The sequence below is a fragment of the Kiloniellales bacterium genome (assembly GCA_030066685.1).
Taxonomy (GTDB): domain Bacteria; phylum Pseudomonadota; class Alphaproteobacteria; order Kiloniellales; family JAKSBE01; genus JAKSBE01.
In genome coordinates, this window is sequence record JASJBF010000005.1 from 1 (window position 1) to 91829 (window position 91829).

Here is a 91829-nt window from a genome sequence, read left to right on the forward strand (position 1 = left end):
CTGCACCCGCCAGGGTGAGACCCTGGCCGCCGGCTAATACCAAGGGGCGTTGATAATTACCCATTTGATGGCGCGCGGCGGCCCGCCGGGTGCGTTGCGACCCTTGCCCGATGCGGGTGCATCGCGCTGCGAGCCGCGCCTGCCCGGCGGGCCGCCGCGCGCCATCAAATGGGTAATTATCAACGCCCCTTGGTATTAGCCGGCGGCCAGGGTCTCACCCTGGCGGGTGCAGTCGGCGGCGGCCAGCTCGACGAAGGCCTCGGTGATCGCCTCCGGCGGCTTCAGGCTCTCCGGATCCTCGCCGGGGAAGGCCTGGGCGCGCATGATCGTGCGCACGACGCCGGGGTCGATCAGATTGACCCGGACCGCGGTCTTGGCGGTCTCGGCGGCGTAGATGCCGATCAGCATTTCCAGCGCCGCCTTGGAGGTGGCGTAGGCGCCCCAGTAGGGGATCGGCCGGGCGGCGGCGCCCGAGGTCACGAAGATGGCGCGGCCCGCGTCGGAGCGGCGCAGCAGCGGGTCGAGGCTGCGGATCAGCCGGAAATTGGCGGTCAGGTTGACGTCGATGACCGCCTGCCAGGCCGCCGGATCGCCGTGGCCCAGCGGCGACAGGGTGCCGAGGATCCCGGCGTTGCCGACCAGGACGTCGAGCTTGCCGAAGCGTTCGTAGAGCGAGGCGCCCAGGGCGTCGATCCTGTCGAAGTCGCGCAGGTCCAAGGGGACCAAGGTCGCCGGCTTGCCGCCTCCCTGGCGGATCTGGTCGTCGACCTCCTCCAGCCCGCCGACCGTCCGCGCGGTCAGGATCATCTGGGCGCCCTCGGCGGCGAAGCGCCGGGCCACGGCGGCGCCGATGCCGCGCGAGGCGCCCGTCACCAGGGCCAGGCGGCCGTCGAGGCGCCCCTTTGAGGTCTCAGCCGTCACGGGGTCAGGCGAGCTCCGCCAGCAGCGAGAGCTGCCCGGGCGAGTTGTCGGCCAGATCGGTCAGCCGGGTCGGGTAGGCACCGGTGAAGCAGGCGTCGCAGAACTGCGGCCGCTCCGGATCGCGTCCCGGCTGGCCCACGGCCCGATAGAGCCCGTCGAGGGAGACGAAGGCCAGGGAATCGGCGCCGATGTACTCGGCCATGCCGGCGACGTCGTAGCGCGAAGCCAGGAGCTCGCCGCGCTGAGGCGTGTCGATGCCGTAGAAGCAGGACTGCGTGGTCGGCGGCGCCGCGATCCGCATGTGGACCTCCTTGGCGCCGGCGGCCCGGACCATCTCGACGATCTTGGCCGAGGTGGTGCCGCGGACGATGGAGTCGTCGACCAGGATCACCCGGCGGTCCTTGATGAAGGCCCGGTTGGCGTTGTGCTTGAGCCGGACCCCCAGGTGCCGGATGTGGTCGCTCGGCTCGATGAAGGTGCGGCCGACGTAGTGGTTGCGGATGATCCCCAGCTCGAAGGGGATGCCGGCCTCTTCGGCGTAGCCGATCGCCCCGGGCACGCCGGAATCGGGCACAGGGATCACGACGTCGGCCTCGATGGGCTTCTCCCGCGCCAGTTCGGCGCCGATCCGCTTGCGCGCTTCGTAGACGCTGCGCCCCTCGACCACCGAATCGGGCCGGGCGAAGTAGACGTATTCGAAGATGCAGAAGCGGCTGGCGGCGGCCGGAAAGGGCCTGAGGGAATGGACGCCCGAGTCGTCGAGCACCACCATCTCGCCGGGTTCGACGTCGCGCAGGTAGTCGGCGCCGATGATGTCCAGGGCGCAGGTCTCGGAGGCAACGATGTGGGCGTCTCCCAGGCGGCCCAGGACCAGGGGGCGGACTCCCAGGGGATCGCGCACGCCGATGACCGCGGTCTCGGTCATCGAAACCAGCGAATAGGCGCCCTCGATCTGGCGCAGGGCGTCGGTCATGCGGTCGAGCAGGCCGCCGGCCGGGGAGGTCGCCATGAGGTGGACGATGACCTCGGTGTCTGAGGTCGACTGGAACAGCGAGCCGCGCTTGACCAGCTCGCGGCGCAGCTGCAGCGCGTTGGTCAGATTGCCGTTGTGGGCCAGGGCGAAGCCGCCGAACTCGAGATCGGCGAAGAGCGGCTGGACGTTGCGCAGGATGGTCTCGCCCGCGGTCGAGTAGCGTACGTGGCCGATGCCGATCTGGCCGGTGAGGCGGGCCATCAGGGCTTCGCTGGCGAAGATGTCGCCGACCTGGCCGAGGTCCCGGTGGCTGCGGAACTGGCTCCCGTCGGAGACCACCATGCCCGCGGCCTCCTGGCCGCGGTGCTGCAGCGCGTGGAGACCCAAGGCGATGTGCGCGGCGGCGTCGCTGCCGGCGCCGAAGATCCCGAAGACGCCACATTCCTCGCGGAGCTTGTCGTCGTCGAAGAGGTCGGCCTTCGGCCGGGGGAGAGCTCTACTGGGCACTTTCGATCAGGCGCTCCATGTTGGCCCGCTCAGCGTCGCGATAGCCTTGGGTTTCGTCCGCGGCCGCGTCCTTCGAGGGCGGCGCGATCAGCAGCTGATAGGCGCGCTCGGCGGCCTCGGCGTCGTCCTGGAGGGCGCCAAAACTGCTTCTTTCCTTGAGGATCTCCTCGGGAATGAAGCTCGCGATCAAGCCTGCACCCTGCTGGATCAGGGGCATGGTGCGGGCTTCGCGCAGGGTCGGCGGCCAGTCCTTGGACGGCACGAAGTAGTCGACCGCCAGCCACAGGGCCGAGACAATCAGTGCGCCGCGTAGGATTCCGAAGATGAAGCCGAGGCTCCGGTTGAGCGGCTGCAGCTCGCTGCCGTGGATCGGCCGCGACACGAAATGGGCGATGATCGACAGGCCGATCAGCACGGTCAGGAAGATCATCAGGCCGCCGGCGATATCGGCCACCACCTCGATGGAGATGAGCTGGCGCATCAGCGGCTGCACCAAGGGCAGCCCGGCATAGGTGGCGACGCCTGCGACGACCCAGGACAGCAGCACCAGAAGCTCGCGCAGGAACCCGCGCAGAAAGGCGAAGAGCCCCGAAAGCACGAGGATCGCGACCACGACCAGGTCGGTAACGTTGATCGGGAAGGACTCCATGGGCGCTCGCCTTCTCCCGCTGGGCACCGTCTAGCGCAGAAAGGTCCCCGCTGGCAATGCCGGCGTGGCCGGCCCCGACCGGCTCCTAGTCCGGCATCTCCGCAAAAAAATCAAACAGATCAAGCAAGTGCCGGATCTCCTTCAGGGTCATCCCCGAGCCCTCGGGCTGATCCTTGCGCCGACGGGCAGGCCGCAGCGCGGTGGTGAAGCCCAGCTTCGCGGCCTCCTTGAGGCGCGCCTCGGCCTGGCTGACCGGCCGGACCTCGCCGGACAGCCCGATCTCGCCGAACACGACGCAGCCCTCGGGCAGGGCGCGGTCCCGGGCCGAGGAGACCAGGGCGGCGGCAACCGCCAGATCGGCCGCCGGCTCGGTGATCCTGAGCCCGCCGGCGACGTTGAGGTAGACGTCCTTGCCGGCCAGGTTCAGGCCGCAGCGGGCTTCAAGCACCGCCAGGACCATCGACAGGCGACCGGCATCCCAGCCGACCACGGCCCGGCGCGGCGTTGCCAGGGGCGAGGCCGAGACCAGGGCCTCGATCTCGACCAGGACCGGCCGGGTGCCCTCCAGGCCGGCAAAGACCGCCGCCCCTGAGATATTGGTGTTGCGCTCGGCCAGGAAAAGGGCCGAGGGGTTCGCCACCTCCTGCAGGCCGCGGTCGGTCATCTCGAAGACGCCGATCTCGTCGGTCGGCCCGAAGCGGTTCTTGGTCGCGCGCAGCAGACGGAACTGGTGGCTGCGCTCGCCTTCGAAGGTAAGGACGGCGTCGACCATGTGCTCCAGGACCTTGGGGCCGGCGATCACGCCGTCCTTGGTGACGTGGCCGACCAGGAGCAGGGCGAAGCCGCGCTGCTTGGCCAGGCGGATCAGCTCCTGGGCGCTGGCCCGGACCTGGGACACCGTGCCGGGCGCCGAGTCCAGGCTGTCGACGTACATGGTCTGGATCGAGTCGATGATCGCGACCTGCGGTGCCTGCGCGCTGTCCAGGGTGGCCAGGATGTCCCGGACCGAGGTCGCCGCCGCCAGCTGCACCCGGCTTTCTGCCAGCGCCAGGCGCGCGGCCCGCAGGCGGATCTGGTCGACCGCCTCCTCGCCGGAGAAGTAGGCGCAGGCGAGACCGGCTTCGGGGCCGTCCTGTGCCCCCGCTCCGGTCAGGGCCGCGGCCACCTGGAGCAGCAGGGTCGACTTGCCGATGCCGGGATCGCCGCCGACCAGGATCGCCGAGCCCGGCACCAGCCCGCCGCCGCAGACCCGGTCGAACTCGAGGATGCCGCTATGCCGCCGGGGCAGGGGCGCTTCGCTGCCTTCAAGGCCGACCAGATCGATCGGCCGTCCGGCCTTGCGCTGGCCGCGGCTCAGGCCGCCCGGCAGGCTGTCGCGCCCGGTCTCCTCGACGATGCTGTTCCATTCGCCGCAGCCCTCGCAGCGGCCCGACCAGCGCACGTGGGCGGTGCCGCAGGACTGACAGACGAAGCGTGGCGCAGCCTTTGCCAAGACCCTCTGATCCGCAAGTGTTACGAGTCGTCGCTCTGCCGCCTAGAGCGGCTCAACGGCCATGCGTATCGGCCCTTCGGCCCGGCCGTGGATGAACTGGTCCACGTGGTCGTTGCCGGAGCGGTCGACCTCGGCCACCGAGCCGGCCCAAATGATCTTACCCTCGAAGAGCATCGCGATGCGATGGGCGATCTTGCGGGCGCTGGCCATGTCGTGGGTGATCGACAAGGCCGTGGCGCCCAGCTCGTGGACGCACTCGACGATCAGGTCGTTGATGACGTCGCCCATGATCGGATCGAGGCCGGTGGTCGGCTCGTCGAAGAAGATGATCTCGGGCTCGGTCGCGATCGCCCGGGCCAGACCGACGCGCTTGCGCATGCCGCCCGAGAGTTCGGCCGGTCCGAGCTCGGCGACGTCCGGACCGAGGCCGACCGCGGCCAGCTTCTCCAAGGCGATCTGCTTGGCCAGGGCGCGCTGCATGCCTTCGCCCTGGATCAGGCCAAAGGCGACGTTCTCCCAGACCGGCAGGGAATCGAAGAGCGCGGCGTTCTGAAACAGCATGCCGAACTTGCGCATGACCGCGTCCTGCTCCTCGCCGCGCAGGCCGACCACGTTCTCGCCGTCGACCTCGATGGTCCCGGCGTCCGGCTCCAGCAGGCCCAGGATGCACTTCAGCAGGACCGACTTGCCGGTGCCCGAGCCGCCGATCACGACCACCGACTCGCCGACGCCGACATCCAGGTCGAGCCCTCTGAGCACATGCTTCTCGCCAAAGGCCTTGTGCAAGCCCCGGATCCTGATCTTTGGCACGTCGGGCGATTTCATCGGGCGAAGAAAGCCTCGGTGATGATGTAGTTGAAGCTGAGGATCAGGATCGACGCCGAAACCACGGCGTTGGTGGTCGCGGCGCCCACGCCCTGCGCGCCGCCGCGCGAATAGAAGCCGTGGTAGCAGCCCATCAGGGTGACCAGGAACCCGAAAACGGCGGCCTTCACCAGGCCTGAGATCACGTCCTGGGCCTCCATGAAGTCGACGGTGTTGGTCAGGTAGTTCGAGGGATTGAAACCCAGCTTGTAGACCGAGACCACGTAGCCGCCGAAGACGCCGATGACGTCGGCGACCAGGACCAGGAGCGGCAGCATGGTCAAGCCGGCGATCAGCCGCGGCGCGATCAGGTACTTGTAGGGATTGGTCGCCAGGGTCGAGAGGGCGTCGATCTGCTCGGTCACCCGCATGGTTCCGATCTCGGCCGCCATGGCAGCGCCGATGCGGCCGGCGACCATCAGGCCCGCCAGCACCGGACCAAGCTCGCGGGTGATCGAGACCACGACCACGTTGGGAATCGCGCTCTCGGCCGAGAAGCGGGCGAAGCCGGTGTAGCTCTGCAGGGCCAGAACCATGCCGGTGAAGATCGCGGTCAGGCCGACCACGGGCAGGGAGTAGTAGCCGATCTCGACCATCTGCCTGAGGATCAGCCGGGGGTAGAGCGGCGCCCGAAAGCAGCTGAAGACCGAGGCCAGGGAGAAGATCGTCACCCGGCCGGTTGCGGCCAGAAAGAACAGGAAGGTGCGGCCTATCGGCTGAAGAATCGGCATGGCGTCACGCGCTGAGATAGACGCGCCGATAGCGGCGCCCGAGTGAGGTGAGGATCTCGTAGCCGATCGTCCCGGCCTCCTCGGCCAGGCGATCGAGGCCGTCGCCGGGTGCGATCAGGTCGACCGGCGCTCCGGGACGGACGTTCTCGGCCGGCACCTTGGTCACATCCAGAGTGATCAAGTCCATGGATATCCGTCCCACGACCGGTGCCGCGTTGTCGCCTAGAAAGGCGGTGCCGCGGTTCGACAGCGATCTGAGGTAACCATCAGCATAGCCGACCGCGACCGTCGCAATGCGGGTCGGCCCCGCCGCGCGAAAGGCGGCACCATATCCAACGGTCGTGGGGGCGTCAATCTCGCGCACCTGCAGGATTCTTGCTTGCAGCCGAACCACTTGTGCCATGGGGTTGGTCTGACCCGGGGTCGGGTTGACGCCGTAGAGGGCGACCCCGGGCCGGGCGAGTTGGAAGTGGAACTCGGCCCCCAAGAAGATTCCTGAGGAGTTGGCGAAGCTGGCCGGCAAGGCCGGCAGGCGCGCCCGGGCGGCTTCGAATAGGGCCAACTGCTCGCGGTTCTTCGGGTTCTCCGCCTCCTCGGCACAGGCAAGGTGGCTCATCACCAGCAGCGGATCCAGGCCGTCCAGCCGGCCGGGCTCCTCGGCCAGCACGTCCAGCTCGGACGGCGGCAGGCCGAGACGGCTCATCCCGCTGTCGACATGGATCGCCGCCGGCAGGGCCGAGCCGGCGGCCAGCGCGGCCTCCCGCCAGGCCGCGATCTGGCCGAGGCTGTTGAGGACCGGGATCAATCCGGCGGCCTGGAAGTCGGGGCCGAGCCCGGCCTCGAAGCCGCTCAGGATAAAGATGCGGGGCGCCGGCTCGACACCCGCCAAGGCCTCGCGCAGGGCCAGGCCCTCGAAGGGCAGAGCGACGAAGAAGTCGCGGACGCCGGCATCTGCCAGCGCCGGGCCGACCTGCGTCACGCCCAGGCCATAGGCGTCTGCCTTGACCACGGCGGCGCAGGCGGCGCGCGCCAGTTTCTTGCAGAGCCGGCGGTAGTTTTCCTGGATGGCGTCCAGGTCGATGGTCAGCAGGGCGCCGTGGCGGAGCAGCTCGGCGTCGGGCCCGTCAGTAGGGGCCATCGGGCAGGTGCTCTGAGTCGACGTAGTTGCTGAACTTCGTCGTCGCGCCTTCGAAGGCCAAGCGCACGGTACCGGTCGGCCCGTGGCGCTGCTTGCCGATGATCACCTCGGCCATGCCGTAGACCTTCTCGCAGCGCTCCTGCCAGGCTTGGAAGCGCTGGTGGAACTTCTCCTCGCTCTCATCGGCCTTCTGGCCCGGCTGGCTGCGCTCCAGGTAGTACTGCTCTCGGAAAACGAACATCACCACGTCGGCGTCCTGCTCGATCGAGCCGGACTCCCGCAGGTCGGCCAGCTGCGGGCGCTTGTCGTCGCGCTGCTCGACCGCGCGGGATAGCTGCGACAGCGCGACCACCGGCACGTTGAGCTCCTTGGCGATGGCCTTCAGGCCGCGGGTGATGTCGGAGATCTCCTGGACCCGGTTCTCGGTCGCCCGGCCCGCGGTCGGCCGCATCAGCTGCAGGTAGTCGACCACGATCATCGACAGGCCCTTCTGGCGCTTCAGACGCCGGGCGCGAGTCCGCAGCTGGCTGACCGAGATCGCCGGCGTGTCGTCGATGAACAGCGGGACGCGCTCCAGCTTGTGGCTCGCTTGCACGATGGCGCCGAAGTCCTCGTTCGACATCTCGCCGCGGCGGATCTTCTCGGACGGCACCCGGCTCTCCTCGGACAGAAGGCGGGTCGCCAGCTGCTCGGCCGACATCTCCAGCGAGAAGAAGCCGACCACCGCGCCGTCCTTGCCCTTGGTCTCGAGGTTCTTGCGCCCGGCGTTGAAGGCGATGTTGGTCGCGAGCGCCGTCTTGCCCATCGAGGGCCGGCCGGCGAGGATAATCAGGTCGCTGGAGTGGAGGCCGCCCAGCAGCTTGTCGAGGTCGGTGAACTCGGTCGCCACGCCCGACAGTCCGCCGTCGCGCTTGAAGGCGGCCTGCGCCATGTCGAGGGCCGTGGTCAGCGCGGTCTTGAACTCCTGGAATCCGCCTTCGGTCTGGCCTTCCTCGGCCAGGCGGTAGAGCTGCTCCTCGCAGGCCTCGATCTGGTCGCCCGCGTCCTGCTCCAACTCGACGTCGAAGGCGTCGTTGACCATGTCCTCGCCGAGCGCGATCAGCTGCCGGCGCAGGTAGAGGTCGTGGATCACCTTGCCGTAGTCGACGGCGTTGATGATCGAGGGCACGGCGGCGATCAGCTGGGCCAGGTACTGGGCGCCGCCGACCTCGGCGAGAGTCTCGTCGCGCTCGAAGTAGCCCTTCAAGGTGACCGCGTCGGCGATCTGGCCGCGCTCGATCATCTGGCCGCAGGCGGCGTAGATGCGGCCATGAGTCGCGTGCGCGAAGTGATCGGGGATCAGAAAGTCCGAGACCTTCTCGAAGGCGGCGTTGTTGGCGAGTATCGCGCCGAGCAGGGCCTGTTCCGCTTCGTAGTTGACCGGCGGGCTCCGGTAGTCACCGGGCTCGACCCTCTCGCGCAACTGCAAGACCAAGTTACCACCCCCTCTCTGAGCAAGGCGCCGAAGCTAGCAAAGCCGAGCCGGATGGCCCAGCCGCAATTCCCGGAATAAACAGAAGGAAGACGGGGATAAGTCGCAAAGCCATCGTGCGCCGGGCCCAATCGTCACGCGCCGCAAAGTCGCGACGCGAAGTCGGAGTCGCCGGTTAGAGACTACGGCGCGCCTGCGTCCGGCTCAACCTTGGCCGCCGCCCTGCGCAGAAAACCGGGACGGAGAAAAAGGCCGGGCCTAGGGCCCGACCTCATTTCGTGATCGACGTCTTCGCGACTCGGACGGCGCGGCGCGCCCGTGATGGATCACGAAGTCTCCTCTGCCTCGTCTCCGGTCGCGGCCTCCTCGGCCGCGGCTTCCGGCTCGCCGGACCCTTCTTCTTCGGCTTCGATCTCGGCCAGAGTCGCTTCCAGTGCCGCTTCCTCGGCCTCGAGCTGCTCCTGCACGGTCACGACCCGCCCGGCCTTGGCCTGGCTCTCGGCTTCGGCCTCCGAGCGGGCGACGTTGGCGACGACGGTCACCGCGACCTCGGGGTGCAGGCGGACCTTGATCGGATGCAGCCCCAGCATCTTCGTCGCCTTGTCCATGACGACCTGGCTGCGCTCGATCGTGAAGCCCGCCTCGGTCACCGCCTCGGCGAGGTCGCGCGCCGTCACCGAGCCGTAGAGCTGGCCGGTGTCTCCGGCCTGCCGGATCATCACGACCTGCAGGTTGTCGAGCTTCTCGGCGACGCTCTCGGCCTCCTGCTTGCGTTCCAGGTTCTGCGCCTCGAGCTGCGCGCGTTGCGCCTCGAAGACGGTCAGGTTGTTCTTGGTGGCCCGCAGCGCCTTGCGCTGCGGCAGCAGGTAGTTGCGCGCGTAGCCCGGCTTGACCTTGACCACGTCGCCCATCTGGCCGAGCTTCTCGATGCGTTCCAGCAGAATGACTTCCATCGGACTTCCTCCGGCGGCCGGGCGGGCAGGCACGAGGCGCCGTGCCGCGCGACGGGCCGCCCCGATTGCTTATCTCTCGACGTAGGGCAGCAGCGCCAGGAAGCGCGCCCGCTTGATCGCCTGGGCCAGCTCGCGCTGCTTCTTGGTGGACACGGCCGTGATGCGGCTCGGGACGATCTTGCCCCGCTCCGAAAGAAAGCGCTGCAGAAGCCGCGTGTCCTTGAAATCGATCTTCAGCGCCTTGGGGCCCGAGAAGGGGCAGCTCTTGCGGCGGCGGAAGAAGGGGCGGCGCGGTCCGCCGCCCTTGCTGACGATACGGACGCTCATTGCTTGTCTCCTTCGGCGCTGGCCGTTTGCTCGGCGGGCCGGTCTCCGCCCGACCTATCGCCGCCCGACCGGTCACCGCCCGAGCGGTCCCCGCCTCGGCGGTCGCCGCCGTGGCGATCTCCACCGCGGCCCTCCGAGCGATGTCCCGGCCTGCGGTCGTCGCGGTCGAAACGACGGCCGCCTCTGCCGCCGTCGCGCCGGTCGCGCGCCTGCATCATCACCGAGGGGCCTTCCTCCAGCTCGTCGACCTTGATGGTGAGGTAGCGGATCACGTCCTCGTTCAGGCGCATGTTCCGCTCCATCTCGCTCACCGCGGTGCTGGGCGCGTCGATGTTGAAAAGGGTGTAGTGGCCCTTGCGGTTCTTCTTGATCTTGTAGGCGAGGCCCCGCAGGCCCCAATACTCGCGCTTGGCGACCTTGCCGCCGGCGTCTTCGATGATCTTGGCGAATTGGTCTGCGATGCCTTCAGCTTGGCTCGCAGAGATGTCCTGGCGTGCGATGAACACGCTTTCGTAGAGCGGCATCGGGTTCTCCCCTTGGCTGTTAGGGCGGGCCAGTGCCGCGCCGCCTTCGGCGCCGATCGGCGATCTGGCCCTGAGCCGACCCGCAGGACTGCCGAGGTCGCGGGGGCCGGCGAGGAGCTTCTATGGGCGGCGGACTATAGCCAAATCGGCCGCCTTGGCAAGGCCCCCAGGGGCGGCTTTCGCGAAGCCCGGTCACGGCAGGCTCCGGCTGAAAACCGGGGCCGGCGGCGGGCGCCGTCTTGACAGGGTGGGGGCAGCCGCTATTGCTACGCCGCTTCATCACGGACTGCAGGATTCCCGATCATGGCGAGGGCCTTCATTTTCCCCGGGCAGGGCAGCCAGGCCGTCGGTATGGGCAAGGAGCTGGCCGAGGCATCCACTGTGGCACGGCACCTTTTCCAGGAGGTCGACGACGCGCTGTCCCAGCACCTGAGCCGGCTGATGTTCGAAGGTCCGGAGGACGAGCTCCGGCTGACCGAGAATGCCCAGCCGGCGCTGATGGCGGCGAGCCTGGCGGTGGTCCGGGTGCTCGAGCAGGAGGCCGGCGTCGACCTGGCCGAGGCCGGCGATCTCGTGGCCGGCCACTCTCTGGGCGAGTATTCCGCCCTCGCTGCGGTCGGCGGCTTCGAGGTCGCCGAGGCGGCCCGGCTGCTGAAGCGGCGTGGGCAGGCCATGCAGGCCGCGGTGCCGGTCGGCGAGGGGGCCATGGCGGCCCTGCTCGGGCTCGATCTGGAGGCGGCGACCGAGGTCGCCGAGGCGGCCGCCCAGGGCGAGGTTTGCGCGCCCGCGAACGACAACGCGCCGGGCCAGGTCGTGGTCAGCGGCCACAAGGCGGCGGTCGAGCGCGCGCTCGAGGTGGCCGCCGAGCGCGGCGCGCGCAAGTCCGTTCTGCTGCCGGTCTCCGCGCCCTTCCATTGTTCGCTGATGGCGCCGGCCGCCGAGGCCATGGCCGAGGCCCTCGGCCAGACGCCGCCGCGCGAGCCGCGCCTGCCCCTGGTCAGCAACGTCAGCGCCGAGGCGGTCACCGATCCCGAGTCGATCCGCTACCTGCTGGTCCAGCAGGTCACCGAGATGGTCCGCTGGCGCGAATCGGTCCTTTTCATGAAGGCCCGGGGCATCGACACCCTGATCGAGCTGGGCGCTGGCAAGGTGCTCAGCGGCCTGACCCGGCGGATCGATCGGGATCTGACCGGCATGGCGGTCGGTGGGCCCGGGGACGTCGAAGCGCTGCAGAAGTCGCTCTAGGCGATGCGCGGCAAGACCCGAGAGAGCGGAGGAAAGCCCCATGTTTGACCTCAAAGGCCGGAGCGCGCTGGTGACCGGCGCGTCCGGTGGCATCGGCGGGGCCATCGCCAAGGCCCTTCACCGGGCGGGCGCCAAGCTGGCGATCTCCGGCACTCGGCGCGACGCCCTGGAGGCCCTGGCCGGCGACCTGGGAGACGGCGTCCAGGTCCTGCCTTGCGATCTCGCCGATCCGGCCGCCACGGCGGCCCTGGCCGGACAGGCCGAGGAGGCGCTGGGCCAGCTCGACATCCTGGTCAACAATGCCGGCCTGACACGCGACAACCTCTCGATGCGAATGAAGGACGAGGACTGGGGGCTGGTGCTGGAAGTGAACCTGACCGCCGGTTTCCGCCTGGCGCGGGGCGCAATGCGCGGCATGATGAAGCGGCGCTGGGGCCGGATCGTCGGAATCACTTCGATCGTCGGGGTCACCGGCAACCCCGGGCAGGCCAACTACGCGGCGTCCAAGGCCGGGATGATCGGCATGAGCAAGTCTCTGGCCCAGGAGGTCGCGAACCGGGGCATCACCGTCAACTGCGTCGCCCCGGGCTTCATCCGGACGGCAATGACCGATGCGCTCGACGAAAAGCAGCACGAACGGCTTCTGGGGGCGATCCCGGTCGGACGCCTGGGCACGCCGGACGACATCGCGGCGGGCGTGGTCTTCCTGGCCAGCGAGGAAGCGGCCTATGTCACCGGACAGACCTTGCACGTCAACGGTGGAATGGCAATGATATAGGCCCTGAAGCACCTTCCAAGCGGCCTTCGATGATGCGGTTCTCGGGCGCTGGTGTCGCCGGATGAACTGTGATAAGAGGCGGCGTTTCATGGCGGCGCCGGCCGGTTCGACAAGCTAGCCAAAGCCGCGAACTTCCTGAAGAGCGGGCAAGAAAGAGCAAGGATCTGCAATATGAGCAACGACATTGCCGAGCGCGTCAAAAAGATCGTTGTCGAACATCTTGGCGTGGACGAAGCCAAAGTCGCCGAGACGGCGAGTTTCATTGATGACCTCGGCGCGGATAGCCTGGATACCGTCGAGCTCGTGATGGCCTTTGAAGAGGAATTCGGCTGCGAGATTCCCGACGACGCCGCCGAGAAGATCGTGACCGTCGGCGACGCCGTGAACTTCATCAAGGAAAACTCCTAGCCCCTTCGGAAAGGGACCTTGGAGTCTCTTGCTCGCTAACCTTCTGCCAATCCGATAAGCAGCTGCGCATGAGACGAGTCGTTATCACCGGTATCGGCCTCGTGACTCCGCTGGGCGTCGGCACCTCCCATGTCTGGGGCCGGCTGACGGCCGGGCAGTCGGGGATCAAAGGCATCCAGTCCTTCGACGTCTCCGATTTGCCAGCGAAGATCGCAGGACTGGTGCCGCCGGGATCGACCGAGGACGGCTACTTCGACGCCGATCGCTTCATGGCAGCGAAGGACCGCCGCAAGGTCGACGACTTCATCCTCTACGGCGTTGCGGCCGCCCAACAGGCGGTCGAAGACGCAGGCTGGATGCCCGAGGACGAAGAGGACCGGGAACGGACCGGGGTGATGATCGGCTCCGGCATCGGCGGCCTGCAATGGATCTCGGAGACCGCGGTCCTCTTGGAGCAAAAGGGGCCGCGCCGGGTCAGCCCCTTCTTCATCCCGGCGGCCTTGATCAACCTGGCCTCGGGCCAGGTGTCGATCCGCTACGGCTTCAAGGGCCCGAACCATGCGGTGGTCACGGCCTGCTCGACTGGGGCGCATGCCATCGGCGACGCCGCTCGCCTGATCAAGTGGGACGACGCCGACGTCATGGTCGCGGGCGGCGCCGAGGCCGCGGTCTGCCGGCTCGGGGTCGCAGGCTTCGCGGCGGCGCGCGCGCTCTCGACCGGTTTCAACGAGACGCCCGAGAAGGCGTCCCGGCCCTGGGACGAGGGACGCGACGGCTTCGTCATGGGCGAGGGCGCCGGTGTCGTCATCCTCGAGGAGCTGGAGCACGCCAGGAAACGCGGCGCCAGGATCTATGCCGAGGTGCTGGGCTATGGCCTGTCCGGCGATGCCCACCACATCACCGCGCCGGCCGAGGACGGCAGCGGTGGCTTTCGATCGATGCAGGCGGCGTTGCGCAGCGCCAAGCTCAATCCGGAGGACGTTGACTACGTTAACGCCCACGGCACCTCGACCCCGCTCGGCGACGAGATCGAGCTGGGCGCCGTGAAGCGGCTCTTCGGCGACGCCGCCTACAAGCTGTCCATGTCCTCGACCAAGTCCGCGATCGGCCACCTGCTCGGGGCCGCGGGGGCGGTCGAGTCGATCTTCTGCTGTCTTGCCATCGACCAGGGCGTCGTGCCGCCGACCCTGAACCTGGACAATCCGTCCCCGGGTTGCGACATCGACCTGGTGCCGCACCAGGCGAAGGAGCGCAAGGTCAACATCGCCTTGTCGAACTCCTTCGGCTTCGGCGGCACCAACGCCAGCCTGGTCCTCGGGGCCTATACCTAGCCCGCGCATCAAGCTCTGGGCCAAAGCCGGCGCAATCGCGGCGGCTTTGCTGGTCCTTATTGCCGGCGCGGCGGTGCTGGGCGGGATTATCCGTCTCGATCGTCCGGGCCCGCTGCAGGCCGACACCACGGTCATCGTCGAACGGGGCGCCTCGCTGCCGGCAATCGCCGAGGAGCTGCAGAGCGGGGGCGTGATCGACGACGCCTTCCTGTTCCGCCTCGCGGCCCGCCTCTACCGGGTCAGCCGCAGCCTCAAGGCCGGCGAATACGCCTTTCCGGCCCGGGTCTCCATGGGCGGGGTGATCGACATCCTGGTCAGCGGCGAGACCGTGATCCGCCAGTTCACCGTGCCTGAGGGCCTGACCAGCGCCGAAGTCGCAGGCCTGCTCGCGGGCGTCGAGGGGCTGATCGGGGAGATCGACGGCGTTCCGGCCGAAGGCAGCCTGCTGCCCGAGACCTACAACTACGCCTGGGCCGACACGCGCCCGGAGGTCGTCGGGCGGATGCAGAAGGCCATGGACGACGCGCTGGACGAGCTCTGGCCGACCCGGGCGGAGGACCTGCCCTTCGACACACCGGCCGAGGCGGTGATCCTGGCCTCGATCGTCGAGAAGGAGACCGGGGTGGCCGAGGAACGGGCCCTGGTCGCCGGCGTCTTCGTCAACCGGCTCAGGCGCGGCATGCGGTTGCAGTCGGACCCGACGGTGGTCTATGCGCTCACCGGCGGCACCGGGCCGCTCGACCGGGCGCTCCGTTCGCGCGACCTCAGGGTCGACAACCCCTACAACACCTACGGCAACGCCGGCCTGCCGCCGGGGCCGATCGCCAACCCCGGGCGGGCCTCCCTGGAGGCGGTGCTCAACCCCGCCGAGACCGACTACCTCTACTTCGTCGCCGACGGCACCGGCGGCCACGCCTTCGCCCGCACCCTCGCCGAGCACAACAAGAACGTCGCAAAATGGCGCCGCATCCGGCGCACGATCAATCGGTGAGGGCGGGTCGGTCTGCCCTTAACTCGTCCTAGAGAACCTGCTCTGCGGCAGCTCGGACCCCGGCCTCGAGCTCCCAATTCGCAATCGTGATTTCAGGTCCAAGGACGGACAAGGCACAATCCGTGATCGAAATGGTGCTATGATCGCCCGGAGGGAGAGCAATTGGCCGATTTGGCGGGCCCGATACATAGCTCAGATCTCGCCGAAGGCGAGAGCGCGACGGCGGCGCCCAGTTCGCGCATACATGCGCGCGCCGTCGAGAGCCTCTTCGAGGTCTTCGAGACCATGTGTGACGGGGCGGTCTCCGTCGATCGCAACGCCCGCATCGTCTGGATCAACGAGAAGTATCGAAGCTTGCTGGGCGTCGGCGAAGGCGACGACGTCCTCGGCCGGGAGATCGAGACGGTCATACCCGAGAGCTTGATGCGCGAGGTCGTCGAGACCGGAAAGCCGATCCCGATCGACATCATGCGCTTCGGGGATCGGCACTTCGTGGTCAGCCGGCTGCCCCTGCACGACGCCAGGGGCGCGGTGATCGGCGCGGTCGGTTTCGTGCTCTACGACAACCTCGACTACCTGGAGCCGCTCATCTCCAAGTTCGAGAAGCTGCACACAAGGTTGACCTCGATCGAAGCGCAGCTCGCGGCGGCGCGGCGGACCCGTTACAGCATCGCCAACGTCGTCGGGGTCAGCCAGGACATGGTCGAGATTCGCCGCAAGGCGCGCAAGCTGGCCCAGCTGACCAGCCCCGTCCTGCTCCTGGGCGAGACCGGCACCGGCAAGGAGCTGCTGGCGCAGTCCATTCACGCCGCCTCCGACCGGGCACAGCGCCCCTTCGTTGCCGTGAACATGGCCGCGATTCCCGAAGGGCTCCTGGAAGCGGAGTTCTTCGGAGTCGCGCCGGGTGCCTTCACCGGCGCCGATCGCCGGGCGCGCATCGGCAAGTTCGAACTGGCGCACGGCGGCACCTTGTTCATGGACGAAATCGGCGACATGCCCCTGCACCTTCAGGCAAAGCTGCTGCGCGTGCTCGAAGACCAGGTGATCGAGCCCGTCGGGTCGAACGAGGTCAGGCGGGTCGACGTGCGCCTGATCGCCGCGACCTCGCGGGATCTCGCCACCAGAGTCGACACGGGGGACTTCCGGAAGGACCTCTACTACCGGCTGAACGTGCTGCCGATCCGCATCCCGCCGGTCAAGGACCGACTGGTCGACCTGCGGCCCCTGGCGGAAGCCCTGCTCGAGCTCATCGCGGTCGCGAACAACACGCGGGTTCGGGAGCTCGACAGCAGCGCGATCCTGGTGATGCAACGGCACGCTTGGCCGGGCAACGTGCGCGAGTTGCGAAGCGTCCTTCAGCGGGCCTGTCTGGAGAGCGACGATGACGTGCTCTCGGGGCAGGTCTTCGAGCAGCTGCTGCCGGCGGCGCGCGAACCCCGAAAGCGGGGCGACGAAGGCGCCGGCTCGACGGAAGCGACCCTGGCGCACCGGGTCGCTAACCTGGAGCGCGAAGCGATTCTCGACGCCCTGAGGCGCACGAAGGGCAAGAAGGCGCCCGCCGCCCGGCTCTTGGGCATTTCCAGGTCTACCTTGTATGAGAAGATCCAGGAGCTGGGACTGTCCGATTCTCGGTCACTAGGTGACTGATTTCCGGACAGCGGAGAGTCTTTGTTCAGTGACAACGGCTTAGCCGCTCTGCCGTTCTAGACCGTCCGAAAATCCGAACAGTCTCCCCGCCGCGTCGTCTGCCGGGCGCCGGCGCAGATTCCCGCTGTAATCCAGCGTTTTAGAGGTGCCTTTCACGCTTGGCACGAAAGTTGCTCATGCGTCGACCAAGGGCTCGCCGCACCGCGAACGAGCGAGCCGTTGACCCGCTGAGCGGGATGGGAGGCATCCATGCTGTCGCTCAAGGCAGCCCGCAAGCTCGATCGCACGCCGGATCCCGCGTCCGTCGATCGCGCGGCCCTGCGCCTTTCCCGCGCCTCCGCCGTCACTTCTTCAGCCGAAGCCGCCGGGCCCTCGCGTGGCGAGCGGCTGTGCCCTGGCGGCCGCTTTCCTTGGGACAAGAAAGGAACCCGGAAGATGACTCCATCAAGACTTGGCCAGGCGGCCCAAGCTCTGCGTTCGTTGGCAGCCCTGGGGCTGGTGGCGACCCTCACCTCGGTTGCCGCCGGCACGGCGGCCCTAGCCGCGGACAAGGTCCGCTGGAAGGTCCCCGTCGCCTTCGGCACCAACCTGCCGGCCCTCGGCGACAACATCGTCTACGTTGCCGACGCCCTGAAATCGGCGTCGGGCGGGGCGATCCAGTTCAAGATCTTCGAGCCCGGCAAGCTGGTGCCGCCCTTCAGCATCACGGACGCGGTCAAGGACAAGAAGATCCAGGCCGGATACACCTGGATCGGCTACGACCAGGGCAAGATTCCGTCCTCGCCGCTCTTCGCCGCCCGTCCCTTCGGCATGGAGCCTTGGGAGTTCACCGCCTGGTGGTACGAGGGCGGCGGCAAGGCGCTCGGCGAGGAGGTCTACGCCGGACACGGCGTGCATCCCGTGCTCTGCGGCATCATCGGGCCGGAGACGGCCGGCTGGTTCCGCAACGAGATCACCTCTCTCGACGACCTCAAAGGGCTCAAGATCCGCTTTGCCGGCCTTGGCGGCAAGGTCATGGAGAAGGTCGGTGCCTCGGTCACCCTGCTGCCGGGCGGCGAGATCTTCCAGGCCCTGGAGAAGGGTGCGATCGACGCGTCCGAGTTCTCCATGCCGGCCATCGATCAGAAGCTCGGTTTCAACAAGGTCGTCAAATACAACTACTTTCCCGGTTGGCACCAGACCTACACGGCCTTTCACCTGGTCGTGAACAAGGGCGTCTGGGACGGCCTCGAAGACAGCACCAAGGCGCTGATCGACATGGCCTGCACCGCCGGCGTGATGCGCAACCTGTCGCGCGGCGAGGCGATCCAGGGCGAGGTGATCAAGGCCTTTCAAGACAAGGGCGTCACGGCCGGGAGTTTCCCCGAGGACATCCTGCGCGAGCTGCAGCGCATCGCCAAGGAGGTCATGGAGGAAGAGGCTGGAAAGGACCCGCTTTTCAAGAAGGTCTACGAATCCCAGGAGGCCTTCTCGTCGAACTACAAGGTCTGGAAGAGCCTCGCGTATCTGCCGCGGAGCTTCTGACGGCGCGGCCCGGTGCGGCAGCTCTTTGGCATGGCTAGGAGGGGAAGCAAACGATCATGACGGACGGAAACGCTCAAACACCTGGAGTAGCCCCGGACAGCCCGGGCGGGGATCATGATCGACTTCACGAGCTCATCCACCACGCCGAGCTGCCGCACACGGCCCTCTCGAGCGTCCTGGACCGCTTCGTTCGGCGGCTCGGATCCCTGATCTCCTGGATCTGGCTGGCTCTGGTCGCGATCATCGTCCTCAACGTCACGATGCGCTACGTGCTGGGCGAGGGGCGCATCGAGTTCGAAGAGATCCAGTGGCACATCTACGCCTTCGGGTTCCTTCTGGGCCTCGCCTACTGCCTCGAGTCCGACGATCACGTCCGGGTCGACGTCGTCTACGAGAAGTTCGGCCTGGGCACGAAGGCCTGGGTCGAGCTCTTCGGAATCCTGATCTTCCTGCTGCCCTTCGTGATCCTGGTCATCTGGTTCACCCTGCCCTTCGTCACCTATTCGATCTCGATCAACGAGGTCTCCGAGTCGCCGGGCGGCCTGCCGGCGCGCTGGGCCATCAAGTCGGTTCTCCTGATCGGCTTCGTCCTGCTGCTGGTTGCGACGGTCTCGCGCCTGACCCGCGTCACCGCGTACCTCTTCGGGGCGCCGGCGCCGGTCGCGGCCCAAACCAAGACAGAGGGAGATTGAGCGCGATGGAGTTCAACGAAATCCTCTGCGTGCTGATGTTCGTCAGCTTCATCGGATTGCTGTTCACCGGATTCCCGGTGGCCTGGGTCCTGGGCGGCCTGGCCGTGATCTTCACCCTGGTCGGCTGGATCGCCAGCGAATACACCGACCTGATGGCCGACTCCTTCTACACCATCGACTGGGCCTACACCTCGGCGGTCGTCGACCGGATCTGGGACGTCATGAAGAACTGGGTCCTTGTCGCCCTGCCGATGTTCATCTTCATGGGCCTGATGCTGGACCGCTCGGGCATCGCCGCACAGCTGATGAACAACTTCGTCAAGCTATTCGGGCGCGTGCGCGGCGGCATGGCAGTGACCGTGGCCCTGATCGGAATCCTGCTGGCCGCGTCCACCGGAATCATCGGCGCCTCGGTCGTCCTGCTCGCCCTTCTCGGCCTGCCGGTGATGCTGGAGAACCGCTATCGGCCGAGCTTCGCCGCGGGGACGGTCTGCTCCGTCGGCACCCTCGGGATCCTGATCCCGCCGAGCATCATGCTGGTACTAATGGCGGATCGGCTCGCGATGTCTGTGGGCGACCTCTTCCTGGGCGCGCTGATTCCGGGCGTCCTGCTCGGCGCGATCTACATCACCTACATGCTGGTCTACGCCCGGCTGGCACCCGATGTCGCGCCGGCGCCTGAGAACGTCGAGCCGATCTCGGGCAAGGCGATCCTCGGGGTCCTTTGGGCGGTCCTGCCGCCCGCCGCGCTGATCCTGGCCGTTCTCGGTACCATCTTCATGGGTCTCGCCACGCCGACCGAAGCCTCCGGCGTGGGCGCTTTCGGTGCCCTGCTCCTGGCCTGGGCCAACAAGAAGCTGAACCTGGAGGTGTTTCGCGAGGTCTGCGAACAGACCACCAAGACGACGGCCTTCATCTTCGCGATCTTCCTGGGCGCCACGGCCTTCTCGCTGGTGTTCCGCGGCCTCGGCGGCGACGAATTGATCGAAACGGCCTTGAACGGTCTGCCCCTGGGACCCACCGGCATCGTGATCGCGGTCCTGGTCTTCACCTTCATTCTGGGCTTCTTCCTGGATTGGATCGAGATCACGCTGATCGTGCTGCCACTGGTCGGCCCGGTGATCGCCAACCTCGGCTTCGACCTCGTCTGGTTCACGGTGCTCTTCGCGGTCTGCCTGCAGACCTCCTTCCTGACCCCTCCCGTCGGCTTCGCCCTGTTCTATCTCAAGGGCGTGGCGCCGGCCGGCGTGACCGTCGCCCACATCTACAAGGGCGTCATTCCCTTCATCCTGCTGCAGCTCAGCGGCCTGGTCCTGGTCTTCGTCTGGCAGGATCTGGTCACCTGGTTGCCCAGCGTCGCCTACGGTTCGAACTAGGGAGGCCACGATCATGCTGCCGACGATCCGCAAGATCCTCTACTCGAGCGACCTCGGCGACAGCGCCGCCCGAGTCTTCGCCTTCGCGGTCGCCCTGGCCCGACAGCATGGCGCCAGCATCACCTTCCTGCACGCCATGGAACCCATGGGGCCGACGGCGCAAACCCTGGTGCGCAACATGCTGCCGAAGGAAGAGCTGCAGCAATTGCAATCGCAGGGCCTCGCGAAGGTCCGCGAGGAGATCACGACGCGGATCCACAGCTTTTGCCAAGCCGAACTCGGTCCGCAGGCGGAGGAGGATGAGCTCGTCACCGACATTCGGATTGTCGACGGTCACCCGGCCGAGGTGATCTCCGAGCAGGCCCGGGACCTCGGGGTCGACCTCATCGTCATGGGTACGCACGGCCGCGGCGGTCTGCAGCGCGCCCTGCTGGGCTCGGTCGCGCAGAAAGTCGTCTCCCGTGCGGACCGGCCCGTCCTGCTGGTGCCGATCCCCGAGGACGTGAAGTGACCGGCCGCCAGCCGGGACGAGGCCGAAGAGGATGAAGAGGATGAAGAGGTGCCGAAGGTGGTGCTGAAATCCGATGTCGCCGCCGCGCCGGATGTGCTGTGGCGGGCCATTCGGGATTTCTCGGCTCTCGGCCGCTGGAACCCCCTGGTGCTCTCGCTGGATTCCGACGGCGACGGCGAGGGCAGCACCCGCAGGGTCGAGCTCGAGGGTGCCGGCACCTTCGTCGAACGCCTCGACAGGCGGAACGACGGCGAGCGGACCTACAGCTACTCGATCGTCGAAAGCCCCTTGCCGATCTCAGAAGGGACCGTCGAGGTCAGGGTCAAGGACAACGGCGACGGGACGGCGACGGTCGAATGGACCGGCTCCTTCGAATCGGAGGCTCTCAGCGAGTTCCAGACGGTCAGGGTTTTTCAGCAGCTCTACCAGGCCGCACTCGACAACCTGGGGCATCACGTCCTCGGAAAGAAGAGGGAATCCTAACCTCGCGGCAGCCGAACGGACGAGGTAGGGGGATTGTCCACGATGAGAAACAAACTGGTCTCACTCGACGACGCCATCGCGGTGATCCGGGACGGCGATACGGTCTGCACCTCGGGCTTCGTTGGGATCGGCACACCGGATGAATTGCTGTGCGGCCTTGAGGCGCGGTTCCTGGACAACGGTCATCCCCGGGACCTGACCCTGGTCTTCGCGGCGGGCCAGGGCGATGGTGGCGAGCGTGGTCTCAACCGCTTGGGCCACGACGGCCTTTTGAAGCGGGTGATCGGCGGCCATTGGGGCCTGATACCCAAGATCGGCCGTCTCGCGCTGGAAGGCCGGATCGAAGCCTACAACCTCCCTCAGGGCTGCATTTCCCACCTGTTCCGCGACATCGCCGCCGGCAAGCCGGGCAGCGTCTCGCGCGTCGGCCTGAAGACCTTCGTCGACCCGCGTATCGACGGCGGCAAGATCAACGACGTGACGACCGAGGACATCGTCGAGCTCATCGAGCTCGCCGGCCAGGAGGCGCTGTTCTACAAGGCCTTTCCCATCAACATCGCCTTGCTGCGCGGCACCACCGCGGATCCCTCCGGGAACATCACCATGGAGCGCGAAGCCTTGGTGCTGGACAACCTGGCCATGGCGATGGCGGCAAGGAACAGCAACGGGATCGTCATCGCGCAGGTCGAACGGATCGCCAGGCAAGGCTCGCTCAACCCGCGGCAGGTGGTGGTGCCCGGCGCCCTGGTCGACTGCATCGTGCTGTCCCGACCCGAGAACCATCGCCAGACCTATGCGACTGACTATTCGCCGTCCTTCTCGGCGGAGATCTCGGTTCCCTTGGAGAGCCTGGAGCCGCTGCCGCTCGACCTGCGCAAGGTGATCGCCCGCCGGGTCGCCTTCGAACTGCCGCCGAACGGTGTGATCAACCTGGGCATCGGCATGCCGGAGGGTGTCGCCGCCGTGGCCGCCGAGGAGAAGCTGCTCGACTACATCACCCTGACCGCCGAACCGGGTGTGATCGGCGGGGTTCCGGCGAAAGGCCTCGACTTCGGGGCGGCGGTCAACACCGAAGCCGTGGTTCACCAGAACCAGCAGTTCGACTTCTACGACGGCGGCGGCCTCGATCTCGCCTGTCTCGGGATGGCCGAATGCGACCGGGAGGGTAACGTCAACGTCAGCCGTTTCGGGTCCAAGCTGGCGGGCGCCGGCGGCTTTATCAACATCAGCCAGAACGCGCGACGCCTGGTCTTCGCCGGCACCTTCACCGCCGGCGGGCTTAAGGTCGCCCTGGAGGAGGGGCGTCTCGGAATCGAGCAGGAGGGCAGATCGCGGAAGTTCATCGAAAGGGTGGAGCAGGTCACCTTCAGCGGTCCCTTGGCCGCCGATCTCAAGCGCCCGGTGCTCTACGTCACCGAGCGCTGCGTCTTCGCCCTCGAGCGCGAGGGCCTGCGCCTGGTCGAAATCGCGCCAGGCGTCGATCTCGACCGCGACATCCTGGCGCAGATGGGCTTTGCGCCCTTGGTCGAAGATCCAAAGGTCATGGATCCGCGGATCTTCCATTCCGAGCCGATGGGCCTGAAGGCGCTGCTGCTCGACCTCGACCTCGAGGACAGGATCACCTACGACCCGGCACGCAACACCCTGTTCCTCAACTTCGAGAACCTGCACCTTCGCCGCCCGGACGACATAGACGCGATCCGCGCCGCCGTCGAAGCGAGGTGCCGCGAGATCGGCAAAGCCGTCGACGTGATCGTCAACTACGGATCCTTTCGGATCGACCCCGAGCTCGTCGAAGCCTACGGAGAGATGGTGCGCGATTTGGAGAAGCGCTACTACAACCGGGTCTCGCGCTACGCCACCAGCGCCTTCATGCGCATGAAGCTGGGTCAGATCCTCACGCGCAAGGTGGCGCCGCACGTCTTCGAGACCCAGAACGAGGCGCGCGATTTTCTGCGTGACGCCGGCCTTCCGGCCGGCTGAGATGCCGCCTCAAGGGACATCGAACTTCAGGGAACTTCAAGGAGAGACGGAGATGCGGATCAGCGCCGCTTTGCTGGGACTGGTGATCGGGCTCGCCGCCGCGTCGGCGCAGGCCTACGACCAGATCGTCGAGAAGCAGAGCTTCACGATTCCGGAGTTCACCACGCAGGGCGGTCGGACGATCAAGAACATGACGCTCGGCTGGGAGGCCTACGGGCGCCTCAACCAGGCGAAGGACAACGTCATCCTCGTAACGCACTACTTCTCCGGCAACTCCCATGCGGCGGGCCGGTACGCGGCGGACGACAAGGCGCCCGGCTACTGGGATTCGATCATCGGTTCGGGAAAGCCGGTTGACACCGACAAGTACTACGTCATCTCGGTCGACACCCCCGTGAACTTGGGCGTTCACAACCCCAAAGTGATCACCACCGGGCCGGCGAGCATCGATCCCGAGACCGGCAAGCCCTACGGCCTGCGCTTTCCGATCGTCACCATCCGGGATTTCGTCGAGACCCAGAAGGCCCTGCTCGATCAGCTGGGGATCGAGAAGCTGCACGCGGTGATGGGCGCCTCGATGGGCTCGCTGCAAGCCTACGAATGGGCGGCGAGCTATCCCGGGATGGTAGAGCGGCTGGTCCCGGTGATCGGCTCGGGCTGGGCCGACGGCGATCTCATCGCCTGGCTGAACATCTGGTCCGCGCCGATCCGGCTCGATCCGAAGTGGAACGGCGGCGACTACTACGGCGGCGAGGCCCCGACCAAGGGCCTCGCGGAGGCGCTCAAGGTCGTGACCCTGCACGCCCAGAACCCGGAATGGTCCAACGGCGTCTTCGGCCGTACCTGGGCCGACGAGGCGAAGGATCCGGCCGCCTCCTTCGAAAACCTCTACAAGATCGAGGCCGTGCTGGACGCCGCGGCGGCCGCCCGCGCGAAGACCTCCGACGCCAACCACTTCCTCTATCTCGCCAAGGCCAACCAGCTCTTCTACACCGGCCACGGGGAGAGCCTCTACGAAGGCCTGCTCGAGATCGACTGCCCGGTCCTGATCATCCACACGGACGAGGACCTGGTATTCCCAGGCAACGCGGTGCGTGAGACGGCCGCGATCATCAGGTCGGACGGCACGGCGGTCGAAGTGGTGGAACTGGAAGGCACGCGCGGGCACCTGGATGGCGTGCTTTCCATCGCCCAGGCGGGCCCGCGCATCCGGGCCCTGCTGGAGCAATGACGCGGCAGCTCGGCGGCTGATCCAGCGCTGAAATGTGGACCTGGGTCTTCCGCGGCCGGGCCTTCCTGGCGACGGTCTTGGCCGGCCGAGACCGGCTAACTTGTACTTCGTCGCCGACGGTATCTGCGGTCACCCCTTCGCCCGGACCCTCGCCAAGCCCAACAAGAGCGTCGCCGAGTGGCGCCGCATCGGGCGCACGATCAACCGGTGAGGATCAGTCTGGTAAGGGAACCGGCGATGGAGTTTATCCTTCTTGGCTCACATACCCTCTGATCGATCGCCGTAGGGCTACGAGCATCCCAGAGGAAGACCCATGTCGCGCCTGCCCTGACCAGCGGTCGAGCCGGTTACCCGGATGGCGCGAGCGGGAGGCTCAGCGACAGGTCGTACTCATCGCAGTAGTTCGGGATCGCCTCCGCCACCTCTGGGGTCAGTACCGTCGGGTCATCGCCTTCGGTGAGGGCCGAGATCCAGCCCTCTAGCCTTTCGTCGCCCTCATCGGCGAACAGCCGCACGAAGTCCGAAACGCGCATTCGCGCCACGAAACTGCTCGCGGCGTCCGCGTCCACGAAGCCAAGCCCCCCCGCCGGTCCCGCGTCCGGCATCGGCCGCGCGATGGTCTTGATGAAGCGCAGAGCCGGATTGGTGCGGAAAGTCAGGTCGACGTCGATACCGTTCGACTTGAAGGCTTCCATAACGGCTCGCTTGTGGTCAAAGCTCGTCTCGACCGTTAAGCCGCCGTATTTCTCCCTTCGCTCGACTTGGCGCTTGTCGAAAAGCGGCTGGTCGCGGTCGATCGCAGTGTCGACAAGGGCACGGATGTGTGGGGAGACCGCGAAGCGAGATCCCGTTACGCTCGATAACAGGCCACGCAGGAAGGCTGTGGCCTGGTGCAGCCGACAAAGCGCCACTGAAATCTGCGGCGCGGCGAAGCTTGTGCCTGTCACCGTCGTCAAGAGAAGGGCGCGCTCTTCGCCGAAGCGCTCGACGAGCTTTGGGTCGGGCGGCAAGTCGGCCTCGTACCGCAGGTCGCGCGTGGTGATGCTATCTACGCCCCAGGCGGCAACCAGAAGCCAATCAGCGCTGCGGATGTCGCCTGCCGGTCGGCTTGCCTGTTGCCAAAGGCGCCGGCCAGCTTCGTCGGCGGCAGTGACGACGGTTGTCCCGGCGCCCGTCGCCCAGGGGTTCAGAAAGCCTTCGGCCGGCCCATCGTTGCCCGCCGGCATCGTCACCGGCACACCCAGCCCGATGGTGAACGCCTCGACCGCGCGGCGCACCGTCGCTTCGCCCGTTCGGCGCGGCCGGCTGTTAATCAGCGCTCTCGGTGGCGCCAAGCTTAGATTAATCGAGGCGACATCGTGGATGCCTGTTCGGATGTAAAGGTGGAGCTGCTCGAGCCGGCCAAGCAACAGATAGATCGTTCTGAGTATCCCGCTGTCGACAAGCTCCACATCGCGCACGGCCGGATCGCGGCCCAGGGCTAGAACCGCGTTTGCGGCCGGGGTCGCGAGGACGGTATCGATGAAGGGGTAAGAGTAGCCTTGCCCCCCGAGGCTCTCCAGTACCGCTGTGCTCTTGTCCTCGGCCGTATGGATCGCAACCGGCACGGGCCGGTTGCCGAGCCGCGAGAGTTGCCGCCGCTCGAGGGCGTCGAGCACCGCGGCATCCGCCGACGCGGCAGTCAGCGCCATGATCGCCGTAAGCGCAAGACTTGCACGCCTCACGGCTCTTCTGGCAGCGACACTAGCGTCGTGAACTGCGCCCTGACGCTGTCCCCTGACCAGAAACTGCCGCCGAAGTTGACGGCGACGTCGAAGTCGCCGATCAGCTCCGGCTCTTGGAGCTTCCGCGGGACGACGACCAGCAGCTTCAAGGGGATGTTGCCGATCGGATAGCTGTCCTGCGCCCGGTTGAACTGCCAAAAGGCGTGCGTCGAGCCGAAGCCTGAAAACACGTTCGCGTAGGCCGGTGCGTAGGTGTAGTTGAACGCGGCGTTGGCTTTGGCGGTGGCGGCGCCTTGAAAGCTACCGCCCGCACCGATCTCCAAGCCTGCGCTACCCTGGAATGCGGCCTTCTTGAACCCGTTCGGCGGAAACACGTCGATCACGATTGGCTGGAGGGCTAGGTCTTGCGGCTCAGCGAGTGACAGCGCGACGTCCACGCGTTCGGGAATAAGATCTCCGGACGGCCGTACGCCAATGCTGAACGGCACTATCAGAAAGCGGTGCGTGCGCGACCAGCTTTCGAGCTGTGCGGCGGCATCACCCTTCAGATCGTCGACCTGGGCGGCGAGAATGCGATCAGGGAAGTAGATTGTGCCTGCCGGCTCGGTCGAAACACCTTCTAGAACCGACGGATCAGCGGCGCGCTGTACATCTTCGCGCGTCAGCATTTGGACCGGGATCTCGCTGGCCGTCGCCTGCCCCATTATTGCCCCCGTCAGAATCAGAGTGAGTAGTCGCATGGACTCATACTCCCAGAACCGCACGGGGTAGTGCGGATGGGTCTGGTTCAAGGAACACCCTTAGAGATTACGCAAAATGCTGGAGCTGGACCAAGCAGTTTTCGCGCGAAAGGCGTAGAGGCCGACGTTGCGAACAGCCCAAGAGCAGGTCGGTTGGGGAAAAGCAACACGGCCGCAAAGTCCGGGATCTGACCCGCTGTTCAGCCGTCGCGTCCCGGCGTATTATGGCGCCAACCGCCGAAGCTGGCCGGCATGGCGAAGGCCTCGGCCGCCGCCCCTTTGGCTGCGCATCACATAATCGGCGGACATGATCTCTTCGACACGGGAGGCAGACGATGACTCGCGCATCGACACTACTGTTCGCTCTGGCCGCCTTCGCCTTCGCGGCCCAGCAGGCATCGGCGGATACCTTCGTCCGCATCGTCTCGGGCCCCGCCGGCGGAAGCTGGTATCCGCTCGGGGCCAAGATGGCCGAGGTGCTGGAGAAGAAGGTTGCCGGCATTTCGACGTCCAACGGGCCCGGCGGCGGCGTCGGCAACGTCAAGGACGTCAACAAGGGGGAGGCGGAGATCGGCTGGAGCTACGGCCACACCGCCTTCGACGGCTACTCGGGCAAAGGCGCTTTCGAAAAGGCGCATCCCAAGGTACGGCACCTGGCGACCCTCTATCCGGCCGGGCTGCAGACCGTGGTGCCGGCCAGTTCTGACATCCAGTCCTACGCCAACCTCAAGGGCAAGAACATCAGCCCCGGCAAGACCAAATGGTCGGGCTACGCGGCCTTCAAGCTGGTCGCGGGCAAGTACGGCTTCACCGTCGAGGACGTGAAGCAGGCCGGCGGCACGGTCCACCACGTTTCCTACTCGGATTCCGTCGGGCTGATGAAGGATGGCCATATCGAGGCCTTCACCGCGCTCACCAGCGTGCCGCAGGCTTCCCTGCTCGACCTGGAGTTCAATCCCGGGGTGCGCTTCCTGCCGATCGAGGCGGAGGTCCTGTCCGACATCCTTTCGGAGAACCCGGGCTACATCAAGCTGGAGGTCACAAACGCCCACTACAAGAGCGTCAAGACGCCGGTCCCGACCCTGGGCGCCGTGACCAACCTGGTCGTGCGCGAGGAGCTGCCCGAGGACATCGTCTACGGCATCACCAAGGCGCTGTGGGAAAACCACGCCGAGTTCGCCAAGGTCAAGGACGTCTGGAACAGCGTCAAGATCGAGAACGCCTTGCTCGGCGCCGCGATCCCGGTGCATCCCGGCGCGCAGCGCTACTACGATGAAGTGGGCGTGACGGCGAAGTAAACCACGCCGAAGGTCTTCGCTTCACCGCCGCGCGCCGCGCGCGCTCCGCAGGGTGCCTTGCGTGCTTCGGTGGGCCCGGCGATCCGGCCGGGTCCCCGCCGGGCGATCCTTGGCGATGCTGCCGGACCGAGCTACCACTGCGCAACCACAGGACCATGTCGAACACAGTCGAGCGCATCGAGTACGGCGAACGACGGGAGTATTCGCTCCTCGAACAGGCTTTGCGCCGCCGGCGCCTCGATTTCGCGGTGCTGGTGACGACGGTCTGCGCCGTCCTCAGCATCGCCCTGGCCCTGTTTCATCTCTACGTGGCGGTCTTCGGCACGCCCGAGAGCCGCTCCTTCCGCAGCACGCATCTGACCGCGATGCTGGTGCTGGCCATTCTGCTGAACCCGACGTCTCGGCCCGGGGGCCGCCGAGAGCGCCGCGGAGGTTTCCCGCTCGGGCTCGCGTGGGACCTGTTTCTCGTGACGGTCGGGATCGGCATCCAGGTCTACACGCTCTACGACATAGAGGCCTTGCTCGAGCGGGAAGGCGACCTGATCAGGGCCGACGTCTACGTCGGGTCCGCGATGATCCTGCTCGTTCTGGAGGCGACCCGTCGAGCCGTCGGGCTGCCGATGGTCCTGGTCACCCTGTTCTTCGTGGCCCATGCGCTCTACGCGAACCACTTCTTCGGTTTCCTCTACGGGCCGCCCACGTCCTTCGAAAAGTACGTCGACGTGATTTTCGTGCGCAGCGAAGGCATCTTCGGCATCCCGATCTTCGTGGCCTCGACCTACATCGTCCTCTTCATCATCTTCGGCGCGATCCTGATCCGCTCGGGCGCGGGGCGCTTCTTCATTGACCTGGCCATTGCGCTCACCGGCCACCGCACCGGCGGGCCAGCCAAGGCCTCGGTCGTCGCCAGTGCCTTCCTGGGCACGGTCTCCGGCTCCGCCGTGGCGAACGTGGTCACCACGGGTGCCTTCACGATCCCACTGATGAAGCGCCTGGGCTACCGGGCGCGCTTCGCCGGCGCGGTGGAGGCCTGCGCTTCCTCGGGCGGGCAGATCACGCCGCCCATCATGGGCGCCGCGGCCTTCATCATCGCCGAGTTCCTGCACGTCAGCTACTTCCTGGTGATCGTCGCGGCCATCGTGCCGACCCTGCTGTACTTCGCGACCGTGTACTTCATGGTCGACATCGAGGCCGACAAGGAGGGCATCGAACGCATCGACAGGGCGCGCCTGCCCCGGGTCGTCGAGGTGGTCAAGCGGGGCTGGCACCAGCTTCTGACGCTGGGCGTTCTGGTCGCCCTGCTCGGGGTCGGCTACACGCCGATGATGGCCGCCTTCTGGGCGATCGTCACCCTCGTCGCCCTGAGCTTCGTCAGCCGGACGACGCGGATGAGCCCGGTCGATCTCTTCGCGGCCTTGGAGTCCGGGGTGAGGAGCGCGATGCCGGTGTCGATCGCCTGCGCCTGCGCCGGCATTCTGATCGGCTCAATCTTCGTCTCCGGGCTGGGCCTGAAGTTCACGAACTCCGTCATCGAGCTGTCGGGCGGACAACTCTTCCCTCTGCTCCTGCTGACCGGCACCGCGGCGATCATCCTCGGCATGGGGATGACCACGACGGCGGTCTACATCACGGTCGCGGCGCTGATCGTACCCTCCTTGATCGAGATCGGCGTCGTGCCGATCGCGGCGCACCTCTTCGCCTTCTACTTCGGCGTCGTGTCGACGATCACGCCGCCCGTCGCCCTCGCGTCCTTCGCCGCCGCGGCCATCGCCAAGTCGCCGCCCATGGCCACGGCGGCGGAGTCCGCCCGCATCGGCGTGGCCAAGTACCTCGTGCCGGTTGTCTTCGTCTACAACCCGGCGCTGCTCTTCGAGGGCTCCCTCTGGGTCACGGCGAGCTCGACCCTGCTCGCCATCGCGGGTCTCTGGGGACTGTCCCTGGCCTTGGAAGGCTGGTGCAGGGGGCCGCTGTCGCTCTTTCTTCGGATCGTCGTGGGGGCGCTGTCGCTTGCGCTCCTCTTCCCGCCGCAGCGCCATCTGCTCGACGTCCTGCCCGGCTACGGCGTGGCCGGCATCGGCCTGCTGGGCCTGGCCCTCTTCGTGCTCTTGCGCTATCGGCGCCGGCGGGAGGCGGCGGCATGAAGTGGGGCCAGGTCTTTCTCGGCAAGCCTGTCCATTGGTTGCTGTGGGCGGTGATCGTCGCCGTCTTGTACTGGCTCGGCTCGGAGAGCCTGCACGTCAGGCATTTCGTGCCCTTCCTGATGGTTCTGATCGTTCTGGCGGGCGGAAGCGTCCTGGTCGTCCTTTCGACCTACAGGAAGGATGATCGCATCACCCGGGAGCCCTTCGACGAGGGTTGACGGCGCGCGCCGGAGACGATCGCCGAGCGTCTTTCTCTAGGCGGTCTTCGCGCCCGACTTCTTAGGCATCTGGCGGAGCAGGCGGTCGGTCAGGGGAGTGGGCAGGGCGCCAAGCAGCCAGGCCCAGACGTAGGTCGGCCAGGGGAAGGCGATGCGGCCGCGGTTGCGGGCCAGGCCGCGGCGGATGATGGCGGCGGCGCGCTCGGCGTCCATCAGGAAGGGCATGGGGAAGTCGTTGACCTCGGTCATGCGGCTGCGCACGAAGCCCGGGCAGATCACCGAGACCCCCACGCCCGCGCCGGCCAGGTGGCCGCGCAGGGCCTCGCCCCAGACCCGCACCGCCGCCTTGCTGGCGCAGTACGCCGGGGCGCCCGGGAAGCCGCGAAAGGCGGCCAGCGAGCTCATCAGGGCGATTTGCCCCCGGCCCCGGGCCTGCATCACTTCGATCGCCGGCAGCACGGTGTTGCGTACGCCGTCCAGGTTGATCGCGAAGACCGCCTCGTTCTGGGCCCGGTCCTCGCCGCCGCCGGCCGTGCCGGCGGAGATACCGGCGTTGGCGATCACCAGGTCGAGCGGCCGTTGCCGGTCGAGCTCGGCGATCCAGGCGGCCATGGCCTCGGCGTCGGTCACGTCGCGCAGGGCGGCGGTGACCTCGGCGCCGGCGGCCCGGCAGAGCCCGGCGACCATGGTCAGGCGCGCCTCGTTGCGCCCGCTGAGCGCGAGCCCTACGCCGGGCGCCGCGTAGGCCTTGGCGAGCGCGGCGCCGATGCCGCTGGAGGCGCCGGTAATCAGGATGCTGGTCGGGTTCGTCGTGGTCACGCTGCTGCCGCTCCTTCGTCTGGCATACTTTGGTATAGGGGATCGGCCTCGCTTGTTGGCCCTCGGCACCGCGTATATAAAGGCCCGGTTCCGAGTCCGGTATGATCCCGCGCCGCCCGCCGATTAGGTGACCCAGCTTTGTCTCAGCGCCCCGCCCTTGCAAGCATGACCGGCTTTGCCCGCCAGGAGGGCGGCGACGACGTGATGACCTGGGTCTGGGAGGTCAAGAGCGTCAACGGGCGCAACCTCGACCTCCGCCTGCGCCTGCCCCAGGGCTTCGAGGCCCTGGAGGCCGAGGTGCGCAAGCTGGTGCCGGAGCACCTGGCGCGCGGTAACGTGCAGATCTCGCTGGTGGTCGACCGCTCGCGCCTGCCGCTGCGCTACCGGGTCAACCGCGAGCTGCTGCAGCAGCTGCTCGGCCTGACCAAGGAACTGGGCGGGGACCTGCCGGCCGCGCCGCCGCGGCTCGACGGCCTGCTCACGATCAAAGGCGTGCTGGAGCCCGAGGAGGGCGCCGAAGAGGAGGCGGTCGCCGAGGCCCGCAACGCGGCTATGCTCGCCGACCTGACCGCGGCGCTGGGCAAGCTGGTCCGAGCCCGGGGCGAGGAGGGCGCGCGCCTGGAGGCGGTCATCACCGCGCACCTGCGGTCCTTCGACGAGGTGGTCGAGGCCGCCGGCAAGAGCGCCGAGCTGCAGCCGGCGGCGCTGCGCGCCCGGCTCGCGGCCCAGATCGCCGAGCTGCTTGAGGCCTCGCCGGGCCTGCCGGAGGAGCGCCTGGCGCAGGAGGCCGCGCTGCTGGCGACCAAGGCCGACATCCGCGAGGAACTGGATCGCCTGCGGGCGCACCTGGCCTCGGCGCGCGACCTGATGAAGGTCGGGGGCGCGGTCGGCCGGCGCTTCGACTTCCTCTGCCAGGAGCTCAACCGCGAAGCCAACACGCTCTGCTCCAAGTCGGTCGACATGGAGCTGACCCGCCAGGGTCTGACCATGAAGACGCTGGTCGACAAGCTGCGCGAGCAGGTCCAGAACATCGAATAGCCTGCGGTCTTTGAGTCCATGACCTCCGAATACGTGACAGACGTCGAGATCAGGCGCCGTGGACTGATGCTGGTGCTGTCCTCGCCCTCGGGCGCGGGCAAGACCAGCATCTCGCGGGCGCTGCTGGAGCGGGACGGCAACCTCTCGCTCTCGGTCTCGGCGACCACGCGGCCGCAGCGCCAGGGCGAGACCGGCGGCAAGGACTACCACTTCGTCACGACCGAGGACTTCGAGGCCATGGTCGCCGCCGACGAGCTGCTGGAGCACGCCCGGGTCTTCGGGCATCTCTACGGGACGCCCAAGGCGCCCGTCGAGGCGGCGCTCAGCGCCGGCCGCGACGTGCTCTTCGACGTCGACTGGCAGGGCACCCAGCAACTCGCCGAGCGGGCCCGGGACGACCTGGTCAGCGTCTTCATCCTGCCGCCCTCCACGGCCGAGCTGGAGCAGCGCCTGCGCAGCCGGGCCCGCGATCCGGAGGACGTGGTCCAGGCTCGCATGGCCAAGGCGGCCGACGAGATGAGCCACTGGGCGGAGTACGACTACGTCATCGTCAACCGGGACTTCGAGGACAGCATCGTCGAGGTCCAGGCGATCCTGGCGGCGGAGCGCCTGCGCCGCGAGCGCCAGGTCGGCCTCGGCGCCTTCGTCAAGACCCTGACCGGCCGTCCTTAGCCCGAACGCCGATCGGACAGGGCCCGGGCGAGGGCACAGAACTCGCTGATCGACAGCTCCTCGGCCCGGCCGGTCTCCGCCACCCCGGCGGCGGCCAGCAGGTCTGCCGGATCGCCGCCCAGGGACTTGAGGCTCTGGCGCAGCATCTTGCGGCGCTGGCCGAAGGCTGCCGCGGTGGTCTTCTCCAGCGCCGTCCAGGACACGGGGTGCAGGGGCTCGGGCCGGGGGCGCAGCGCCACCAGGGTGGAGGTGACCTTGGGCGGGGGCGTGAAGGCCTGGGGCCGGATGTCGAAGAGCAGCTCGACCTCGCAGAGCCACTGGGTGATCACGGCCAGCCGGCCGTAGCCGCGGCCGCGCGGCGCGGCGGCCAGGCGCTGCGCGACCTCCTTCTGGAACATCAGGATCAGGGAGCCGTAGCATCCCGGTGCGTCGAAGAGATCCCGCAGCCAGCGCAGCAGGAGCGGGGTCGAGACATTGTAGGGCAGGTTGGCGACGATCCGCCGCGGCGGGCTGCCGAGCGCTCGGGTCTCGGCCTCCAGCGCGTCGGCCTCGATCACCTCGAGCCGGCCCGGGACCGCCGCCGCCAGCTCGGCCAGGGCGTCCAGGCAGCGCCGGTCCTTCTCGATCGCGACGACCCGTGCGGCGCCGGCCTCGAGCAGCGCCCGGGTCAGGCCGCCCGGCCCCGGCCCGACCTCGATCGTCGTGCCCCGGGACAGGTCGCCGGCGGCCCGGGCGATGCGGGCGGTGAGGTTGGAATCCAGAAGGAAGTGCTGGCCCAGGCTCCGGCGGGCCGAGAGGCCGTGGCGCGCGATGACCTCGCGCAGCGGCGGCAAGGCCGGGCCTTCGGCGGTCACGGCACGCTCAGGCGGCCGAGGGCCGGGCCGGGTTTGCGCGGGCAAGCGCCATGTCTTCCGCCAGGCGCAGGGCCGCGATCAGGCTCTTGGGGCTGGCCCGGCCGCTGCCGGCGATGTCCAGGGCGGTGCCGTGGTCCGGGGAGGTCCGCACGAAGGGCAGGCCCAGGGTGACGTTGACCGTGCGGTCGAAGTCCAGCGCCTTGACCGGGATCAGGGCCTGGTCGTGGTACATGCAGAGGGCGGCGTCGTAGCCCCGGCGCGCCGCCTCGTGGAACATGCCGTCGGCCGGTAGGGGGCCGAAGGCGTCGATGCCGTGCCTGCGCAGGGCCTCGACCGCCGGCGCGATGACCTCGGCGTCCTCGCGGCCCAGGCTGCCGCCCTCGCCGGCATGGGGGTTGACGCCGGCGACGGCGATCCGCGGCTCGGCCACGCCGAAGGTCTCGCGCAGGGCCCTGGCGGTCACCCGCCCGGCATGGAGGATGCTTCGGGTGGTCAGGCCCGCCACGGCCTCGCGCAGCGGCAGGTGAACGGTGACGGGGACGACCCGCAGCGTGGGCCCGGCCAGCATCATGACCGGGGGCGACGTCAGGCCCGCCAGCTCGGCCAGGTACTCGGTGTGTCCCGGATGCCGGAAGCCGGCCCGGTAGAGGACGGCCTTGTGGATCGGGTTGGTGACCACGGCGGCGGCGCGGCCCGCCTGCGTCAGGGCCACGGCTTCGCGGATGCTCTCCAGCACCGCCGCGGCGTTCGCGCTGTCCAGTTGCCCGGGTGTGCCGACGATCGGCGAGGTCAGCGGCAGGACTGGCAGAGCGCGTGAGAAGACCTCGGCCGCCTCCGCCGGGTCGGCGATCGCCTCGACCTCGACCGGCCATCCGAGAGCCCCGGCCAGGCCGCGAAGTCGGGTCGGGTCGTCGAGGGCAAAGAAGGGGCCGAGTTCGCTTTCGCGTCGCGCCAGCCAGGCCTGCAGGGTGATCTCGCCGCCGATGCCGGCCGGCTCTCCGGCGGTCAGGGCCAGCGGTTCTCGGATGCGGGTGGCCGTTGCCGGCCGCGCCATCAGATCCTCATCTCGACGTTGGCGGCCCGGCGCAGGTCGCGCAGGTGGCGGCGCGACAGCATGTCGACGCGTTCGCGGCGCAGGCCGCTTTCGATCCTGTCGCGGTCGATGCCGTCGCCGCGGCGGCTGCAGACCATCAGCACCACGAAGCCGTCGTCCCGCTGGATCGGCCGGCTCGCCTGGCCGATTTCGAGGCTGGCCACCGCGTTGCGCAGATTGATCGGCAGATCGGCCACCTTGACTTCGCCGAGGTCTCCCGAGGCACCGCCCAGGTCTTCGGCGGCTTCGTCCATGCTGGCACAGCCGTTCAGCGTCCCGGCCAGCTCCACGGCTTCCGAGCGCACCGAGGCCGCCGCCTCCGCGTCGGCGTCCCTGGCCACCGGCAGGAACGCCTGCTTGAGGCCCAGCCACTCGTCGCCGGCCTCGATCCGGCGTTGCTTGCGGAAGAGGATAACGTGATAGCCGGTCAGGCTGCGGATCGGGCCGCCGATTTGGCCCGGCGACATCCGGGACAGCGCATCGTTCAGCTCGGCCGGCAGCTGGGACTCGCCGACCCAGCCGAGATCGCCGCCAACCGGTGCGGTCGCGCTCTGGGAGAACTGCCGGGCCAGGTCTTGGAAACGGGCGCCCTTCTGCAGCTGGTCGATCAGGCGCTGGGCCGAGCCCCGGATCTCCTCGTCCTGCGCCGGATCGTCGACTGCCAGGAATATCTCGGCGACGAGCCGAACCGTCTTGCCTTGGCCTGCGCGCTGACGGGCCACCGCAGCCTCGATCTCCTCTTCGCTGATGGTGACCTGGGGACTGAGCTGCCGGGCGATCACGCCCTGCCAGGCGATGGTGGCCTTGAGCTGCTCTATCAGGGCTTCGAGCATCACTCCGCGCCGGGTCAGCAGGTTGATGAACTCGGCGCGGCTGCGCTTGTTCTGCTCGGCCAGGGTATCGATGGCTGCCTCGATCTCGGTCCTCGACACCTCGATGCCGAGGCGTTCCGCCTCCTGGAGCTGCAGCCGCTCGTCGATCAGGTTGCGCAGGACCTGTGGCCCGAGGCTGCGCTGCGCCTCCGGGCTCGGCTGGACGCCGGCGGCCAGCATGGCCAGGCGGATCCGCATCTCCAGGTCCAGCAGTGAGATGACCTCGTCGTTGACGATCGCGGCTGCCCGCAGCGACTGCTGGGCGCCTGCCATCGTAGGGTTGAATAGCAGAAAAGCCGTCGTCGCCACCGCCAGAAAGCGCCAAATCCGCTTCATCGCCCGCCTCGGCCCGCTCTCGTCGTCTCGATTCTGTTGGGTCTCTTGCCGCCCCGAGTAACTATACCGCTCCGCGGGCTGGCGAACAACGCATGCCGGCAGGCCGAAGCGGCGGAAATCCAGGCAGACCGTTCAATTGCCGCCGCCGACACCGCCCAGGTGCTTGAAGGAAAGGTTCACGAAGAAGGCGTCTTCCTTGGTCACGTCGCGATCGTTGAAGAAGGAACGCTCGAAGCCGCCGCGGATTGCAAAGCACTCGTCCTCGTAGGTGATGCCGGCCTTCCAGGACAGGGAGTCGCCGCGCTCCAGGTCACGGCGGTGGGATCCGAAGACCGACCAGTAGCGGCTGAACTGGGAGTTCACCTGGACCCTCAGTTCTTCGCGCTGGTCGATCACTTCACCTCCGGAGACAAAGTCGTCGATGAAGGTGTAGGTCGCGTCGAAGTTCAGTGCCCGAGACCCGATTCTTCCGCTGATCTCGGAACGCTTCAGGGAGAAGGTGTCCTTGTCGGCCCGGAAGCGATAGGTCAGATCCAGGAACCTCCCGGGCTTCAGTTCGACCCGGCCGACGAAATCCGAAAACTGGTCGTCGATGCCGGAGTCGGCCGGGAAGAGGCTGTCCTGGTCGACGTCCATGAAGCGGTAGCTTTGGCCGAAGAAAGCTGTGCTGTAAGCGCCGTCGTCGCCCATGATGCTCCACTTTAGGCCGTAGTCGATGCGCGGCCCCGGGTCGACCCTGTCCGAGCCGGGAAAGCGGTTCAGGCTGAACAGGTTGGTGTCGTCGAACTCGAAGTCGACGCTGTCCTCGTCGGGAATCCTGCGCGGGTTCAGCCCCTCCGGCGCGACGACCACCTGGGCGATGGGCTCGACGATCTGGCTGAAGCCGGGATTGCTCTGGACGAAGGGATAGCGCCAACCCAGCGCCAGCCTCGGGACGACCCGCCCCGTGAAGTAGTCCTTGGTCTGTCCGTCCGGGTTGACATCCTCGGTGTTCGGATCGTTCTGGTTGATCCAATAGCCGTCGGCGGTAACCAAGGCGGTGATCTCGTAGCGGTCGCCCAGTGGCCCGGTGAAGGGAAGGTGCCATCCCCCCTCCATGGACAGTCGATTGCTGTCGCGCCCTCCGGTGCGGGTCAGGACCACCAGATCCGTGTCGAGGCTGAAGGTACTGTCCCAGAACGTCGGCTGGCTCAGGAAGCTGTAGTTGATCAGGGGGCTGATGATCGGAGTCTCGCCCTGGTCGTCTTCTTCCTGCAGGCCCTGATAGAGGAAGTTCTCGATGGAGAGGTAGTTGCGGCCGCGGAAGCCCTCCGCAAAGAGGCGGCTCGTCAGGTCGCCCGCTTCCGAGAACTTGTAGACGCGAAGATAGGTATCGTCGGTGGCCCTATTGGCATCGAACCCGACCCGCCAGGTGTCGTCGATGTCGAAGCGCCCCGTGGCGTCGACGTGGCCGCGGAAGACGTCCCGGTCGACATCGTTGGTTTTCTGCTCGCGGTCGGCCACGGTGCCGCTGCCGGTGAACTCCAGGTTGCCGAAGCGAAAGGCCTCGCGATAGGTACCAACGAAGACAGCACTTTCCTTGGAGGTGAGGATCGGCGAGATCGTCAGGTCGCGGTCCGGCGCGATGTTCCAGAAGAAGGGGACCTGGGCGGTGATGCCGAGCCGTCCGGAGCTTCCGATGGTCGGTGCCAGAAAACCGGTCTTCCGCTTCACGGTCGGGTCCGGATGCTGGAAATACGGGGTGTAGGCCACCGGGACGCCGAACATCTCCAGCCAGGCGTCGTGGTAACGGATCGACTTGTCCTCCTGATCGTGGATCACCCGCTGCGCCTTGAGCTGCCACAGCGGTGGCCGAGTCGGGTCTTCCCGGCAGAGCTCGCAGGGGCTGAACACGCCTTTGTTGACCTCGGTGAAGTTGCCCGCGGTCCGCTGACCGTTGGCGCCGGCCAGACGCGAGCGATCGGTCATCAGGATCCGGATGTCACGAATGAAGGCCTCGCGCAGGTCGCCGGTGACCTCGGCGAACTCGGCGAAGATGATCTCGCCGCTCGGCTCTACGAGGCGCACGTTGCCGGAGGCCGTGACCACCTCGCTGCGCATGTTGTAGCTGATCGCATCGGCCTGAAGGACGCGATCACCTTGCGTGATCTCGACCTCGCCCTTTGCCGTGACGATTCCGAGGTCCTCGTCGAAATTGATCTCTTCGGCCTGGATCAGGGCCGGTACATTCGAGGACGGCAGACCCTGTGCCTGGGCGGGACAAGCGGCTGCGCCGAGGAACGCTGCGAGACCGACTTGCTGTAGGCGTCTCCACATGGGCGGAGCTAAACCGCACTCACTGTCGAGAGCATGCGTCCCCCCTTTGCGCTCCTTGGGCGGTTGCGGTCCGGCAGCCGGTCTCAGACCCGCCTTCGGTTGGCCGGAAAGACAAACGATATCGCTCAGAAGTGCAAGCACAAACGACTGGCAATCAACGGAAATTCCAAGAAGGTCACAACTTGTCGCTTGATCTCGGCGGCATTGACACCAATGGGGCTCAAACGCTATCGCAATAGCCATAGGCCGTGACTCCCCCGTGCCTTGCGCCGCGGTCCGCAGCGACATCTCAAGAGGATCCCAATGAAAGTCACTTTTGCCGCCGTCACCCTGCCGAAATCGGGCGCCTTGGCCGTTCCCATCCAGGAAGGCTGCAAGCTGCTTCCGACGGCCGCGCAGCTGGACAAGAGGACCGGCGGCGCCCTGAGCCGGGCCATGTCGGGCAGCCGATTCGATGGCAAGTCAGGGGAGATCCTCGAGGTTCTGGCGCCCGCAGGGATCGACAACGGCCGGATCCTGCTCTATGGCCTGGGAGACCCAAAGAAGCTGGTCGACCGCGACCTGCAGGACGCCGGCGGCAGCCTGGCGGCGAAGCTGAACGCGGTCGGCGAAAAGGCCGCGGCGGTCGTCGTCGAGGCCCCGGGCCGCAGCAAGGGCGCCTGGGCCGCCAACCTTGGCTATGGCGCGTTGCTCGCCTCCTACCGCTTCGACAAGTACAAGACCAAGGAGCCGGCGAGCAAGAAGCTGAGCCTCGCGAAGCTCGCGGTCCTGACCGCCGAGGCCACCGACGCCCGCAAGCTGTTCCGCGATCTGGAGGAGATTGCCGCCGGGGTTTTCCTGACCCGCGATCTGGTGTCGGAGCCGGCCAACGTGCTCTATCCGGCCGAGCTGGCAGCGCGCGCCAAGGCGCTCACCAAGCTGGGGGTCAAGGTGCAGGTGCTGGGCGAGGCGCAGATGCAGAAGCTGGGCATGGGCGCCCTGCTCGGCGTCGGCCAAGGCTCGGCGCGGGAGTCCCAGATGCTGGTCCTGCGCTGGGACGGCGCACCCAAGGCCAAGGACAAGCGGCCCGTCGCCTTCGTCGGCAAGGGCGTCTGCTTCGACACCGGCGGCATTTCGATCAAGCCCTCGGCCGGCATGGAGGACATGAAGTGGGACATGGGCGGCGCCGGCGTCGTGGTCGGCCTGATGCGCGCCCTGGCCGGCCGCAAGGCCCGGGTCAACGCGGTCGGCATCTGCGGCCTGGTCGAGAACATGCCCTCGGGCAAGGCGCAGCGCCCGGGCGACATCGTCACCACGGCCTCCGGGCAGACCGTCGAGGTCCTGAACACCGATGCCGAAGGCCGGCTCGTGCTGGCCGACGCCCTCTGGTACGTGCAGGACAAGTTCAAGCCGCGCGCGATCGTCGACCTGGCGACCCTGACCGGCGCGATCATCGTCGCCCTGGGCAGCGTCCACGCCGGGATGTTCTCCAACGACGACACGCTCTCGGACCAGCTGGCGACCGCCGGCAAGGAGGTCGGCGAGCTGGTCTGGCGCCTGCCCTTGGCAAAGGACTACGACAAGGCGATCGACACCGAGGCCGCCGACATGAAGAACATCGGAAACCGCGAGGCCGGCTCGATCACCGCGGCCCAGTTCCTGCAGCGCTTCGTCGACAAGGACCTGCCCTGGGCGCATCTGGACATCGCCGGGGTCACCTGGTCGAAGAAGGGCAAGCCGACCGCGCCCAAGGGCGGCACCGGCTTCGGCGTCCGCCTGCTCGACCGCCTGGTCGCGGCCCACTACGAAGGCTGAGGGCGACGTCGGAGGGGAAGACCCGGGCGCCATGACCGAGGTGCGCTTCTACCACCTGACCCGGACGCGGCTGGAGAACGCCCTGCCGCAGATGCTTGAGAAGACCCTGTCCCGGGGCCAGCGCGCGGTCGTGCGGGCCGGCTCGGAGGAGCGGGTCGAGGCCCTCAATAGCTGGCTCTGGACCTACGGCGACCGGAGCTTCCTGCCGCACGGCTCGGCCAAGGACGGCTATGCAGCCGAGCAGCCGGTCTGGCTGACCGTGGCCGAGGAGAACCCCAACGGCGCGCAGGTCCTCTTCCTGACCGACGGCACCGCCTCGACCCGGCTCGAAGACTTCGAGCTCTGCGCCGACCTCTTCGACGGCAACGACGAGACCGCAGTCACCGCCGCCCGCGCCCGCTGGACCGCCTGCAAGGAGGCCGGCCACGCCGTCACCTACTGGCGCCAGACCGAACGCGGCGGCTGGGAGCAGGCGGGCTAACGCCGCCGCCAGGGCTTGAGGCCGCCAGGCAGGCTGAGCTGGGCCTCGCGGTAGATGATGTAGATTCCGCTGGCGATCACGACGGCGACGCCGAGCCAGATGTTCTGTGCCGGCAGCTCGCCCCACACCAGAAACCCGAAGAGCACCGCCCAGACCATCGCCGTGTAGTCGAAGGGCGCCAAGATGGAGGCCTCGGTGCGGCGGTAGGCCGCGGTGAGGACCAGCTGCCCGGTCCCGCCGAGGACGCCGACCATGGCGAGCAGCAGCAAGTCGGCCAGGTCCGGCGTCACCCAGTAGAAGGGCACCACCAACCCGGTCACCAGGGTCGAGATGATCGTGTAGTAGAGCACGATGGTGATGTTGCTCTCGGTCCGGGTCAGCTTGCGCACCTGGATCACCATCAGCGCGAGGAAGAGGGCGGCCGCCAGGGGTAGCAGCGCAGCCGGCTGGAAGACCCCGACCCCGGGCTGGACCATGACCAGGACGCCGATGAAGCCGACCCCGACCGCGGTCCAGCGCCGCGCCCGCACGACCTCGCCGAGCAGGGGCTGGGAGAGCGCGGTGACGAAGAGCGGGGCGGCGAAGGTGATCGCGGTCGCGTCGGCGAGCGGCAGCAGCGCGAGCGACCAGAAAAAGCAGCCCAGGGCGGAGAGGCCGAAGACGCTGCGCAGTGCATGGCTGCCCAGCCGCCGGGTGTGCAGTGCCCCGGCCCAGCCGCTGCGCAGGACCAGAGGCGCGAGCGGCAGGAAGGCGAAGACGCTGCGGAAGAACATGAGCTGGATGGTCGAGTAGTCCGCGCTCAGCCACTTGACCACTGCATCCATCGCCGACAGCAGGGCCATGGCCAGGGCGATCAGCCCGATGCCCTCCAGGGTCTCGAGCCGCGCCGCCGACCCGGCGGCGGCCGGGGCCTTGTTATCCTGCCGGGTCGTGGTCATCTGCCGGATCGCCTCGCCGCGTCGTTCCGAGCCAAGCTAGCGGCTTCGGCGACGCGGCTGCAGTGCCGATTGCGCAGGCCAGCTGCGGTCGCGCCGCAGGGCTCGTCGGTTTCAGGCGGTGCCCTCGGCGTTGGCGCTCTCCAGGGCCGCCTGGGCCTCGAGCCAGGCCTCCTCCTCGCGGGCGACCGCGGCGGCGACCTGGCCGTGCCGGGTCTGCAGGTCGACGACCTCGGCCTTGGCGCCGTCGTAGAGCCCCGGGTCGGCGAGGCGCCGCTCCAGGGCCCGCTTCTCCGCCTGCAGGCGGGTGAGCCGCTCCTCGGCCTGGCGCACGGCCTTGCGCAGGTGGGACAGGGAGGCGCGGCTCTGGGCGGCGCGCTGGCGCTTCTCCTTCTTGGAGGCGCGGGCGTCGGGGCGCTGCGCCACCTGCCTCGCCTCGGTCCGCTCGCGGCGACGCTGGGCGGCGATCAGCGCGCGGTAGCTGTCCAGGTCGTCGTCGAAGACCTCGATCCGGCCGTCGCGGACCAGCCAGAGCCGGTCGGCGACCAGTTCGATCAGGTGCGGGTCGTGGGTGACCAGCACGATGGCGCCCGGGAAGTCGTTCAGCGCCTGGACCAGGGCCTCGCGGGCGTCGATGTCCAGGTGGTTGGTCGGCTCGTCCAGCAGCAGGAGCTGCGGCGCGGCGCAGGTCATCAGGGCGAAGAGCAGGCGCGCCTTTTCGCCGCCGGAAAGCTCGCCAGCGGCGGTCTCGGCCTTGTCGCCCGAGAGGCCGAAGGCGCCCAGGTGGCCGCGCAGGCGGGTCTCGTTGTCCTTGGGCCGAAGCTCGGCTAGGTGGGCCAGGGCGCTGCGGTCGTAGGACAGGGCCTCGGCCTGGTCCTGGGCGAAGTAGCCGTGACGCAGCTTGCTCGAGCGCACGACCTCGCCGGCCTCCGGGGCGAGCTCGCGGGCGAGCAGGCGCATGAAGGTCGACTTGCCGTTGCCGTTGGCGCCGAGCAGGGCGATCCGGTCGTCGCTGTCGATCCGCAGCTTCAGGCCCTTGAGGACCGGCTGCCCGGGGGCATAGCCGACGGCGACCTCGTGCAGGGCGACCAGAGGCGGGGGCAGGGGCTCCGGCTCGGGGAAGGCAAAGCTCGGCACCTGCGCCTCGACGACCGCGGCGATCGGCTGCATGCGCGCCAGGGCCTTGAGACGCGACTGCGCTTGGCGGGCCTTGGAGGCCTTGTAGCGGAAGCGGTCGACGAAGGCCTGGATGTGCCGGCGCTGCGCCTCCTGGCGGGCGTTGAGGGCGGCGACCCGGGCCAGGCGCGCGCGCCGGGTCTCCTCGAAGCGGTTGTAGTTGCCGCTGTAGAGGGTGAGCCGGCGGCCCTCGAGGTGGACGATCTTCTCGGCCACCGCGTTCAGCAGGTCGCGGTCGTGGGAAACCAGGATCAGGGTCCCGGGATAGGTCCTGAGATAGCCTTCCAACCAGAGCGCGGCTTCCAGGTCCAGGTGGTTGGTCGGCTCGTCGAGCAGCAGCAGGTCCGGTTCCGAGAACAGCAGGGCGGCCAGGGCGACCCGCATGCGCCAGCCGCCGGAGAGCGAGTCCACCGGCCGCTGCTGGGCGTCCTCGTCGAAGCCGAGGCCGGCCAGGATCTTGGCCGCGCGGGCCGGAGCGCTCTCCGCACGGATCGCGGCCAGGCGTTCGTGGATCTCGGCAAGCTGCTCGGGCGGCGCCTGCTCGACCGCCGCCAGCAGGGCCCTGCGCTCCTCGTCCGCGGCCAGCACCGTGTCGATCAGGCTCGCGCTGCCGCTCGGCGCTTCCTGCGCGACCTTGCCGACGGTCAGGCCGCGCTGGACGCCGACCTCGCCCTGGTCCGGCTGCAGCGCGCCCGACAGCAGGTTGAGGAGGGTCGACTTCCCGCTGCCGTTGCGGCCGACCAGGCCGACCCGCCATCCGGCCTCGAGGCTGAGGTCGGCGTCCTCGAAAAGCGGTCGCCCGGCCACCCGGTAGCTCAGCTTTCGGATCTGGATCATGGCCGGCTAGATAGCAGACCTGCGCCCACGCCGAAACCCGCCGGAATCCCGCGGAACCTGGCGGATCTGGGGGGCTTTCCGGGATTGTCGCGGGGTGGCAAAGCCGCTATAAGCCGCGCGTCGATCAATCGGCCCGCGGGAGTACGAGGGAGAATGGCTGTGGAGCGGACCCTGTCCATCATCAAGCCGGACGCGACGCGTCGCAACATCACCGGCAAGATCAACGCGCGTCTGGAAGAGGCGGGCCTGCGCATCGTCGCCCAGAAGCGCATCCAGCTCAGCCGGGACCAGGCCGAGGCCTTCTACGAGGTGCACAAGGAGCGGCCCTTCTACGGCAGCCTCTGCGACTTCATGACCTCGGGTCCGGTGGTGGTCCAGGTTCTGGAAGGCGATCAGGCGGTCGAGCGCAACCGCGAGGTCATGGGCGCCACCAACCCCGCCGATGCGGCGGCCGGCACGATCCGTGCCGACTTCGCCGAGTCGATCGAGGCCAACTCGGTCCACGGCTCAGACTCCGCGGACAACGCGGCGCGGGAGATCGCGTTTTTCTTCAAGGACGACGAAATCGTCGGCTGAACCGGGGCGCGGCGGCCCGGAAGCGGGCTAGACCAGGAAGATACCCATCAGAATCAGGATGACCGCGATGACCGCGGAGCTCACGGCCATGAGCTTGACGAAACCGCTCCATGTCTTCTGATGCTCGCGCAGCATCTCGTCCTGTTCGGCCATGACACGTTCCCCTGAATTCTTGTCTCGCGCTCGCGGCGCGGAGACTTGATACCGAGACTTCCCCCGGGCCGCAAGAGACTAACCCGGGCGCTTTTGATCGGGATTCATGATCATGCCGCCGCTGTCCACGGGACCCCGGATCACCGCCCGGCCGGCCTCGATCCGGACCCGGTCCTCGGCCAGCAGGCGCAGGCACAGCGGGTAGAGTCGGTGCTCGGCCGCGAGCACCCGCGCGGCCAGGTCCGCCTCGCCGTCACCCGGCAGCACCGGAACCGCGGCCTGGCCGATGATCGGGCCCTCGTCGACATCGGCGCTGACCAAGTGGACCGTGCAACCGTGCAGCTTGACCCCGGCGGCCAGCGCCCGGGCGTGGGTGTCCAGGCCGGGAAAGGCCGGCAGCAGGGATGGATGGATGTTGACCAGCCGGCCCTGCCAGCGGTCGACGAAGGCGGCGGTCAGGACGCGCATGAAGCCGGCCAGGCAGACCAGCTCGGCGCCGGCCTCGGCCAACGCCGCGGTCAGAGCCGCTTCGAAGTCGACCCTCGTGGGATGATCGCGGTGCGGGATCACCCGGGTGGCGATCCCGGCCGTCTCGGCCCGCGCGAGGCCCTTGGCATCCGGCCGGTTGGAGAGGACCAGGACGATCTCGGCCGGGTAGTCCGGCGCCGCGGCGGCGTCGATCAGGGCCTGCAGGTTGCTGCCCCGACCTGAGATCAGGATCGCCGTCCGGCGACGCCTGCCGTCGGGGGACATCAGTCGAAACGGACCCGCTGCGGCCAATCCTCGGCCCCGGCGATCTCGCCGATCCGGTGGACCGTCTCGCCGCCGGCGGTGAGGCGCCCGGCGACCGCCTCGGCGTCCTCCCGGGCCGTGACCACCGCCATGCCGATGCCGCAATTGAATGTTCTGAACATTTCGTCCGGCTCGACCTCGCCGGGGCCGGCGAGCCAGTCGAAGACCGCGGGCTGCGGCCAGTCGGCCCTGAGGGCCGCGCCCAGGCCGGCGGGCAGGACCCGCGGCAGGTTCTCGACCAGGCCGCCGCCGGTGATGTGGGCCAGGGCCTTGACGCCCCCCTGGATGCCCCTTTGGCCAGTGGGGCCGCGCAGGGCCTCGAGGCAGGCGCGCACGTAGATCCGGGTCGGGGCCAGCAAGGCCTCGCCGAGCGTTTGCCCGGGCGCGAAGGGGGCCGGGTCGTCGTAGCTCAGGCCCCGGCTGTCGACCAGCCTGCGGACCAGGGAGAAGCCGTTCGAATGCAGCCCGCTCGACGCCAGCCCCAGGATCACGTCGCCGGCCCCGATCCCGGCGCCGGTCAGGGCTTGGCCGCGCTCGACGGCGCCGACCGCGAAGCCGGCCAGGTCGTAGTCCCCGGGCGCATAGTGGCCTGGCATCTCCGCGGTCTCGCCGCCGATCAGGGCGCAGCCGGCCTGGCGGCAGCCCTCGGCAATGCCGGCGATCACCGCCTCGGCCACGGCCAGGTCCAGCCGACCGCTGGCGTAGTAGTCGAGGAAGAACAGGGGCTCGGCGCCCTGCACCACCAGGTCGTTGACGCACATGGCGACCAGGTCGATGCCGATGGTCTCGTGGCGCCCGACGGCGGCCGCGATCCTCAACTTGGTCCCGACGCCGTCGGTCGCGGCGACCAGGATCGGGTCCTTGTAGCCGGCGCCCTTCGGATCGAAGAAGGCGCCGAAGCCGCCCAGGGCGGACCCCGGGCCGACCATGCTGCCCGGCCGCTCGGTGCTGGCGGCCAGGGGCTTGATCGCCTCGACCAAGGCCTCGCCCGCCTCGATGTCGACGCCGGCGGCCTTGTAGGTCTGCCTGGATATGGCTTTGTCCTCCAAGTTGGAGTATTACAGGGCCCGTCGAGCCGGGACCGGCGACACCTTTGGATCCGGAAAGCCCTGTAATGCAGATTCGCCGCGCTTTGGCAAGCATCGTCCTGACGACCGTCCTGGCCCTGCCGGCGGCGGCCGAGGACATCTTCACGGTCAAGAACATCCGCGTCGACGCGACGGCCGGGAATGCTGCCGAGGCGCGCAAGGCGGCGCTGGCCAGCGGCCACCTGCAGGCCATGCAGCGACTGCTGTCGCGCCTGGTCTTGAGGGAGGACCTGGGCCTGCTGCCGCCGCTCTCCGCGGACCAGGTCGTCGAGCTGGTCTACAACTTCGGGGTCGACGACGAGCGGACCTCCTCGGTCCGCTACCTCGCGCGCCTGACCTTCCAGTTCAACCCGGCCTCGGTCCGGGACTACCTACGCGCCCGCGGCGTCCGCTTCGCCGACGCCCGCGGGCGTCCCGTCCTGCTGCTGCCGGTTTTCGGGGCCGCAAACCAGGCCGTGCTCTGGGAGGATCCGAATCCCTGGCGCAACGCCTGGGCTGCCCGGGACAACCGCAGCGGCCTGGTGCCGATCCTGGTGCCGCTCGGCGATCTGGCCGACATCTCCAGCGCGACCTCGCGCGACGCCCTCAATCCGAACAACCCGCGCCTTCAGCCCCTGGCCGAGCGCTACGGGGCCACGGAGGTCGTCACCAGCCAGGCGGTGCTGGCGGGCGACCCTGCGGCGGGCGGCGCCAGCCTGCAGATCATCACGGCGCGCTCCGGCGCGACCCCGCAGGAGCGGACCCGGATCCTGACCCTGCCGCAGAACCAGGGCGAATCCTTCCAACAGCTCCTCGCACGGGCGGCCGAGACGGTCGCCGTCGAGATCAACGAGTCCTGGAAGCGCACCAGCCGGCTACGCTTCGAGAGCGAGGGCGAGCTCCTGGTCCGGGTGCCGATCGGCGACCTCAAGGCCTGGCTCGAGGTCAAGCGCCGGCTCGAAAAGGTGCCTGCCGTCGAGAAGGCGACCCTGATCTACCTGACCACCGAAAGCGCTCAGCTCCAGCTGAGCTATTTCGGTGACGTCGACCAGCTGGCGCAGTCCCTGGCGCAGAACAACCTGCAGCTGACCAACGGCGAGGACGGTGCTCCGCAGCTCGTTCTCGCTCCCTGAGCCATGGACTCCTAAAGGGGGGCGGGGTCCGAACAGGCATTCCAGCCGCGCCTTGCCGGCCGGGTCCCGGTGAAATCGACGTGACGCCATCGACGCTGCTAGCGCTCCTGCCGAACCTAATCACGCTCGCCCGCCTGCTTGCGGTGCCGCTGATGATCTTCGTCCTGCTGGAGGGGGCCTTCGTCTTTGCCTTCTGGCTGTTCCTGGCGGCCGGGATCTCGGATGCCCTGGACGGGCTGATCGCCAAGCAGTTCGGCGCCGTGACCGAGATCGGCGCCTATCTCGATCCAATCGCCGACAAGGCCCTGCTGGTTTCGGTATACGTGACCCTCGGTCACCTGGGCTCCATCGAGCCCTGGCTGGTGATCCTGATCGTGTCGCGGGACCTGATGATCGTCGGCGGCGCGATCCTCTTCCAGACCCTGACCCAGTCGCTCAAGATGGAGCCCCTGTGGATCAGCAAGGCCAACACCGCCTTCCAGATCGTCCTGGCGCTCGTGGTCCTGGGAAAGTCCGGCTTCGGGATCACGCAGCCCTGGGTGACTGAGACGTTGACCTGGGTGGTGGCCGCGACGACGATCCTTTCCGGCGGCGCCTACATCTACAAGTGGGGCCTGCGGGCGCTGGATTTGGAGGGGGACCTTTGACCATCGGGCGGGAACTGCGCTTCTGGCTGATCGGCCTGGTGGTCTTCTTCCTGGCGCTCTACCTCTTCCGCAGCGTGCTGCTGCCCTTCGTGGCGGGCATGGCGGTGGCCTACTTCCTGGACCCGGTCTGCGACCGGCTCGAGGCCTACAAGCTGAGCCGCACCCTGGCGGTCAGCATCGTGTCGCTGGTCTTCGCTCTGCTGGTGGTTGCGGTGCTGCTGCTGCTGGTGCCGCTGATCGTCAATCAGGTCGTGGACTTGGCCGAGTGGCTGCCCGGCTACCTCGGCAACCTCCGCGATTATCTCACCGAGGTGATCCTCCGGCTGCAGGACCGGATCGATCCGGCCCTGGCCGACAAGCTGCGCGAGTCCATAAGCCAGTCGGCCGGCACCGCGGTGCGCTGGATCACCGACTTCCTCGGCGGCTTCCTGCGCGCCAGCTTCGACTTCGCGAACTTCCTGTCGCTGCTGGTGATCACGCCGATCGTCGCCTTTTACCTGATGCGTGACTGGGACCGGCTGGTGCAGCAGGTCGACGACTGGCTGCCCCGGGAACACGCCGGAGAGATCCGCGCCGAGCTGCGCCGGGTCGACGAGACCCTGGCCGGCTTCCTGCGCGGCCAGGCCTCGGTCTGCCTGCTGTTGGGGCTGTTCTACAGCATCGGCCTGAGCCTGGCCGGCCTGAACTTCGGCCTGATCATCGGCCTGATCGCCGGCCTGCTGTCCTTCATCCCCTACGTCGGCTCGATCGTCGGCCTCGGCCTTTCGGTCGGTCTGGCCTTCGCGCAGTTCGACGAGTGGTACAAGATCGGCATCGTGGCCGTGATCTTCGTGATCGGGCAGGTCGTCGAAGGCAACTTCCTGACCCCGAAACTGGTCGGCGAGCGGGTCGGCCTGCATCCGGTCTGGGTGATCTTCGCCCTGCTCGCCGGCGGGGCGCTCTTCGGTTTCCTCGGGATCCTGCTGGCGGTGCCGGTCGCCGCCGTGATCGGCGTGCTGGTGCGCTTCTTCCTGCGCCGTTATCTGGAGAGCGGCTACTACCAGGGCCGCCCGGATGCCGCGGTCGCCGAAGGCGGCGAGGCGGCGCCGGACTGATGGCGGCGCTCCGGCAGCTGACCCTCGACCTGCCGCAGCGCCCGGCCCTGGGGCGCGAGGATTTCGTGGTCACGCCCTGCAACGAGACGGCCGTGGCCTGGATCGACCGCTGGCCCGATTGGCCGCAGCCGGTCCTGGCGGTTCACGGTCCGCCGGGGGCGGGCAAGAGCCATCTGGCACAGGTCTGGCGCCGGGCGAGCGGGGCCCAGGAGGTCAGCCCCGCGGCCTTCGAGACCGGTGAGCCGCCCGAGCTGGCGGGCGACGGCAAGGCCGTGCTGATCGAGGACGTCGACCGCCTGCTGGCGGCCGGGGAGCGGGCCCGGGAGGAGCGGCTGCTGCATCTCTACAACCTGGTCGTCGAGGCGCGGGGTTGGCTGCTGCTGACCGCCGCGTCGGCGCCGGCACGCTGGCCCTGCGGCCTGCCCGACCTCCGGTCCCGCCTGACCGCCGCCCACGCCGTGGCCCTGGGCGCACCCGACGACCGGCTGATCGAGGCGCTGCTGATCAAGCTCTTCTCGGACCGCCAGCTCAGGGTTTCGGCGCCGGTGGTCAAATATCTCCTCCCGCGGGTCGAGCGCTCCTTCTCCGCCCTGCGCGCGCTGGTCGAGGCGATCGACCAGTCGGCGCTCTCGAACCACCGCGACATCTCCGTATCGCTGGCCCAACGGGCGCTGGAGGGGATGGGGTCGGAAACGGAGACCGAAGCCGGGGAGCAAAGCCCTGGATCTCGGGACCGACTGTAAGGCGACGCTGTACGACGACGCCTTTCCGGGCGCCGTCGGCCGGCTACTCCAGGTCCCGGGCGACCACGAAACGCTGCAGCTCGCCGCCGCCGGCGGCAACCCCGGCCCAGGCCTCGGCCGCGAAGCCCAGGACGGCAAGGGTCGCGGTCGGGAACTTCTCCCGCATCCGGGCCCGCAGCTTGGCGTCGCCCCCGCCCGCCAAGTGCGCCGCCAGGTTCTCCATGCCCGGGTTGTGGCCGACCATCATCAATCGCTCGACCTTCTTGGGCTGGCGCTGAACGGTGGCGAGCAGCCGGCTTGGCGGTGCCAGATAGAGGCTGCGCAGGAACTTGATCGGGACCTCGGCTTTGAGTTCGGCCGAGACCAATTCCCAGGTCTGCCTTGCCCGCAGCGCCGAGGAACAGAGGACCAGGTCCGGAATCAGGCCTTGCTTGCGCAGGTGACGGCCGATCAGAGGCGCGGCCCGGCGGCCGCGCTTGTTCAAGGGCCGGTCGAAGTCGGCCAGGGCGGGATCGCTCCAGTCCGACTTGGCATGGCGCAGAAGCATGAGGGTCGGCATTGTCTCTAGGATCCTCCCAGTGGCCAATCTTTGGTTGCTAAGCCTGGGCTTGAGGCTAGTTTGCTAGCCTCAAAATGTAACCTCCAAAGCGCGCCGCCATGGGCTATCAATTCAGGTGACCCCTCGAGATGGCGGGCGTCAGGGCCCGAGGTTCAGATCCCGGTCGCAACGCCGCAAAACTGGAGACAATGTGGACAAGACATCCAGCGCCCAGAAGGCCGTTCCCGGGGACAGGGATTCCCGAGCCCCGGCCGAGCCGCCTCGGATCGCGGCGGATTCGCCCGATCGCTTCATCAACCGGGAGCTGTCCTGGCTGGCTTTCAACGAGCGGGTCATGGAGGAGGCTGACAATCCCTCCCATCCGCTGCTCGAACGACTGCGCTTCCTGTCGATCTCGGCCAGCAATCTGGACGAGTTCTACATGGTCCGGGTCGCGGGCCTGAAGGGCCAGCAGCAGGCCGGGGTCAAGACCCCCAGCCAGGAAGGCATGACCCCCGCCGAGCAGCTGAGCGCCATCAACACGAGGGTCGCAGCGCTCATGCAGGAGCAGCAGCGCTGTTGGCGCGGCCTGCGCGGGGCGCTGCGCGAGGCCGGCATCGTGGTCCTGGATCCGAAGGAGCTGACAAAGAAGGACCGGACCTGGCTGGCCCGCTATTTCGTCGAGGAGATTTTTCCGGTCCTGACCCCGATCGCCATCGATCCCTCGCATCCCTTTCCGTTCATCCCCAACCTCGGCTTCAGCATGGTCATCCGTCTGGACCGGGGCGAGGACGAGAAGCACATCACGGGCCTGATCCCGGTGCCGCACCAGCTGGAGCGCTTTATCCGCCTGCCGGGCGAGACGCATCGCTTCATCCGGCTGGAGCAGGTGGTCGAGCTGCACTTGGACCGCATGTTCCCGGGCTTCGAAGTCGAGGAGCTGGGCTATTTCCGCGTCGTCCGCGACAGCGATATCGAGATCGAGGAAGAGGCCGAGGACCTGGTGCGGGTCTTCGAGACGGCGCTGAAGCGCCGCCGCCGCGGCAGCGTGATCCGGCTCTCGGTCAACGACGAGATGTCGGAGTCCCTGCGCGCCTTCGTCATCGACGAGCTGGACGTCGAGGAGACCGACGTCTACGCCCTCGACGGCATGCTGGGTCTTTCGGACATCAAGCAGCTGATCGTCGAGGACCGCCGCGACCTGGTCTTCGACCCCTTCAACATCCGCTTCCCCGAGCGGATCCGGGACTTCGGCGGCGACTGCTTCGCCGCGATCCGCGACAAGGACATCATCGTTCATCATCCCTACGAAAGCTTCGACGTCGTGGTGCAGTTCATCCGCCAGGCGGCGCTGGACCCGGCGGTGGTGTCGATCAAGCAAACGCTCTACCGGACCAGCGAGGACTCGCCGATCGTCGCCGCCCTGGCCGAGGCGGCGGAGGCCGGCAAGAGCGTGACCGCGCTGGTCGAGCTCAAGGCCCGCTTCGACGAGGCGAGCAACATCCGCTGGGCGCGCAACTTGGAGCGTGCCGGGGTGCAGGTGGTCTACGGCTTCATCGACCTGAAGACCCATGCCAAGGTCTCGCTGGTCGTGCGCCGCGAGAGCCATGCCCTGCACTCCTACGTCCACTACGGGACCGGCAACTATCACCCGATCACGGCCAAGATCTACACCGACCTGTCGTTCTTCACCTGTGACCCGGCGCTCTGCCACGACGCGGCGCGGCTGTTCAACTACATGACCGGCTATGCCCGCCCGGAGCGCATGGAGAAGCTGGCGATCTCGCCGATCACCCTGCGGCCGACCCTCTTGCGCCTGATCGACGAGGAGATCGGCCACGCCGAGGCCGGGCGCCCGGCGGCGATCTGGGCCAAGATGAACTCCCTGGTCGACGGCGAGATCATCGACGCGCTCTACCGGGCCTCCCAGGCCGGCGTGCAGATCGAGCTCGTGATGCGAGGCATCTGCTGCCTGCGGCCGGGCATCCCAGGCCTCTCGGAGAACATCGCGGTGAAAAGCATCATCGGGCGCTTTCTCGAGCACAGCCGGATCGTCTGCTTCGGCGCCGGGAACGGCCTGCCGTCCCGTTCCGCCAAGGTCTTCATCTCCTCCGCCGACTGGATGCCGCGCAACCTGGACCGGCGGGTCGAGACCCTGGTGCCGATCGAGAACCCCACCGTCCACCAGCAGGTGGTGGAGCAGATCATGATCGCCAACCTCAAGGACGAGGCGCAGTCGTGGGTTCTGGATGCCGACGGCAGCTATCGCCGCTTGCCGCGGGACCCCGAGAGTTTCAGTATTCATACCTACTTCATGACCAATCCCAGCCTGTCCGGGCGCGGCAGCGCCCTAAAGTCGGCGAAGAAGGCCCCCCGCCTCATGCTCAAAGAGTCCTAATCCGCCTTGATGTCCAGCGTCCGAAAGCCCAAGGGGCTGGCACCCAGGGTGCGCCTGCCCATCCTGTCACCGGGGATCCGCAATCAGCGACGCACGCGGCGCCGGGTCGCGGTGATCGACATCGGCTCCAACTCGATCCGGCTCGTCGCCTTCCAGGGACCGCAGCGGGTTCCGGTTCCGATCTTCAACGAAAAGGTCCTTTGCGGGCTGGCGCGCGGCCTGGGGGAGACCGGACGCCTCAACCCCGAGGGGGTGGAGTCGGCGCTCAAGAACCTCGAGCGCTTCACCAGACTGGCCGCGGCAATGCAGGCGGACGAGGTCGCCATGCTGGCGACCGCCGCCGTGCGCGAGGCGGAGGACGGGCCGGCCTTCGTCGCCGAGGTCCTGCAGCGCACCGGCTTCGAGACGAGGGTCCTGACGGGCGAGGAGGAGGCCCGCTACTCGGCCGAGGGTGTCATTGCCGGCTCGCCTCTGGCCGACGGGATCATGGGTGACCTGGGCGGTGGTTCCCTTGAGCTGGTCCGGATCGACTCCGGCCGGGTCACCGAGCTGGCGACCCTGCCCCTGGGCCCCCTGCGGCTGCTCGGCGAGACCGGGCGCGACGGCAAGGTCATGCGCCGGAGAATCGAGGAGGCGCTGGATTCGCTGCCCTGGCTGGAGCCCGGCATCGCGCCGCACTTCTACGCCGTCGGCGGATCCTGGCGTGCGCTGGCCCGGATCAGCATGGAAAGCCGTGACTACCCCCTGAAGGTCATCCACGGCTACACCATGACGACCGCCGAACTCGAGGACCTCACCCGGGTGGTCGCCCGCCAGACCAAGGAGTCCCTGGCCCGGATCAAGAGCGTGACATCGCGGCGGCTGGAAACCCTGCCGCCGGCGGCGCTGATCCTCCGGCGCCTGCTGCGCCGGCTCTGCCCGCAAGAGGTGGTCTTCTCCGCCTACGGCCTGCGCGAGGGCTGGCTCTACAACCGGCTCTCGAAGGCCGAGCGTGCCAAGGATCCGCTGCTCGAAGTGGCCCGCGAGGTGATGGAGCGGGACAACCGCTTCGGGAATCTCGGGCCCGAGCTCTTCGCCTGGTCGGCGCCGCTTTTCGAGGGCGAGAACGAGGCCGACGCTCGGCTGCGGGAGGCGGCCTGCTACTTCTCCGACCTGGCCTGGCGCGAGCACCCGGACTACCGCGCGTCCTGGGCGCTGCACCGGCTCCTGCAGTGGCCTTTCCTGGCTGCCGATCACCGCGAGCGGGCGCTCCTCGCCCTGACCGTTGCCTGGCGCTACGGCGGCTCCGAGGCGATCCCCGGCTTCCTGGTTCTGCTGAGCCCGGAGGACGCCGAACGTGCCAGAGTTCTGGGCTTGGCCCTGCGGCTCGCCTATACCCTGTCGGCCGGCACGGTCGAGGTGCTGCACAACTGCCATCTCTACTGGGCGGAAGGCCGTCTGCAGCTCCACCTTCCCGAGGACGGCCCCGTACCCACGGGCAATGTCGTCGAACGGCGCTTTGCCCAGCTCGTGGAGGCTGTCGAGGGCCGGAGCTGAAGGTCGGCTATCCGACCTCGATCACTCGGGTCACGCGGAGTATCTCCCGCCGGTCCGCGGCATCACCGGGCAGATCCGGCCCAACCCGCAGGCACCCGGCGTCCAGACGCGCGGGCTCTCGCGCGGCTCCGGGCCTTCAGGTCGCCTTTTGCCCCGGTTCGGCGAGGCGGACCTCGCGATCCCGGATGGTCAAAGCCAGCTCGCCGTGCTTGAGCCGCAGGGCGTCGGCGCCGAAGATCTCGCGGCGCCAGCCGCTGAGAGCGGGGACCTCGGCCTCGTCGTCCGCGGCGATCAGCTCGAGGTCGGCGACGCTCGCGACCAGCTTCTGGGCGACGCCGTGGGATTCGCACTTGGCCTTCAGCAGCACCTTCAGGAGATCGACGACCGGGCCCAGGCCCGAGATCCGCTCGTGCCGCGGCGGCGAATTTGGACGCTGCTCGGCCGGGATCGCCTGGCCGGCCTTGATCGCGTCCAGGATGCCGCGCCCCATGCGGCCCTCGGCGAAGTCCCGGCTGAGGCCGCGAGTGCGGGCGAGGGCCTTGGCGTCGGCGGGCGTATGGGCGGCGACGTCCAGCAGCTGCTCGTCGCGCAGGATACGGTTGCGCGGCACGTCGCGCCGCTGGGCCTCGACCTCGCGCCAGGCGGCCAGGGCCTTGAGCACGGCCAGGAAGCGCCGGTCGTTGGAGCGGGACTTGAGCCTGCGCCAGGCCTCCTGGGGCTCCAGCGCGTAGGTCGCCGGCGTGGTCAGGACCGCCATCTCCTCCGACAGCCAGGCGGCCCGGCCGGACTTTTTTAGCTGCCGGCTCAGGCGCGCGTAGATCGGCCGCAGATGGATGACGTCGGCCAGGGCGTAGTCCAGCTGCCGCGGCGTCAGGGGCCGATGCGACCAATCCGCGAAGCGCGAGACCTTGTCCAGGCGCGCGCCGACGATCTGCGAGACCAGGCGGTCGTAGGACACGGACTCGCCGAAACCGCAGACCATGGCGGCGACCTGGGTGTCGAAGATCGGCGCGGGCAGCTGACCGAAAAGGTGGAAGAAAATCTCGAGGTCCTGGCGGGCCGAATGGAAGACCTTGAGGACCTTGGGATTGGCCAGGAGCTCGCCCAGGGGCGCCAGGTCCATGCCCTCGGCTAAGGTGTCAATCGCGACGGCGTCTTCGGCCGCGCCCACCTGGACCAGGCAGAGCTTGGGCCAATAGGTCGTGTCCCGCAGGAACTCCGTATCGATGGCCAGGAAGTCGGCGGCGGCTTGATGCTGGCAGAAAGCCGCCAGTGCCGCGCTGTCGGCGATCACCGTCATGGCCGTCCTAATACACGGAAGCCGTCGGGTCGAAAAGGCCCCCGAGGGAGCCCGAGGAACGGATACGGCGAGGTCGGATCGGTCCCCGGCCGCAGGGCTTGGTCGGGACCGGCCCCGGCCTTGACAAAGCCGCCGGATCGGTGCCTTTTCCCGGCGGTCCGGCAGGCTGGCCCGGGCTGCGAAATTGCCGACCTTTAGCCCAAGATTCCCGGGGACCGAGCGATGCATCCCTACCGCACCCACACCTGTGGCGAGATCAGGCCTGAGCATGTGGAAAAGACCGTCCGGCTGTCCGGCTGGGTTCACAGCAAGCGGGACCACGGCCAGCTGCTGTTCATCGATCTCCGGGATCATCACGGCGTGACCCAGTGCGTGGTCGACGTCTCGAGCCCGCTGTTCGAGGGCCTGGAGGCCATGCGGGTCGAGAGCGTGCTGACGGTGACCGGGCCCGTCGTCGCCCGCAGCGCCGAAACCGTAAATCCGAAGCTTCCGACCGGCGAGGTCGAGCTGCGGATCGATGCCTACGAAGCCCAGTCGCGGGCCGAGATCCTGCCGCTCCAGGTCAACTCGGACGAGGATGCGGGGGAGGAGACCCGGCTCACCTATCGCTACCTCGACCTACGGCGCGACAAGATGCAGCGCAAGATCCGGCTGCGCAACGCGGTGGTCGCCTCGATCCGCAGACGCATGTGGGACGGCGGGTTCCAGGAGTTCCAGACCCCGATCCTGACCGCCAGCAGCCCGGAGGGCGCACGCGACTTCCTGGTGCCCTCGCGGCTCCATCCCGGCCGCTTCTACGCCCTGCCCCAGGCGCCGCAGCAGTTCAAGCAGCTGCTGATGATGTCCGGCTTCGACCGCTACTTCCAGATCGCCCCCTGTTTCCGCGACGAGGACAGCCGGGCCAACCGTCTGGCCGAGCATTACCAGCTCGACGTGGAGATGTCCTTCGTCACGCAAGACGACGTCTTCTCGACCATGGAGCCGGTGCTGGCCGGGGTCTTCGAGGAGTTCGCCGACTGGACCGGAAACAGGCACGGGGTTACCCGGGCGCCCTTCCCGCGGATCCCCTTCCGCGAGGCCATGCTGACCTACGGAACCGACAAGCCGGATCTGCGCAACCCCTTGAAGATCGTCGACGTCACCGAAGTCTTCGCCCGCGACGACGTCGCGTTCAACGCCTTCAAGACCATCATCAAGAAGGGCGGTGTGGTCCGCGCGATCCGGGCGCCGCAGGTCGGCGAGCGACCGCGCAGCTTCTTCGACAAGCTGAACGACTGGGCCCGGGGCCAGGGCGCGCCGGGGCTGGGCTACATCCTGTTCCAGGGCGGCGAGGGCAAGGGGCCGATCGCCAAGTTCGTGCCCGCCGCCGCCCAGGAGGCGATGAAGATGGCTGCCGGCCTGGAGGAAGGCGATGCGATCTTTTTCGTCTGCGACCTTGAGGGCGCGGCGGCCGCAATGGCCGGGCTGGCCCGCGACCGGATCTGCGACGACATGGGCGTTCGCGAAGAGGGCAGCTTCAAGTTCTGCTGGATCGTTGACTTCCCGATGTACGAGCTGGACGAGAAGACCGGCAAGATCGAGTTCTCGCACAACCCCTTCTCCATGCCCCAGGGCGGTCTCAAGGCGGTGAACACCCAGGACCCGCTTGAGATCCTGGCCTATCAGTACGACTGCGTGTGCAACGGCAACGAACTCTGTTCCGGGGCGATCCGAAACCACGACCCTGAGATCATGGAGCGGGCCTTCCATCTGGTCGGCTACGGCCGCGAGGTCCTGGAAGAGCGCTTCGGCGGCATGCTGACCGCGATGCAGTACGGGGCGCCGCCCCACGGCGGCTGCGCCTTCGGCATCGACCGCATCGTCATGCTGCTCGCCGAGGAGACAAATCTGAGGGAAATCAACGCCTTCGCCATGAATGGCCAGTTCGAGGACCTGATGATGGCCGCGCCCTCGGAGGCGACGTCGGAGCAGCTTCGGGACCTGCACATCCGCGTCGAGCTGCCGCCGGAGCTGCGCGAGAGTTGATGTCCGGGGTCGCTTTTCGCGGCTGGGCCCAAACGTAAGCACTTTCTTAAGCGGTCGGACGCAACAATCCGACTTGCCGGAAGACTTCGCCCGCCGCCGGGCGGACGCGGGTCTCGGGCGAGGGGAGAGGGATGCGGATCGCCTTCGTTCTTTGTGCCTGCATGCTGCTGTCGGCTTGCGGAACGCCGGTTTCGTCGTTCGCGAACATGGCGCTCAGCAGCGTCAGCTATTTCTTCACCGGCAAGACCACCACGGACCACGGTCTCTCCCTGGTGCTTCAGGAGGACTGCGAGATCATCCGCGCCCTGGAGGGCCAGATTTGCCGGCCGATCGGCAACGGTTATCCCGAGGCTGATCTCGAAGTCGCCCTCCAGCCGCTGGAGTCGGGCACGAACGTCGCAGACGCCGCGTTTCTGCGGGCCGATGGCTCGACGGTCGTCGATCCGGAACGGCCCATGCTGGCCGAGACCCTGCCGACCGAAGATCCCCTGAATGGCGCTGTCGACGGCCAGGCGGTCGAGCGGGTCACGGGCCTCCGCGACCCCAGGGCGACCCAGACGGCGGGCAGCCTGTCGGGCTTCCTGCCCGGCGGCGAGGCGCCTGAAGGGTCCGACTGGGACCGCCGCTTCGGCTTCTACCAGGACAGATAGACACTTGCGGCACGACAGAGCCGCGCTAGAGTCGGCCTTGAAACAAGCACTGCAATCATAGATTGTGCATTCTCTAAGATTTTAGCGGTGTTGCTTGGCCGCGGAGTCTTTGCTGGACACGGGACCAACGGCGCGACGCTTCGTCCATGACAGTTCCTGCTGACGATGGTTTCTTCATGCCGCCCGAATGGGCGCCCCATGCCCGCTGCTGGATGGCCTGGCCCTGCCGCGAGGACCTTTGGGGCGACCGGCTTTCGGCGGTCAGGCAGGCCTATGCAGAGGTCGCCAAGGAGATCTCGCGCTTCGAGCCGGTGACCATGATCGCCAACCCACAGGACGTGGCCGAGGTCAGCCTCAGCTGCGGGCCCGGCGTCAGCTGCCTATCGCTGGCCCACGACGATTCCTGGACCCGGGACAGCGGCCCGACCTTCGTCGTCGATGGCAAGAGCGGGGTCGCAGGTATCGACTGGGTCTTCAACGCCTGGGGCGGCAAGTACCAGCCCTACGGCGAGGACGCCCAGATGGCACGCCGGATCCTGGAGCAGCTCGAGCTGCCCTGCTACCCGGCGCCCCTGGTGATGGAGGGCGGCGCCATCCACGTCGACGGCGAGGGCACGCTGCTGACCACGGAGCAATGCCTACTCAACGAGAACCGCAACCCGGAGCTCGGGCGGGACGAGATCGAGGGTCTGCTGCGCAGCCACCTGGGGATCGAGACGGTGATCTGGCTGTCCGGCGATCCCCTCGACGACGAGACCGACGGCCATGTCGACAACCTGGCCTGCTTCCTCGCGCCCGGCGTGGTCCTGGCCCAGCACCCCGGCCCGGAAAGCGCGCCCAACCACGCGGCCCTGGCCGAGAACCTGAGACGCCTGCGCGAGGCGCGGGATGCCCGCGGCCGGGCGCTGGAGGTGGTCGAGATGCCGCAGCCCCAGACCAGCCTCGAGGACCACCGCGGCGCGCCCCTGCTGGCGTCCTACGTCAACTTCTACCTCGCCAACGGGGCCGTAGTGGTGCCCGGCTTCGAGGACCCGGCGGACCAGAAGGCCTACGAGATCCTGCGCCAGGCCTTTCCCGACCGCGAGGTCGTCCAGATCGATGCCCTCGAGATCGTCTACGGCGGCGGTGGTATCCACTGCATCACCCAACAGCAGCCGGCGCCTCTGGCGGAGGGCTGAGCGGCGGCCGGCGCTATTCCGGCTCGATCTCCCAGATTCTGGCGTGGTCGGCGGCCCGTTCCGGCCGGATCACCCGGACCCGCTCGGTCAGGCCTGCCGGGCCGGGCTCGCGTTCGATGGCCAGCAGGCTGTGCAGCTTGTGGTCGCTGAGCCCGAGGGTGTAGTCCGCCTCGGCCCGCGCCGCCGGAAGGGCGGCGGCCAGGCTCGGCGCACCGTAGGCCTCGACGAAGTGCCGGGCCAAGCGTTCGACCAGCTCGTAGAAGCCGGCCTCGTCGATCTCGGCGACCTCGACCAGGCTCGACCGCCCGAAGCTCTCGGTGCCGAGCCAGCCGCTCGCGAGGGCTAGCTTCTCCTTTCCGGTGAGCTGGCCGGGATCGAGATCGGCGAAGGCGAAGCTGCCGGGCACCGCCCATTCCCCGGGACCCGCGGCCTTCGCAAAGACCTGCAGGTCCGAGTTGTCGAGACGCAGCGTTCGCAGGAAGCGCATGCCGCCACCCTAACCGCGCGGCGCCTAGGCCCAGATCAGCCAGCCGAGAAAGACCCCGACCAGCAACCCGTAGGTTGCGCCGGCGAGCAAGACCTTAAGCCGAGGGGAGACTGCCGTCTGGATTGGAGGGGCCATGGTTAATCAGATATGACCTCGGAGCGCCGATGCAAGCCGGACGTGCTTCAGGCGCCTGCTTCCCCCAAATAGGCAGAGCTGTGCGATTAACTGGCACGCGGCGCTGCCGCGAGGCCGCCGAGCACCAGCTTCGGGCGCTTGTCTGCATAGAGCGCCTGGTCGGCAAGGAACAGCAAGCCCTCGGCGCTCGAGCCGGCGTTGTAGGCGGCGGCGCCGAAGCTGGCCGAGGCCTGCAGCCGGCCGGACTGCCAGGAGACTTCGAGATCGCGGATCCGGGCCTCGAGGCGCAGCAGACGGTCGGCCGCCTGGCTGCGCCGGGTGTCGCTCATCAGGATCGCAAACTCGTCGCCGCCGATCCGGGCGACCGCGTCGCTGCGCCGGATCTCCTTGCGCAGCAAAGCGGCCACGCTGCAAAGCACGCGGTCGCCAGCCAAGTGCCCGTGGCGGTCGTTGATCGCCTTGAAGCGGTCCAGGTCGCAGAGCACGAGGATACCGGTCTCACCATGCCGCTGGGCCCTGGCCAAGGCGGCGCCGAGCGCCAGGTGAAAGCCGCGCCGGTTCAGAAGACCGGTCAGTTCGTCGCTGTTGGACAGCCCTTCCAGATAGGAAATGCGCGCCCGCTGCTCGCTGATCCGGCGCTCGGCTTCGGCGGTCGCCAGGATCAGCTGGTCGACCAGGCCACGCACCTCCCTGTCGCGCCGACCGGCCCGCTCGCGCAAGCGGGACAGTCCGTCGCGCAAGGGGGCCAGGTCATCCTCCAGGTGGACTGCGGTGTTGGGCAGGTTCTGATGCACGGTCTCGGCCTCGCTATGAAACGGTCGGACTGACTTCGCAGCAAGAGCCATGCCAAGTTCAACGTTTTGATTTAAAGTGAGTTTGATTTGGGGCGGTGGGCAGATTCTGCCGGGTCCGGATCCTCGGCGGCCGCGCCCGGCGGACTCTGCCGGGCGCGGCGCAGCCGGCGTTCCGCTTGGGCCTTGGCGGAGGCCGACATTGCCATCGGCCGCCGGGTCTTGTATCTAGCCGCTACGCGATGCCGCCCCGCCGTCCCCGGCCGGGCGGCTTGAATGTATCCGCGCCAACGCGCTCATTGGACCAGGGACCGAGCCTCGTGTCGCCAGTGTCGAGATTCAGCCGTCTGATCTTCGCCTGCCTCGCGCTTTGGGCGGCGCCCTCGGCCAAGGCCTTGGCCGAAGCGGTCGAGATCCTTCCGCATCGTGCGGTCTACCGCATGGAGCTTTCCGCGCTGCGGGGCGGCAGCAGCGTCGTCGACGTGAGCGGCCGCATGGACTTCGAGTGGCAGGACGCCTGCGACGCCTGGACGGTGGCACAGCGAATGCGGATCCTGGTCGGCTATGGCGACGGCAACGAGACCGACTTCGGCCTGACGCTGAACACTTGGGAGTCCAAGGACGGCCTCAACTATCGCTTCTTCATCCGGCATCTCTACTCGGGCCGTCCGAGCGAGGAGATCCGCGGCAGGGCGCAGCTCGAGGGCGCCGGCAAGGCCGGCCAAGGGTCCTTCGCGCAGCCCGAGGAGAAGCGCGTCGATCTGCCCGCCGGCACCCTGTTTCCGGTCGAGCACACGCAGGTCCTGATCGAGGCGGTGCGCGCCAAGGCTTTGCCGCTGTGGCGCACGGTCTTTGACGGCTCCGGAGAGAGCGGCCTCTTCGGGATCTCGGCGGCCCTGGTCGAAGCCTTGGAGCCGGAAAGCAGCGTGCCCGAAGGACTGGAATCGATCAAAGGCCAGGCGTCGTGGCGCCTGCGCCTCGCCTTCTTCGACCTCGGCGGCCCCGAGGCCGCAGAGCCGGAACAGGAGCAGGCCCTGCGGATCTACGCCAACGGCGTTGTCGACGAGCTGGTCCTTGATTTCCCGGAGTTCTCGGTCCGGGCCATCCTCGAAGAGCTCGAGCCGCTGGAGACACCGGCCTGCTAGAGCAGCCTGCGTTCTTTCGAACGCAGATGAGCCGCTCTATACAATTGAAGTAGTTCAAGTTATCCGGCTCTAGGAAGGCCGGCGGTCGCTGCCGAGCAGGCCGCGGCCCTTGCGGATTGCATCGCGCCCCAGCTTATCGCGCACCTGATCCATGGCCGCCTCGACCCGTCCGCGTCGGGTCCGCTCGGGGTCGAGCAGGTCCGGGGGATCCGCCAGGTCTCCGGGCCCCAGGTCGCCGGCGCCGATGCCGATCAGGCGGAAGCGCCGGCCGTCGGCTTCCCTGGTGAGCAGCGGCAGGGCGGCGTCGTAGAGCACCTCGGCAAGCTGGCTCGGCGCGTCCAGGCGCCGGCTTCGGGTCAGCAAGCGGAACTCGGCGGTCTTGAGCTTCAGGGTGACGCTGTGCCCGGCCAGGTTCTTGCGCTTTAGCCGCCGGGACACCTTCTCGCAGAGCGGCCAGAGCCGCCCGCTCAAAGCGTCGAGGGCGGCCAGGTCGCGGTCGAAGGTGGTCTCCGCCGAGAGGCTCTTGGCCGGCTCGCGCGGGTCGACCTGCCGGGCGTCGCGGCCGTGCGAGAAGCGGTGCAGGCGGCCGCCGATCGCGCCGTAGCGGGCGATCAGCTCGGCCTCCTCGTATTGGCGGAGCTGACCGATCCTGGTGATCCCGTCGCGCTCGAGGGCCCTGCGCAGGGCCTTGCCGACGCCCCAGAGAAGGCTCACCGGCTGCTCGGCCAGAAAGCCCTCGGCCTCGGCCTCGCCGATCACGGCGAAGCCCCGGGGCTTGTCCAGGTCCGAGGCCACCTTGGCCAGGAACTTGTTGTAGCTGAGGCCGATCGAGGCGGTGATCTGGAAGGCCGCCTCGATCCTGAGGGCCAGCAGCGCCAGGGTCCGGGCCGGCGGGCCGCCGTGCAGGGCCTCGGTCCCGGAGAGGTCGAGGAAGGCCTCGTCGATCGACAGCGGCTCGACCAGGGGCGTGACCTCCTCCATCATCCGGCGGATCGCCAAGCCGGCCTCCTGGTACTTGGCCATGTCGGGCCGGATCACCACGGCGTCCGGACAGGCCTTCAGCGCCTTGAACATGGGCATGGCGGAGCGCACGCCATAGAGCCGGGCGACGTAGCAGCAGGCCGAGACCACGCCGCGCCGGCCGCCGCCGACGATCACCGGCCGCTCGGCGAGCTCAGGCCGGTCGCGCTTCTCGATGCTGGCGTAGAAGGCGTCGCAGTCGATATGCGCGATCGCCAGGCGCCCCAGCTCCGGGTGGCTCGCCAGGCGCGGCGAGGCGCAGTCCGGGCAGCGCTGCGCCACCGGGGCCTCCCGGAGCGCGCCGCAGTCCCGGCAGAGCGCGGTCATGGGAATCCGGAGCCCTCGGCGCCGCCGAGCGCGATGGGCAGCTCCTCCGGCCGCCAGAGCCAGGCCGCGCCGCGGACCCCGCTAGAATCGCCGTGCTTCGCGGCGACCACGGGCGTGGTGCAGACGTCGGAGAAGACGTAGTCCTGCAGACGCTTGGGCAGCTCGGCATAGAGCCGCTCCAGATTTGACAGGCCGCCGCCCAGGACCACCGCGTCCGGGTCGGCCAGGTTGATGACGGTGGCGAGGCCGCGGGCCAGCCGCCCGGCGTAGCGCGCCAGGCTGGCCGCCGCGGCCTCTTCCCCGGCCGCGGCGCGGGCGGCGATCTCCTCGACGGAGATTGTCTCGCCCGTCGCAATGGCGTGGTCCCGGCTCAGCCCCGGCCCGGACAGGAAGGTCTCGATGCAGCCGCGCTTGCCGCAGTAGCACGCGGGGCCCGGCCGTTCCTCGTCTGCGGGCCAGGGCAGGGGGTTGTGGCCCCACTCGCCGGCGATGGCGTGGGGGCCGACAAGTGGCTGCTGCCGGACCACCAGGCCCCCGCCAACCCCGGTCCCGAGGATCACGCCGAAGACGACCTGGGCCCCTGCGGCGGCGCCGTCGACCGCCTCCGAAAGGGCGAAGCAATTGGCGTCGTTGGCGACCCGGACCGGCCGGCCGAGGGCCTCGGCCAGGTCCCGGTCCAGGGGCTGGCCGATGATCCAGGTCGCGTTGGCGTTCTTCACCAGGCCGTTGTGCGGCGAGACCGTGCCCGGGATCCCGACCCCGACGCTGCCGGGCGCGCCGAGCTCGGCCTCCAGGCCCCGGACCAGGTCCCGGATCGCCCGGATCGTGCCCGGATAGTCGCCCTGCGGGCTCGGCCGGCGGCGGCGCAGCCGCATGCCGGCGCCGCCGTCCAGCGCTGCCGCCTCGATCTTGGTGCCTCCCAGGTCGATGCCGATCTGCATCCCTCGATCCGCCCTACGGGTCCGGCCTCCGCCCTCTACAACCCCCAGAATATCTAGTCCTTACCAATATTTAACTCCGGAGCCTTAGATGATACAGGGTAAAGCATAAAGGCACTAAGGGGCGCCTCCGCGGCCCGCTTGGGGCAATCGAGGTTTTATGCCTTGGGCTGAAAATGGTAAACAATGTCAGCCACTCGATCATCGCACGGACCACTCAAGGCGCCCGCCATGAACGACGATAACGGCAAGACGGTCCTGGTCGTGGAAGACAATGACCTAAACATGAAGCTCTTTCACGATCTTCTGGAGGCCCATGGCTACAACATCCTCCAGACCAAGGACGGCATGGAGGCGCTGCGCATGGCCCGCGAGCATCGCCCCGACCTGATACTGATGGACATCCAGCTGCCGGAGGTCTCCGGCCTGGAAGTGACCAAGTGGATCAAGGAAGACGACGATCTCAAGTCGATTCCGGTGGTGGCCGTCACGGCCTTTGCCATGAAGGGCGACGAAGAGAAGATCCGCGAAGGCGGTTGCGAGGCCTATATTGCCAAGCCGATCTCCGTGGCGAACTTCCTTGAAACCGTTGGCCGTTTCCTGAATTGAGCTGAAGTGCAGGGTCTCCGGTCATGACGGCGCGGATACTGGTCGTCGACGACGTACCCGCCAACGTCAAGCTTCTGGAGACGAAGCTGGCGGCCGAGTACTTCGACGTGCTCACGGCCAGCGACGGCCTCTCGGCGCTCGAGGTCGCCGAAGACCAGCTGCCCGACATCATTCTGCTCGACATCATGATGCCGGGGATGGACGGCTTCGAGGTTTGTCAGCGGCTCAAGGAATCGACCAAGACCCGGCATATCCCGGTGGTCATGGTCACGGCCTTGAGCGAGGTGCCGGACCGGGTCCGAGGCCTGGAATCCGGTGCCGACGACTTCCTGTCCAAGCCGGTCAACGACATCGCGCTCTTCGCCCGGGTCCGCTCGCTGCTGCGGCTCAAGATGATGACCGACGAGCTGCGGCTGCGCCAGGAGACTTCCGGCGATCTCGGGGTCTTCGAAGCTGACTACGCCGACGACGATGATCCCCGGGATGCCCGGGTCCTGATCGTCGAGAACAACGAGATGATGGCCGACCGCCTGGCCCGCTATCTCGGCGAAAGCGGCTGCACAACCGAACGCGCGGCGACCACGAGCGAGGGCTTGACCCGGGGTCGGGACGGCGACTTCGATCTGGTCATCGTGAACCTCCACGTCGGCGGCGAGGACGGCCTGAGGTTCTGCTCCCAATTCCGCTCCAACGAACAGACCCGCCACGTGCCGATCCTGTTGCTGCTGGACGATCTCGACCTGCCGCAGCTGGCCAAGGGCCTGGACATCGGCGTCACCGACTACCTGATCAAGCCGGTCGACCGTGGCGAGCTGCTGGCCCGGGTGCGCACCCAGATCCGGCGCCACCGCTATCATCACCGTCTGCGCCTCAACCTGCAGCAGTCGGTGAACATGGCCTTCACCGACCCGCTCACGGGGGTCTACAACCGTCGCTACATGTCCGCCCATCTGGATCGGAAGATCATGGAGATCGCCACGGCGGAAAAGCCCGTCTCGGTGATCCTCTTCGACATCGACCACTTCAAGGCGATCAACGACACCTATGGCCACGGCGCCGGCGATCAGGTCCTGAAGGCGCTGGCCGCGAGGGTCAGCAACAACCTGCGCAGCTTCGATCTGGTGGCCCGCTACGGCGGCGAGGAGTTCGTGGTCATCATGCCCGACACCAATGCCGAGATCGCCCTGCGGGTGGCCGACCGGCTGCGCGCCCGCGTGGCCGGAGAAGCCTTCGAGGTCGAAGGTCTGGAGGCACCCCTGGAGGTGACGGTGTCGATGGGCGTGACCACCGCTTCCGATCCGAACGAGACGGCGGACAGCCTCCTCGAACGCGCCGATCGGGCGCTGTATCAGGCCAAGAGCGACGGCCGCAACCGGGCCATCTCGGCCGAACTCGGGAGCGCCACGGAAGCCGAGAGCCCGCTCGCCTCGACCGGCTGACGGCCGGCCCGGCGGGAAACGACCCCGGCGGGAAACGACAAAGGGCCACCCAAAGGGCAGCCCTTGCTCAGGCTTCGCGATCCGCTGCGGGATCACTTCATCTTGGATTCCTTGAACAAGACGTGCTTGCGCGCGACCGGGTCGTACTTGCGCAGCTCCATCTTCTCGGTCTTGGTGCGGGCGTTCTTCTTGGTCACGTAGTAGTAGCCCGTGTCCGCCGTGCTGACCATCTTGATCAGGATCGAATTGGGCTTGGCCATGGCGTTTTCCTGCTGCGAGCGTTCTGGACGGGCCGCACGATAGTGCCTCGGCAGGCCGAGTCAAGCCTCGCCTGTCGCCGTTCCCGGGCCGCCGGCCCCGGCCAGGGCCGCCGCGAGGGCGGCGTGGGTCACCCGTCGCAGAGGCAGGCCGTCCAAAGCCGCCAGGGGCCGCCAGGCTAGGTCCTCCAACTCCCCGGACCCCCTCAGCCGGCCCTCGACGGCGACTCCGTCGGCACGGAAGAAGCGGGTGTCGAAGCGGAGCGGCGGGCCGGGCGGCGTGACCGCTCTGAAGACCAGGGAGAGGCCCCGAAAGGCGGGTCGCCGGGCCGCGGATCGGTAGCGCGACCAGACCGCCGACGAAGCGCTGACCGGGCCGGGCAGGGTGCCGTCGGTCAGCAGCAGGCCGGTCTCCTCGTGCAGCTCCCGCAGGGCGCAGCGCACCAGGGCCGGGTGGAGCGACGCGGTCGCGGCATCGGTCCCTTGTGGCAGGGTGGCGAAGCTTTCCGGCAGGCCGGAGTCCTGCCGGTCCTCGGGCTCCAAAGCACCGCCGGGAAAGACGTAGACCTCAGGCATGAAGCGGGACGAAGCCGGCCGCCGGCCGAGCAGGACTTCCGGACCCGCCTCGGTCCGGCGCAGCAGGACCAGCGAAGCCGCGTCGCGCGGCCGGGAGACAACCCGCGGCCGCTGCACGCTGTCGCTCAGTTGAAGATGACCTGGCCGGACTGCCTGGTCTTGCTGCCGGTCCTGCCGCCGGCAATCGCTTCCCGATAGAGCGTGCGGTCGGACAGCAGTCCGATCGCCACCTCGACATCGACCTCGTCCGTGCCCTCGCGCGCCGGACAGCGCGCCCTCAGGGCGTTCAGGGCCGGCGAGTCGCCCGGGTCGATGCTGACCTGGCGGACCGCCGGCGAGATCGTGTTCAGGCCCCGGCGCAGCCCGGCAATGATCTCTTCAGCGGTCTTGCCGTCGTCCTCGATGCAGATGTCCGGCAGTACGCCCCGCTTGTCCAGGGCATAGCCCGAAGGGGCGTGGAACCGCGCCCAGGTCAAGGTCAGCTCGCCGTCGTTGGGCAGCCGCAGGACCGTCTGCACGGTCCCCTTGCCATAGGAGTTGCTGCCGATCAGGACCGCCCGGCCGCTGTCCTGCAGGGCCGCGGCCACGATCTCGGAGGCCGAGGCGGAGTTGCCGTTGATCAGGACCACGACCGGCTTGCCCGCGGCCTCGTCGTCCGGCTCGGCCTCGAAGTACTGGTGGCTGTCCGGGTGACGGCCGTGAGTTGAAACAAGCCGGCCCTTGGTGACGAAGAGGTCGGAGACCTCGACCGCCTGATCGAGCAGCCCGCCCGGATTGCCCCGCAAGTCCAGAACGTAGCCGGCCAGCCCGTCGCCCAGGTCGTCGCGGGCTTCGATCAGCTTAAGGCGCAGCATCCGCGTTGTGTTCTGGTTGAAGCCGGCGATCTTGATGTAGGCCACTTTGCCCTTGAGCTTGTAGGTGATGGTCTGCGGCACGATATGGCCGCGCTTGATGTCCAGGCTGAGCGAGTCGCTGCGGTCCGGGCGCCTTACGGTCACGTTGACCGAAGAGCGCATCGGCCCCCGCAGGCGCTGCACGATCTCGCGCTGGGTCAGGCCGACCGCCGTTTCGCCGTTGATCGCCACGATGATGTCGTCGTCGCGCAGGCCGGCGCGCTCGGCCGGGGTGTTCTCCATGACGTTGAGGATGCGCACGCCTTCGTCGACGACGCGGATCCGCACACCGATGCCGCCGAAGCCCTCGCGGCTGGCGCGGTTGTTCCGGGCCTCCTCGCGGCCGGCATAGCGGGAGAAGCCGTCCAGGTCGCCGAGCACCCCGTCGAATACGGTCTCGTAGAGCGAGGCGCTGCCCTCGCTGCCCAGGCGGCGCGAATGGGTCAGTCCGATGTCCAGCGCCGCCGCGGTAAGATCGCCCCAGGCGTCGATGTCTTCCTGCCGCGGCGCCGGGAAGCTCTGCGCGACGGTGCCGTCGACCGCGACGGTCACGGTCGAATCCTGGCGCAGGATGCTGAACTTGGGATCGATGCGCGAGAGTTTCGAAAGTCCGGAGATCACGAGGTCCGGCATCGAGACCTCGTCGATGTAGACCTCGTTTATGTCCTTGTAGCCGGTCGAGAAGAGGCGCGTGGCGCTGGTCGTGCTGAAGCTCCGACCTTCTTCCTGGCTCGCGACGCAGGCGGCTGCCAGGAGGGCCATCGGAACGACGGTGGCCATGGTGGCCCGTCTGGCAAGTCGCCAAAGTGCAGCGTCAGAGTACCTCTCGACCATCACCCGGACCTCCGCCTCCCTTGATTCTGGGCGCCTAAAACCCTGAAGCGCCTCGTTGCTTGGGCGTTGGGAGCGATACTAAACTGGTAAAAAAAGTCTTACCAGTGTTATGTATGGTTAAGCTAAAATATTAATAAATCCAAAATAAGTCTAAGGCCATCGCCGGCAGGGATTCAGGAAATCATCCGCGACGGCGTCGGACTCTGGTGTTGTTCCTGGCTTGTTTGACTGGTCTCTTCTTGGGTTGTCCTTTCCGAATTGTATGGTTTGTCCGCCCTCTTCCGGCGTCGGCGGCGGCGGAGTCTTCAGCGATATGCAAGATAAGCCCTCCGGTTACTGGGCTGGCTTCGACCAGGCGGAGGGCGACCCGGTCGCCGAGGTTGTAGACCCGGCCCCAGCGCTGGCCGACCAGGCAGTGCCCGGCCTCGTCGTGCTCGTAATAGTCGTCCGGCAGCGCGCTGATCGGCACCAGCCCGTCGGCGCCGCTCTCGTCGAGCGAGACGAAGAGGCCGAAGCGGGTGACGCTGCTGATCCGGCCCGAGAAGGCCTCGCCGACCCGTTCGGCCAGGAAGGCAGCGGTGAAGCGGTCCACGGCGTCGCGCTCGGCCGCCGCGGCCCGGCGCTCGGTCGACGAGATGTGCGCGCCGATCTCCGTGAAGGCCGCCGCCTGCTCGCCCGGCAGGCCGTCCCTGCCCAGTCCCAGGGCCGAGATCAGCGAGCGGTGCACCAGCAGGTCGGCATAGCGCCGGATCGGCGAGGTGAAGTGGGCGTAGCGGGTCAGCGCCAGGCCGAAGTGGCCGAGGTTGCGCGGGCTGTAGGCCGCCTGGCTCTGGCAGCGCAGGACCAGTTCGTTGACCAGAGGCTCCTCGGCGCCGCCGCGGACCTGCTCCAGCAACCGGGTGAAGAGCTTCGGCCGCAGCACCTGGCCGCGGGCCAGGCGCAGGTCCAGGGTCTCCAGGAACTGCCGCAGGGCCTCTACCTTGACCGGGTCCGGGCCGTCGTGGACCCGGTAAAGGCAGGGGCGCTGGCGCGATTCCAGGGTCTCCGCCGCGGCGACGTTGGCGGCGATCATGAACTCCTCGATCAGGCGGTGGCTGTCCAGCCGCTCGCGTGCCTCGATCGCGGCGACCCGGCCCTTGGCATCGAGCATGACCCGCCGCTCGGGCAAGTCCAGGTCCAGGGTGCCGCGCCGCTCGCGCGCCCGCAGAAGCGCCGCGTAGGCGCCGTAGAGCGGCTTGATGACCTCGTCCAGCAGGGGCGCGGTGGTCTCGTCAGGCCGGCCGTCGATCGCCGCCTGGACCTGGGTGTAGGTCAGGCGGGCGGCGGAGCGCATCAGGCCGCGGAAGAACCTGTGCGTCTTGATGCGGCCCTGGGAGTCGAGCCTCATCTCCACCGCCAGGCAGCCACGCTCCTCCTTGGGCCGCAGCGAGCACCAGCCGTTGGAGAGCGCCTCCGGCAGCATGGGGACCACCCGGTCGGGGAAGTAGACCGAGTTGCCGCGCTCCCGGGCGCTGCGGTCGAGGGGGCTGTCAGCGGTCACGTAGTGGGCCACGTCGGCGATCGCGACCAGGACCCGCCAGCCCCCGCCTCTGCCCGACGCGCCTCTTCCGGACTCCGGGGCGGCCCAGACCGCGTCGTCGAAGTCGCGGGCGTCTTCGCCGTCGATGGTGACCAGCGGGATCTGCCGGAGGTCCTCGCGCTCGCCCAAGGAGGGCGGCCCGGCGGTCTCGGCCTGCTTCAGGGCGTCCTTGGGAAAGTCGATCGGGATGCCGTGCTCGAAGAGCGAGATCAGGCTCAATGAGCCCGGGCCGCTGAGCCGCTCGACGACCCGGACCTGCGGCAGGCCCAGGCGGTTGCCGCCGCGCAGCAGCTCGGCCAGGACCAGGTCGCCGTTCCTGGCGCCGCCGGCGTCCTCGGGCCGCAGCACGAACTCTCGCTTGGCCCGCTTGTCGGTCGGCACCAGGCGGCCTTCGGCGACCTTGGGGCGGTAGATCCCAAGGACCCGGCGCGGCGCGGCGCCGACCACGCGCATGGGCCGGGCCTCGTAGAGGCCCTCGCCGACTGCCTTAAGGCGGGCCAGGACGCGCTCGCCCTCGCCCAGGCTGGGATGGCCACCGGGGAAGGGGGCGATGTAGATCGTCGGCGGCGGGGCGTCGTGGCTCCAGCCGGCCGGGCGGCCGAGCAACTCGCCGTCCGGGTCGCGGCCGATCGCTTCGATCACGGTGACCGAGGGCAGGCGGCCCGGAGCGACGACCCGGCGCTTGCGGTCGCGCTCGATGTGGCCTTCGGCGGCCAGCTCCTTGAGCAGGGCCTTGAGCGCGATGCGCTGCTGGCCCTTCAGCTGGAAGGCGCGGGCGATCTCGCGCTTGCCGACCCGGCCGTCTTGCTCGCGGATGAAGGCGAGGACCTCGTCCTTGCTCGGAAAGGGCGCCGGCTGGCGCTTCGCGGCGGCCACGCCAGGGCCTATTCGGCGGCCTCGGCGGCGGCGGACCCGGTTTTCGCTGCCTGACCCGTCTCCTCGGCGGGCTTCTCGGCGGTCCCGCTCTTGCTGGTCTTCTTGCCCGCGGCCTTTCTGGCTCCGGTCTTCTTGGCCGCCGTCTTTTTCGCTGCTGCCTTCTTGGTGCCCGTCTTCTTGGCCGCGGCTTTCTTGGCGCCCGTCTTCTTTGCGGCAGTCTTCTTCGCGGCGGGCTTCTTGCCTTTCTTCGCCGCCTGCGCCTCCAGGAGCTCGAGCGCCTGCTCGAGGGTGATGTCCTCGGTGGTCAGGTGGTCGGGCAGGGTGGCGTTGATCTTGCCGTGCTTGGCATAGGGGCCGTAGCGGCCCTTGTGCAGGGTGACCGGCTTCTGGTCGTCCGGGTGCTCGCCCAGGGTCCGGAGGGCCGTGCTCTGGCGCCGCGCCGGCGCCTCGGCGATCAGGACCACGGCGCGGTTGAGCCCGATGGTCAGGACGTCGTCGTCTTCGGCCAGGGTCTTGTAGGCCGACTTGTGCTTGACGTAGGGCCCGTAGCGGCCGATCCCGGCCAGGATCGGCTCTCCGGTCTCGGGATGCGGGCCGACCTCGCGCGGCAGGGCGAGCAAGGCCAGGGCGGTCTGCAGGTCGATCTCCATCGGGCTCATGCCCTTGGGCAGAGAGCAGCGCTTCGGCTTCTCCGCGCCCTTCTCCTTGGAGGCTTCGCCCAGCTGCAGGTAGATCCCGAAGGGCCCCTTGCGCACCGTGACCGGCAGCCCGGTCGCTGGATCCTTGCCCAACTCGCGCGGGCTGGCCAGGCAGGCCTCGGCCGCGGCCTCCTCGCCGTTGATCACCGCCAGGGAGCGGGTGTAGCGGCAGTCCGGGTAGTTGGAGCAGCCGATGAAGCCGCCAGTCTTGCCGATCTTCAGGCCCAGGCGGCCCTCGGAGCAGGCCGGACAGACCCGCGGGTTGTGCCCGGGCTTCTCCGGGTCGACCGGGAAGAAATGGGGCCCCAGCTCGGCGTCCAGCGATTCGATGACGTGGGTGATCCGCAGGTCCTTGGTCTCGTCGACCGCGGCCTTGAAGCCGGACCAGAAGTCCTTCAGCAGCTCCTGCCAGGACAGCCGGCCGTCGGAGACCGCGTCCAGCTTGCCCTCCAGGTCGGCGGTGAAGCCATACTCGACGTAACGTGTGAAGAAGCTGCTCAGGAAGGCGGTGACCATGCGGCCGCGGTCCTCGGGGTAGAAACGCCGCTTTTCCAGCCGCACGTAGTCGCGGTCCTGCAGCACCTGGAGGATCGAGGCGTAGGTCGAGGGCCGGCCGATGCCCAGCTCCTCCAGCTTCTTGACCAGGCTGGCCTCGGTGAAGCGCGGCGGCGGCTGGGTGAAATGCTGCTCGGGCAGGACCTTGCGGCGCGACACCGCCTCGCCCTCCTTCATCTGCGGCAGGCGGCGGTCGTCGCCCTCACCGTCGCGCGGGCTGTCGTCGCGGCCCTCCTGGTAGAGCGTGAGATAGCCGTCGAAGGCCACCACCGAGCCGGTCGCCCGCAACCATGCGGCGCCATCCTTGGGCGCCCGGCCGTCGACGGCGATGTCGACCGCGACCTGGTCCAGGCGGGCGCTCTCCATCTGGCTCGCCAGGGTCCGCTTCCAGATCAGCTCGTAGAGCTTGACCCCGTCGGCGTCGAGCCAGGGCGCCAGGTCCGAGGGCCGACCGGTGATGTCGGTCGGGCGGATCGCCTCGTGCGCCTCCTGGGCGTTGCGCGCCTTGGCCTTGTAGACTCGGGGCGCCTCCGGCAGGTAGGCCGGGCCGAAGCGCTCGCCGATGGTCTCGCGGATCCCGGCGATGGCCTCGTTCGAGATCTGCACGCCGTCGGTCCGCATGTAGGTGATCAGGCCGACCACCTCGCCGCCCAGGTCGACGCCCTCGTAGAGCTTCTGGGCGGTGCGCATGGTCCGGGTCGCGCTGAAGCCGAGCTTGCGCGAGGCCTCCTGCTGCAGGGTCGAGGTGGTGAAGGGCGGCGGCGGGTTGCGCCGGACCTGCTTGCGTTCGATCTTTTCGATCTCGAAGCCCAGGGCCTGCTCCAGCCGCCCGGCGGCCGCCTTGGCGCTGGCCTCGTCGCCGAGGTCGAACTTGTCGAGCTTCTTGCCGTCCAGGTGGCTGAGCCGCGCCGTGAAAGGCGCGCCGGCGGCGCTGGCCAGCTCGACGTCGATGGTCCAGAACTCTTGCGGCTTGAAGACCTCGATCTCGGCCTCGCGCTCGCAGATCAGCCTGAGGGCGACCGACTGAACGCGCCCGGCCGAGCGGCTGCCGGGCAGCTTGCGCCAGAGCACCGGCGACAGGGTGAAGCCGACCAGATAGTCCAGCGCGCGGCGCGCCAGATAGGCGTCGATCAGCTCACGGTTCAGGTCACGCGGATGCTCGAAGGCATCGAGCACGGCGTTCTTGGTGATCTCGTTGAAGACGACGCGGCTGACCTCGACCCCGCCCAGGGCCTTGCGCCGGTTCAGCTCCTCGGCGATGTGCCAGGAGATCGCCTCGCCCTCGCGGTCGGGGTCGGTCGCGAGGTAGAGCTTGGCGGCGCGCTTGACGGCGTCGGCGATCTCCTTCAGCCGCTTCTCCGAGCGGTCGTCGACCTGCCAGTCCATGGCGAAGCCTTCGTCCGGCCGGACCGAGCCGTCCTTGGGCGGCAGGTCGCGCACGTGGCCGTAGCTGGCCAGCACCTCGAAGCTGCTGCCCAGGTACTTGTTGATCGTCTTCGCCTTGGCCGGCGATTCGACGATCACGACGCTCTTGCGCGATCCTGTCCTGCTGGAGTCAGGCATGCCTTGACGATCCGAGCTCCGTCTCTCGGGCACGCACGGGTTCAGCCCGTGTCGTCGCCATCCATCGAAAGCGATACGCGGTTCCCGGGATGCCGGACGACTCGCCCGGCCAACTCAAGTTCCAAGAGGACCCGGTTAACCATTGCGGCTGACAATTGGGCCTGGCGTGCCACTTCGTCAAGCAGTACCGGCGAAGGTCCTAGCAATTGCTTAACGATATCACGCGCCTCGGTGGCCTCGTCCTGGCCGGGTTCGGGCGCCTCGGGCACCGGACCGGGCCCGGTTTCGGGCCGAATCCGCCGCTCGGCCAGGAAGCCTTCCAGAGTCTCCAGGACATCCTCGGCGGATTCGGTCAGCACCGCGCCCTGGCGGATCAGGTGATTGCAGCCGCGCGCCCGGGGGTCGAGGGGCGAGCCGGGCACGGCGAAGACCTCGCGGCCCTGCTCCAGCGCCAGGCGCGCCGTGATCAGCGAGCCCGAGCGCGGCGCCGCCTCGACCACCAGCACCCCGAGCGAAAGCCCAGAGATCAGGCGGTTGCGGCGGGGGAAGTGGCGCGCCTGGGGCACCAGGCCGGCCGGCATCTCCGAGACCACCGCCCCGCGGTCGCGGACGGCTTCGTAGAGCGCCGCGTTCTCGCGCGGGTAGACCACGTCGGGACCCCCGGCCAGGACCGCCACGGTGCCGCCGTCCAGGGCGCCTTCGTGGGCCGCGGTGTCGATGCCGCGGGCCAGGCCCGAGGTGACGACCAGCCCGGCTTGGCCCAGGTCGGCGGCGAGCTGCTTGGCGAAGCGGCGGCCGTTGGCCGAGGCGTTGCGGGCGCCGACGACGGCGAGAGCGCGCCGATTCGGCAGGGCCGGGTCGCCGAGCACGCTGAGCACCGGCGGCGGGTCGTCGATCGCCGCCAGGGCCGGAGGATAGTCCGGATCAGATAGCGTAAGGACCCGCGCGCCCAGGGCCTCCAGGGCGTCCAGCTCGCGCTCCGCCTCGTCCGGCGGGCAGAGCCGGACCGGTCGCCGGCGGCCGCCCCGGCGGGCCAGCTCCGGCAGGGCCTCTAGCGCCGCCGCGGCGTTGCCGAACTGCGCGAGCAGCCGCCGGCAGGTGATCGGCCCGACGTTCTCGCTGCGGATCAGGCGCAGGAACGCGATCCGGCCGGCTCTGGAGTCCTCGGCGGCGGATGAGACCATAACGTGAACGTGACGCCGAGCCGGAGGCTCGTCAAGGGCGAGCCGCTTCGCCTTGGCCTCGCCGCAAAGGCCCTTCATCTTGACTCGCGCGCTCTGCGGGGCTGTGGCCGGGGTGGGCTTGTGGCAGGCTGGTGGCGGGATGACAAAGCGGCCAATGCAGGACCGGTCTCGTTTCGAGCTTCTCGCGCCCTGGGCGGTGGTCGCCTTGGCGCTGCTCCTCTCGGGCTGCTCGCCCCTGCGCGGCTGGGAGGCGATGCAGGTCGCTCAGGACATCGCCGCGGCCGGAGGTCCCAGCGGACTCAAGGAGTCGCGGCCGCCGCCGAAGCGCCGCAGTGTGACCTACAAGGTCGATCACCGCCGCTCGGCCGGCGACCTCTATCTGCCGGGCGACCGGGCCGAGGCCGGTCTGGTCCTTGTCCCCGGCGCGGCGGTCAACGGCAAGGACGATCCCAAGTTCGTCGCCTTCGCCGAATCCCTGGCCCGGGCGCGCTTCGCGGTGCTGGTGCCGGAGATCCCGAACCTGCGCCAGCTCAAGGTCCGGGCGACCGACGCCCGCAAGATCGCCGACGCGGCCCGTCACCTCGCGAGCTTCGCCGCGGCGGGGGAGGGCGCGCCGGTCGGTGTGGTGGCGGTCTCCTACGCCGCCGGGCCCGCGGTGATGGCGGCGGCGGCACCCGACGCCCGCGACCGCATCCGCTTCGTCGCGGCCATCGGCGGCTACTACGACCTGGAGGCGGTCATCACCTTCTTCACCGCCGGCGTCTATCGCGACGCGCCCGATGGCCCCTGGCAGGCGGCCGATCCCAACCCCTACGGCAAGTGGGTCTACCTGCGGTCCAACAGCGACTTCATCTCCCTGCCGCGGGACCGGCGCCTGCTGCAGGAGATGGCCGAGCGCAAGCTGGACGACCTGCGGGCCGACATCTCCCATCTTGCCGCGGGGCTCAGCCCCGAGGGGCGCTCGATCTACGCCCTGCTGCAGAACCGCGACCCGGCCGAGGTCGGGCGCCTGATTTCGGTCCTGCCGCAGCGCGTGCGCGCGGAGATCCGCGCGCTCGACCTGAAGAATCTCGATTTTTCAGATGTCTCGGCGAGGATCCTGCTGATCCACGGCAGGGACGACAAGATCATCCCCTACAGCGAGAGCCTGGCCCTGGCCGCCGCCGCCGGCGAGGACAAGGCGGAGCTCTTCCTGGTCGACAACCTGGCCCATGTCGACCTGGGCCCCGGCAGCCTCGACGACCAGTTCACCCTCTGGCGCGCGGCCTACCGCCTGCTGGAGGAGCGCGACGACGCGCCGGCGCCGGCACTGCCGGCGGCTCTGGCGAGCACGGACTGAAGCCGGGCTTGCGGAGCCAACGCCGCCCCAGTGTGGTGGATCCTAAGTTCGTTGCATCTAGGATCGCTTTTGCGGTCGTCTGGGTAGGAAGCGTCGCGCGGGCGATGCCGTCGCATCGTCAAGCGGCGCTGACGCCCTCCAGAGGGCGGCAAAAGCGACCCTTCGGGCGGCCTTGCAGGCCCCTCGGTCGTCGTTGCGCGGCTCTCGTAATGCGCCAGCATCACCACGACCCGCGCGCCTCGCCGAGACCCCTGCAAGGCCGTCCTAGATACAAGGAACTTAGGATCCACCACACTAGAGGCCGTAGCGATCGACCGCCGCCATGTCCCAGTCCATGCCGAGGCCGGGGCCGCGGGGGGTGACGCAGCCGTCGGCGAGAACCGGTGGCTCGGCGATCACCGGGCTCGCGAGGTCCAGGTACTCCAGGTAGTGCGCCAGGGGCGTGACCGGCAGGACGTGGGCGCTGGCCTCGATGAAGAGGTGGCTGGAGACCGGGATCGCGGCCGCCTCGGCCTGGCCCATGGCCCGCAGCCAGCCGGTGATGCCGCCGATCTTCATCAGGTCCGGCATGCAGAGGTCGCAGGCGCCCGCCGCGATGGCGTGGGCCATGTCGGCGGCGAACCACCAGTTCTCGCCGGTCTGGACCGGGACCGCAGAGCCCTCCCGGACCCGGGCGTGGCCGGCCAGGTCCTCGGCCGGCACCGGCTCCTCGACCCAGGTCAGGTCGAAGCGCTCCAGGGCGGCGATCCGGCGCAGGGCCTCGGGCGCGGTCAAGGACTGGTTGTAGTCGACCATCAGCCGGACCTCGGGCCCGATGACCTCGCGGACCCCGGCGACGTTCTCCAGGTCCCAGGCCAGGTCGCCGACGCCGATCTTGATCTTGATCGCGCGGAAGCCCTGCTCGAGGCTGCCCTCCAGGGCCGCGCGGTCGGCCACCGGGTCGACCACGCCGTAGCTGTCGTAGGCCGGCACCGGCCCGACCCGGCCGCCCAGCAGCGCGACCACCGGCTTGCTCAGGGCCCGGCCCTGGAGGTCCCAGAGCGCCATGTCGAGCCCCGAGAGGGCCATGCCGACCAGGCCCTGGCGGCCCATCAGGCGGAAGCGCGCCTCCAGGTCCTTGTAGAGCGCCGCGGGCGCGGCGGGCTGACCCTTGATCACCGCCTCCAGGTCGCCGAGGAAGGCGGCCAGGGCGCGCAGGGTCAGGGTGCTGTAACCGAAGATCCAGGCGCGGCCGGTCACGCCCTGCTCCGACTCCACGTCGAGCAGGAGCAGCGGCGCGTTCGGGATCGAGCCCGAGGCGGTCCTGAGCGGTCGGGCCAGCGGCGCGGCGACGGCGCGGGTGGTCAGCGCGCGGAAGGTCAATTCGGCGGTCTCGGACATGGCGGGCTCCCGGCTCCGGAAAGTGAGGTTGCCACCGGTCTAAGGCATTATCCGATCAGATGGAAACGCTTCGCGATCCCGCTGGCCGGATGCAATACCAGGGAGCGTCGATAGTGACCTGCGCTAGTCCTGCTGGAGCCGGACTGACCTGAAGACCTCCAGCGCCCAGTCTCGGCCTTCGGTGGCGGTCTCGTAGGTGAAGGTCAGGAGGCAGAGCTGCCCTTTGCCGCCGCCATCCTTGCCGATGCAGGCCTGGAAGTGCCAGCAGCGCCCGTCCTCGGCCTCGCTCTCGCTGCCCCAGCCCGTCAAGCCCTCGCCGTCGTAGGTCGCGCAGAAGCCTCGACCGCGGTGCTCCGCTTCCATCTCGCGCACCGTGTCCGCCGCCGGGCTTGCCTCGGGGGTCTTGGCTTCGAAGGTATAGCTGCTGAGATTGAGGGCGCGCTCGCCATGGGCCAGGACCGTCGTGCCTTCGTCGCCCTCGTCGTCGAGTTCGCGGAAGTAGCCGGGCATCACCAGGCTCCAGCCGCCGCCGAAGGGGCGCCGGTGCTGGCCGCGGCGGAATCCGATGCCCTCGGCCTTGGGCAGCTGCCCGGTCTCGTCGCTGGACAGCAGGTCCCTGATCTCGGCGATCTCCGCGACCGGCAGGCCGATCGACGGATCGAGCTTCCGGGCCCGGCCGAAGCATTCCACGGCCAGCTCGTAGAGCTGTTGCTCCGCCTCGTCGACCGGCGGGGTCCAGGGCAGCTCGGTCCAAGCAAGGACCAGGGCGCAGTCGCGCCAGTAGGCGGCGTCGGCCGGATGGTTCCACCAGGGAAAGAAGGCGGCGGCCAGGCTCTCGGCCCGCTCGCCTTCGGCGGCAGCCAGGGCTTCGAACCAGCCCCGGTCCCAGAAGCCCAGCGGCGAATAGGCGAATTGCTCCGTGACCAGGTGGTAGTGAAGCGGCATGGACAGGGCGATCTGGCCGATCTCGCCGTCATGTCGTTCGAGAAGAAGGTTTGCGAGGCCCTTCAGCCAGGCCAGCATCTCCTGCTGCAGCGCGCCGAAGTCGCGGCTCTCGTGATAGCCGGTCTCGTCGCCTTCGTCTTCGTCGTGGTCGCTCCAGTCCCAGTCGATCCCGGCGACCGGTCCGATCGCCTCGATCAGCTCGACCAGCATGGCGTGGTAGCCGGGCCCCACGGTCGAGGTGTTGGCCGAGACCGTGAGTTCGCCGTCGTCGCCGAAGCCGAAGTCCACCGCCTCGGCGGCCGGGTGGAAGGTCACCTCCATGCCGCCCTCGTGGGCCTGGAAGTGCAGCAGGCGGTGTTGAAGCGGATCCGGGACAGCCTGGAAGATCGCCTCCTGCAGCCGGCGGCAAAGCTCGGCATGGCTCGGCTTGCGGCGCAGCAGTCCGCGGCCCCGGGCGCTGCCATGGATCAGGAAACCGAGCCCCATCCTTTCGGCCTTTCCTTGCTCTGCGGGCGGACGGCAACGCCGGCGAGGCTAGGACCGGCCGGTGAAGATCCCTTTAACCATAGCCGGCCTTCGCTAAAGCCGGTCACGCTTTCTTGCCGGCGCCGATCTTCGGCTCCTCGCCCTTCAGCAGGCGGCGCAGGTTGCTCAGGTGCCGCGACCAGACCAGCACCGCCAGGATCGCCGCCATCTGGACCAGCTGCAGGTCGCCCAGGAAGAGCCAAGCGAAGGCCGGCCCGGCGGCCAGGGCGATCAGCGCCGCCAAGGAGGAATAGCGGAAGGTCGCGGCGATCAGCAGCCAGGTCAGGCAGCAGGCGATGCCGACCGGCCAGGCGATCGCCAGCAGCACGCCCAGGGTGGTCGCCACGCCCTTGCCGCCCTTGAACTTCAGCCAGAGCGGGAAGAGGTGGCCGAGGAGCGCGCCGTAGCCGCCCATGATGGCCATGTCCGGTCCCCAGGCCCCGGCGACCAGGACCGCGGCCGCGCCCTTGCCGCCGTCGAGCAGCAGGGTCGCCGCCGCCAGGCCCTTGCGCCCGGTGCGCAGCACGTTGGTCGCCCCGATGTTGCCGGAACCGATGGCCCGGATGTCCCCCAGGCCGGCGATCCGGGTCAGCAGCAGCCCGAAAGGCACCGCTCCCAGAAGATAGCCGCCGATCAGCGCCGCGGCGAGATAGGGACCGGAAAACTCCCAGGAGATCGGATCGGGCATGGGGGCGGGTCGGCTGTGATGGCAGAGCGAGCTTAGGTAATGATCTGTGGTTTCGGACGCTTGGGCAACCGTGACGTCCGGCCCCCAAGGCACGCAAATCAAGGCTACAAGGCTGTCAATCGGCCTGGAAGATCGTCCGCCCGTCGACCACCGTGCGCAGCACCCGGCCCTGGACCGGGTGGTTCTCGAAGGGGGAGTTCTTGGACTTGCTGCGGAAGGAGTCGGGGTCGAGGCGGCCGGCGAGCTCCAGGTCGAAGAGGACCAGGTCGGCCGGGGCGCCCACGGCCAGCCGGCCGGCCTTGAGGCCGAGGATCTCGGCCGGGGCGAGGCACAAGCGGCGCAGCAAATCGAGCAGGGAGAGCTCGCCCTTGTGGACCAGCTCCAGGGAGAGGGGCAGCAGGCTCTCCAGGCCGACGATGCCGGCGTCGGCGGCCTCGAAGGGCAGGCGCTTGGAGTCCTGGTCGTGGGGGCTGTGGTCGCTGGCGACCGCGTCGATGACGCCGCTGGCGACCGCCTTGGCGACGGCCCGGCGATCGTCCTCGCTGCGCAGGGGCGGGACGACCTTGGCGAAGGTCCGGTAGTCGCCGACCGCGTTCTCGTTGAGGGTGAAGTAGTGCGGCGCGGTGTCGCAGGTCACCGGCAGGCCGCGCGCCTTGGCCGCGGCGATGGCCTCGACCGCGGCGGCGGTGGAGACCTGGGCCGCGTGGTAGCGGCCGCCGGTCATCTCGACCAGGCGCAGGTCGCGCTCGATCATCATGACCTCGGCCAGCGGCGGGATGCCGGGCAGGCCGAGGCGGGTCGCCAGCTCGCCGGCGTTCATGGCGCCGCGCGACAGCGCTGGCTCCTGGGCGTGCTGGACGATGGTCACGCCGAAGGTCTTGCCGTAGGCGAGCGCCCTGCGCAGGACCATGGCATCGGCGACCGGCTTCAGGCCGTCGGTGAAGCCGACCGCCCCGAACTCCTTCAAGAGGCCGAGCTCGGTCAGCTCCTTGCCCTCCAGGCCGCGGGTCAGGGCGGCGTAGGTGTAGACCTTGACCAGCTTGGTCTCGCGCGCCCGGCGGGCGACGTACTCGACCCCGGCGACGTCGTCGACCACCGGCTCGGTGTTGGGCAGGGCGGCCAGCGAGGTAACGCCGCCGGCCGCCGCCGCGGCGCTGCCGGTCTCGATGGTCTCCTTGTGCTCCTCGCCCGGCTCGCGCAGCTGGACCCGCAGGTCGACCAAGCCCGGCGCCAGGCAGTCGCCGCCGCAGTCGGTGGTCTCGATCCCCTCGGGCACGCCGTCGAAGACCCGGGGCCCCAGGTCGACGATGACCCCGTCCTCGACCAGGACGTCGCCGACCACGTCGAGGCCGCTCTCCGGATCGAGCAGGCGGGCGTTGAGGTAGGCGCTGCGGTGCTTCGGCATAGGACTAGGGGCGCCTGTTTGTGCCGACCGGGTCACCCCCACCCCGACCCTCCCCCATCAAGGGGGAGGGGGAAATGAGATAGCCCGCCGTCTTGTACCCTCCCCCCTTGTGGGGGAGGGATAGGGAGGGGGGTAAGACTTGCATCATCGTTTCCAGACCCTACGCATTCGTCTGCAAGCCACGGGTCAGGGCGTCGAGGCAGGCCATGCGCACGGCGACGCCCATCTCGACCTGCTCGCGGATCAGGGAGCGGTCGATGTCGTCGGCCAGCTCGCTGTCGATCTCGACGCCGCGGTTCATCGGCCCGGGGTGCATGACCAAGGCGTCGGGCTTGGCATTCTTGAGCTTCTCCCGGTCCAGGCCGAAGAAGTGGAAGTACTCGCGGATCGAGGGCACGTAGCTGCCCTGCATGCGCTCGTTCTGCAGGCGCAGCATCATGACGATGTCGCAGTCCTTCAGGCCCTCGCGCAGGTCGAAGTAGGGGGTGACGCCCAGGCGGTCGATGGCGCTGGGCATCAGGGTCGGCGGCGCGATGACCCGGACGCGCGCGCCCAAGGTGTTCAGCAGGTGGATGTTGGAGCGGGCGACCCGGCTGTGGCTGATGTCGCCGCAGATCGCCACCTCCAGCCCCGCGATGATGCCCCGGCGGCGGCGGATGGTCAGCGCGTCCAGCAGGGCCTGGGTCGGGTGCTCGTGGCTGCCGTCGCCAGCGTTGATCACCGCGCAGTTGACCTTCTCGGACAAGAGCTTCACCCCGCCCGAGTCCGGATGGCGGACGATCAGCACGTCGGGGTGCATGGCGTTCAGGGTCATGGCGGTGTCGATCAGGGTCTCGCCCTTTTTGATCGACGACCAAGCCACTGACATGTTGATGACGTCGGCGCCCAGGCGCTTGGCCGCCAGCTCGAAGGAGGTCCGGGTCCGGGTCGAGCTCTCGAAGAAGAGGTTGATCACCGTCCGGCCGCGCAGCAGCTCCTGCTTCTTCTCGGCGGCACGGCTGACCTCGACGTAGCCCTCGGCCAAGTCGAGCAGGAAGAGGATTTCCGGCGGGGAAAGCCCGGCGATGCCCAGCAAATCGCGATGCGGGAAACGGCTGGCGAGGGCGTCGGACTCGGGCGTGCTCATTAAAGGCGTCTTATGACATCGCCACGCCGGGGGCGCAAGACGGTGAGGCGGGTGATTTGGTTCTTCTCTTCTGTCATGCCCGGACTTGATCCGGGCATCCATGGTGCCGCTTGCGCGATGGATCCCCGGGTCAAGCCCGGGGATGACAGTGAGGAGGAAAGGCGCGCGCCGACCTGACTCATCCGGTGGCGAAGCGGTCGGGACGGAAGGGGGCGAGCAGCTCCACCTCGGCGCCGTCGAGGAGTTCCATGGCGGTGAAGCGGCCGACCGCCGGGGCCAGGGTGATGCCGCTGTGCATGACTGCCAGGTAGAGGCCTTCGATCCCGGGCAGCGGGCCGATCGCCGGCAGGCCATCCGCGGGGATCGGGCGCAGGCCGACCGAGACATGCTCCATTTCCAGGCGCTCGCTGCCGGTCAGGGCCGCCTTGATCCGGTCGATCAGGCGCTGGCCCTCGGCCTCCGGATCGTTGGGCGCCGGGCCGCCGCCGAAGGACTCGCCGGCGACCAGGCGGCCGTCCGGATCCTGCTTCATGTGAAGGCCCGGCGATTCGACCACCCGGCCGAGCAGCGGGGGCATCGGCCGGCTGTGGACCAGCAGGCCGGGCGAGGACCGCAGCGGCAGATCGAAGCCGAGGCGCGCCGCCAGGCCGGCGCTGGCCACCCCGGCGGCCAGCACCACCTGGTCGGCCTCCAGGTTGCCCGCCGCGGTTCTGAGGCCGGCGACCCGTCCATCGGAAGCTCGAAATTCAGAGACTTCGCAGCCGATCTTGATCTCGGCGCCGAAGGCCTCGGCGCCGGCCAGCAGCGCCTCGGTCGCGGCGACCGGGTTGAGAGCGCCTTCGCAGGCGGAGAAGACCGCGCGCTCGGGCGGCGCCCTCAGCTTGGGCTCCAGGGCCCGGATCTCGTCGCGTCCGACGACCCGTAGGTCATAGCCCCAGCTCGCGTGCTGCCGGACCAGGGGGTCGATCTCGTCCTCTTCCAGGTCCCAGTTGAGGCCGCCGCCCCAGGTCACGACCAGGCGGCCGGCCAGCTCCGCCTCCAGGCGGCGGTACTCCTGCAGCCCGAGCATGCGCAGGTCGTAGTAGGGCTTGGGGTTGCGGAAGGAGGCGTTGATCCAGGCGAAGGAGGCCCCCGTGGCCTCGCCGGCGGGCGGGCCGCGGTCGACGACGGTCACCTTGGCGCCGCGCCGGGCCAGGTGATAAGCGATGGCGGCGCCGAGGATCCCGGCGCCGACGACGAGGACGTGCTGTCCCTTGCGGCTCATGAGCTCAGCTATCGCACCCGCCGCAAGCTCGGCGCAAGGACGATGGCGGGTGGCCGTCAGCCTAGGCGCTGGCGCAGGCGGGCGATGTGGGCGGGGCCGACCTCGCAGCAGCCGCCGACCACCTTGGCGCCGGCCAGGACCCAGTCCGCGGCGTATTCGGCATAGGTGAAGGGATCGAGGTCGCGGCGCAGGCCCAGGGCGGCGATGCCGTCCTCAACGTAGTCCCAGTCCTTGGGCACCGCGGCGAAGGCGTTAGCGAAACCGCCGGCGATGCCGCCGCGCGCGGCCGCGATTTCGGAAAGCTCGGGCATGGCGACGGAGATGCTCTCCGGCGCGCAGCAGTTCGCGAGGAAGCCGCTGACCGGCAGGTCCTGCAGCGCCGCCGCGGCGTCGGCGACCGTCTCGCCGCTGCGCAGGCGGGGGCTGCCGCCGTCCTCCAGGGTCCAGGCGACCCAGACCGGCTTGCCGGTCGCGGCCGCGCCGCTCGCCGCCGCCCGGGCCTCCGCGGCGCTGGACATGGTCTCGCAGAGGAAGACGTCGACGAAGGGCGCCAGGACCTCGGCCTGCTCGCGGTAGAGCGGCTCTGTCTCCTCGAAGGGCGCGACCCGGTCGGGGCGGTAGCTGCCGTGCAGCGGCGGCAGGGAGCCGGCGATCAGGACCTCGGCGCCGGACTCGTCCCGGGCCCAGCAGGCCAGCTCGCCGGCCGAGCGGTTGAGCTCGTGGAAGCGCTCGGCCATGCCGTTCTCTTCCAGGCGGGGCCGGATGGTCGAATAGCTGTTGGTGGTGATGATCCGGGCGCCGGCGGCGATGTAGTCCAGGTGCACCGCCAGGACCTTGGCCTGCGCCGAGACCAGGGCATAGGCGGACCAGAGCGGATGGCGCTTCAGCCCGCGGTGGCGCAGCTCCTGGCCTAGCCCGCCATCCAGCACCACCACGCCCTCGGGCAGGGCAAGCTCGGGAACTCCGTCCATCGCGCCTCTCTATACCTCTTGGCATAAGTTGCCCGAGAATAACGGCGGGGATGAGGCAAGGCCAGAAACCTTTCCAGGGCAGGGCGACGGGGCCGACGCGGCTCCGCTTGACAAGGCCCCGGCGACGGAGGATCTGGAGCGGGTTTCACATCCGGGGCCTTGCATCGGGGAGGGGGCTTGCCTCAGGACAACGACAGCGGAAACGCAAAGGGCGGCAACCTCGCCTTCGTGGTGACCCTGGGCGCCCTGGCCGCGGTCTCGGCGACCACGGTCGACGTCTGCCTCCCGGCCCAGCCCGAGATCGCCCGTTCATACGGCGCCGCGCCGGCGGCGGGCGCGGCCCTGGTCAGCGCCTACCTGCTCGGCTACGGCCCGGGGCAGCTGCTCTGGGGGCCGCTGGCCGACCGCTTCGGCCGCCGGCCGCCGCTGTTCCTTTCGCTCGCCGGCTTCATCCTGGCCAGCGTGGTCTGCGCCCTGGCCGGCAGCTTCGAGGTGCTGCTGCTGGCCCGCGGCGTCCAGGGGCTCCTCGGTGCCGCCTCGCCGGTGATCGCCCGGGCGATCGCCCGCGACCAGGGCGGTGGCGCGGCCAGCGCCTCGCTGATCTCGGCCATGACCATCGTCCTGGGCGGCGCGCCCCTGCTGGCGCCGGCGATCGGCTCCGGGCTGCTGGTGCTCTTCGAATGGCCGGCGATCTTCTGGTTCCTGGCGCTCTTCGGCGTGCTGACCGCGCTCTCGGCCTATCTCGTGCTGGCCGAGAGCCTGCCGCCGGCCAAGCGGAGATCGCTGTCGCCGGCCGGGCGACTGGGCGACGCCCGCCGGCTCTTCGCGGCGCGCGATTTCCGGGTCGGGATCGGGATCTCGGCATCGATCTTCGCCGGCTACGCGGCCCTGCTGTCGGTCGGCGCGGCAGTCGCGCTGGAACGCTACGGTGTCGCCGTCGAGGCCTTTGGGCCGCTCTTCACCCTGGCCGCCGTCGCCTTCGTCGTCGGCTCGGTGGCCGCGCGCCAGGGCGTCCGCCGTTTCGGCGTCCAGGCGGTGCTGACCCTGGGCGCCGGCATCGCCGGCCTGGCCGGCCTCGGCCTTGCCCTGGCCGCCGGCGCGGATCTGGCCCTGCCGGTCTTCTGGGGCCTGGTCGGGCTCTACGTCCTGGCCTTCGGCCTGCTGCTGCCGGCGGCCACCGCCCTGGCTCTGGAGCCGGCCGGCCAGATGGCCGGCTTCGGCTCCTCCCTGATCGGCGCCCTGCAAGTCCTGGCCGGCGCGCTCGGCGCCCAGCTGGCGGCTGCCGGGATCTGGCCGAGCAGCTACGCCGCGCTCTGCTGGGTCATGGCCGCTGGCGCCGGCCTCTGCCTGGCCGTGCGGATCGCGTCGTTTGTTCGACGGGCACCAGTGTGAGGCCGAGGCCTATTTCGGTGCCAGCCTGTCGATGGCCTCAAGGGCCATCATCCGGTTTTCACCAGTTTCCAGCCACTTGGTGAGAGGACCTATGGTGGTGACGAGACGGCAATACGCCTTGACGATCGAGCTCGATTTCACTATTTTCAGTCTATACAGAAATAACGGGAACGCCTTATGAAACTGACGCCGGTCATGGAGAAGTACATCCTCCATTGGGGGGAGATGGGAACGCGCTGGGGCACCAACCGCTCGGTGGCCCAGATCCATGCGCTGCTCTACCTGGCGCCGCGGCCCCTGCCGGCGGAGGACATCGCTGAGACTTTGTCGATCGCCCGCTCCAACGTCTCGACCAGCCTGAAGGAATTGCAGGCCTGGGGCCTGGTCCGGGTAACCCACATCCTGGGTGACCGGCGCGACCACTTCGAGGCCTTGCACGACACCTGGCAGATGCTCACCACCATCGTCGAGGAGCGCAAGCGGCGCGAGATCGACCCGACCCTGACCATGCTGCGGCAGTGCGTCCTGGACGCCGAGACCGACAGCGAGACACCGCAGGTCGTGAAGGACCGCATCGCCAACATGCTCGGTTTTATGGAGCGTCTGACCAAGTGGTACGAGCAGGTCCGCGGCTTGCCCAAGGCGACCCTGGTCGGCCTGATGCAGATGGGCGCCAAGGTCTCGCGCGTCCTGGGGAAGAAGGCGGCATGACTTGCGCCGCCGCCCTATTTCCTGGGTTTCACCTTGGGGCCGGCCCGCCGAAGTCATTTTTTTTGAACAATAGTTTCAGTCTTAACAGAAACATCAGAAGGGAGACTCAGATGATGGCACGCAAGATCTGGCAGGGCGACTTCGCCCGCTTCTGGTTCGGCCCGCGCGCCGCGCCCCCCGAGCCCCCCAGCAAGCCGCCAACCGGCAAGCCGCCGCCCAAGGCCCGCAAGCCCGCGTCCAAGCCGGCCGAGGCCGGCCGCCCGCTGGGGATCGTCGAGGCGCACCGCCGGGCGCTGCGCGAGAAGCGCGTCCTGAAGCCGCAGCCCTAGGGGCCAAGGCTCGGCTGGAGGCAGGGGAGGCTCCCCATGGAGGTCGGGATGACAGGGACGGTCGTGCGAAGCGACGAGCCCTTGACGGTCGGTGTCGGGATCGACGATGCGAAGGAGGTCCCCGAAGAGGAGTCTGTCTTCCGCCGGCTCCTGGGCGAGGCCGGCTGGGCGCGCCTCCATCCCGAGGTGCGCCGGCGCTTCGGCGTCGAGGCCGAGGCGACCCACCACTACGCGGGCTTCATGTCCGAGGTTCGGCTGTCGCGCCTGGGCTGGCTGGTCGCCCAGGTCTGCCGCCTGATCGGCACGCCACTGGCGCCCTGGCGCGGCCGCGACGTGCCTGTCCTGGCCCGGGTCTACCGCGACACCCGCCGCGACGGCACCGTTTGGGAGCGCTTCTACTGCTATCCGGCCCGGCCGCCGGTCCGGGTCGCCTCGACCAAGGTCTGCGACCAAGCGGCGGGCCTGATGGAGGTCGTGGCCGGCGGGCTGGGCATGTACCTCCGGCTATTCGAGCGCGAAGGCGCGCTGATCTTCGAAAGCCGCGGCTACTTTTGGGAGGTCTTCGGCCGGCGCCTGCCGCTGCCGGGCCTGCTGACCCCGGGCCGGACCCGGGTCAGCCACGCCGAGGCCGGCGGCGGCAGCTTCCGCTTCACCCTGGAGATGCGCCACCCGGTCTTCGGCGAGACGGTCTTCCAGACCGGCCTGTTTCGCGAGATGGGCCCGGCGAACTGAGCGAGGCGCGACATGGAACTGGTGCTCTACCTCTTTCTCGTCCAGGCGCCGCTCGGAGCCTTCGACATCGTCTACCACCATGAGATCACCGAGCGCCTGACCTGGCGCCGGGCCGCGGTGGCGGAGTTGCGCCTGCACGCGGCGCGCAACCTTTTCTACGTCGTGATCTTCTTCTCTCTGGCCTGGATCGAGTGGCGCGGGATCTACGCCTGGCTCTTCGCGGCGGTGCTGGTCGCGGAGATCGGCATCACCCTCTGGGACTTCCTCGTGGAGGACCGGACCCGCGACCTGCCGGGCAGCGAGCGGGTTCTCCACAGCGTCCTGGCCATCGCCTACGGCGCGATCCTGGCGGTTCTGCTGCCGGTGGTCTGGGGCTGGGCCGCGCTGCCCAGCGGCGTCGCCTGGGTCGACCGGGGCTGGCTATCCTGGGTCATGACGCTCTACAGCGGCGGGGTGCTGTTCTGGGGCCTCCGGGACCACCTGCGCGCCCGCGCCCTGGCCCGGCGCAGCCCGGCGGCCCGGCCCAATGCGGCTCGGGACCTGCCGGCGCGGCGCTCGGTCCTGATCACCGGCGGCACCGGCTTCATCGGCCGGCGGCTCTCAGCCGACCTCATCGCCGCCGGCCACCGGGTCACCGTGGTCACCCGCGACAAGCGCAAGCTGCGCGACGTCGAGGGCCCCGTCGCGGCGGTCGACCGCCTGGACCAGCTCGACCCGGAGCTCTGCTTCGACGCCGTGGTCAACCTGGCCGGCGAGCCGGTCGCCAACGGCCGCTGGACGCCCAAGAAGAAGCGCGAGATCCTGCGCAGCCGCCTGGAGACGACCCGCGACGTCGTCGCCTTCATCGCCCGGGCCAAGACCCGGCCGCCGGTCCTGATCTCGGCCTCGGCGCTCGGCTACTACGGCTTCGGTGCCGATGCGGCCTTCGACGAGGACACGGAGCCGCGGCCCTCCTTCGGCAACGAGGTCTGCGAGGCCTGGGAGGCCGCGGCGCTGGAGGCCGAGAAGCTCGGCGTCCGGGTCTGTTGCCTGCGCATCGGCCTGGTCCTGTCCGCCGAGGGCGGGGCGCTCGGGCAGATGCTGCTGCCCTTCGAGCTGGGCCTGGGCGGACCGATCGGGCGCGGCCGGCAGTGGATGTCCTGGATCCACATGGACGACATGCTCGGCCTGATCCTGCGCGCCCTGGCCGACGAGCGCTTCGCCGGCCCGATCAATGCCACCGCCCCGCAGCCGCTGCGCAACCGCGACTTCGCCCGCGCTTTGGGCCGGGTCCTGCGCCGCCCCGCCGTCCTGCCCCTGCCCGCGCGCGCCCTGCGCTTCGCCCTGGGCGAGATGGCCGAAGAGCTGCTGCTCGGCGGCCAGCGCATCCTGCCCAAGCGCGCCGAGGAGCTCGGCTACCGCTTCCGCCACCCGGAGCTCGAAGGCGCGTTGAAGGACATCCTGCGGTGACAGAGGAAGGAGGTGATGATCTCGGGAGCCACCTCCAAGATCACCGCTCCTGCCGGTCATCGTCCCGCGCAACGGCCTTGGGGAACGGCGTCATGGCCACGACTGGCTTTGTCGTCGCTGCCTTCGTCCCGGGGACGATTCTCGGGTTGGCGTTGGGGGTCGCGGAAGCCATTCGCAAAGGGGCGTTCCAGCCACTCGAGGTGCTCGCGGGGATTTTCCTCGGCCTGGTTTTCGGCCTCGGAGTCACGATACCGACGATCCTGATCGCTGGTCTTCCAGCGCACCTGCTCTACCGATGTCTCGGGTGGTCGGACTGGCCACGGCACGTCTTGGGCGGTGCCGCGATCGGCTGGGCCCTGGCCGTGGTGACGGGCAGCAACCACGGGTGCTTCAAGCGTGGGGTGGCCGGCAAACTGCCCGACTGGCTCGCCTGCCTTTCGCTTGGAGAGCAACTCCTGCTCTCCGGCATAGGCGCGGCCGCGGCGTTGATGTTCTGGTCGGTCGCATATCGGCGCCAGCCCTGGCTTGTCTTCATCGGGCTGCATGCGGCCTTACCGCTCGCCATCGTGGCATTGCGTTGAGCGTCTATTGGATCGGAGGTCCGGCATGAGTGAGTCAGCAAGGGCGGCGTCAGACCCCTTCAAGGTCAATTCCCTGATCCTCTCCCCGGAGGCCGATGCGCTGGCGGCGGAGGTGCGCTGGGATCCGGTCCGCTCGCTCTGGAACGGCGGGATGATGCTGGCGGCGCTGGCGCTCGGGCCGCTGACCTTCGCCTGGGACGCCTTCCTCGTCTTTCTCGCGACCAGCGCCGTCGTGCTCTGCACGGGGCATTCGGTCGGCTTTCACCGGCGGCTGATCCACCGCAGCTTCGACTGCCCGAAGTGGCTCGAGCGCCTGCTGGTCTGGTCGGGAACCGCGGTCGGCATGGGCGGGCCGCTCTGGACCATCCGGGTCCACGACACCCGGGACTGGGCCCAGCGCCAGGCCCGCTGCCACGACTACCTCTCGCACCGCCGGGGCTTCTGGACCGACGCCTGGTGGAACCTGCATTGCCGGCTGCGGCTGCGCCATCCCCCGGGCTTCGACCCGGGGCCCGGCATCGCCGACGACCGCTTCTACGTCTTCCTCGAAAAGACCTGGATGCTGCAGCAGGTCCCGATCGCTCTGGCGCTCTACGCGTTGGGAGGCTGGCCCTGGGTGGTCTGGGGCGTCTGCGTCCGGGTCACCGCTTGCACCACGATGCACTGGTACATCGGCCGGATCGCCCACACCCGGGGACCCCAGTCCTGGCTGGTCGAGGAGGCCGGGGTCCAGGCCCATGACGTGCCGCTCTTCGCCATCCCGACCATGGGCGAGAGCTGGCACAACAACCACCATGCCTTTCCGGCCTCGGCCCGTCACGGCCACTATCCCGGGCAAGCCGATCCCGGCTGGCGCTTCATCCAAGTGCTGCAGTGGCTCGGCCTGGCCTGGAACGTCCAGACCCCGGAAACTCTGCCGCCGCGTCCGGGCCTGATCCCGGTCATGCCCGGCGCCAAGGCGATCGGGCTCGCGGCGGAGCTGCAAAACTCTGATGCCGCGCGATAGCGCGAGGCTGCAGATCGGCAGCTTCGCGAGTCCGGCTGCGGTTCCGCGGCCGCCCTTCTAGAGTATCCGTTTTGATCAAGCTCTCTGCTTTGTCCACTTGCGGTTTTCGCGGAGGAGGGCGTTTGCGGTGGTGATGAGTTTTCTCATGACGGCTGT

General features: G+C 68.7%; 83 protein-coding genes. 41 read left to right on the forward strand and 42 right to left on the reverse strand.

Translation table 11 applies throughout. The annotated features are described in order from the left end of the window. Positions 1–195: 195 nt before the first annotated feature. The 11 genes from QNJ30_05570 to rpsF form a co-directional block, all read right to left on the reverse strand. Positions 196–921: an SDR family NAD(P)-dependent oxidoreductase gene (locus QNJ30_05570; GenBank protein ID MDJ0942908.1), complete on the reverse strand. Its 726-nt coding sequence runs from the start codon at positions 919–921 to the stop codon at positions 196–198. 4 nt (positions 922–925) lie between these two features. Next, the gene (purF, locus tag QNJ30_05575) at positions 926–2401 is read right to left on the reverse strand and encodes an amidophosphoribosyltransferase (GenBank protein ID MDJ0942909.1); all 1476 of its coding nucleotides are present in this window, start codon (positions 2399–2401) and stop codon (positions 926–928) included. Beyond that, positions 2391–3050: a CvpA family protein gene (locus QNJ30_05580; GenBank protein ID MDJ0942910.1), complete on the reverse strand. Its 660-nt coding sequence runs from the start codon at positions 3048–3050 to the stop codon at positions 2391–2393. The genes purF and QNJ30_05580 overlap by 11 nt, the downstream gene beginning before the upstream one ends. 85 nt (positions 3051–3135) lie before the next feature. Then, on the reverse strand, positions 3136–4542 hold the full coding sequence (radA, locus tag QNJ30_05585) for a DNA repair protein RadA (GenBank protein ID MDJ0942911.1): 1407 nt from the start codon (positions 4540–4542) through the stop codon (positions 3136–3138). A 42-nt stretch (positions 4543–4584) separates the two neighbouring features. After that, positions 4585–5367, reverse strand: coding sequence for an ATP-binding cassette domain-containing protein (locus QNJ30_05590; GenBank protein MDJ0942912.1), 783 nt, complete (start codon positions 5365–5367; stop codon positions 4585–4587). Beyond that, a complete protein-coding gene (locus QNJ30_05595) occupies positions 5364–6137 on the reverse strand; it encodes an ABC transporter permease (protein ID MDJ0942913.1) in 774 nt (257 codons plus the stop codon). The genes QNJ30_05590 and QNJ30_05595 overlap by 4 nt, the downstream gene beginning before the upstream one ends. 4 nt (positions 6138–6141) lie before the next feature. Then, positions 6142–7275: an alanine racemase gene (alr, locus tag QNJ30_05600; GenBank protein MDJ0942914.1), complete on the reverse strand. Its 1134-nt coding sequence runs from the start codon at positions 7273–7275 to the stop codon at positions 6142–6144. Continuing rightward, the gene (locus QNJ30_05605) at positions 7262–8749 is read right to left on the reverse strand and encodes a replicative DNA helicase (GenBank protein MDJ0942915.1); all 1488 of its coding nucleotides are present in this window, start codon (positions 8747–8749) and stop codon (positions 7262–7264) included. The genes alr and QNJ30_05605 overlap by 14 nt, the downstream gene beginning before the upstream one ends. Before the next feature lie 323 nt (positions 8750–9072). Next, the gene (gene rplI / locus QNJ30_05610; GenBank protein ID MDJ0942916.1) at positions 9073–9699 is read right to left on the reverse strand and encodes a 50S ribosomal protein L9; all 627 of its coding nucleotides are present in this window, start codon (positions 9697–9699) and stop codon (positions 9073–9075) included. A 69-nt stretch (positions 9700–9768) separates the two neighbouring features. Next, positions 9769–10026 carry a 30S ribosomal protein S18 gene (gene rpsR, locus QNJ30_05615; protein MDJ0942917.1) on the reverse strand — a complete coding sequence of 86 codons (258 nt, stop codon included), beginning with the start codon at positions 10024–10026 and terminating at the stop codon, positions 9769–9771. Beyond that, the gene (rpsF, locus tag QNJ30_05620) at positions 10023–10550 is read right to left on the reverse strand and encodes a 30S ribosomal protein S6 (GenBank protein ID MDJ0942918.1); all 528 of its coding nucleotides are present in this window, start codon (positions 10548–10550) and stop codon (positions 10023–10025) included. Before rpsF ends, rpsR begins: the two co-directional genes overlap by 4 nt. 303 nt (positions 10551–10853) lie before the next feature. Between rpsF and fabD the strand changes: the two genes are divergently transcribed. The 13 genes from fabD to QNJ30_05685 all read left to right on the forward strand — a co-directional run bounded on the left by fabD (position 10854) and on the right by QNJ30_05685 (position 24750). Continuing rightward, the gene (gene fabD, locus QNJ30_05625) at positions 10854–11795 is read left to right on the forward strand and encodes an ACP S-malonyltransferase (GenBank protein ID MDJ0942919.1); all 942 of its coding nucleotides are present in this window, start codon (positions 10854–10856) and stop codon (positions 11793–11795) included. Between the two features lie 40 nt (positions 11796–11835). Next, positions 11836–12573 carry a 3-oxoacyl-[acyl-carrier-protein] reductase gene (gene fabG / locus QNJ30_05630; GenBank protein MDJ0942920.1) on the forward strand — a complete coding sequence of 246 codons (738 nt, stop codon included), beginning with the start codon at positions 11836–11838 and terminating at the stop codon, positions 12571–12573. A gap of 171 nt (positions 12574–12744) precedes the next feature. Beyond that, entirely contained in the window at positions 12745–12981 is a 237-nt protein-coding gene (locus tag QNJ30_05635) for an acyl carrier protein (protein MDJ0942921.1), read from the forward strand. Positions 12982–13049: 68 nt separating this feature from the next. Continuing rightward, positions 13050–14312, forward strand: coding sequence for a beta-ketoacyl-ACP synthase II (gene fabF, locus QNJ30_05640; GenBank protein MDJ0942922.1), 1263 nt, complete (start codon positions 13050–13052; stop codon positions 14310–14312). A gap of 46 nt (positions 14313–14358) precedes the next feature. Next, positions 14359–15303, forward strand: a complete 945-nt coding sequence (mltG, locus tag QNJ30_05645) for an endolytic transglycosylase MltG (protein ID MDJ0942923.1) — start codon at positions 14359–14361, stop codon at positions 15301–15303. 162 nt (positions 15304–15465) lie between these two features. Further along, positions 15466–16950 (forward strand): sigma 54-interacting transcriptional regulator, encoded by a 1485-nt coding sequence (locus QNJ30_05650; GenBank protein MDJ0942924.1) that lies wholly within the window; start codon positions 15466–15468, stop codon positions 16948–16950. Between the two features lie 435 nt (positions 16951–17385). Then, positions 17386–18474: a TRAP transporter substrate-binding protein gene (locus QNJ30_05655; GenBank protein MDJ0942925.1), complete on the forward strand. Its 1089-nt coding sequence runs from the start codon at positions 17386–17388 to the stop codon at positions 18472–18474. Between the two features lie 56 nt (positions 18475–18530). Beyond that, entirely contained in the window at positions 18531–19166 is a 636-nt protein-coding gene (locus tag QNJ30_05660) for a TRAP transporter small permease subunit (protein MDJ0942926.1), read from the forward strand. A 5-nt stretch (positions 19167–19171) separates the two neighbouring features. Then, complete coding sequence (locus tag QNJ30_05665) at positions 19172–20542, forward strand: TRAP transporter large permease subunit (protein MDJ0942927.1); 1371 nt, start codon at positions 19172–19174, stop codon at positions 20540–20542. Positions 20543–20555: 13 nt separating this feature from the next. Then, positions 20556–21053: a universal stress protein gene (locus QNJ30_05670; protein ID MDJ0942928.1), complete on the forward strand. Its 498-nt coding sequence runs from the start codon at positions 20556–20558 to the stop codon at positions 21051–21053. A gap of 48 nt (positions 21054–21101) precedes the next feature. Continuing rightward, a complete protein-coding gene (locus tag QNJ30_05675; GenBank protein MDJ0942929.1) occupies positions 21102–21536 on the forward strand; it encodes an SRPBCC family protein in 435 nt (144 codons plus the stop codon). Between the two features lie 42 nt (positions 21537–21578). Further along, a complete protein-coding gene (locus tag QNJ30_05680) occupies positions 21579–23519 on the forward strand; it encodes an acyl CoA:acetate/3-ketoacid CoA transferase (protein ID MDJ0942930.1) in 1941 nt (646 codons plus the stop codon). A gap of 52 nt (positions 23520–23571) precedes the next feature. Further along, positions 23572–24750, forward strand: a complete 1179-nt coding sequence (locus QNJ30_05685; protein MDJ0942931.1) for a homoserine O-acetyltransferase — start codon at positions 23572–23574, stop codon at positions 24748–24750. A gap of 347 nt (positions 24751–25097) precedes the next feature. Here the strand turns inward: QNJ30_05685 and QNJ30_05690 are convergent, their stop codons facing one another. Together QNJ30_05690 and QNJ30_05695 are read right to left on the reverse strand one after the other, a co-directional pair. Then, on the reverse strand, positions 25098–26441 hold the full coding sequence (locus QNJ30_05690; GenBank protein ID MDJ0942932.1) for a S8/S53 family peptidase: 1344 nt from the start codon (positions 26439–26441) through the stop codon (positions 25098–25100). A gap of 29 nt (positions 26442–26470) precedes the next feature. Next, positions 26471–27142 (reverse strand): hypothetical protein, encoded by a 672-nt coding sequence (locus QNJ30_05695; GenBank protein ID MDJ0942933.1) that lies wholly within the window; start codon positions 27140–27142, stop codon positions 26471–26473. A 407-nt stretch (positions 27143–27549) separates the two neighbouring features. On the opposite strand from QNJ30_05695, the gene QNJ30_05700 reads away from it, so the two are divergent. The 3 genes from QNJ30_05700 to QNJ30_05710 all read left to right on the forward strand — a co-directional run bounded on the left by QNJ30_05700 (position 27550) and on the right by QNJ30_05710 (position 30871). Continuing rightward, positions 27550–28512 carry a TAXI family TRAP transporter solute-binding subunit gene (locus QNJ30_05700; protein ID MDJ0942934.1) on the forward strand — a complete coding sequence of 321 codons (963 nt, stop codon included), beginning with the start codon at positions 27550–27552 and terminating at the stop codon, positions 28510–28512. A 155-nt stretch (positions 28513–28667) separates the two neighbouring features. Then, the gene (locus QNJ30_05705) at positions 28668–30653 is read left to right on the forward strand and encodes a TRAP transporter permease (GenBank protein MDJ0942935.1); all 1986 of its coding nucleotides are present in this window, start codon (positions 28668–28670) and stop codon (positions 30651–30653) included. After that, on the forward strand, positions 30650–30871 hold the full coding sequence (locus QNJ30_05710) for a hypothetical protein (protein MDJ0942936.1): 222 nt from the start codon (positions 30650–30652) through the stop codon (positions 30869–30871). The genes QNJ30_05705 and QNJ30_05710 overlap by 4 nt, the downstream gene beginning before the upstream one ends. Positions 30872–30907: 36 nt before the next feature. On the opposite strand, the gene QNJ30_05715 is transcribed toward QNJ30_05710, so the two are convergent. Continuing rightward, positions 30908–31690 carry an SDR family NAD(P)-dependent oxidoreductase gene (locus tag QNJ30_05715; protein MDJ0942937.1) on the reverse strand — a complete coding sequence of 261 codons (783 nt, stop codon included), beginning with the start codon at positions 31688–31690 and terminating at the stop codon, positions 30908–30910. A gap of 165 nt (positions 31691–31855) precedes the next feature. Here QNJ30_05715 and QNJ30_05720 point away from each other — a divergent pair, with 165 nt between their 5' ends. Then, positions 31856–32728 carry a YicC/YloC family endoribonuclease gene (locus tag QNJ30_05720; protein MDJ0942938.1) on the forward strand — a complete coding sequence of 291 codons (873 nt, stop codon included), beginning with the start codon at positions 31856–31858 and terminating at the stop codon, positions 32726–32728. A gap of 18 nt (positions 32729–32746) precedes the next feature. Further along, positions 32747–33400 (forward strand): guanylate kinase, encoded by a 654-nt coding sequence (gene gmk / locus QNJ30_05725; GenBank protein MDJ0942939.1) that lies wholly within the window; start codon positions 32747–32749, stop codon positions 33398–33400. On the opposite strand, the gene rsmA is transcribed toward gmk, so the two are convergent. The 4 genes from rsmA to lptD form a co-directional block, all read right to left on the reverse strand. After that, entirely contained in the window at positions 33397–34254 is an 858-nt protein-coding gene (gene rsmA, locus QNJ30_05730) for a 16S rRNA (adenine(1518)-N(6)/adenine(1519)-N(6))-dimethyltransferase RsmA (GenBank protein MDJ0942940.1), read from the reverse strand. The two genes, gmk and rsmA, sit on opposite strands and share 4 nt — an antisense overlap. A gap of 7 nt (positions 34255–34261) precedes the next feature. After that, on the reverse strand, positions 34262–35308 hold the full coding sequence (gene pdxA, locus QNJ30_05735; GenBank protein ID MDJ0942941.1) for a 4-hydroxythreonine-4-phosphate dehydrogenase PdxA: 1047 nt from the start codon (positions 35306–35308) through the stop codon (positions 34262–34264). Then, complete coding sequence (locus QNJ30_05740) at positions 35308–36555, reverse strand: peptidylprolyl isomerase (GenBank protein ID MDJ0942942.1); 1248 nt, start codon at positions 36553–36555, stop codon at positions 35308–35310. Before QNJ30_05740 ends, pdxA begins: the two co-directional genes overlap by 1 nt. A 132-nt stretch (positions 36556–36687) precedes the next feature. Continuing rightward, positions 36688–38871, reverse strand: coding sequence for an LPS assembly protein LptD (gene lptD / locus QNJ30_05745; GenBank protein ID MDJ0942943.1), 2184 nt, complete (start codon positions 38869–38871; stop codon positions 36688–36690). A gap of 303 nt (positions 38872–39174) precedes the next feature. On the opposite strand from lptD, the gene QNJ30_05750 reads away from it, so the two are divergent. Further along, positions 39175–40665, forward strand: a complete 1491-nt coding sequence (locus QNJ30_05750) for a leucyl aminopeptidase (GenBank protein MDJ0942944.1) — start codon at positions 39175–39177, stop codon at positions 40663–40665. Positions 40666–40696: 31 nt separating this feature from the next. Then, the gene (locus tag QNJ30_05755; protein MDJ0942945.1) at positions 40697–41146 is read left to right on the forward strand and encodes a DNA polymerase III subunit chi; all 450 of its coding nucleotides are present in this window, start codon (positions 40697–40699) and stop codon (positions 41144–41146) included. On the opposite strand, the gene QNJ30_05760 is transcribed toward QNJ30_05755, so the two are convergent. Then, positions 41143–42084 (reverse strand): DMT family transporter, encoded by a 942-nt coding sequence (locus QNJ30_05760; GenBank protein MDJ0942946.1) that lies wholly within the window; start codon positions 42082–42084, stop codon positions 41143–41145. The two genes, QNJ30_05755 and QNJ30_05760, sit on opposite strands and share 4 nt — an antisense overlap. A gap of 111 nt (positions 42085–42195) precedes the next feature. Then, positions 42196–44094: an ABC-F family ATP-binding cassette domain-containing protein gene (locus QNJ30_05765; protein MDJ0942947.1), complete on the reverse strand. Its 1899-nt coding sequence runs from the start codon at positions 44092–44094 to the stop codon at positions 42196–42198. Positions 44095–44247: 153 nt separating this feature from the next. Between QNJ30_05765 and ndk the strand changes: the two genes are divergently transcribed. Further along, the gene (gene ndk / locus QNJ30_05770; GenBank protein MDJ0942948.1) at positions 44248–44670 is read left to right on the forward strand and encodes a nucleoside-diphosphate kinase; all 423 of its coding nucleotides are present in this window, start codon (positions 44248–44250) and stop codon (positions 44668–44670) included. Positions 44671–44697: 27 nt separating this feature from the next. On the opposite strand, the gene QNJ30_05775 is transcribed toward ndk, so the two are convergent. The 3 genes from QNJ30_05775 to purM all read right to left on the reverse strand — a co-directional run bounded on the left by QNJ30_05775 (position 44698) and on the right by purM (position 46664). Beyond that, positions 44698–44823: an aa3-type cytochrome c oxidase subunit IV gene (locus QNJ30_05775; GenBank protein ID MDJ0942949.1), complete on the reverse strand. Its 126-nt coding sequence runs from the start codon at positions 44821–44823 to the stop codon at positions 44698–44700. Between the two features lie 78 nt (positions 44824–44901). Next, positions 44902–45576 (reverse strand): phosphoribosylglycinamide formyltransferase, encoded by a 675-nt coding sequence (gene purN, locus QNJ30_05780; GenBank protein ID MDJ0942950.1) that lies wholly within the window; start codon positions 45574–45576, stop codon positions 44902–44904. Further along, positions 45576–46664 carry a phosphoribosylformylglycinamidine cyclo-ligase gene (purM, locus tag QNJ30_05785; GenBank protein MDJ0942951.1) on the reverse strand — a complete coding sequence of 363 codons (1089 nt, stop codon included), beginning with the start codon at positions 46662–46664 and terminating at the stop codon, positions 45576–45578. The genes purN and purM overlap by 1 nt, the downstream gene beginning before the upstream one ends. 65 nt (positions 46665–46729) lie before the next feature. Between purM and QNJ30_05790 the strand changes: the two genes are divergently transcribed. The 4 genes from QNJ30_05790 to QNJ30_05805 all read left to right on the forward strand — a co-directional run bounded on the left by QNJ30_05790 (position 46730) and on the right by QNJ30_05805 (position 50299). Beyond that, a complete protein-coding gene (locus QNJ30_05790; protein ID MDJ0942952.1) occupies positions 46730–47815 on the forward strand; it encodes a DUF2066 domain-containing protein in 1086 nt (361 codons plus the stop codon). 80 nt (positions 47816–47895) lie between these two features. After that, positions 47896–48462, forward strand: coding sequence for a CDP-alcohol phosphatidyltransferase family protein (locus QNJ30_05795; protein ID MDJ0942953.1), 567 nt, complete (start codon positions 47896–47898; stop codon positions 48460–48462). Beyond that, positions 48459–49556, forward strand: coding sequence for an AI-2E family transporter (locus QNJ30_05800; GenBank protein ID MDJ0942954.1), 1098 nt, complete (start codon positions 48459–48461; stop codon positions 49554–49556). The genes QNJ30_05795 and QNJ30_05800 overlap by 4 nt, the downstream gene beginning before the upstream one ends. After that, positions 49556–50299 carry a DnaA/Hda family protein gene (locus tag QNJ30_05805; GenBank protein ID MDJ0942955.1) on the forward strand — a complete coding sequence of 248 codons (744 nt, stop codon included), beginning with the start codon at positions 49556–49558 and terminating at the stop codon, positions 50297–50299. Before QNJ30_05800 ends, QNJ30_05805 begins: the two co-directional genes overlap by 1 nt. A 43-nt stretch (positions 50300–50342) precedes the next feature. On the opposite strand, the gene QNJ30_05810 is transcribed toward QNJ30_05805, so the two are convergent. Then, complete coding sequence (locus QNJ30_05810; protein ID MDJ0942956.1) at positions 50343–50858, reverse strand: histidine phosphatase family protein; 516 nt, start codon at positions 50856–50858, stop codon at positions 50343–50345. A gap of 265 nt (positions 50859–51123) precedes the next feature. Between QNJ30_05810 and QNJ30_05815 the strand changes: the two genes are divergently transcribed. Continuing rightward, complete coding sequence (locus QNJ30_05815) at positions 51124–53235, forward strand: RNA degradosome polyphosphate kinase (GenBank protein ID MDJ0942957.1); 2112 nt, start codon at positions 51124–51126, stop codon at positions 53233–53235. A gap of 9 nt (positions 53236–53244) precedes the next feature. Further along, positions 53245–54771, forward strand: coding sequence for a Ppx/GppA family phosphatase (locus tag QNJ30_05820; GenBank protein MDJ0942958.1), 1527 nt, complete (start codon positions 53245–53247; stop codon positions 54769–54771). A gap of 136 nt (positions 54772–54907) precedes the next feature. On the opposite strand, the gene rnd is transcribed toward QNJ30_05820, so the two are convergent. Continuing rightward, on the reverse strand, positions 54908–56071 hold the full coding sequence (gene rnd, locus QNJ30_05825; protein MDJ0942959.1) for a ribonuclease D: 1164 nt from the start codon (positions 56069–56071) through the stop codon (positions 54908–54910). A gap of 222 nt (positions 56072–56293) precedes the next feature. On the opposite strand from rnd, the gene aspS reads away from it, so the two are divergent. From aspS to QNJ30_05840, 3 genes are all read left to right on the forward strand, one after another. After that, a complete protein-coding gene (gene aspS, locus QNJ30_05830; protein MDJ0942960.1) occupies positions 56294–58096 on the forward strand; it encodes an aspartate--tRNA ligase in 1803 nt (600 codons plus the stop codon). A gap of 131 nt (positions 58097–58227) precedes the next feature. Next, a complete protein-coding gene (locus QNJ30_05835; protein MDJ0942961.1) occupies positions 58228–58746 on the forward strand; it encodes a hypothetical protein in 519 nt (172 codons plus the stop codon). Positions 58747–58892: 146 nt separating this feature from the next. Then, positions 58893–59924 carry an agmatine deiminase family protein gene (locus QNJ30_05840; GenBank protein ID MDJ0942962.1) on the forward strand — a complete coding sequence of 344 codons (1032 nt, stop codon included), beginning with the start codon at positions 58893–58895 and terminating at the stop codon, positions 59922–59924. A 13-nt stretch (positions 59925–59937) separates the two neighbouring features. On the opposite strand, the gene QNJ30_05845 is transcribed toward QNJ30_05840, so the two are convergent. Together QNJ30_05845 and QNJ30_05850 are read right to left on the reverse strand one after the other, a co-directional pair. Then, complete coding sequence (locus tag QNJ30_05845) at positions 59938–60411, reverse strand: DUF6505 family protein (protein MDJ0942963.1); 474 nt, start codon at positions 60409–60411, stop codon at positions 59938–59940. Between the two features lie 221 nt (positions 60412–60632). Then, entirely contained in the window at positions 60633–61340 is a 708-nt protein-coding gene (locus tag QNJ30_05850) for a GGDEF domain-containing protein (protein ID MDJ0942964.1), read from the reverse strand. A gap of 326 nt (positions 61341–61666) precedes the next feature. Here QNJ30_05850 and QNJ30_05855 point away from each other — a divergent pair, with 326 nt between their 5' ends. Then, positions 61667–62482 carry a DUF1849 family protein gene (locus QNJ30_05855; protein MDJ0942965.1) on the forward strand — a complete coding sequence of 272 codons (816 nt, stop codon included), beginning with the start codon at positions 61667–61669 and terminating at the stop codon, positions 62480–62482. Between the two features lie 69 nt (positions 62483–62551). Here QNJ30_05855 and QNJ30_05860 read toward each other — a convergent pair whose 3' ends face one another. After that, the gene (locus QNJ30_05860; GenBank protein ID MDJ0942966.1) at positions 62552–63829 is read right to left on the reverse strand and encodes a DNA polymerase IV; all 1278 of its coding nucleotides are present in this window, start codon (positions 63827–63829) and stop codon (positions 62552–62554) included. After that, positions 63826–64770 (reverse strand): ROK family protein, encoded by a 945-nt coding sequence (locus QNJ30_05865; GenBank protein MDJ0942967.1) that lies wholly within the window; start codon positions 64768–64770, stop codon positions 63826–63828. Before QNJ30_05865 ends, QNJ30_05860 begins: the two co-directional genes overlap by 4 nt. 228 nt (positions 64771–64998) lie before the next feature. Here QNJ30_05865 and QNJ30_05870 point away from each other — a divergent pair, with 228 nt between their 5' ends. Together QNJ30_05870 and QNJ30_05875 are read left to right on the forward strand one after the other, a co-directional pair. Beyond that, positions 64999–65376, forward strand: a complete 378-nt coding sequence (locus QNJ30_05870) for a response regulator (protein MDJ0942968.1) — start codon at positions 64999–65001, stop codon at positions 65374–65376. 23 nt (positions 65377–65399) lie between these two features. Continuing rightward, positions 65400–66815, forward strand: a complete 1416-nt coding sequence (locus QNJ30_05875) for a PleD family two-component system response regulator (protein ID MDJ0942969.1) — start codon at positions 65400–65402, stop codon at positions 66813–66815. A gap of 92 nt (positions 66816–66907) precedes the next feature. Here the strand turns inward: QNJ30_05875 and rpmG are convergent, their stop codons facing one another. From rpmG to dprA, 6 genes are all read right to left on the reverse strand, one after another. Next, positions 66908–67075 (reverse strand): 50S ribosomal protein L33, encoded by a 168-nt coding sequence (rpmG, locus tag QNJ30_05880; protein MDJ0942970.1) that lies wholly within the window; start codon positions 67073–67075, stop codon positions 66908–66910. 60 nt (positions 67076–67135) lie between these two features. Then, positions 67136–67765, reverse strand: coding sequence for an NUDIX domain-containing protein (locus QNJ30_05885; GenBank protein ID MDJ0942971.1), 630 nt, complete (start codon positions 67763–67765; stop codon positions 67136–67138). An 8-nt stretch (positions 67766–67773) separates the two neighbouring features. After that, on the reverse strand, positions 67774–69321 hold the full coding sequence (locus QNJ30_05890) for a S41 family peptidase (GenBank protein MDJ0942972.1): 1548 nt from the start codon (positions 69319–69321) through the stop codon (positions 67774–67776). Between the two features lie 235 nt (positions 69322–69556). Then, positions 69557–71830, reverse strand: a complete 2274-nt coding sequence (rnr, locus tag QNJ30_05895; GenBank protein MDJ0942973.1) for a ribonuclease R — start codon at positions 71828–71830, stop codon at positions 69557–69559. Positions 71831–71838: 8 nt separating this feature from the next. After that, positions 71839–74646, reverse strand: a complete 2808-nt coding sequence (topA, locus tag QNJ30_05900; protein MDJ0942974.1) for a type I DNA topoisomerase — start codon at positions 74644–74646, stop codon at positions 71839–71841. A gap of 41 nt (positions 74647–74687) precedes the next feature. After that, entirely contained in the window at positions 74688–75830 is a 1143-nt protein-coding gene (gene dprA / locus QNJ30_05905) for a DNA-processing protein DprA (protein MDJ0942975.1), read from the reverse strand. Positions 75831–75984: 154 nt separating this feature from the next. On the opposite strand from dprA, the gene QNJ30_05910 reads away from it, so the two are divergent. Continuing rightward, on the forward strand, positions 75985–77169 hold the full coding sequence (locus tag QNJ30_05910) for a hypothetical protein (GenBank protein ID MDJ0942976.1): 1185 nt from the start codon (positions 75985–75987) through the stop codon (positions 77167–77169). A 294-nt stretch (positions 77170–77463) separates the two neighbouring features. Here QNJ30_05910 and QNJ30_05915 read toward each other — a convergent pair whose 3' ends face one another. The 7 genes from QNJ30_05915 to QNJ30_05945 all read right to left on the reverse strand — a co-directional run bounded on the left by QNJ30_05915 (position 77464) and on the right by QNJ30_05945 (position 85473). After that, on the reverse strand, positions 77464–78549 hold the full coding sequence (locus QNJ30_05915; protein MDJ0942977.1) for an enolase C-terminal domain-like protein: 1086 nt from the start codon (positions 78547–78549) through the stop codon (positions 77464–77466). Positions 78550–78672: 123 nt separating this feature from the next. Further along, positions 78673–79980: a hypothetical protein gene (locus QNJ30_05920; protein MDJ0942978.1), complete on the reverse strand. Its 1308-nt coding sequence runs from the start codon at positions 79978–79980 to the stop codon at positions 78673–78675. A 103-nt stretch (positions 79981–80083) separates the two neighbouring features. Beyond that, the gene (gene plsY, locus QNJ30_05925) at positions 80084–80707 is read right to left on the reverse strand and encodes a glycerol-3-phosphate 1-O-acyltransferase PlsY (GenBank protein ID MDJ0942979.1); all 624 of its coding nucleotides are present in this window, start codon (positions 80705–80707) and stop codon (positions 80084–80086) included. A gap of 115 nt (positions 80708–80822) precedes the next feature. Then, positions 80823–82112 carry a dihydroorotase gene (gene pyrC, locus QNJ30_05930; GenBank protein ID MDJ0942980.1) on the reverse strand — a complete coding sequence of 430 codons (1290 nt, stop codon included), beginning with the start codon at positions 82110–82112 and terminating at the stop codon, positions 80823–80825. Between the two features lie 160 nt (positions 82113–82272). Next, positions 82273–83238, reverse strand: a complete 966-nt coding sequence (locus QNJ30_05935; protein MDJ0942981.1) for an aspartate carbamoyltransferase catalytic subunit — start codon at positions 83236–83238, stop codon at positions 82273–82275. A gap of 178 nt (positions 83239–83416) precedes the next feature. Beyond that, complete coding sequence (locus tag QNJ30_05940; GenBank protein MDJ0942982.1) at positions 83417–84502, reverse strand: FAD-dependent oxidoreductase; 1086 nt, start codon at positions 84500–84502, stop codon at positions 83417–83419. A 56-nt stretch (positions 84503–84558) separates the two neighbouring features. Beyond that, the gene (locus tag QNJ30_05945) at positions 84559–85473 is read right to left on the reverse strand and encodes a homocysteine S-methyltransferase family protein (protein MDJ0942983.1); all 915 of its coding nucleotides are present in this window, start codon (positions 85471–85473) and stop codon (positions 84559–84561) included. 177 nt (positions 85474–85650) lie between these two features. On the opposite strand from QNJ30_05945, the gene QNJ30_05950 reads away from it, so the two are divergent. The 7 genes from QNJ30_05950 (at position 85651) to QNJ30_05980 (ending at position 91673) form a co-directional block, all read left to right on the forward strand. Beyond that, the gene (locus QNJ30_05950) at positions 85651–86865 is read left to right on the forward strand and encodes a Bcr/CflA family efflux MFS transporter (protein ID MDJ0942984.1); all 1215 of its coding nucleotides are present in this window, start codon (positions 85651–85653) and stop codon (positions 86863–86865) included. A 177-nt stretch (positions 86866–87042) separates the two neighbouring features. After that, positions 87043–87576, forward strand: a complete 534-nt coding sequence (locus tag QNJ30_05955; protein ID MDJ0942985.1) for a MarR family transcriptional regulator — start codon at positions 87043–87045, stop codon at positions 87574–87576. A 110-nt stretch (positions 87577–87686) separates the two neighbouring features. Beyond that, entirely contained in the window at positions 87687–87905 is a 219-nt protein-coding gene (locus tag QNJ30_05960; GenBank protein ID MDJ0942986.1) for a hypothetical protein, read from the forward strand. A 48-nt stretch (positions 87906–87953) separates the two neighbouring features. After that, positions 87954–88637, forward strand: a complete 684-nt coding sequence (locus QNJ30_05965) for a DUF4166 domain-containing protein (protein MDJ0942987.1) — start codon at positions 87954–87956, stop codon at positions 88635–88637. Between the two features lie 12 nt (positions 88638–88649). Further along, the gene (locus QNJ30_05970; protein ID MDJ0942988.1) at positions 88650–90086 is read left to right on the forward strand and encodes a TIGR01777 family oxidoreductase; all 1437 of its coding nucleotides are present in this window, start codon (positions 88650–88652) and stop codon (positions 90084–90086) included. Positions 90087–90178: 92 nt separating this feature from the next. Further along, positions 90179–90667, forward strand: coding sequence for a hypothetical protein (locus QNJ30_05975; GenBank protein ID MDJ0942989.1), 489 nt, complete (start codon positions 90179–90181; stop codon positions 90665–90667). A gap of 25 nt (positions 90668–90692) precedes the next feature. Further along, on the forward strand, positions 90693–91673 hold the full coding sequence (locus tag QNJ30_05980; protein MDJ0942990.1) for an acyl-CoA desaturase: 981 nt from the start codon (positions 90693–90695) through the stop codon (positions 91671–91673). Positions 91674–91829 lie beyond the last annotated feature (156 nt).

Excerpts from the sequence above, each read along its gene's own strand:
- QNJ30_05580 (MDJ0942910.1), bottom strand. The coding sequence starts at position 3,050 with ATGGAGTCCTTCCCGATCAACGTTACCGACCTGGTCGTGGTCGCGATC.
- QNJ30_05590 (MDJ0942912.1), bottom strand. The coding sequence starts at position 5,367 with ATGAAATCGCCCGACGTGCCAAAGATCAGGATCCGGGGCTTGCACAAG.
- QNJ30_05595 (MDJ0942913.1), bottom strand. The coding sequence starts at position 6,137 with ATGCCGATTCTTCAGCCGATAGGCCGCACCTTCCTGTTCTTTCTGGCC.
- alr (MDJ0942914.1), bottom strand. The coding sequence starts at position 7,275 with ATGGCCCCTACTGACGGGCCCGACGCCGAGCTGCTCCGCCACGGCGCC.
- rplI (MDJ0942916.1), bottom strand. The coding sequence starts at position 9,699 with ATGGAAGTCATTCTGCTGGAACGCATCGAGAAGCTCGGCCAGATGGGC.
- rpsR (MDJ0942917.1), bottom strand. The coding sequence starts at position 10,026 with ATGAGCGTCCGTATCGTCAGCAAGGGCGGCGGACCGCGCCGCCCCTTC.
- rpsF (MDJ0942918.1), bottom strand. The coding sequence starts at position 10,550 with ATGCCGCTCTACGAAAGCGTGTTCATCGCACGCCAGGACATCTCTGCG.
- fabD (MDJ0942919.1), top strand. The coding sequence starts at position 10,854 with ATGGCGAGGGCCTTCATTTTCCCCGGGCAGGGCAGCCAGGCCGTCGGT.
- fabG (MDJ0942920.1), top strand. The coding sequence starts at position 11,836 with ATGTTTGACCTCAAAGGCCGGAGCGCGCTGGTGACCGGCGCGTCCGGT.
- QNJ30_05635 (MDJ0942921.1), top strand. The coding sequence starts at position 12,745 with ATGAGCAACGACATTGCCGAGCGCGTCAAAAAGATCGTTGTCGAACAT.
- fabF (MDJ0942922.1), top strand. The coding sequence starts at position 13,050 with ATGAGACGAGTCGTTATCACCGGTATCGGCCTCGTGACTCCGCTGGGC.
- QNJ30_05655 (MDJ0942925.1), top strand. The coding sequence starts at position 17,386 with ATGACTCCATCAAGACTTGGCCAGGCGGCCCAAGCTCTGCGTTCGTTG.
- QNJ30_05660 (MDJ0942926.1), top strand. The coding sequence starts at position 18,531 with ATGACGGACGGAAACGCTCAAACACCTGGAGTAGCCCCGGACAGCCCG.
- QNJ30_05665 (MDJ0942927.1), top strand. The coding sequence starts at position 19,172 with ATGGAGTTCAACGAAATCCTCTGCGTGCTGATGTTCGTCAGCTTCATC.
- QNJ30_05670 (MDJ0942928.1), top strand. The coding sequence starts at position 20,556 with ATGCTGCCGACGATCCGCAAGATCCTCTACTCGAGCGACCTCGGCGAC.
- QNJ30_05680 (MDJ0942930.1), top strand. The coding sequence starts at position 21,579 with ATGAGAAACAAACTGGTCTCACTCGACGACGCCATCGCGGTGATCCGG.
- QNJ30_05685 (MDJ0942931.1), top strand. The coding sequence starts at position 23,572 with ATGCGGATCAGCGCCGCTTTGCTGGGACTGGTGATCGGGCTCGCCGCC.
- QNJ30_05690 (MDJ0942932.1), bottom strand. The coding sequence starts at position 26,441 with ATGGCGCTGACTGCCGCGTCGGCGGATGCCGCGGTGCTCGACGCCCTC.
- QNJ30_05695 (MDJ0942933.1), bottom strand. The coding sequence starts at position 27,142 with ATGCTGACGCGCGAAGATGTACAGCGCGCCGCTGATCCGTCGGTTCTA.
- QNJ30_05700 (MDJ0942934.1), top strand. The coding sequence starts at position 27,550 with ATGACTCGCGCATCGACACTACTGTTCGCTCTGGCCGCCTTCGCCTTC.
- QNJ30_05705 (MDJ0942935.1), top strand. The coding sequence starts at position 28,668 with ATGTCGAACACAGTCGAGCGCATCGAGTACGGCGAACGACGGGAGTAT.
- QNJ30_05710 (MDJ0942936.1), top strand. The coding sequence starts at position 30,650 with ATGAAGTGGGGCCAGGTCTTTCTCGGCAAGCCTGTCCATTGGTTGCTG.
- QNJ30_05720 (MDJ0942938.1), top strand. The coding sequence starts at position 31,856 with ATGACCGGCTTTGCCCGCCAGGAGGGCGGCGACGACGTGATGACCTGG.
- gmk (MDJ0942939.1), top strand. The coding sequence starts at position 32,747 with ATGACCTCCGAATACGTGACAGACGTCGAGATCAGGCGCCGTGGACTG.
- pdxA (MDJ0942941.1), bottom strand. The coding sequence starts at position 35,308 with ATGGCGCGGCCGGCAACGGCCACCCGCATCCGAGAACCGCTGGCCCTG.
- QNJ30_05740 (MDJ0942942.1), bottom strand. The coding sequence starts at position 36,555 with ATGAAGCGGATTTGGCGCTTTCTGGCGGTGGCGACGACGGCTTTTCTG.
- lptD (MDJ0942943.1), bottom strand. The coding sequence starts at position 38,871 with ATGTGGAGACGCCTACAGCAAGTCGGTCTCGCAGCGTTCCTCGGCGCA.
- QNJ30_05750 (MDJ0942944.1), top strand. The coding sequence starts at position 39,175 with ATGAAAGTCACTTTTGCCGCCGTCACCCTGCCGAAATCGGGCGCCTTG.
- QNJ30_05755 (MDJ0942945.1), top strand. The coding sequence starts at position 40,697 with ATGACCGAGGTGCGCTTCTACCACCTGACCCGGACGCGGCTGGAGAAC.
- QNJ30_05760 (MDJ0942946.1), bottom strand. The coding sequence starts at position 42,084 with ATGACCACGACCCGGCAGGATAACAAGGCCCCGGCCGCCGCCGGGTCG.
- QNJ30_05765 (MDJ0942947.1), bottom strand. The coding sequence starts at position 44,094 with ATGATCCAGATCCGAAAGCTGAGCTACCGGGTGGCCGGGCGACCGCTT.
- ndk (MDJ0942948.1), top strand. The coding sequence starts at position 44,248 with ATGGCTGTGGAGCGGACCCTGTCCATCATCAAGCCGGACGCGACGCGT.
- QNJ30_05775 (MDJ0942949.1), bottom strand. The coding sequence starts at position 44,823 with ATGGCCGAACAGGACGAGATGCTGCGCGAGCATCAGAAGACATGGAGC.
- purN (MDJ0942950.1), bottom strand. The coding sequence starts at position 45,576 with ATGTCCCCCGACGGCAGGCGTCGCCGGACGGCGATCCTGATCTCAGGT.
- QNJ30_05790 (MDJ0942952.1), top strand. The coding sequence starts at position 46,730 with ATGCAGATTCGCCGCGCTTTGGCAAGCATCGTCCTGACGACCGTCCTG.
- QNJ30_05805 (MDJ0942955.1), top strand. The coding sequence starts at position 49,556 with ATGGCGGCGCTCCGGCAGCTGACCCTCGACCTGCCGCAGCGCCCGGCC.
- QNJ30_05810 (MDJ0942956.1), bottom strand. The coding sequence starts at position 50,858 with ATGCCGACCCTCATGCTTCTGCGCCATGCCAAGTCGGACTGGAGCGAT.
- QNJ30_05820 (MDJ0942958.1), top strand. The coding sequence starts at position 53,245 with ATGTCCAGCGTCCGAAAGCCCAAGGGGCTGGCACCCAGGGTGCGCCTG.
- rnd (MDJ0942959.1), bottom strand. The coding sequence starts at position 56,071 with ATGACGGTGATCGCCGACAGCGCGGCACTGGCGGCTTTCTGCCAGCAT.
- aspS (MDJ0942960.1), top strand. The coding sequence starts at position 56,294 with ATGCATCCCTACCGCACCCACACCTGTGGCGAGATCAGGCCTGAGCAT.
- QNJ30_05835 (MDJ0942961.1), top strand. The coding sequence starts at position 58,228 with ATGCGGATCGCCTTCGTTCTTTGTGCCTGCATGCTGCTGTCGGCTTGC.
- QNJ30_05840 (MDJ0942962.1), top strand. The coding sequence starts at position 58,893 with ATGACAGTTCCTGCTGACGATGGTTTCTTCATGCCGCCCGAATGGGCG.
- QNJ30_05845 (MDJ0942963.1), bottom strand. The coding sequence starts at position 60,411 with ATGCGCTTCCTGCGAACGCTGCGTCTCGACAACTCGGACCTGCAGGTC.
- QNJ30_05860 (MDJ0942966.1), bottom strand. The coding sequence starts at position 63,829 with ATGACCGCGCTCTGCCGGGACTGCGGCGCGCTCCGGGAGGCCCCGGTG.
- QNJ30_05865 (MDJ0942967.1), bottom strand. The coding sequence starts at position 64,770 with ATGCAGATCGGCATCGACCTGGGAGGCACCAAGATCGAGGCGGCAGCG.
- QNJ30_05870 (MDJ0942968.1), top strand. The coding sequence starts at position 64,999 with ATGAACGACGATAACGGCAAGACGGTCCTGGTCGTGGAAGACAATGAC.
- QNJ30_05875 (MDJ0942969.1), top strand. The coding sequence starts at position 65,400 with ATGACGGCGCGGATACTGGTCGTCGACGACGTACCCGCCAACGTCAAG.
- rpmG (MDJ0942970.1), bottom strand. The coding sequence starts at position 67,075 with ATGGCCAAGCCCAATTCGATCCTGATCAAGATGGTCAGCACGGCGGAC.
- QNJ30_05890 (MDJ0942972.1), bottom strand. The coding sequence starts at position 69,321 with ATGGCCACCGTCGTTCCGATGGCCCTCCTGGCAGCCGCCTGCGTCGCG.
- topA (MDJ0942974.1), bottom strand. The coding sequence starts at position 74,646 with ATGCCTGACTCCAGCAGGACAGGATCGCGCAAGAGCGTCGTGATCGTC.
- dprA (MDJ0942975.1), bottom strand. The coding sequence starts at position 75,830 with ATGGTCTCATCCGCCGCCGAGGACTCCAGAGCCGGCCGGATCGCGTTC.
- QNJ30_05910 (MDJ0942976.1), top strand. The coding sequence starts at position 75,985 with ATGCAGGACCGGTCTCGTTTCGAGCTTCTCGCGCCCTGGGCGGTGGTC.
- QNJ30_05915 (MDJ0942977.1), bottom strand. The coding sequence starts at position 78,549 with ATGTCCGAGACCGCCGAATTGACCTTCCGCGCGCTGACCACCCGCGCC.
- QNJ30_05920 (MDJ0942978.1), bottom strand. The coding sequence starts at position 79,980 with ATGGGGCTCGGTTTCCTGATCCATGGCAGCGCCCGGGGCCGCGGACTG.
- plsY (MDJ0942979.1), bottom strand. The coding sequence starts at position 80,707 with ATGCCCGATCCGATCTCCTGGGAGTTTTCCGGTCCCTATCTCGCCGCG.
- pyrC (MDJ0942980.1), bottom strand. The coding sequence starts at position 82,112 with ATGCCGAAGCACCGCAGCGCCTACCTCAACGCCCGCCTGCTCGATCCG.
- QNJ30_05935 (MDJ0942981.1), bottom strand. The coding sequence starts at position 83,238 with ATGAGCACGCCCGAGTCCGACGCCCTCGCCAGCCGTTTCCCGCATCGC.
- QNJ30_05940 (MDJ0942982.1), bottom strand. The coding sequence starts at position 84,502 with ATGAGCCGCAAGGGACAGCACGTCCTCGTCGTCGGCGCCGGGATCCTC.
- QNJ30_05945 (MDJ0942983.1), bottom strand. The coding sequence starts at position 85,473 with ATGGACGGAGTTCCCGAGCTTGCCCTGCCCGAGGGCGTGGTGGTGCTG.
- QNJ30_05955 (MDJ0942985.1), top strand. The coding sequence starts at position 87,043 with ATGAAACTGACGCCGGTCATGGAGAAGTACATCCTCCATTGGGGGGAG.
- QNJ30_05960 (MDJ0942986.1), top strand. The coding sequence starts at position 87,687 with ATGATGGCACGCAAGATCTGGCAGGGCGACTTCGCCCGCTTCTGGTTC.
- QNJ30_05965 (MDJ0942987.1), top strand. The coding sequence starts at position 87,954 with ATGACAGGGACGGTCGTGCGAAGCGACGAGCCCTTGACGGTCGGTGTC.
- QNJ30_05970 (MDJ0942988.1), top strand. The coding sequence starts at position 88,650 with ATGGAACTGGTGCTCTACCTCTTTCTCGTCCAGGCGCCGCTCGGAGCC.
- QNJ30_05975 (MDJ0942989.1), top strand. The coding sequence starts at position 90,179 with ATGGCCACGACTGGCTTTGTCGTCGCTGCCTTCGTCCCGGGGACGATT.
- QNJ30_05980 (MDJ0942990.1), top strand. The coding sequence starts at position 90,693 with ATGAGTGAGTCAGCAAGGGCGGCGTCAGACCCCTTCAAGGTCAATTCC.